The organism is Labrys sp. LIt4 (assembly GCF_017813775.1).
GTDB classification, from domain to species: Bacteria; Pseudomonadota; Alphaproteobacteria; order Rhizobiales; family Labraceae; genus Labrys; species Labrys okinawensis_A.
In genome coordinates this window covers 1-115,343 of sequence record NZ_JAGIPY010000018.1, presented here as the reverse complement: position 1 = coordinate 115,343, position 115,343 = coordinate 1, and the positions used below count along the sequence as shown (strand labels likewise).

Genomic DNA, 115,343 nt, shown 5'->3' with positions numbered 1-115,343 from the left:
ATGCATCGAGGTCCTGCGCGCCCACCGGCGTTCGCGCGATGCTCTTCATCGGCTTGGCCAAGGGCTGAGCGGCGAGGTCGCCATCGGCCTGACGCCCACGCTCACGCGATGCGTGCTGGCCCCGGTGCTGCGGCAATTTCTGGCCGCGCACCCCAATGTCCGCGTTCGTATCGTCGATGCCTATGGCGATATCATTGTCGGCAGGGTGCGTGACGGCGATCTGGATATCGGGATTGTGCCGTCTTTTCCCGGCGAGCCCGGCTTGCACTCGGTGGGGTTCGCGCGGACGCCGCAGTTTTTGATTTCGGGCCGGAACTCGGGCCTCAACTTGAAGCATCGCGAGCCGGTCGAACTCGCGGCGCTCGGGCCGCTCAAGATGGTCATGCCGAGTGGCGCTCAAGGCCGCGCCCGGCCGATCAGCGCCTATCTCGACTCGGTCGGCGCTCAGATCGTTGAGCGGCTTGAGATCGACAGTTCGATCGGGGTCTACGACTTTGTCACCCACTCAGACTGGGTTTCCATCCATGCCGCTATCGCCACACTGCGCGAGTTCCATGACGATAGTGACGTGCTGGTAAATCCGATTGTTGGGCCGCCATTAGTGCTCGATCTGTTCGGTGTCGAACGCGCCCGGGAGCCGGCCAGCCCGGCGGCGCAGGCGTTCGTCGACGCCTTGCGGGCCTATGCCGTCGAACTCGAAGCCGAGACGCTTGGCTATGTCGGAGTCGCGGTTGATCATTGAAATCAACGATATGGAGGAGGATCGGAAAGCCCTATGGCCGTCGAGGAAACAAAGAACTTCGCGACAGCAGCCTGTTGCATCGACTATCGCCAATCGTCGAGTCACTGCCTCGCGGAGGGCGCTATTGTCCATCGATCGGAAGACTTTATGGTTCCGTAAGGATCGCAGCGTCTCACCGCATTGTAGGGGAAAGTACGAATGGATCGGCTTGTGGCGATGGAGGTCTTCGTCAATGTGGTCCAGGCGGGTTCCTTCTCGGGCGGGGCGCAGAGGCTGAATCTGCGACAGCCGATGGTCTCCAAGACGGTGGCGCAGCTCGAGCAGCATCTGGGCGTGCGCCTGCTGCTGCGATCCAATCAGGGCCTTATGCTGACCGAGCCGGGCCAGCGGTTCTACGACCAGGCAAGGATCGCCCTCGAACAGGTGGAGGCTAGCGAACAGGCCGCTCGCGATGCTTCGAGCGGAGTGACGGGGCGGATTCGCGTGAGCGTACCGATGACCTTTGCCTCCTTGACGCTGCTGCCGGCCCTGCCGCGCTTCCTTGACCGCCATCCCGCGCTCGAGGTCGATATCATGATGGATGACCGGTCCACCGATCTTCTCAAGGCCGGAGTCGATGTCGCTCTGCGCATCGGCACACTGAACGATTCGAGCCTGGTCGCGCGCAAGCTCGGCGAGCGGCCTCGGGCGGTGGTGGGCACACCCTCCTATTTCGCTCGGTTTGGCATTCCGCGCCATCCCGCCGACCTGGCCTCGCATCAGGCCATCGTCTACTCGCCGCGCCGAAGCGGCGCCTCGCGCACCTTCCGGCGCGGCGAGGAAGAGGTTACGGTCGAGCTCTCCGGCCGTGTCCACGTCGATGCCAATGAGGGTGTCCGGGCAGCCGTGCTGGCCAATGTGGGCCTTGCCGTAGGCTCGAATTGGATTTTCCAGCGCGATCTTGCTGAAGGTACGGTTCAGGCCGTCCTCCAGGACTGGTCGTTGCCGAGCGCGGATCTGTGGGCGCTCTTTCCCACAGGGCGCATGGCAAGCGCGAAAGCCCGTGCCTTCGTCGGTTTCGTCGAAGAAATCCTGGCGGCCTCGCCGGCCATGCAGCCGGCCAAGGATTAGGGCCAGGACCCAAATGAGGCTTGCTGAACGGGTGGAGCGGTTCTTGCCGATCCACAGCTAGGCAGGCCCACGCGGCATTTCGCCGGGCGATCAGGTGTGCTGCAGACGCAGCGCCGACATTGCTTGCCGATTCCATGGGTCCGTGAAGGTCGCGGAAGGCCAGGAGGTGCCGGCCCAACCCTGGACGGGAATGGCATTCTCCCAGGGAATGCAGTCTATCGTCCATGCTCGTCTATAAGGCATGAGAACACGCGTCTATATTCCAGACGTCAGGATTTTTCTACAAAACTCCGCAGCGACATTTTGGTAATTCGGAAAGTTGTATTTTGCCTTCTTTCCGAAGATCGGCGAAGTTTGTCTTTGGTAGGTAGATATCTTGATTGATTTCCAATAATAAGGAGAAGCCGCATGTCTGGTTTTATCATCGCTTCCATCGACGTCGAAGACCGTGAATTGTTCGATCGCTATGTCGACATGGTTGAAAACACCATTCGCAACGATGGCTTCAAGGTCGATGCGCTTTTCGATGATCATCCTTACCTCTTCGACGGCAAGTTGCCTTCGAAGCGCATCGTTCTGATGAAGTTCGAGTCAGTCGATCAGGCCAAGAAGTTCTACTACTCCGAGGGGTATCAGGACGCAGTCGCCGTGCGTCATGCCAGCTCGACGACGCACTTTTCGCTCCTGATCGACGGCGAATTGCAGCGCTGGGGCGGGCAGAGCGATGCGCCGGAAAACGCGGGCGCTTCCAAGGCGGCCTGAAAGATCGGCTCCTTATGTTTTGCGGCCGTGTCGGGATGGTGCCGGGCCATCCCGATACGGCTTCAGTACCCTCTACTCCCGTGAGGAGACAGGCCCGTGAAAACAACGCCCGGACAAACAAGCCGCGCCATCGTGATCGGCGGGTCGCTCGGTGGTCTTTTTGCAGCTTATCAGTTGCGGGCCGCTGGCTGGGATGTCGAGATTTACGAACGCTCGCCCCGCGATCTCGATAGCCGGGGTGGTGGTCTCGCGCTCCGGTCGGAGGTTGTGGATACGTTGCGCCAAGCCGACCCCGATCTCAACATCGAAGATCTGGGTATATTTCCACGCGCTCGCGTTGCCATGGCCGTGGACGGCGCCATCGAGGCACGGCATCTGGGATCGAGACCCCATACATCCTGGTCTCTCGTCTACACCAGCCTGCGCCGTGTCATCGGCAATGAGCATTACCACCAGGGCCGTGTCCTGACCGCTATCGAGGATGCGGAGAAGGGGGGCGTCCGTGCGTTCTTCGCTGACGGCAGCGCGGCGACCGCCGACCTTCTGGTAGGGGCAGATGGCGGCAATTCGACAGTTCGCCGGCTGCGCTGGCCCGCCGCAGAGCCTACCTATGCCGGTTATCTCGCCTGGCGAGGCCTGGTGGTGGAGGACGCGATGCCTCCACTGGCCCGCCGGATGTTGCATGGCGAGATCGTCTTCGCCAATCGGCCCCGTTCGCATATCCTCGGTTATCTGGTTCCGGGCGACAACAACGACGTGCGTCCCGGCCACCGCATCTTCAACTGGGTGTGGTACCGCCCCGCCGACGCCGGCATGCTTGCCGATGTCATGACCGACAGCGAGGGCATTTCCCGCTCCTACTCGGTTCCGGAAGGCCTGCTCGCTCCCAAATGGCGGGAGCACGTCTACCGAGATGCCGAAATCCTGCCGCCGCCTTTCCGCGAATTGGTGCGAGCGACGAGGGAGCCCTTCGCGCAGGCGATACGGGATCTGGCGGTGGACCACATGGTCGATGGTCGCGTCATCCTGGTGGGAGACGCGGCCTCGATTCCCCGGCCCCACACGGCGGCAAGCACGTCGAAGGCCGCTACCAATGCGCGGGCCCTGCGCGAAGCCCTGAAAGCCTGCCCCGACGACATGGACAGGGCGCTGGCGGCCTGGGAACCAGCCCAGGTGGCGCTTGGCCGCCTCCTGCGAGGCCAAGGACAGGCCCTTGGAAGGGAACTGATGCTGGAGCCTCCCTACGATGTGAGGCGTGAGCCATTACTTTCGGCAAGCTGAGCAGGCGGAGGTGGTGATGGAAGCCGGATTTCGACCGATAAGCGAAGCACGTTACCGCCTCGGCGAGAATCTACGCTGGGACGACAAGTTTCAGCACCTGTGGTGGACCGACGTTCATGACAGGCGCTTATGGCGGTTCGATCCCGCCACGGGCGAGTATCGCGACTGGCTTCTCCCGCAGCCTCTCGGAAATTTCGCGTTCACGACGACGCCCGGTATTTTGCTCGTAGGCCTGCAGCATAGGCTCGCGCGTTTCGATACCGTCAAGGACGAACTCATTCTGCTCGATGAAGTCGAACCGGAACATGAAAACACGATGATCAATGACGGTGGCTGCGACCGCCATGGCAATTTCGTGTTCGGTACGATCGAGGAGAGCCGGAAGGAGCCAATCTGCCACTATTACCGCTTCACGCCAGGAGGCCGTCTTCAGCGGCTGGACCTACCCCAAGCGATCGTCACCAACAGCATCTGCTTTAGCCTGGATGGCGGCACGATGTATTTCGGTGACTCGCCGACCCGCCGCATCATGGCCTGCGACTATGACGGCGGCAGCGGGGAGGTTGCCAATATCCGCCTCTTCGCTGCGACGGATGATGTGCCCGCAGGAGGCCCTGACGGCGCGATCATCGATGCAAACGGCTATCTCTGGAGTGCGCAGTGGGGCGCTTCGAGGGTGGTGCGCTACGCTCCCGACGGGCGAATCGACCTCGTGGTTCCGCTGCCCGTGAGCCGTCCAACCTGTCCGGCCTTCGGAGGGCCCAATTACGAGAGTCTTTATGTTACCAGCGCCTATTTCGGTCTGAGCGAGAAAGCCCGAACTGTTGAGCCGCTGGCCGGCGCCATTTTCCATGGGCGCCTGCCACGAGGGCGAGACCTGCCTGAAAGCCGATATGGGCTTGGCGTGTGATTTTTGAAGTGGAGTGAGCCCGGGCGCCCGCCGCTTCCTGATTGGCGGGGGCAGATCGCCGGCAGGCCGTCAACAGCGGGAAGCGCAGCGGTACCAAACAAACCCACTCGAAGCGCTGTAGCGATGCCGTCTTAACCCGCATGGTCGAGACCGGTGGCATTCCCATCAAAATGCCGGCAAGCCTTTGGCTCGCCGGCATTGGCATAGGCTCATGACCGGCGAAAAGCCGTGCGGCGGTAAGCACCCGCTGCCCGGAGCCGCGTCACGTCGAGATGTGGTCGAACTCACGATCCTTGGTTTCCGGGATCAGGAACAAGCCGACGACGAACGCCATCGCCATAACAGCGATTGGAAACCAGAGGCCGAAATAGATGTCGCCCGTCGCCGCCACCATGGCGAACATGATGAAGGGCAACATGCCGCCGAACGCCGCGTTGCCGACATGGTATGGCAACGACAGGGCGGAGTAGCGGAAGCGGGTCGGGAACAATTCGACCAGGATAGCCGTTGTCGGTCCCTGCGCCGGTGTGACCGGCAGCACCAGGAGCACCAGCATCAGTACCAGCATTGGCTTGTTGATGTTGTTCGGATCGGCGGTCGCCATGGCGTAGCCGGTCTCGGTCTTGGTCGAACCGTCGCTGTTCTTCGCCAGGGAGCCATCGGTGTTGCGGACCGGCACCTGTCTACTAGCGACCGGGTAGCCGTTGTCCTTCAATGCCTTGAAGAGATTCGACACAAAGTCGGCTTTGGCGGCGGCAGCAGCGGACTTGTCCAGCCCGGCCGTCTGCGGATATTCAACCGACGTGTCGCCGACCTTGACTGCTGCTCGCGCGCCGCCCGGAGCCGCTTCATTCGCGTAGGCGACCGAATTGCTGGCGAGAACGTTCTTCACCACGTCGCAGGGAGAGACGAATTTCGCTGTTCCGATCGGGTCGAACTGCACCGAGCAATCGGCCGGATCGGCAAGTACGGTCACCCTGGTATTGACCAGCGCGGCTTCAAGCGCCGGGTTGCCGTAGTGTGTGATCGCTTTGAACAGCGGCTGGAAGGCTAGCATGGCGATCAGCAGGCCGGTCAGCATCAGCGGCTTGCGGCCGAACTTGTCGGACAGCCAGCCGAACAGGACGAAGAACGGCATGCCGACCAGCAGCGAACACGCGAGCAGAACGGAGGCCGTCATCAGGTCGATGTGCAGCGCCTTGGTCATGAATAGAAGTATGTAGAATTGAGCCGTGTAGCCGACCACGGCCTGGCCGGCGACGACCCCGAAGAGGGCAGTCAGCACGATCTTCAGATTCTTCCACTCGAGAAATGCCTCCTTGAGCGGTGCCTTTGAAATGGCACCCTCGGCTTTCATCGCTAGGAACAGCGGGCTCTCTTCCAACTGAACGCGGATCCAAGTTGAGATGCCAAGCAGCACGATGGACAGCAGGAACGGCAGACGCCAGCCCCACTCGGCAAAGGCCTCATCGCCCACGAGCAGACGGACCGCCAGCGCGACCATCAAGGCCAGGAACAGCCCCGCTCCGCCAGTGGTGATGATGAAACTGGTGAAGTAACCGCGTTTGCCTTGCGGCGCATGCTCGGCGACGTAAACAGCCGCGCCGCCATATTCGCCGCCCAACGCCAAGCCCTGCAGGATACGCGGGCCGATCAGGATGGTCGGCGCCAGGAAGCCAACGCCGAGATGTTCCTCGAACCAGTCATATGTCGGCAGCAAGCCGACGAGGAATGTCGCGACTCCCATGAGGACGATCGTGACCAGGAAGGTATATTTGCGGCCGACGAGATCGCCGGCACGGCCGAACACCAGAGCGCCGAAGGGCCGCACCAGGAAGCCCGCGGCAAAAGCCAGCAATACCGCCAAGAAGCGTGCAGTCTCGCTCAGCGGCGAGAAGAAGTGGTCGGCGATGTAAGCTGTGAGGGCGCCGTATAGAAAGAAGTCATACCACTCGAATGCGGTTCCGAGGGAGGAGGCCATGATGACCTTCTTTTCCTCCCAGGTGAGAGGGGTGTTGGTCGATGCGGCCGGCGCGGTTGCATAGATCATAGATTCCTCCCTGGGACGACGAGGCGCGCCTTGTCATCTTGGATTTGTGTCCGGTCATGAGATTGGGCGTCTGCGGTCAGGCGATTTCAGACCGCGCCTGCGGTGGCTGGCGCAGATGCTTGTCGAAGAATGCCAGCATGTGGCCGATCACCGTGCGGAACACTTCTGGGTTGCGCGGCTCGTAAACGTCGACATGATTGGCATCGTCGAGCAGGATCAGTTCTTTCGGTTCATGAGCATGGTCGTAGAAGCTCTGCGCTTCAGTGAAGGGAACCATGGTGTCGCGTCGGGCATGGATGAACAGCTTGGCGCGCGGTCCGATCCGGGCGACGTAGTCCTCCGGCACAAAGCGGACGCAATAGTCGTAGCTGGCCATCGGATAGCCGTCCGGATACCCCTCGTCGGTCTTGTACATGGTCTTCAGTGCGTCGACCTCGCCGCGGCCGGAAGGCACCAGCTCGTTATAGGTGACACGGCGGGATACGCCGGTCATGACGCGCCGCACGCGATCCTCCTTGAGCTCGTCCTCCCAATCAAGAAGCTCGCCCCAGGTGCGCTTCGACCTGAATGAGCGCCCGACATCGGCTGGCGATCCGACCGACACGACTGCGCGCACATCCTCGTCCAACGCGGCCGCGACCATGGCGGTGCTGCCGCCGAAGCTGGTGCCATAAATGGCGATGCGGTCGATATCGACGTCGGGTCGCTGGCGCACGTAGATGAGCGCGCTCAGAATGTCGTCTACTTGGTCGGTCGGTTTGTTGAGCAGGCGATAGCCTTCGCTTCCGCCGAAACCGCGATGGAAGAATTCCAGCGTGTTGTAGCCGGCGGCTGCGAGTTCGCGGATATAGCCCGGCATATAGGTGCTCTTGCGCCCGGTGTAGCCGTGGATGCAGACAATGGTGGGCTTCTTCGCCTGATTGCCGCTGCCCGGCGTGAAAGCGGCGTCGATCTTCAGTCCATCGGAATAAAAGACGACGGGTTCGGTGTTGGGCGTGGACAGGGGGGAAGCCGTCTCGGCTTTGATGATATCCATGGTGGCGGTTCTCCTCCAACGCTCGTAACGGGCATCTGGCATCGCGGTAGAGCCGATCCGCTGCCGCGGAAGAGAACCGCCGTCACCAGTGTTTGACCTTTCGCTGGCGAGGGAGGATAGGCGTAACACGCCATAAATAGAAATGATCTAACTTAATTTCCTTCATTATAACTCTTAATAATGGACGACTCCTTTGGGTCAGATATAGGCTTCGATTGGAAGAAGGTCATTCGATGAGGGAGTAGGCGGTCGTTCGACTTTCATTTCACATCGCAAGCGCAATTTAAGAGCAAATCCGGCTCCCGCAACCAGTTCCAGCATAAATCAATCACCGCCCTGATCCGATCACCAGGGCGGTTTTTACATTGTTGGTTTGAACTCCCATGCACCTGCCGCGATGACATAAGGGGAAACGGCCGCGCCAGCTGTTCTGCCGTCGTCCTCCCGCGTGCCGTCGGCAATGACATGGGTTGGCGATGCACACCTGCTCGCCCTGCTTTGAAAGCCGACTCGGCCGGCGCCGCGTCAATCTCGGCGCGACGGATTTCGCCATTCTCTTCGGACTCCCTGACGGTGTCATAACCATGGGCGTTATCACCGCCGGCCTGCCCTGTTCGATCGATCCTCGCTGTATGCAGCGTGTCTGCGGAAGGTGGACAGGACGTCACAATCTGCTCAGCCGATTTGCATCATCGGGAACGGGCGCCGAGGCGATGTGGTTAGACTATCAGGCGCATGTCCGGCTGGGTTGGGGAGATGCCTGTGTAGGAGGAGCAAGCTATGGTCAGCCAAACCGACCGTGATCCCAGACATCACATCCGGCAGATGAAGGCTCGCTTGCGGGAGATTACCGACCATCTGCGCGAGGATATCGATAAGGTGGACGAGCCGCAGCTGAAGGCGATGTTCGAGGCGTCTGCCGAGGTCCTTACTGGCCTTATGAAGGCATTCAGCGATTACGAGCAGAAGAGCGAAAGCGCTTGGCGAAAATAGCTGGGCCTCCGCTAGAGTGTTCACTTTCCCGCATGCTTTTGCATCGAAGGTCTGATTCGACAGGAGCAGATGTCGACTTGCTGAATGATGCGACGAAGAGGGGTTGCAAGAAAGACACCGGCCTGCCTGCTGATGAACAGGCCGAGCTCCAAGCCCAGGATTGTCGGGGCGGCGAAGCTACCGAGAAGCCAGTACGGCCCCCTCCAAGAGGAGCATCAATCAAATAACTGACAGGGATCAATTGCCGAAGCAGCGCTATGACGTCACTCCAGGGACGGGAGACATGGACAGATCTGCTTCGAGCAGGCGCAATGTCGCCGGAGCCATGGCTCGCCGTCCGATAAGGCGAGCCGCCACGTTCTCGACCACGCGTCCTTCGTCGAGCACCAGGATGCGGTCGCAGAAGGATTGAACGACCGCCAGATTGTGGCTGATGAACAGATAGGTCAGGCCGAGCTGCTGCCTGAGTTCGAGCAGCAGCGCCAGGATCTGGGCCTGCACGGAGACGTCGAGGGCAGAGGTCGGCTCGTCCAGGATCAGGCACTCGGCTTCGACGCCGAGCGAGCGGGCGATGTTGATGCGCTGGCGCTGCCCGCCGGAGAATTCATGCGGATAGCGTTCCGCCGCATCGGGACTGAGGCCGACAAGGCCTAGGAGCTGGGCCGTACGCTCGCGCGCCTCCTCGCGGCTGCCGGCAACGCCCAGACGCAACATGGGCGTTGCGATCTGGGGCCCCACGCGCCGGCGCGGGTTGAGGGCCGAGGAGGCATCCTGAAGCACGAGCTGGAGCCGGCGGCGCAGGGGCCGGCGCGCCCGGTCGGACAGCCCGTCGATCCTGGCGCCGTCGAACAGGATCTCGCCGCCGTCGGGCTCGTCGAGCCCGGTCAGCAAGCGTCCGATCGTCGACTTGCCCGAACCCGAGGCGCCGATGATGCCGACGATCTCGCCGCGTTCGATCGAGAAGTCGACGCCCTCGACGGCGACGACCTCGTGCCGCGGGCCGAACAGGCCGGTGCGTACACGGTAATGGCGCGTGAGGCCGTGGATCTCCAGGAGAGGGGATGCCGTCATCCTTCAGCGCCCCGCCGCATGAGCAAGGCCGGCGCTGCGGTTTGGCTCGATGATGGCTCTGGGCGAGGGACGGGGCAGGGAATGACCAAGGCGCGGCACCGCATCGATCAGAGTTGCGGTATAGGGGTGTTGGGGTGCCGCGAGGACCCGCGTTGTCGGGCCGGTCTCGACGATGCGTCCGTGCTGCATGACGGCGATGCGATCGCTGAGAAAAGACACCACGCCGAAATCATGGGTGATCAGCAGGACGGCGGTGCCGTAGCTGTCGCGGATGCGCGCCAGCAGTGTCAGGATCTGCTTTTGGGTGGCGGTGTCGAGCGCTGTCGTCGGCTCGTCGGCGATGATGAGCTTGGGGCGGCTGTTGATCGCCATGGCGATCAGCACGCGCTGGCGCATGCCGCCGCTCAGCCTGTGCGGATAGGAGGCCATGACACGCTCGGCCGCCTCGATGCCGACTTCCCCGAGCCAGCGCACGGCTTCGCGGCGAGCCTCGCTGCGGCTGAGGCCATTGCGGAAGGCGATCATGTCGGCGAGCTGGCGGCCGATGGTGGAGGTCGGGTTCAGGGAGGTCAGGGAACTCTGCACGATGAAAGCGATGTCCTGGCGCAGGATGCGCTGGCGGTCGCGCGTGCCGGCGGCGAGCAGGTCCCTGCCCTGGAAGAGAATGCGCCCTTGAGTGATCCGGGCGGCTGGACGTGGCAGCAGGCCGACGATCGATGTCGCTGTCATGGTCTTGCCTGAGCCCGACTCGCCGACGAGGGCAAGAATCTCGCCGGCCCTGAGTTCGAGATCGACGCCCCTGACGGCCTCGATCGAGCGGCGGGGGGTGGTGATGGTGACGTGCAGATCGGCGAGGCGCAAAAGCTCGGAAGGGTCCTGCGGCGCCTGAACCTTGTGATGCGCGATGGGGGCAATGATCGGCATGGCCGCTCCTTCAGCAGGTTCGATTACGCATGGTGATGAGGGTCCAGCCAGTTTCGCAGGCCGCTGCCGAGCCAGTTGAACGCCAGCGAAACCACAATGATGGCGATGCCGGGGGCGATGACCACATGCGGCGCGCCCTCGGCGAATACGCCGACGCCGTCCACGGTCATCCGGCCCCAGTCGGCCAAAGGCGGCTGGATGCCGAGGCCGAGGAAGCTGAGGCCCGAGGAAAAGCCGATCATCGGCCCGATCAGCGTGGTAGCGTAGATGATGGCGGGCGAGAGTATGTTAGGCAGGAGCTCGCCGAAGAGAATGGCCCACCGGCTGGCGCCAAGCAGACGCGCGGCCTCGAGATATTCGCGCCCGGTTTCCGCCAGCACCGCGAAATAGACCACGCGCGTCATGTAGGGAACCAGCGACAGCGCGATGGTGGCGATGATGGTGGCGAGGCCCGGGCCGAGCACGGCGGCGATGGCGATCGCAAACAGGATCATCGGAAAGGCGAAGAGCACGTCGATGCCGCGCATGATCACCTCACCCAGAGGCTTGCGCGCGAAGCCGGCGGCGAGGCCAAGGCCGAGGCTGACGAGGAAGGCGATGGCGACCGGGACGATACTGGCGATCAGGGACAGCCGCGCCCCCCAGATCAGACGGGAGAGGATGTCGCGGCCCTGGCCGTCGAGCCCGAGCCAATGGCCGGGCGTGCCGGGGGGCGCCAGCCGCAGGGCGCCCTCGCCGATGTCGGGATCATAGGGCGAGAGCAAAGGCGCCAGCGCCGCCAGGCCGATCACCGCGACGATGATGGCAAGGCCGATGACGCCCCTGTTGATCCAGCGGCGTCGTGCAGGCGTTTCGGTGGGCGATGCTCCGAGGGAATTCGAGGCCTGGAAGAATGACATCAGGCCCTCGCTCGCGGATTGAGCCAGACCAGCGCCAGATCGACGATCAGGTTGATCAGGATGAAGGTCGCGGCGATCATCAGCACGCCGGTCTGGATGACCGGGATGTCGTGCGCCGTGATGGCGTTGTAAAGCTGGGCGCTCAGGCCGGGCCAGGCGAACACCGTCTCCACGAAGATCACGCCGCCGAACAGCGTGCCGAATTGGAGGCCGCCGATGCTGACGATCGGCGCCAGGATGTTGCGGGCGATCTGGGTGAACAGCAGCCTCGACGTCGACATGCCGGCGGAGGCGAACATCCTGGCATAGTCGGCATTGAGCGCGTCGATGACGCTGGCGCGTGTCAGCCGCATGATGATGGCGATGGCGAGCACTGCGGCCGAGAAGGCGGGCAGGACCAGATGGGCGAGAAGGTCGGCCAGGGAATGGGACCCCCTGAGATTGTACATGCCCGAGGACGGCAGCCAGCGCAGCTGCTTGGAAACAAGCCAGATCAGCATGATGCCGAGCCAGAACACCGGCGTCGCCGCCAAGCCTTCGCTGACCGCCGCCGCCAACCGGTCGAACCACCCCCCGGCCCGCAAGCCGGAGAGCACGCCGAGCAGCACGCCGAAAGTCAAGGCGATCGCCAGGCTCGCCAGGGCCAGGATGAAGGTGTTGACATAGGCGGGGACGAGGATGTCGAGCACCGGCACATGCATGGTGATGGAGGTGCCGAAATGGCCGCCCAGCAGGCCCCACAACCAGGCGCCATATTGGACGAGGAAGGGCCTGTCGAGGCCGAGATCGCGGCGGATCTGGTCGGCAGTCTCGCCCGAGGCATCGCGGCCGAGCATGGTCGCCACCGGGTCTCCCGGGCTGAGATAGACCACCAGGAAGACCAGGAAGGTGACCAGCGCCAGAATGGCCAGCGAGGCGGCGGCGCGGCGTGCGACCAGGGCGATCATCCCAGCACCCCGGCCTATTGCTTTTCCTTCAGCCAGACATGGCTGAGATCATACCAATCCTGGGCGGGGGTGGCGAAGCCGCCGACATTCTTGCCCGCGGCATAGTGGGTGCGCTCATAGTAGATCGGCAGCTTGCCGACGTCGGCGGCCAGGATCCAGTTGGCCTCGCGCCATTTGTCCCTGATATCCTCGGCCTTGACGGCGGTGATCGCCTCATGGACAGCCCTGTCGAAGGCGGGATTGTTGTAGTTGCCCGTATTGCCGCTGCTCTTGCTGTGGGCGACGATGTAGAGCCAATAGGGGGTGAGAAAGCCCCATTCCATCGAGGTCAGGGCGACCTCAGGGCCGTTCTTCTTGTTGCGGGCGAGGAAGCTGTTCCAGTCATAGGAACGGATCTCCAGCTTGATGCCGGCCTTGGCGGCGTCGCGCTGGATCCATTCCGCCACCGGCTCGCCGCCGGCATAGATCTCCAGGAGGCCGCTGACGCCATTGGGGTGGCCGGCCTCGGCCAGCAACTGCTTGGCCTTTTCGACATGATAGGGATAGTCGCGGAAAGAGGGGTCGAAGGCGTCGCTCCCCGGGTTCAAGATGCCGTAGGCGGGGCCGGCCGTATCCTTGAGCAGGTCGCGCGCCAGCGCGGCCCGGTCGATCGACAAAGCGAGCGCCTGGCGCACGCGTACATCCTTGAAGGTCTCGTTGGCGCTGTTGAAGGTGTAGTAATAGACCGATGGCAGGTCGACATTGTCGACGCCGAAGCCTTGCGCCTTCAGCTTGGCCACGCTGTCGCGCGGCGGCCAGGAGATGATGTCGACCTCGCCGGTTTCCAGCGCGGCGACGCGGGCATTGCCGTCGATGATCGGCCGGAAGATGATGCGGTCGAGAAAGGGCTTGTCGCCCCAATAGCCGTCAAAGCGCTCGATCTCGACCTTCTGGCCGCGGATGCGCTCGACGAAGCGGTAGGGGCCGGTGCCGACAGGATGTTCGGCATAGCCGTCATTGCCGTATTTGCGGATGGCCGTGGGGCTGGCAATGCCGCCCGAACCGCCGCTGCCCTGGGCGAGCATCCGCAGGAAGGGACTGAAGGGCTCGGCGAAGGTGAGGACGAGGGTATAGTCGTCGGGCGTTTCGATCCGGCTGAGTGAGGAATAGGTATAGGCGAGGTTGGCGGCGCTGATCTTGTCGTAGAATTCGAATTTCGGATCCCAGCCGCGGCGTATGTTGAAGGCCACGGCCTCGGCATTGAAATCGGTGCCGTCCTGGAACTTGACCCCGCGGCGCAGATGGAAGGTGTAGACCCGTCCGTCCGCCGAGATCTCCCAGGATTCGGCGAGGGCCGGCTTGAGGGGCGGGACCTTCACCTCCGCACCCGATTTCGACAGGTCCTCCGTCACCAGCGCCTCGTGGATGTGACGGGCGATGCGGAAGGTCTCCCAGCCGCCTTCCCGGCCGGGATCCAGATTGGTGATCTCGGCGTTCTGGGCGACGATCAGCGTGCCGCCATATTTGTCGGCGTCGTCGGCAAGGGCCGCGCCATGGACGAGGGCGAACAGGGCGCCGGCGAGGCTCAGCCTGAGGCCCAGGGAAACGAACCGCATCGTAATCTTCCATTCATTCCAGCAGGAGGAGCGGGCGCGCCGGAAAGCGGCGCGCCGCCGCAGACGGAAGGCCGAAGCGGCCTGCCTGCCTGATGTCGGCCTCAGAAGTCGCCGATGCCGCCGCCCGGGGGCGCGATCGCCGGCTTTTCCTTGGGCAGCTCGGTCACCAGCGCCTCGGTGGTGACGATCAGCGAGGCGACAGAGGCGGCATCCTGCAGGGCGGTGCGCACCACCTTGGCCGGATCGACGATGCCGGCTTCCAGGAGATCGACGAAGGTTTCGGTCTGGGCGTTGAAGCCGAAAGTCGCCGACTTGTTCTCGGTGATCTTGCCGACCACGATCGAGCCTTCGACGCCGGCATTCTCAACGATCTGGCGGATCGGGGCCTCCAGCGCCTTCAGCACGATGTTGATGCCGGACTGAACGTCGGCGTTCTCGCTCTTGAGCGCGGCGACGGCAGCCTTGGCCCGCAGCAGAGCGACTCCGCCGCCCGGCACGATGCCTTCGGCGACGGCGGCGCGGGTGGCGTTGAGCGCGTCGTCGACCCGGTCCTTCTTCTCCTTGACCTCGATCTCGGTCGAGCCGCCGACGCGGATCACCGCGACGCCGCCGGCGATCTTGGCCAGGCGCTCCTGCAGCTTTTCGCGGTCATAGTCGGAGGTGGTCTCCTCGATCTGCGCCTTGATCTGGGCGACGCGGGCATCGATGTCCTTCTTCTTGCCGGCGCCGTCGACGATGGTGGTGTTCTCCTTCTCGATGCGCACGCGCTTGGCGCGGCCGAGCTGGGAGAGCGCGACGTTTTCCAGCTTGATTCCGAGATCCTCCGAGATGGTCTGCCCGGCGGTGAGGGTGGCGATGTCCTCCAGAATGGCCTTGCGGCGATCGCCGAAGCCCGGTGCCTTGACCGCGGCGATCTTCAGCCCGCCGCGCAGCTTGTTGACCACCAGCGTGGCGAGTGCCTCGCCCTCGACGTCCTCGGCGATGATCAAAAGGGGCTTGCCGGTCTGCACCACCGCTTCGAGCACGGGCAGCAAGGGCTGGAGCGAGGACAGTTTCTTTTCGTGGATGAGGATATAGGGGTCCTCGAATTCCACCACCAGCTTCTCGGCGTTGGTGACGAAATAGGGGGAGAGATAGCCGCGGTCGAACTGCAGCCCCTCGACGACGTCGAGCTCGGTCTCCAGGCTCTTGGCTTCCTCGACGGTGATCACGCCCTCATTGCCGACCTTGTCGACGGCGGTGGCGATGATGGCGCCGATGGAGCCGTCGCCATTGGCCGAGATCGTGCCGACCTGGGCCACTTCCTCGGACGACTTGACCTTCTTGGCGCGCTTTTCGATGTCCTTGATCGCAGCCGTTACGGCAAGGTCGATGCCGCGCTTGAGATCGAGAGGGTTGAAGCCGGCCGCCACCGCCTTGGCGCCTTCGCGGACGATGGCCTGGGCGAGGACCGTGGCGGTGGTGGTGCCGTCGCCGGCGAGGTCGTTGGTCTTGGAGGCGACTTCGCGCAGGAGCTGGGCACCGAGATTTTCGAACTTGTCCTCGAGCTCGATCTCCTTGGCGACGGTGACGCCGTCCTTGGTGATGCGGGGCGCGCCGAACGACTTCTCGATCACGACGTTACGACCCTTCGGGCCGAGCGTGACCTTGACGGCGTTGGCCAGGATATCGACGCCGCGCAGCAGGCGCTCGCGGGCATCGGAAGAGAATTTGACGTCTTTTGCTGCCATGGTTGGATTCCTTCAGGCTTGCCGGGAACGAAAGCGCTCCGGGGCCGTCTGACTGTGAAAGGGGGGGAGGGCGGTCAGGCGATGACGCCGAGAATGTCCGTTTCCTTGAGGATGAGCAGGTCCTGGCTATCGATCTTGACTTCCGTGCCCGACCATTTGCCAAACAGCACGCGGTCGCCTGCCTTCACGTCCAGCGGCTGGAGCTTGCCGTTCTCGTCGCGCGCGCCCGGACCGACGGCGACGACCTCGCCCTCCTGGGGTTTTTCCTTGGCGGTGTCGGGTATGATGATGCCGCCCTTGGTTTTCTCGTCGCCTTCCAGGCGGCGCAGGACCACGCGATCATGGAGCGGTCGAAAGCCCATGGAATTCTACCTCAGCTTGATTGAAACACCGCAGTTCTCCGCCTGATTCAGGCGGGTTTTGCAGCTTGAACCCATGCTAGGGCGGGCAAGCGGCTGGCGTCAATAAAAAGAATATAAATTTTATAGACAATATGTAATTTATGCGCAAACATACCTCCATCGATTGCCGAACGCAGCCTGCGGCGACAGCAGGTGCGGACATCCCGGCGAGCGAAGATTTTTTCCAAAAAAATGGATGATTTGCGTCGTGTCCGCCGAACCGATCATTTTGAACGGGTTCACCATGAACTCGGTTTCCCATGTCAATTACGGGCTGTGGCAACACCCCGAGGACGAGACGTACCGTTATACCGATCTCGATTATTGGCTCGAACTTGCCCGGATCCTCGACGAGGGCCGCTTCGACAATCTGTTCATCGCCGATGCGTTGGGGCTGCTCGACGTGCATGGTGGCAGCGCCGAGGCCTCGCTGCGGACGGGCACGCAATCTCCCCTTGGCGATCCCCTGTTGCTGGTTTCGGCCATGGCGGCGGCCACCCGCGATCTCGGCTTCGGCATCACCGTCTCGACCAGTTATGAGAAACCCTATCTGCTGGCCCGCAAGTTCACCACGCTCGACCATGTCACCTGCGGGCGCATCGCCTGGAACGTGGTGACTTCCCAGCTCGACAGCGCCGCCCGCAATCTGGGGCTGGAGGCCCAGTATCCCCACGACGAGCGTTATGATCGCGCCGACGAATTCCTCGAAGTGGCCTACAAGCTCTGGCAGGGTTCGTGGGAGGACGATGCCGTTCTGCGTGACCGGGGCAGCCCGGACCGTCCCGAGGGACTCTATACCGATCCCTCCAAGGTGCATGGCATCGGCCATCGCGGCCATTTCTACAACGTCCCCGGCCCGCATCTTTCCGAACCCAGCCCCCAGCGTGTGCCGGTGATCTTCCAGGCCGGCGGTTCGCCGCGGGGGCAGGCTTTCGCGGCCCGCCATGCCGAGGTGGTCTTCGTTGCCGGGGCCGATGCCGCCGGCATCCGCCGCAATGTCGTGAGAATCAAGGAACTGGCAGGCGTGGCGGGGCGGGCGCCGGCAGCCATCCGCTTCATCAGCGCCCTCGCCGTCGTCACGGCGGGAGATGACGAAGCGGCTCGGGAGAAGTTCGACGATTATCGCCGTTACTACAGCCTGGAAGGCGCGATCACGCATTATTCGGCGAGCACCGGCATCGACTTTGCAGGCCACCCCCTCGACGAGCCGCTGCGCTATCAGGACACCAACGCCAACAGATCGCTTCTGCGCATGTTCGACGATCCGGCGTCCGGGCGGCGCTGGACCTTGCGTGAGGCCTTTCTGCCCGATGGCGGCTTCGGGCGGGTGAAGACGCTGGTGGGCGGCCCGGCCCGGATCGCCGACGATCTCGACGCCTGGCTCGCCGAGACCGATACCGACGGCATCAATCTCATCCACATCGTCAACCCCGGCAGCTTCCGCGACTTCGCCCGGCATGTCGTGCCTGAGCTCGACCGGCGCGGGCGCCTGCGTGAACACCGGGCGGGGGCGCTGCGCAGCCGCCTGTTCGGCACCGATTCCCCGCGCGTGCCGCCTGACCATCCCGCGGCCCGCTTCGCCTTCCCGGCAGCCGGGACGGCGGAGGCCCGGTCATGAGCGCCGATGGAACCCAGGCGGGGTTGAGCAATGAGGAGCGGTTCCGGCTCTGGATCGAGGCGGCCGAGCAGGTCTCGACGGAGCTGAGGCGGACGGGGGCGGCACGCGATGCCGCCGGCGCCGATCCGGTGACGGAGATCGACCTGTTGCGCCAGGCCGGCCTCCTGACGATCTTCCTGCCCGAGGCGATCGGCGGGGGCGGTGCCAGCACCCGGCAGGTCCTGCATATCATACGCATCCTGGCCAAGGGCGATACCTCCATCGCCCAGATCGCTGCCTATCATCTGTTCGGCACGGCCTTGGGGCGGAACGGGCCGAACCAGGCGCTGTTCGCGCGGCGGGCGGAAGGTTTCCTCAGGCAGGGCTGGTTTCATGGCGGCGTGGCGCAGGCCGCCTATGAGCCGCTCATCAGCGCGACGCCGCAAGGCACGGGCTTCGTGCTCAACGGCTCCAAGCCCTTCGCCAGCGGCGCTGCGGTGGCCGACACCCTGCATGTCTGGGTGCGCTTCGCGCCAGGAACGACGATCGCAGGCAACGATGCCGGCGGCCATATCGGCCAGTTCGTGGTGCCCAATCCCACGCCGGGCCTGAGCTTCGGCCATGACTGGGACAATATGGGCCAGCGCCTCACCGTCTCGGGCAGCGCCAGTTTCGACAATGTCGCAGTGAGCCTGGACGATCTCGTCGCGCATCGCCCTGAAGATGCTTCGCAAACGCCGGCCGAGACGTTGCATGTGCCGATCATACAGCTCGCCTTCGGTGAGCTCTATCTCGGTACGGCGCTCGGCGCCTTCGAGGAAGCGCGCGACTATATCCGGACCCGCTCGAGGCCTTGGCTGTCATCGCCGGCCGGCAGGGCCAGCGAGGACACGCTGGTGGTCGAGCGCTTCGGCAGACTTTCCGTCGCGTTGGCCTCGGCCGTTGCCCTGTCGGATGCGGCGGCCGAGGCGGCGCAGCGCGCTGTGGAACGCGGGAGTGAGCTGACCGGGCACGAAAGAGGCGCGGTCGCGGCCATCGCCTACCAGTCGAAGGTGCATTCGACCGAGGTAGCGCTGGAGGTCACGTCCCGCCTGTTCGAACTGATGGGCGCGCGCGCCACCACAAGGGCGCTCTCCTTCGATCGCTACTGGCGCAATGTGCGCACCCACTCCCTGCATGATCCCGTGCACTACAAGGTCCTGGAAGTCGGCGACTACGCCCTCAACGGGACGGTTCCTCCACCCACCTATTATTCGTGAATGGTTTGAACGATGTCCGCTTCATCACAGCCGATTGCCGCCAAGAAACCCTTTTTGCTCAACGGCTTCGGCATGACCGTGGTCGGTCACGTCTCGGCGGGCCTTTGGCGCCACCCGGACGACCGGGCCGATACCTATACCAGCATCGACTATTGGATCGGCCTTGCCAAGCTGCTGGAGGAGGGCGGCTTCGACGGGCTGTTCCTGGCCGATGCGCTCGGGCACCTGGACGTCTATGCCGGCACGCCCGATGCCTCTCTTCGCACTGCTGCCCAGTCACCGGTCAACGACCCGCTGCTGCTGGTTTCGGCAATGGCGGCGGCCACAAAGCATCTGGGCTTCGGCATCACGGTGTCGACCACCTACGAGCAGCCTTATCTGCTGGCGCGCAAATTCACCACACTCGACCACCTCACCAAGGGGCGGATCGCCTGGAACGTGGTCACCTCCGTGCTGGAATCGGCGGCACGCAATCTCGGCCTCGAACGCCAGATCGAGCATGACGAGCGCTATGACCGGGCCCAGGAATTCGTCGACGTCGCCTACAAGCTGTGGGAGGGGTCGTGGGAGGAGGACGCGGTCGTCCGGGACCGCAAGCGCGGGATTTATACCGATCCGGCCAAGGTCCATGCCATCCATCACCGCGGCACCTATTTCACCGTGCCCGACGCGCATCTGTCCGAGCCGAGCCCGCAACGCACGCCTTTGCTCTACCAGGCTGGAACCTCGACGCGCGGGCGCGAATTCGCGGCCCAGAATGCCGAGGTCGTCTTCCTGGGCGGCACCAATTCGCCTTCGATCCGCCGGCGCATCGATGAGATCCGTTCGCGCGCCGTCGAGCTGGGCAGGGCGCCCGACGCCATCAAGTTCATCACCGCCATCAGCGTGGTGACGGCTGAAACCGACGAGGAAGCCGAGGCCAAATATCGCGACTATCTCTCCTATACCAGCGTGGAGGCGGCGCTCGCTTTGTTCTCGGCCTGGACCGGGGTCGACTGGTCGCAATATCCGCTCGACCATCCCATCGAATATATCGAGACCAATGCCGGCCGCTCGGCCCTGGCCAGCCTCACCAGCATCGATGCCGACCGGCGCTGGACCGTGGGTGATGTCGCCGACTATATCGGCGTGGGCGGCATCCATCCGACCCTGGTCGGCGGGCCCAAGAAGGTCGCCGACGCGCTCGAGCGCCTTGCCGACGAGACCGGCATCGACGGTTTCAATCTCGCCTATGCCATCAGCCCCGGCTCCTTCGAGGACTTCATCCGCTTCATCGTGCCCGAACTCCGGCAGCGCGGGCGTATCCGCGAGCGGCCTGCGGCGCCGGTTACGCTACGCGAACGCTTCCAGGGCGAGGGCCAGCGCCGGCTGCGCGAGGATCATCGCGGGGCTTCCTTCCGCGACTTCACCCGTTTCGTCCCCGCGCGGGACGTGCCGGCCGCGACGGCGGCCGAGTGAGCCCCGTCACCGACAGTTTTGAACAAGGACGAGACAAATTGGCCTATGACGCAACCGTAAGCCCCCTGCGCGAGACGCATGGGGACGCCCCCGCCATCGAGATCTATGCCGGCCTTTCGGAAGCGGCGTTCGCGGAGTGGCGGAGCCGCGCCGAAGGTGTTGCCGCCGAACTCGCCGCCAGCGCGCTCGAACGCGACCGCGCGAACAAGGATCCATTCGGGGAGATCGAACTCCTGCGCAAGGCCGGCCTTCTCGGTCTCGCCGTGCCCAGGGCCCTGGGCGGCGCAGGTGCCAATCTCGCACAGGCGCTCGAGATCAGCCGTATCATCGCCGCGGCGGACGGCTCGATCGGGCAGTTGATCGCCTATCACTATTCCAACGGGGTATGGAGCTACATCCTCGGCACGCCCGAGCAATGGCAGGCCACCGCCCGCGGCGTCGGTGAGGAAGGCTGGTTCCAAGGCGGCGTCAGCAATCCGCGCGATCCCAAGGCCGAGCTGGAAAAAACCGAAACGGGATACTTGATCAGCGGCCGGCGCACCTTCGCCACCGGCGCCTCGATCGCGCAGATCCTCACCGTAACGGTGTGGGACGGCGAGAAGCGGGTGCACTTCCAGTTCCCGCCGTCACGCAAGGGCATCAGCTTCGAGGGTGACTGGGATAATCTCGGCCAGCGCCTCACCGCCAGCGGCTCGGTGATCTTCGATCGGGTGGAGGCGACCGATGCAGACCTCCTGTCGGGTCTCGACCACTATGCCGGCGACGTCGAGCAGCGCGACGGGTTGCGCGTGCTGTTCAGCCAGCTGATCTTCGTCAATTTCTATCTCGGCATTGCCGAGGGAGCGCTGAAGGCAGCCGCCGCCCATGTGCGCAGCCATGGCCGGCCCTGGCCCGAGTCGGGACTGGAGAAGGCCACCGAGGATCCCTACCACCTCCAGCTCTTCGGGCGTCTGTCGGCCGGTATCGCCGCCGGGGTCGCCCTGGCTGACAAGGCCGCGGTCCTCTTTCAGGCAGCGCTGCTGGCGGGGCCTGCCTTGACGGCGCAGGCCTGGGGCGAACTCGCCCTTCTGATCGACCAGGCCAAGGTCATCGCCACCAGGGTCTCGCTGGAAGTCACTGCCGATATCTATGAGGCGACGGGTGCCCGCTCGACGGCCAACAAATACGGTCTCGACATCTATTGGCGCAATGTACGCACCCATACGGTGCATGACCCGGTGTCCTACCGCCTGCGTGAAATCGGTGAGTTCGCGCTCAACCAGACGCTGCCCAAGCCCCGCGTCTTCATCCCGCCGGCGAAGGCCTGAGTGCGATGTCGCTGCACGCCGTAGACCTCTCGGCCGTCAGGATGCCGAGCCCGGAGCCTGCCCGGGTAAGGGTTCTGGATGACGTTTCGGAACTGATCCAGGCTGCCCGGCTGTTCCGCACCGCCATGGTGGGGCTGCCGAATTTCGGGCCGATCGATGCCGGCTTCGTCTCCGACATCTATGAGCCGGGTCGCACGCTTGGTGCCTTTCTGTCAGGTACGCTGGTCGGCACCGTCAATTCCTATGCGAGCACGCTGACGGTGCCAGGGGGCGGACGGCTCGCCCATGCCGCCGTCACCCATGTCGGCGTACTGCCCACCCATACCAGGCGAGGCATCGGCACGGCACTTCTGGAACGGCAATTGGCGGAGGCGCGCTCGCGCGGCGATGCCGTCGCCACGTTGCGCGCTTCGGATGCGCGCATCTATGCCCGCTTCGGCTATGGCGTTGCCAGTTCACAGGTCAGCTTCGACCTTGCGACCGAGGGGGCGCGGTTGCGCCCCGGCGTGGCGCATGACTTGCGGGTGCGCTTCGTGGAACTGGAGGAAGCCTGGTCCGTGCTGCCTGCCATCCACGCCCAGGCCGGCACCGGCCAGGCCGGCGCCATTGCGCGCTGGCGCGGCTGGTGGCGTTTCCAGCGCCTGCGCCAGGAACTGTCCAAGGCGCCGGCCTATGTCGTGGTTGCCGGCGAGGAGGGGCGGGAGAGTGGCTATGTGCGCTACCATCCCGTCGGCCTCGACGAATGGTTCGCCGGTTCGGATCGAACCCTCGTCGTCGATGATCTGGTCGCAGCCGATGATGCCGCCTATGGCGCCCTGGTCGCCCATCTTCTCAATGTCGACCTGGTGCACCGCATCCTCTTCCCCGGCCGGCCCGTCGACGATGCCTTGCCATGGCTGTTCGAAAACCATCGACAGGTTCGCGTGACCGGCCAGCGTGACGAGACCTGGCTGCGTCTTCTCGACGTGCGCCAGGCGCTGGAAACGCGCCGCTATGCCGGTGAAAGCGAGGTGGTGCTCGCCGTCAGCGACCCCCTTTTCGCCGACAACAATGGTCGGTTCCGCATCACGGCGCAGGGCGCGGCCCCGACGGACGCACCGGCCCAAGCCGAGCTCGATGTCGCCGCCCTGGCAACGGCCTATCTCGGCGGCGCGCGCTGGTGGCAGCTCGCCAGGGCCGGCCGGGTCAAGGCCGAGAACGAGGCGGTGCTGTCCACGCTCGACACTTTGTTCGCCACATCGGCCCAGCCCCACGCCGGCACCGTGTTCTAGGCCCCGCGCCCAATGGCGCGCGGCCTTCGTCCCTCCTTCGAAACCATCAGGAAACAGACTATGAAATCCCGGCTTTTCGCCCGTCCTTGGCTGCTCGGCTCGGCGGCTTGCTTTGCGGCGATGGGGGCGGTCCTGCCGCTGGCGGGCGCCAGTACGGCACCGGCGGCCGACGAGGTCCCCTATGGCGGGACGCTGCGCATCGCCTCGCTCGACCCCGATCTCGACGCCTTCGATCCCCTGACCGGCTACAGCACCGATTCCTGGGAGATCCTGCGGGCGGTAACCCGCCAGCTCGTGACTTATCCGGGCGCGCCGGGCGACATCAAGGACGACACCAAGCTGGTGCCCGATCTTGCCGAGTCCTGGGACGTCAGCCCCGACGGCAAGACCTATACCTTCCATCTTCGCGATGGCATCACCTATGCAGGCTCGACCACGCGCAAGATCACGGCGGGTGATTTCGTCTACGGCATCAAGCGCTTCTGTGATCCCAACAAGCAGGTCGCGGCCATCAACTATTTCAATCTCGCCTTTGCGGGCTTCGCCGACTACTGCAAGCAGTTCGCCAAGGTGCCGACGGGCGATCTTGCCGCCACCAAGGCCTTCACCGACACCCACGACATTGCCGGCGTTTCCGCGCCCGACGACCGGACGCTGGTGCTGCGCTCTGACACCAAGAACTATGATTTCCTCAACATCCTGTCGATGAACTTCGTCAGCCCGCTGCCACCGGAAATCGCCTCCAAATATTTCCCGGACTCGCTGGAGTTCAGGAAGAACCTGCCCTCGAGCGGTCCCTATTACGTGGCTGCCTACGACCAGGGCCAGAAGCTCGTGCTCAAGAAGGTGGCCAACTACAACCATGCCGCCGATCCGGCCCGCAAGGCCTATGTCGACGAGATCGTCGTGGACTTCACCACCAATACCGAAGATGCGGTGGTGCAGAAGATCCGCGCCGGTGAAGCAGACCTGTCGCTCTATCTCGATGTGCCGCCTTTGGCCGCTATCCGCCAGTACCAGGCGCAGAAGAGCCCCTATCTGCATGCCTCCAACAGCGGCTCGGCCAATTTCATCACCTTCAACGCTCGGCCGGAGGCCACCGGTCCCGGCGCCACTGCCTTGCGCAAGCTCGAAGTGCGCCAGGCGCTCGCCTATGCGGTGAACAAGGCCCATCTCGTCCAGCGCCAGGGGGGCTCGATCGCCGCTCTTCCACTCGGCCAGATCATCACCTCGACCATCCTGGGCTACGAGCCCTTCGATCCCTACGCCACCCCCAAGAGCGCGGGCGACCCCGCCAAGGCCAAGGAACTGCTGGCAAAGGCGGGCTATCGCGACGGCGTGACGCTGGATGCGGTCTATCAGACGACGGCGCAGGTGCAGGCTATCGCGGTGACGCTCAAGGAAGACCTGGCGGCGGCCGGCTTTACCCTCAACCTCATCCCGGTGCCGAGCTCGCAATACCGGTCCTACATCCAGGACCCCAAGAGCCATTGGGATGTCTTTCTGGGCGCTTCGTTCGCACCCGACTGGCAGGGGCCGAGCACGCGCATGCTGCTCGGGGGCTGGCTGAACTCGGATGCCTCGCCCTGCGGCACCGGCAATACCCACGCGGTCTGCTATTCCAACAAGGAGCTCAACAAACTGGCGGCCGAGGCCTTTCCTTCCGATGATCCCGGCCCGATCTGGGCCAAGGCCGATCGCCTCGTCTCCGCCGACCTGCCCTGGATCCCCCTGTTCGAGAAGCGCAAGGTCGCCATCACCTCAGACCGCATCGCGCTGTGGACCTGGTCCTCGCTCGCCGTGCAGGCCGACATCACCAACATCGCCCTGCGCAAATAGCGATAGGGCGCAGGAGAGCCGGCCATGGCGATCTTCGCAGTCGATAATCTGGATGTAAGCTTTGGAACGCGCCGGCATCGCACGGAGGTGGTGCGCGGCGTCTCCTTCGCCGTCGATGCCGGCAAGACCCTGGCCATCGTCGGCGAATCCGGCTCCGGCAAGAGCGTGTCGCTATTGGGGGCCACCGGCCTGCTGCCGCCCTCGGCGGCAGTGACGGGCAGTATCCGCCTTCGTGACACTGAACTCCTCGGCCTGTCGGCGGGCCGGCTGCGCCGCCTGCGGGGCGCGCAGATCGGCTTCGTCTTCCAGGACCCGCTCTCCAATCTGCATCCGCTCAAGACGATCGGCAGCCAGATCGGCGAGGCGATCACCGCCCACCGGCGTGTGGGGCGGTCGGCCCTGCGTGCCCGCATCCTCGATCTGCTCGACGAGGTCGGCATTCGCGATCCCGTCCGGCGCATTGACGATTATCCCCATCAGTTCTCGGGCGGCATGCGCCAGCGCGTGATGATCGCCATGGCGATCGCGCTCGCCCCGGACCTGCTGATTGCCGACGAGCCGACGACGGCGCTGGACGTGACGGTCCAGGCCGCCATCCTCACGCTGCTGCGGCAGTTGCAGGAGCGCCGTGGCATGGCCATGATCTTCGTCAGCCATGACCTCGGCGTGGTCAACGACATCGCCGATAACGTGGTCGTAATGCGCCGGGGGAGCGTGGTGGAGCAGGGGCCGGCGGCACACATCTATGGTGCGCCGAAGGAACCCTATACCAAGCTGCTGCTGGGAGCCGCACGCCATGGCCTGGCGCTCGGCACCGCCGCACCCGTGGAGACCAAACCCCTGCTGACGGTGGAGGGGATTTCCCGCCGCTTCCGCCGAAGTGGCAAGGTCGAAGGCACGCTGCAGGCGCTCGACCGGGTTTCCTTTGCCCTGGGAGAGGGCGAGATCCTCGGCGTGGTCGGCGAATCCGGCTCGGGCAAGTCGACCCTCGGCCGCATCGTCGTCGGATTGGATCGGCCGGACGAAGGCCAGGTCCGGCTCGGCGACAGCGTCTACGCCCGAGCCGGCGCAACAACCCTCATCGGGCGGCAGCGTTCCGCCATTCAGATGGTCTTCCAGGATCCCTATGGCAGCCTCAATCCGCGTAGGCGGATCGGCGCCATCCTCGCCGAGCCCTTCATCATCAACACGGATCTGTCCGCGCCCCAGATTCGCTCACGCGTCCGCGACCTCGTCGACGTGGTGGAACTGCCCCAGGACGTGCTCGACCGCTACCCCGCCCAGCTCTCCGGCGGGCAACGCCAGCGTATCGCCATCGCCCGCGCGGTGGCGCTGGAGCCGCGCGTGATCGTGGCCGATGAACCGGTATCGGCGCTCGACATCACCACCCAGGCGAAAATCATCACGCTGCTGCGTTCGCTCAGGACCCGGCTCGGCGTCTCCATCCTGTTCATTTCCCATGATCTGGGCGTCGTGGCCGATCTATGCGATCGCGTGCTGGTGCTGCAGGCCGGCCGGATCGTGGAGGAGGGGCAGACCGCACAGGTCTTCCGGCGTCCCGGCCAAGCCTATACGCGGGCACTGATCGCCGCCATTCCCGGTCAACGGAGCAGCGACGGGGACAGGCTCGAAAGGCCGGCCCTGCATGGCTGAGGCGAGCCGGACCATCTTTGCCGAGGGGGCCGAGCTGGTTTCCTCGCGTCGTGACTCGAGGCCGCCGCCCATTGGGATAGGGGCGGTACTGGCAGAGCCCTCCGTGCGGTTCGGCGGGCTGCTGGTGCTCGCGGTGATGGCTGCCGCGCTGCTGGCGCCCCTGGTGGCGCTCTGGCTCGGCCATGGCCCGACGGAACAGTTCAGCGATATCGCCTTGTCGGAGGAGGGCCTGCCCATCGGGCCCGACTGGGCCTTCCCCCTGGGAGCCGACGGCAATGGCCGCGATGTCCTGGTCCGCACCCTCTATGGCGCGCGCGTTTCCCTGCTGGTCTCCATTCCCGCCACGACGCTCGCGATGGTGGTGGGGACCTCGATCGGCCTGATCGCCGGCTATTTTGGCGGGCTGGCGGACCGGGTGATCTCGCAGGGCATCGACGTGGCCTTGTCCTTTCCCTTCGTGGTGACGGCGCTCAGCCTGCTGGCGCTCAACCGCGGCGCCAACGGCCAGCCCATCGCCGATCCCCTGCTGGTGGTGGTGCTGATCATCGCCTTGTTTTCCTGGACCTATTTCGCCCGCCTGACACGGGGGCTGGTACTCTCGCTTCGGCATAGTCCCTTCGTACAGGCCGCACAGACGCTGGGGGCCAGCCGCCGGCGGATCCTGATCCGGGAGATCCTGCCCAATGTCGCGCCGGTTGCCCTGGTCTATTGGGCGGTGCAACTGCCCAACAACATCGTAGCGGAGGCGACCCTGTCCTTTCTGGGTGTCGGCATCCAGGCCCCGACGGCAAGCTGGGGCAACATGATCGCCGATGCCCAGCGCTCCTCGCTCTACCAGCTGCAACCCTGGTTCCTACTCGGGCCAAGCATTGCTCTGTTCCTGACGGTGGTGGGCTTCAACACGCTGAGCGCGGGCCTGCGCAACGTCCTCGATCCCCATCGGCGCTGACGGAGGGATCATGCTGCGCTTCATTCTCGGCCTGACCGTGCGGGCGATCTCCACCTTGCTGATCGTCCTCGTCATCGCCTTCTTCATCACGCGCCTTGCCTACCAGAATCCGGCGGTGATGCTGGCGCCGCGCAATGCGAACCAGCAGGCGATCGATGCCGTCGCTCACGCCCTGCGCCTCAACGAACCCTGGCACATCCAGCTCTGGCAATATCTCTATCGCGGGCCGGACATCCAGGGCGCGGCGATGGGGCTTGCGCACTGGCCGCCCGGCCTCGGCTATTCCTTCCGCAAGCAGACAGGTGTCACAGAGCTGATCCTCGACAAGGTGCCGGTGACCTTCTCGCTCGCCCTGGGGGCGCTGGTCATCTGGATGGTGGTCTCGCTGGTGCTGGGTATCCTGGCGGCGCGGCGGCCGGGTTCCCTGCTCGACCATGCCCTGGCGGCCATCGCCTATGTCGGCCTGTCGGTTCCCACCTTCCTCTCCGGGATGCTGCTGTCCTTCTTCCTGTTCTACCAGCTCTCGACCCTTGGTATCGACTGGTTCCCGAGCAGCGGCTATGTGCCTTTCTTCGACAACCCCTTCGAATGGGCCCGTCACCTGGCCTTGCCCTGGCTGACGCTGGCGATCGCGGAGATCGGGATCTTCCAGCGCGTGGTGCGCGCCGCCATGCTGGACGTGCTGGGGGCGGACTATATCCGCACCGCCCGGGCCAAGGGGCTCAGCGAATGGCGCATCCAGGTCGGCCATGCGCTCAAAGCTGCCTTCAACCCGATCATTACCCTGGCCGGGCTGGAACTGGCGGTGATCATGGGCGGGGCGATCGTCACCGAGCAGATCTTCGGTCTCGACGGGGTCGGCAGGCTGGCGATCAATGCCGCGCTGGACGGAGATTTTCCCGTGGTGATCGGCACCACCATCTTCACCGCGGCGATCTTCGTGGCCTGCAACTTCCTGGTCGATGCCATCACCCGGCTGCGCGATCCGCTGGCGGCAGCCGGGTGAGTAGCCAGCAGGAATTTCCGCAGCCCGCATGGAGAGAGCCAGCTGCAGACCCTGGTGACGCAAAAGCCCGATGCGGTGATCCAGACGCTTGGCATGCTCTCGGTGGTCGTTCCCTGGCTGAAGAAGCTGGGCCAGGCCGGTATCCCCGTTTTTTCCGTCGATCTGCCCTCGACCAACGTCATCAACACGGCGACCTCGGATAATTTCTCCCTGGGCGCCCAACTCGCCTTGCAGCCGGTCTCCGATATCGGCGGCAAGGGCAATGTCGTGGTCTTCAACGGCTTTTTGGGCGTGGTTTCTTGTGTTCGGGCGCCCACCAAAACAGCCGAAATAACCATGATGGCCACGAAGGAGAGCAACCAATCGCCCTGTGCCTCAAAGAAATTGAAGGCGCGGGGCAAGCGCCTGGCTGGCAAGGTCAGTATGCAGCTTCCGAAGATTGACGAAAACGATGGATAGCCTCGATATGCTCGGGACCGATGCCGCAGCAACCGCCGACGATCGTCGCCCCGCGATCGACCCAGTGCCGTGCCCATTTGAGATAATTGTCAGGAGCGAGATCGCTGCGGATCTGTGAAATACCCGCATAGGGCGTATCGGACGGAGGCTCGGGCAGGAAGGCGTTGGCATAAACGCCCAGGCCGATACCCCGCTTCTCGGAAGCATGAATGGCTGTGTTCGCCGCTTCGACGGCCTCAGTCATCGCTTCGGGTTGGCTGCAGTTGAACAGGATACTGGCTGCACCCTGTTCCAGCGTCTGCGTCACTGCCTGCCCGACAGCCTCGCCGGAGCGCAGCTGCGGCGGGCCCCGGCGGCCATCCTCATCGCGCAACGTATAGGATACCCAGTATGGAAGGCCGGTCGGACGTACGGCTTCGATGGCGGCGAAGGCTTCCGCCGTCGAGCTTTGGGTCTCAATCAGCCAGAAGTCGACATGAGGCGCAAGTCCGTCGACCAGGGCGCTCAGGATTGCGGGTGCGCGGCTGGGCTGGAAACGCGAAGGGCGGTAGCTTTCGAAAAGTGGGGGCAATGATCCGGCAACCCGGACCGGGCGGCGGGTTTGATCGGCCACGGTGCGGGCCAGGCTGCCGGCGCGCGCCGCCAGCACGGCGCCTTGCGAGGCGAAGCGCTCCTCGCCGATCATATGGGGCACGATGCCGTAGGAGTTGGTGGTGATGATATCGGCGCCGCTCTCGACATAGAGGCTATGCGCCTCCGTCACGAAATGAGGCGCCTCGATCAGAGGCAAGGCCGACCATTCGGGCAGGCGAAATGGCGCGCCGAGGCGCTCGAGCAATCGTCCCATGCCGCCATCGAGGATGGTGAAGCCATTGATCTTGCTATTCATGTTGCGTTGACTTTCAAGGGCGAGCGGTTGCGGCGGCTCGGCCGAATTTCAGCTCGAGACGGTATTGGACGAGCTCCAATCCGATCGAAAGCAGCCAATAGATTGCTGCCGCTGCCATCAACATCTCCATATAGCGGAAGGTCGAGCGTCCATAGGATTGAGCCAGGAAGTTTAGCTCCCACAGTCCCATGAGCGAGACCAGCGAGGAATCTTTCAGCATGGAAACGAACTGCGTTCCCGCCGGCGGGATGATGATGCGCATGGCCTGTGGCGCGACGATCTTGATGCCGATTTGCCAGCGTCGCAGGCCCAGCGCCATTGCCGCCTCGGTCTGTCCGCGCGGGATGGCCGCGATTCCCGATCGGATGATCTCGGCAAGATAGGCGCCGTAGTTCAGCGACAGGGCCATGATGCCCGAACTCAGCGCCGACAGCACGATGCCGAGTTGCGGCAGTGCCAGATAGATGATCAGGACCTGGACGAGCAGCGGCGTGCCGCGGAAAAGCGAGGCGTAGAAAGTTGCCGCGGCGAAGGCCAAGGGGTTGGTAGAAAGGCGGCCCAGTGCCGCGAAGATGGCAACGATCAGCGCCAGCACCATCGAGATGGCGGTGATGAAGACGGTGAGGGCGGCGCCTTGAAGAAAACCGTCGGCAGTCAGTCGGAGACCGAGAAGGAAAGGCAGCTTTTGGCGGATCAGCGCAAGATCCAATCCGAGCGCGAAAAAACCGCACGCCAGGATGGCCAGCATGCAGGCCCATACCAGCCAGACCTTCTGCCGGAAACCAAGGTGGCCTATCCCGGGAGCGGGCAGGGGCCGGATGCGCCGACCGGCTCCCGCCGTATCTTCAATCGACATCTTTGGTGATGTCCGTGCCGAACCATTTGTTGGAAATCCTGGCCAGCGTGCCATCCGCCTTCAGGTCGGCGAACACACGCTTGATCTCGGCGTTCCACTCCGGGTCGCCCTTGTCGGTGACGACCGCGTTGGGCTCGGCGAACAGGGGATCGCCGACGATTTTCAGCTTCTTGGTGGTTTCGATACCGCCCCTGGCCGTCGCCAGCGAGGCGACGATGGCGTCGAGCCGAACCCCCGGGCCGAGAGCCAGGTTCTGGAAATTCACGGTTTCATCGCCCGGCACGGCAAAAGCATCCTTGAAAGGAAAGGCGATCGCCTTATGCCCGGGAATGGCGAAGTTGCGATTGACATAGGCTTCATAGGACGAGCCGGTGCCAACGCCGACCTTCTTGCCGGAGATGTCGGCGACCGACCGAATAGCCTTCTCATCCTGGTGCACCACCAGCACGGCTGGCGCGCTGTAGTAGATGACGGGGAAGTCGACGACCTTGGCCCTTTCCTCGGTCGGCGTGGCCGATGAGATCGCTACGTCCCAGCGCCCGGACCACTTGCCGCTGATGATGGCCTCCCAGCCCGGTGTCTCCAGCTTGAGCTTGGCACCGAGCTTGTCGGCAAAAGCGCGGGCGACATCGACGTCAAAGCCGTCGAGTTCGTTCTGGGCATTGATGAAACCGAAGGGTGGATAATCGTTGACCAGGACGTCGACGACCTGTCCGGATTTCTTGACGCGATCCAGGGTCTCTCCGGCCCAGGTCGGCAGGGCCCAGCAGGCCGCCAGGGTAAGGGCGATTGCAGGCACGCCCAACCGGGCCTTGCCGTGGTTCTCGGGTAGCAATGTCATTGTCCTTCGGCTCTCTTGCCAGAGCGCTGCATGGGCGACCGGGCTTGTGATTGAGCCTCCCTCTTCCCATGAAGAACTTTATTTGTCTATTAATTTAATAGATTTTATGTACAAAAGATTGACGCGTTCCGACTCGACTGCCGCATCCCCCCGGGAAGGCAATCCCTACGCCAATGTCCTGGTCACTACCCCGAAGCTGGCAGATGATCCCAGGATCGCTCGCTTGTCCAAGCTGCTGACCTCCCCGGAAGTCGCCAAGTTCATCCGCGAGCACTATCAGGGCTCCGTCATTCCCGTGGACAATTGACGCGGTTGGCCATAGTGGGCCGAGGCTCCGTCGCATCGCGGCGGGGCTTTGCCATGGCGATCGGAAACCGCCATAATCCGTATAGAGAAGCTGCGTAAGGTCTACACGCAGCGCAGCCGCGAATTCGTCGCCCTCGACGACGTCACGCTCGATATTCCAAAAGGAGCGGTCTTCGATGTGCTTGGGCGCAACGGGGCTGGCAAGAGCACGTTGATCCGATGCCTGAACCTGCTCGAACGGTCGACGGTCGGCCGCATCATCGTTGGCGGGCATGACCTGACCGCCCTGCCGCCGAGCGAATTGCGTCGGCAACGCTGGCGCATCGGGCACGATCTTCCAGCTTTCTCGTCGCGCCTCGGCTCAACAGGGTCGGGCGCTCGCTGCCTTTCGTCATTCTGCTGATCGCCCTGATGCCGCTGACCCGCCTGATCGTCGGTACCAGCCTGGGCAGTACGGCGGCGGTCGTGCCGCTGACCATTGGCGCCGTTCCGTTCTTCGCCCGTATCGTCGAAGCGGCGCTGGCGGAGGTGGAGAAGGGTCGGATCGAGGCCGTGCTCGCAATGGGCGGCGCCTTGCGGCACGTGATAGAGAAGGTCTGGCTGGTCTCAGCCGATGCCGTGGCGAGGCGGTCAAGGCCTATGCCCGAGAGACCAACCGGCTCAACCAGGAGCGCCGCGCCCAAAGCGAGCAGGATCGCAAGGCCCTCGACAAGATCGAGCGTGCCATTGGCGGCGATCGAGGATGGACTCTATCAGCTCAGGCAGACTTGATGTTTGCTGCTCACGCAGGCGATGCCGGTTGCTCCAGCGTCGCCGCTATCTCGCCATAGTGAAGCATTTGCCAACAAGCCCAGTTCTCGAATTCGACCAGGAGATCGTTCTCGAGATGAATGAGGCTCCCGGCTTCGATGACGAACCAATTCGCCTGCCTGGCCTCGTCCAGCAAATTGCCGACATGAGCGCGCGAAACCTGAAAGCGTGCAGCCAAAGCGCGCAGGCTGAGAGGAACGGCCTGGGGACACTCCTTGACGGTCGCGGCGTAGTGGGCACCGATGATGGCCGTCAGCAACGGATAGCCGCAATCCCGGCCAGCAAAATGCAAGACCCGCTGGAAAGGGTGGATGAGGGTGCCGTCGCCGAGGACGAAAGCTGCGGAGCGCTGAAGGAGTACGCCCAGCCTGTCGACATCCGTCAGGGCAATGGCCCAGGCTGGCCGCCAGGTCTCGATTTCATCCAAGGCCGAGACGAAGAGGCGGCCGGAGCGTCCAATTTCCTCAACCATCACGGCGGCGGGTTTGAGCGGTTTTCCTCGACCACCAGCAGGTTCGACCGTGCTTTCCAGGAAGCGGCCGGCTTTCAACGCCGCGACGAAGCCTGCTGTCTGGCGGGCGCTCGACGGAGTGATCTTCTGGAGAGCTGCCAGCGTCGGTGAAGGGCCCTGGCCTTCACGCCAAGCATAATAATTATGAATCAGTAGATAGGCAGCGACATAGCGTTCAAACCGATCGAAGAGCTTATAAATCGGCCATACGACAGGTGGCTTTGCAGCCATGCGATGGCAATAGCGAGCTACAGCCGGCTTGAACCCCGGCGCCAGACGCAAGCTGGCGGCGCGGCGCATGAAGGATTCGCTCAGCCGCTGTGCAGGGCGGCGAACGGATATTGGTAAGTCCGCATGTGCTTCAAGCTTCAATATAAAGAATCCTGCAAAGTTTGGACTCGGGATTCTAGTTCTTTGCGCTCACCATCGAGGGGTATCGATCATCTCACACCGGCACAGCTAAGAACCCCGCAGTTCTTTGGCGCATGCTCAATATACCAGGATGGGTTCTATGTGCGACCAACATGCAATATCCCTGACGCGCCGCAGACTCCTGGCGACCGGCCTTGCTGGCGCATTTGTTGGCGGGCTCGCCTTGCCCGCTGCAGCGCAGCAATCAGAGACACCCTCCGCTCAGAACACCATATCACCCGACGAAGCATTGAAAAGGCTGCTTGAAGGCAACGCGCGCTACGCCAGCAACTCGTCGCAGAATCGTGATTATTCGGCAGGACGAGAGGCTCGTTCCAGCGCGCAGTATCCCATTGCTGGCCTTGTGAGTTGCGCGGATGCGCGCGTTGCTCCCGAACTCGCATTCGACCAAGGCCCCGGCGATCTTTTCGTTGTGCGCGTCGCAGGTAATTTCGTCAATGACGACGGTCTGGCCAGCCTCGAATATGGTGTCAAGTTCCTGGGCATGCCGCTCATTGTGGTGTTGGGGCATTCCAATTGCGGTGCCGTGGCCGCAACCATCAAGGTGCTCAAGGACAAGATCGCGTTGCCAGGTCATCTTCCGCAACTTGTTGGGGCCATCAAGCCGGCTATCGATCGTGCCGAGAAGGCCAAGGCCTCCGATGCCCTTGCCGAAGCAACCCTTCAGAACATACGCTACAATGTGCGTAAGCTCGAGAAAGCAGGTCCCATCATCGCCGATTTCGTTGCCAAGGGTAAAGTCAAGGTCGTGGGCGGCCTTTATGACATCGCCACCGGCAGAGTGAGCTTGGTGTGAGATATGTCTATATCGGAATGTTGCCCTGGCATACGGCAAGGGCCAGAAGGTAACAACCGACCCGCTCGATGGACGATCTCGGCTTCAGGTTCTCGACCGCTCAACGCTGCACCGCCTCCTCCCGGCTCATTGTCACGGAGGGTATCCGCGGCAAGTTCGTGGCAGCCGTCGGCGAACGTCTCATCGTCGTGAATGACGCGCCGAGGACCGGCACACATATCGGGCCGGTCGTCGACGAGATGTAGCTCCAGCAGGATTCTATTTGTTGGTGGATACTTCGTTCTGCGACATCTTTGAGGTGCCATCAAACGAATGCCAGTTTGCGTGCAGACGATTGTTCTTCGATCTGCGACACTGCCCTTTGATATAACTTTCCGGCCATTCGGACCGGCAGCGTTCGCTCTCCAGCCCATGGCATGCCGGGACCGAACAACCAAGGGCTTCTAAAAATTGCGAGTTCGTGGAGCGCCAACTCCCAATAGAAAGACACCCGCTTACACTCCGGCCCTGCAGAAATTTTATGCGGAGACATGCGCAAGCCGCATAGAACTCGCGTCATTTTTTCGATAGTAATTCTTCCCGGAAGACGCGATTCACGGCGTTGGGTGACACATTGCAACGAAGAAAATGTGCCACGCTTGCATCTGTTTTGACGATCTGCTTGGCAACGACGATGCTGACCTGCATTGTTCGCCCGGCCTCGTTGAGGGCACAGAGCTGGACGGGCGCCGTCGACAATGATTGGATGAATGCGGCCAACTGGACGCCCGCCACGCTGCCGACCAGCGGCGATGCCGTCAACATCGACACCACCACGCCCAATACTGTCATATTGGGAGTTTCAGGCGCCGAAGCGCCGGTCAATGTCGCAGATTTATCGGTCGGCTCCAGTGGCGTGGGCGCCCTTACCATCCAGGCCGCAAGCACGCTGTCTTTATCCGACCGCGGCGTGATCGCGGATGAAGCTGGCTCACAGGGAACGGTGACCGTCGCAGGGGACGGCTCGGCTCTCACCGTACAGAACGAGCTCGAGGTTGGGAATGCCGGTAAAGCCGCGCTGATCGTGCAGGGCGGCGGTTCTGTCGAAGCGGGCACTGTCGTGGTGGCGGGTCAGGCCGGCTCCACCGGGACCATCACGGTCGACGGTGAGGGTTCTACCCTGTCGGTTGGTTCCTCTTTCCTGATCGCAGGGTCCGGCGACGGCGCGCTCACGGTCGAGAATGGCGGCAAGGTCATTGCCGGTGACGATCTGACGATCGCGGGCCTCGATGGTTCTTCGGGGAGCCTCGCGGTCAATGGCAGCGGTTCGTCCCTGTCCGTCGAAGGAGGGATCGCCATCGGCACAGGAGGGAAGGGCTCGCTGACGGTCACTGCCGGCGGACAGGCCGACGCTGCCGAGGGTGTCAGCATCGGTGGGGCCACAGGGTCCGGCGTACTGACAGTGGATGGCGACGGTTCGAACTTCCACAGCGATTCGTTTCTGATAGTCGGCGCCGACGGGGCGGGCAGCCTCTTGGTGACCAATGGCGGCACCGTCGGCGCCGACAGCGAGATCACCATCGCCGATCATGGCGCCGGCGAGGCCACGGTGAGCAAGAACGGATCGACACTGACGACGGCCGATCTGAGTGTCGGCAGGCACGCTGTCGGGACGCTGTCCGTCAATGCCGGCGGCACAGTCCGCGCGGATGATGTCACGCTCGGCGTCGGCCAGGATGGCAGCGGTTCGGTGGCGGTGGCCGGGAAGGGGTCGTCGATCTCGACGGGAACGCTCACCATCGGCTTGGCCGGCATCGGGCAATTGATCGTCAGCGAAGCCGGAACCGCCAGAAGCGGCGGCGGTATCATTGGCGGGGCCGCAGGCGGGAGCGGTACGGTTACGGTGGATGGCGCGGGGTCGAGCTGGACCGACAGTAAGGCGGTGACGATCGGCGATGCGGGTAGCGGTATATTGACCGTGGTAAACGCAGGGCGCGTCGATACCAATGCCGGTATTCTCGGCAATACCGCGACCGGAAGCGGCACGGCGCACATCGCGGGAGAAGGCTCTGTCTGGACCAATGCCGGGGCATTGACCATCGGCAATGCCGGCACGGCTCTCTTGAACATCGATACTGGCGGAACGCTTGTGAGTGCCGCGGCCTCCATCGGTTCGAAAGCAGGCGGTAGCGGCACCGCGGTCATCGCTGGTTCGGGTTCCTCATGGATCGCCCGCGGTGCGGTGACAATCGGGGACCAGGGCACAGGCAGGCTCGACGTCATCGATGGCAGTAGGATGGTCGCTACGGGTGGCGTTCTCGTGGCATCGCAAGTGGCCGGCAAAGGGACGCTCAACCTTGGCAGTCAGGGGGAGTTGCAAACGCTCGCCCTGACGGCCGGCAAGGGCACGGCCCAGGTCAATTTCAACGTGGGCGTCCTGAAGGCTCTCGCGAACAACGATGCTTTCATTTCGGGCTTTTCCGGAACCCAGCTCAACATCCAGGCCGGAAACCTGACGATCGACAATGCAGGATTTCGGATCGCCACTTCCAGTCCCCTCACCGGTAGCGGCGCGTTGGTCAGCCAGGGATCGGGCATGCTGATCACCAATGCCGATAACAGCTATGCCGGCGGAACGCGTGTCGCCTCGGGCATATTGGCCGTTGGCGATGCGGCCCACGCCGGTGCGGCCCTGAGCGGCGGCGGCGGCATAGAGGTTTCTGCCGGGGCAATGCTGGGCGGCTATGGTAGCGTCACCGGGACCTTGACCAATAGCGGCATCGTTGCGGTCGCCAATGCGATCGATGGTTTCGGGAACGGACGTTCCGGGACCTTTACCGTCAATGGCACCCTGTTGAACAATGGCGTGGCCAAAGTGGCCGGCACCGGCGTCGGCAATGTTCTGAGCGTTGCTTCCTATGTCGGGGGCGAGGGCAGCACCATTGTCCTCAACACCTATCTCGGCGCGGACAATTCGGCTTCGGACCTTCTGACCATAAACGGGGGCACGGCGAGCGGGCATTCCATTCTTGCGATCCATAATGCCGGCGGCCAGGGCGCTGCGACCGTCGGCAACGGTATCCGCGTCGTGGCTGCCGCCGATGGCGCTACGACCGACCCGAATGCCTTCTCGCTGGCGTCGGTCGTCGCGGCCGGCGCCTATGACTACAACCTGTTCAAAGGAGGGGTCGGCTCGAGCGTCAACGACCAGGATTGGTATCTGCGCACGGTGGGACTGAGTGCGTCGGCCCAGACGGCGGTCGCCTACCCAGACATTCTGGGCAACTTTGCCGGAGCCACCCTCGCCATGCTGCAGCAACGCAACGCCAGCCGCATTCCGCCGCGATGCCCACCCGGCGGGAACCTGGGGCAGGGGCCGGAGATGGCAGGTCGGCCGGATGATTGCTGGGCCGGCCGCGTGGCAGAGCCGATATTGCAGGGCGCTGGCGCCTGGGGCCGGATAGGCGGCCAGGCCGCCTCCTATGATCCCAGACAGGGCAGCGCCTACAGGCAGTGGCTGGGCTTCATGCAAGCGGGCTATGAAGGAACCGCTCTGGAGACGACCGCCGGCTTTGCCACCGTCGGTCTCTACGCCAGCATAGGCACTTCCAAAGCCACGATCGATGTGACCCGCGATCCGGTCACTGGAATGGCGCGGAGGGGCAGGATCTCGACAACCGGCTATGGTGTGGGAGCCGATGTCACCTGGCATGGCAATGACGGCCTCTACGCCGATCTCACCGGGCAATTCACCTGGTTCGAGAGCAGCCTTTCCGACAAGGTCGGAGGCCATGGCGAAGGTTGGGCGACCGCAGCTGCTCTGGAGGTGGGAAAGCGCTACAGCCTGGCGCCGGACTGGACGCTCGTCCCATGGGCACGACTGGCCTACACCGACGTGCACGTGGATGGGTTCACCGATCTCTCTGGTGCCGCTGTCCGGTTCGACCGGGCCGAGAGCCTGCATGGCCTTGGCGGTCTCCGGCTTGAAAAGCTTGCCAGCTGGCGGGACGCCGGCGGCCAGGCACATAATCTTCTGATCTACGGCACGGCGGGCCTCGACTATGCCATCCTCGATGGTACGAGACTGGATATCGGCGGCACCTTTCTCACCCAACGAAATCAACGGCTGTGGGGTGACATCGGCATAGGTGGCTATTATGCCTGGGGCGCCGCCTGGGTCCTCTATGGCGAAGCGGGCTATTCGATGGCGCTCGGCCCTCGCTCGGGCAGCGAAAACCATGTCCTCAAGGCCACTGCCGGCCTGCGCCATACCTGGTGAAGGGAGACGACAGGGAAAGCGCATGCCGGGCAAAGATGACATCGCCACTGACTGCAGAAGAAAGGCCATAAGGATAGGGAGTGTGGCCCTTGTCGCGATGGTCGTGACGATCGTCGCTGCGGACGGTGCCGAGAAACAGCTGCCCGCGCCCGCCGCCGCAGGAGCCGTCATCCCCGCTGCGCCAGTACAAAGCCCGCCTCCCGCCAGGGCGACTGGAGAGGGGCAGGTCATCATCCCCTTGACGTCAGGTCCGGCACCTGCCGTCTCTCCAGAGATCCCGCGCTCGGCGCCATCCCAATCGGATTTGGCGATCATTCCACTGGCGCCGTCGAAGCCGGCTCCAGGCTTCACGGTCCATCAGCCGGCCAATCCGTCTGCCGCAAGCCCCGCCTCGTCAAGCTCGGCGATTATTCCCCTTGCGCCCATGGCCGCGAAGCCGTCGCCGGCTGCTCCTCCGGCAGCGCCTGTCGAGAGCAAAGCGACGACGGGCTCGACAACGGTTCGGACACTGGTTCCCGGGGATACGGCGGAAGATGGCGCGGCTGGGGATCGTGACGTCGATGGGACAGCCCTGGCTTATTTCGCGCGAAATGGCGAAACCATCCGGTACATCAGCGAAGTGACGCGCCTGCAGTCTCTTTATCCCGGCTGGGTTCCGCCAAAGTCTCCCTCCCGGTCGCCGTCGACGACCGACGCAAGACTCGCCACCTTGTGGCAACTTTATGCCGAGGGGCGGCTTGCAGCCGTCCGAGAAGCCGTCGCCTTGCGCCAAAGGTCCGAGCCGAACTGGTCTCCCCCTCGGGACCTGATGGCCAGGGTAACGGTTGCGGATACCCGCGAACGCATTCTCGCTGCCTCCGATGCCAAACGATATGCTGAGGCGGTCACCCTCGCTGCCGCCACACCCAGTCTGCTCACCTGCGGCGATGTCGAGGTTCTCTGGCGCGTGGCCGAGGCATTCGGACAAACGGATCGCCGAAGCCGGGCGTTGGATGCCTATCGTTACATTCTCACCACGTGCAGCGATCCCGATATCCGGCTGGCAACGCTGCAGAAAGCCGCCGCTTGGCTCTCCCCCTCGGAACTCGGGCCGCTGCAAACTCTGGGAGCGGACGCAAGCACCGGCGACGGGTTCCGTTCCATCCGCGAGGCATTCGCCCGAGATGCTGTCACGGCCGCCGCCGAGGATCCGGCCAGGCCGCTCGGCGCGGCCGATCTCAAGCTCTTCCAGGCCATGGCCGAGGCCAATGGCGCGGCTGCCGACGCCTTGCTGGTGGGGAATTTCTTCCTGCACCGCGACAACTTTGTGCAGGCCGAGCACTGGTATCGTCTCGCCTTCGCGCGGAACGCCTCCGCCTCTTCGGCAAATGCGCTGGCTGTCGCCCTCCTTGCGCTCAAACGGCCGGCAGAGGCGGAGACCCTTCTCTCTCCCTGGCAGAAGAACGACGACGAGGCGCGCAGGACTTACCTGCGGATCACGGCCGATCTCCTGTCGGCCAGGCCTCCGGCTTCTCTCTCACCGGGTGCCCTGTCACGCATGGCGGCAGCCGTAGCCGCCAAGCGCGACGTCTCGCTGGCTCAGGAATTCGGCTGGTACGCCCACAGTTTCAAGCAGGACGTGACGGCGCTTCGGTGGTTCGCGACGGCCCTCAGCTGGCGCCCCGATGATGAAACCTCGGCCTATGGTTTCGCCGTGGTGAGCAGATCCATGGGGCGGCGTGATGCCCTCAATGATGTGGTCAAGGCGTGGGGCAGCCGTTCGCCTCGCATCCGGGCGCTGGCGCAACTGCGCTGAGTCTCTCTCCCGCTGCGAGATTGCCGCGATCAACTGAACATCAACTGTGGGGGTCGTTCGCGCCGGTATCTCTCCGTTTCCGATCTGCCACGGAACCCATAGGCATCGCTTCTCAAAAGCGGCTATGGGTGGCCTCCTTGACGGCCTCGACGGCCCCCGCTGCCTCGGAGTTGCCAGTCGCGGCTACCGCTTCGAACACGCGGCGCGCCTCGGCGAAGCGCTGCAGGTGGAAATAGGACCAGCCTCGCAACATCAGGAGATCGGTCTGTTCCGGCGCAAGGCTGGCGCGCGTGTCCAGCGCCATCAGGGCCTGGGCATAGCGTCCCCCCTGATAGTCCTTGAGGATGCGCTGTGTGAGAATGGACAGATTGAGCTCCCTGGCCCTACCGGTCGGCTGAGAGGCCTGGGTGGAGGCCGCGGCCGCCTGGGATGTCAGGCCCAGCCTGAGATAGGCCAGAGACAGACCGTAGGCGGCATCCTGCCTCTGCTGGGCCGATCCGGCTGACAAGGCCGCCTGAAAGACGACGACCGCCTCGGACGGCCGATCGAGCTTCATCAGGCACCATCCGCCGGCAACCCCTCCAGGACAACTTCCTCGTCCCGCAGACGTAGCGGCCGGGGTGGCCGGGGTGGCCGCGGTCCGGCGCGGGCGTGATGGTGCGCGCCTGGCGGGCCTCTCGGTCACCATCGGCTGGTCGGCGATCGATTGCCCCTGATCAGCTTGAGGCACAGGCATAAAGACCTGCGGCTGGGAGGCCGGCATCGCCTGCGGCACTTGTCCCGGTAGCATCGTGGCGACCGGCGCCGACCCTCCCGAAACGGGCTGCTGGGGCGCAGGCGCAGATAGAACCGGCGCTTGCGGGAATTGCGATGGCTGGGAAGGTTGCTGCATCCCAACCGTCCAGGGAGCCTGGGTCGCCGGACCGGTCTGCGGGTTCGTTCGCGCCAACTCACGGGCGAGTGCCGGATCGAGGAGAGCGCGAATGCGCAGCGAGCGTTGCCCCCAGGCGTTGACCACGCTTCGGACCATGTCGCGCCGGTTCATGCCGAGATTGGCAATGGCGAGGCCGTAGGCGGAAGGTTCATCGTCGGGCTTCCAGCTCAAGGCGGCCGCGAACCAGCGGGCGGCCGTCTCCTCCTGGCGATAGTAATGGGCAAACCAGCCGAGTTGCTGCGCGGCGGCGGGATCACGTTGCGCCGCCACGGCTGCCACAACGCGGGCGAGGACCTCCGCGGTCAGTGCCGGCGGCGGCTGCTGGGCCAGCAGATTGGCGATCGCCGCCATATAGCTCTTGCGGGCCCCGTCATTGGCATCGTGCCAGGGAGCCAGAATGGCTTCCGCCTCCGCCGCCCGCTTGAGATCGATCAAGGCCAGGGCAAGGCCCTCCGCGGCAGCCGCCGTATTCTGCCGTTCGAAAGCCCGGCGATACCACTGCTCGGCCTGCGTGGAATCGCCATGCCCGCGAAAATAACCGCCCAACAGCAGCGCATCCCCCGGCGACTTGTCGGTCCTGGCGATGTCGCCGAGTAATTGTAAGTCGGACGGATCGACCACCAGCTTGGGATCTGCGCCTCCGGCCGCAACCGCGTTGCGCGCCAGCCCTTCGCGGATCGAGCGGAACTCGTCTCCATCGGTTCCGGAACGACCGAGAGCCAGCAAAGGCTCGATCTCCGAGCGAGGCAGCAATGTCATTGCTTTTTGCATGGTCGAGAGACGATCATGCGGATCGGTACAGGAGGTAAGGATATAGCGGTAGGCATCCTGGGCCCGCATCTTGCGATCGGTCTGTGCGAAGGCTTCGGCCAGGCGCCAGAGAACATCGACATCGCCGCAGGTGAGCAGGCTGGGCGTCACCGTCGCCAGCTCGATTACGGTCATATATTGCTTGGCGTTCGATGCGTTCACGAGGCGCTCGCGCGTTTCCGCCACCGCAAGACGGTCGAGCAGGTCCTTGGGCGGGATCCAATCGCGTTCCCTGCCCTGGCGGGCAACGATGGCAGCGCGCGCAGCGGCGAACTGCCCTTGCGAATAGAGTTGCCACAAGGAGTCGAGCTGGGGGTCGGAGACCGGCGGCGCCTTGAGCGGATCGTCGGGCGGCACCCAATCTGGATAGAGCGAGCGCAAGCGCGCGATTTCGGTGTTCAGGCGCCGAGTATCGCCCTGGCGCGCAAAATAGCGCAGCGCCGTTTCATCGACCGCCGGTTTGGCGGCCTGTTCCGCCACCGGCGACGGAGGTGCCGCTTCGGCTGGCGCGGGGGAGGGCTGCAGCGGGGCCGCCGGCTGGGGCGCCGCCGATGGTGCCGGAGGGGGAGCAGGGGGAGGCTCGTCGCTTCTTGGCGTCAGGATCTCGGCGGCCTGGGCGCTTCCGAGCCTTATGACAGGGGCTGTCGGCGCCGCCTCTTGCTGGCGCCAGGAAGATGATTGGGCGTCCGGCTTGGGCCATAGGCCGGTGATCTGCCAGGCAACCAAGGCCAGCAGCACCAATCCTGGTATGACGATACGCAAGCCGAACGGTCTCACAGGCACTCCGGGTAATGTTGCGCAACGGCCGAAAGGGCCAGCAGATAGAGGGTGGCGGGGTAGTACACTTCCAGCTTCGGCGATCGCAGTTCGGTGGGAACCGGCTTGCGGTCGAGAGCGCATTGCAGCACGGCCCCGATCATCCGATAACCTGGATCGTCCATGGCGCCGATCTGCTTGTCGCCCGCGAGATCGAAGATGGGCGGTGCCGCGGTGCCATTTCCCCAGGCCTTGGCGAACGGCTTGAGCAACGCCTGGTCATTGTTGCCCGCGCGCAGGAGATAAAGCGGGATCCGCACGGCATCATAGCTGAAGCGAGGCTCGAAGCCCGCTGCCAGGGCTGGCTTGGCTGATTTCAGGGATATCCAGTCGGCCGGAAGTTCGGCACTGCCGAAGCGGGCATCCCGTATCAGTCCTTCGCCGCTCGCGGCCAGCGCCTTCCAGTCTGTATTGGGAGCCAGGCGCGCCAATACCGGCAGAGCCTCGAAGATCCAGTAGGACAGATTGAGCACCGGTCCATCGGGTCTGTCCTGCGGGCCGAAACCCTTGACGCCTGGCATGAGGACGGTGTGCGCCCCAACCCGGCGCACAAGCCGCTGTCCGATCGCTTCGGCCATGTTGCGGGAGGTTTCGGTCCAGGATGACACCTCCCACAGATTGCCGCCCAGGGCGAGTGCATAGGCAATGAGGATGTCGCCGTCGGCCGCGTTGTTGACGTCGGTGACATGCGGCTTGCTGTCGGGGTCCCAGCGCCATACCGCCAGCCCATCGTCGCGCAGCAGCATTTCATTATGGGTAAAAGTCCAGATGCGCGTGAAAGTCGCGCGATCGAGTGCCAGCACCGAGAGCAGGAGACCGTAGCCCTGCCCCTCGCTATGGCTGATACTTTTGTTGGCCGTATCGATGACGCGGCCGTCCAGCGTCACGAAGCGGTCGCGCCAGGACTGCCATTGCTCTGTCGAAAGAGTGCCGGGCTTGGCCGGCTGCCCAAACGAGGCCGCCCCGCCCTGGCTGGCCGTCAGCATGAATGTCGCGATCATTGCGATTGTGACCAGCAGACGAACGGAGCCGAACATGCGGCGCTCGATCATTGAGAGATTCTCCGGCCTATGCGGGATAAGAGCAAAGCTGTCGCGAGGCCGAGCAGGAGGCAAGCCGCAAAAAGCAGGAATGCAAATGCCAGGAGGTTCTCCGAGAGCCAGTTCGCGGCGATCAGACGCAGATTGGTGAAGGAGAGAGGTTGGGTGGCGGTGAGAGAGGAGGTGGTAACAGGCTGGATCTGCACTTCGGCAAGGCGGGTATTGTAGGTCGCCAAGCGTCCGGAAAGCTGAAACCATTGCGGGCTGGACGTAAGGGTATTGGCACCGGCACGCAGTTCCCTGGTGCTTGGTGCCGTCAGCAGCGTCCAGGTCTTGTTGCCGCTTGGGCTCGGGCCTTGTGCGATCATGGCCGAGGTATCGCGCGAAGGATGAAAGGCCACGTCGCGGCTAGGCAGGAAGCGAAGGGTCTGGCTGGATACCTGGAAGGTCCGCTGGAGCCAATCCTGGAAGGAACTCACATTGCCTCGCCAGCCACCACCTTCTGCTTTCAGTGTGTCGCGCCAGCGATCGAAGGTTTCCTGGGTATCAGCGGGTTCAGTTGCGGCCACGGGCAGCGTCGCAGGCGTCGGGCCCGGCGGATTTCCAGCAGCGGCCGAAGGGAGGATGGGTTCGTCGTTGTGGGGTTTCCAGCCAGTGCGCAGCTGTTCATCGAGATTGAGTTGCGCTGGCACCTGCTCGGGAATATCCGGAGCCGGCGCAACGAAGAGGGCATGGCGGTCGTCGAGAGAGGGCGCATTGGGGTCGATGTTGATTAAGCGCCCCGCGGCTAAAGCCATTCGCGCCAGAAGCGTCGCGGTTGCCGACATCACCGGGCTGTCATATCTGCTGACCACCAGCGCCACCGGATCGACGGCACCATTATAGGGAAAAGCAGTGCCCTGCAGCGCTGCCAGGTTCGGCTGCTGGGCGATGCGCGCATAGTCCGGCATCACGAATTCGCTGCTATCGAACAGGGCGAAACGATTATTGCCTTTGGTCGGTCCCGCCGCACATTGCGAGTCCATCGTCGTGAAGAGCTGTGCCTCGAAGGTGACGCGGTTCGGCCCCGGACGAAAATGCGTCATGGGAATGCGGATCGGCAGATGTCGCAGGATTTCACCACCGCTGGTTCGCAGAGGCGTGGTGGCGGCTATGTTTCCGTTGACATAGATATCAAGGTGGCTGCCGGGCAGCACCTCGCCGCTGTAAGCGGCATCCAGCAGTAGCGTCGCCTCGCCTGCGGAAACCGAGTAGAAGTCAGAGGGCAAGCCGATCTGGAATTCGGTCCTGAAGCGGCGGCCGGCGAACTCCTGGGTGGGAACGCCGAGATTGGCAAACCTGACATGGCTTTCCCGCAGCAGGAGCGGCGGATTGGGAGCGAACCACCGACTCGTATCGAGCATGTCGCGGATGTTTCCCCGCGGGCGGTCGACCAACGCGGCGACCGCGTCGACGGCCTTGGAGACGGAAGCGGCATCGGGCCCCGACACCAACAGTGTCGACGGGCCGAGCGCTGGATCGTCTACGAATGTCACGATGGGGCGGGAATCGGCGTCCTTCGGCACGGTGCGCAGCAACGGCCGTACCTCCTCCACGGTGCCGATCACGGCCGTCACGGTTCCAGGCTCGATCGAATCTCCCGTGCGATCGGTAACCAGAACATCCAGGTTGGGCATGCCGATGAGAATGGAAGCAGCCTGAGCGAAGCGCAGGATCGGGTTAGCGGACGCCTTGGCGCCGAGGGATGGCGCGATGATGCGCAAATGCGTCAGGCCGTTCGCATCGGGAGCCGTGGCGGCAAGATCCTCCACGCGCGACAATCGCGCCGCTGCCGAGGAGGCGAAATGAAAGGCTGTGGTCACGCTGTCGATTTCGGTGCGTAACTCGTAGGTGGAATTGATAGTGCAATCCGTACGGTGACGCTGGACCACCTGGAGCCGGACGAGATTTGGCCCGGCCTTCAGAAGATTGGCAGGCAGTTCGGCGGAAAGCTTGCCCGTCTGGTCGGAAGCCGTGATCGGCGAATCAAAAACCGTCTGATTGTTGATGGACAGGATGAGGCGGGATGCTTCAGGCGCCACCACGACGGAGGCCTTATAGCCCAAGGTCAGCGTGGTCGGGCTCGCGACCTGATTCTTGGTCAGAACGACATACCAGGCCCGGCTGTCGACTTCCCCTTCGAGGACGAGATGCCGAAAAGGCATCAGAGGCCGGTCGAAGGTTTCGGCCTGAGCCGCTTCGACTTTGGGCGGTGCCGATGGGGGAGCAATCACCTGCGGCGAGGGCGGGGGTGTCGGATCGACAGCCGGTGGCGGGGCAGCGGGCTGGGGCGCGGGCGCCAGATTGGCAGTCGGTGTCGGGGGAACCGGGCTGGGCAATGATGGCGACAAGGCGGGCGCCGGCGCGTTGCTCCTCTCGGGCGCCATGTCGAAGGGAGATGCCGATTGATCAGCCCGGGCATGGGACAGGCCTGCCAGCGGCAGCGCCATTGCGACCAGGATGAAGATCAGGCCTCTCACGTCGGCTCTCCCGCCCTTTGTTGCGGCACCGGGGAATCGGCCCTGGCCGGTACGGAAGCACGATAGAGATAGATCAGGCCGCGCACCGTTTGCTTGAGGGCCAGCGCGTAGAACCAGATGGTGCCGCGTAAGATGCCTGGATTGTAGCGACGGGCGGCCTGGAAGGCCGTCCAGCGGTCGGACGTTGCATAGAGGAGATCGGCTACGAGGCGGAAATGGATCGGGTCCGACGTCTGGAAGCGCACTCCTATCGTCGTGCTTCCGGCGCCGGCACTAACCCTTCGAACGACCACCGGCAATTCCGGCCTCCCGTCCAATCGCGACAATGGGGTAAAGCGGATCCGCAACAGGCTCTCGCGCTCGAGACCCTTGACGGCTCCGACGATGCTGATGCCTGCACCGTTGGTAGAGACATTCTCGATCATCGCCGGAATGACAGTATCGCCGAGTATCAACTCACAACGCCGGTCCGCCCTCACGCGCTGGCTCGACTGGCGCTCGCCACGCTCCGAGACCACGCCGAGCGCGCAGCCGGCCAGCAGAACGTTCAGCAGGTTCCACATGCCGACCACCAAGGTGACATCCGCCTTGTAGGGCTGTTCGATCAGGCGGAAGACCGTCATGCCCATGCCGGCGATCAGCACGCAGAAAAAGGCGAAGAGGGGCCAAGCTATTTCAGAAAGCCTGCTTTCCTGGACGGAGTCGTCCTTGGCCGTCACCCGGAAGGTCGGTTTGGTCGGATGCATAATGACCGATGCCAGCGCTGGCAGCAGATAGAGCGTCTGGGCGTATTCGTAGAGTTCCGAAATCCAGGGCCAACGATACGAACCATAAAGATAGTTCTGCATCATCAGGTTCACCAGCATGTAGGAGAGCGTATAAGACAGAAACTCCTGGCCGGAGGCGACGAAGATCTCAAGATTGAAGAACAGGTAAAAAAGCGGGGCGACGAGAAATACGAGGCGCGCCAGGGGAAAGAACCAGAATAGAATACTCGACATATAGCAAAGGCGCTGGGAGATCTTGAGGCCGCGCTTCATGAAAGGACGTTGGAACAGCAATATCTGCACCATGCCTTGGGCCCAACGCGAACGCTGGCCGATGAAGCTGGCAAATGTCGCCGGCTGCAGGCCTGCGATCAGAGGCTTGTCGACATAGATGCTGTGCCAGCCTCGCGCGTGCAGTTCCATCGCCGTTTCGCAGTCCTCCGTGATGCTGCGGCCCTTGAAACCCTCGGTCGCCTCGAGAGCGGAGCGGCGAAGAGCCGCTGCTGAGCCGCAGAAGAACGAGGAATTCCACTTGTCGAGCCCGCGCTGGATGATGCCGTAGAACATCTCGTTCTCGGACGGCATCTTCTGGAACGTGCGCAGATTGCGTTCGATCGGATCCGGGTTCAGGAAGAAGTGCGGCGTCTGCACCATGAACAGGCTCGGATCATCCCGGAAGAAGCCGACGGTGCTATGCAGGAAGTCCCTGGCCGGAGCGTGATCGGCGTCGAAGACGACCACGATATCGCTGGAGGAGTGGGCGAGGCCGTTGTTGAGGTTGCCGGCCTTGGCATGCTCGTTGCGGGCACGGGTGAGATAGTTGGCACCCAATTCCTCGCATAGGCGTTTCAGCCGCGCATGACGCTGCTGGGCCTCCACTGCCGCCTGGAGATCTTTCGAGTTGCGTTTTTGCTCCGTGCCGCCGTCATCGAGGAGATAGACATGCAGTTTGTCGGGCGGATAATCCATGCCCAATGCTGCCGCGAGCGTTCCCGCCAGAAGTTCTGCCCCTTCATTGTAGCTGGGAATGAAGACATCCACGCTCGGCAGTTCATCGTCGCGCAGGCGCGGCGCCACCCGTGACGGAAGCGGCGTGGCGACAACGAAGAGCGACAGCGCCAGCATGGCGACACAGTACATTTCAGCCAGATAGACAATCAGCCCGACAATGAAATTCTCGGGCTGGTTTATCGGCGGCAGCGTGCTGGTGGTGCGCCAGTAGACGTAGCGCAGCACGATCGATGTTCCCAGGGCAAGCGCGATCAGGCGCCAGACCCCGGTCGGCTTGACCGCCTTGAGGAGCGCCATCGCGATCACCACGGTGGTGCCCGCGATGAGATGGGTCTGCTGGCTGATCGGCAAGGTTACCAGCACCAGCACGAAAAGAGAGGTGAGCAACCAGAACAAGACGACGAGAGCTTTTGTCATGGCTGTGTCCCCTGGGGAGGAGCCGGGATCACGGGTGGCGGCGGCACGGCGGCGGAACCGGTGCCCGCTTGCACGGCGGGAGGGGGAGGAATGGCAACGCCGGTGGCAGCCGGGGCCATGACAGGTGGTGGGGAGGCGAACACCCCGGCGCGCACAGGTGCCCGCCTACGGCGAGGGACCGCCGCGGCGGGAGCCGCCGGCGGAGGCGCTGCCGACAGAGGCGAGGGCCCGATCGGCGCGCCGGCGGCTCCGATATCCGGGGACAGGGGGCGCGGCGCCTGTGACCAACTTCCGCTCGACAGCGATGCGTTGACATTGAGGCCCATCATGGCGGCGACGAGGTTGGTCTCGGTCGCATTGGGACGACACAGGCGAAGACGGATGGAGACGGTGGCGCGCCGGTTGAACAGGGACACGTCGAGATCCGGGGTTGCGATGCGCTGCCAGGCGTAGATGCACAATTCACCGCGGGCGGCCCGGCCGAGCGCATAGCCGAAAGGTCCATACTGGTTCTGGACATAGGTCAGCGAACGGCGCATGGGCACTCCCGGCAGAGCCGTCTGGGCCTCGCCGGCGAGTTGTTCTTCATTGAGCGGTCGGTCCGCTAGCCTGTCCTCCACACCGGCAATCGAATTGCTGATGCCTAGAACATCGACCCGCAATTCGTTTTGTCCCGGCGCGGCTCCATCGGTGGCGAGCGCGATGGCCTGGCGCGTCGCATTGGCATAGGTCGTCTGGACGATCGATATTACCGGCGGCGCCCCCGGCCCCAGGGAGGCGAAGGCCGCCTCGGGCGGCACGACCGTGACCGAACTGGTATCGGAGACCACGGAGCGCGGCGTACTGCAGCCCCACAGGAGAGGCACTATGCTTGTGCAGAATATGATTGTGAAACGGCGAGAGATTTGTCGATTTCTTCTCCCTGACGAGTCACGTTGAGCTGCCAAAGGATAACCTCCCACCCGGCGAGATAAACCCCTTGGATTCGCAAGGTGCTCCATGAACAAGCCATTTCACGCAATCGAACAATCAATATCGCAATGAATAACCATCAAAGCGTTTGCGTCAATATCTCGGCCAAAACATGTGATTACCTTAAGGTATATTACTCAAAGAATCGAACGTTATTCCTAAACGTGATGTTCAACAATAAGCAATATCTCTAATATTATACGAATATAAATTCTCGAAAAAATAAGTATATTTGTTATTTAAATTAAGTAGTCTTTGGATTTTCTGGAAGATCGACTAAAATTATAAACATATCATAATAGTTTCATGTATTTGATATTAAAATCATTATGCAAAAGCATTGCAGTAAAAAATTTATGCAATATTAAATGAGTTAAAAACTGATAAATGGCGTTCAATACATGAAAAACGCCTTGCGCCGCAATAGAATGGCGAGGTCGAGCTGAGTGTGATACTCATCGCCATAAGTTAACAGGATATTGGAGCATGTGCACCTGATGGTGTATCTCTCGAATCGTTTTACGTCAGTGTTCGTCCGAAACGATCGTGGCCCAGCTATCCAGGCGAACATCGCCTGACCAAGTCCAACCGTCCCTGGACCAATGGGCAGGTCGAACGCACGAACCGGACCATCAAGAAGCGACCGTTCAGCGCTACCACTATGATCGCCACAAACAGCTCGAAAGCCATCTCTCCGACTTCGTGGCCTCAAATGCCGGGACTAAAAACCTGGCGCACCTCCTTTCGGTTCATCAACGTCGACCAGCTTGCCAGCCCCACACGCGGAAAGCCTGCCAAGCCTCTGCGCGACCGCGACGGTCCGTAAAACCAAGCCTGAACCTAGCCGTTCGCAGATAGATCCTCCTCACCACCGGCCGAAAGCACGATGCAATTGCGACCAAGCATTTTGGCCTGGTAGAGCGCCTTGTCCGCACGGGCATATAGGCTGAGGGCAATGTCCTCCGAAGCTGCTTCGGTCACGCCGGCCGAGAATGTGATTCTGAGGTCCCGATGATCCTTTAAGGGCTGGGACACCCGAACGCGTGCGAGCATGCGTTCCAGTATGAGGACCGCCTCGTTTCCATCGGTCCGCGGCATAACAAGGACGAATTCCTCGCCACCAACCCGCCCAAAACAATCTACACGTCTCAAGCCGGAACTGATCGTGCTTGCGAGAGCTCGGAGAATCTGGTCGCCTGCTGGATGACCGTACCGATCGTTGATGGTTTTGAAATTATCGATGTCGAGGATTGCCAAGCAGCCGACCGGGCCCCCGGTTGCACCTTGCCGTCGGAGCATATCCTCGATACGGGCCATCACAAACCGCCGGTTTGCAACGCCGGTCAACTCATCAGTATAGGCGACCTTCACCGCGCTATCGCGGTCTTGCCGAAGGTCCCGAGTATGCGCATGCAAGGCAGTGATGTCGCTTGCCACGCAAAGCATCCAGCCGTCATCGAGAACGCTTTCCTTCATCCATAGCCATCGACCGTCCACGAGATCGGTTTCATAGGCCCGAAACGCCATCTTTCCCCGTCGCGACTGGGTCGATATCAGCCATTCATCGAAATTGCCGATCCGCAAGACCGTGCCTCGTCCCGCCTCGAAATTGCGACGCATGATCTCCGGCCAAGTCGGCTCCTCATGCTCCTCGATAAAAAAGCCGAACGAAAGGCGGCATTCGCATACCGGAGACGGTCGAATTGATCGTAAAGCGCTATGAATATCGCCGACTGGTCAAACCCGGCTACCAGCCTGCTAAGGACCTCATTCATGAGGGGCACTTTAGCCTTGTTTTTCCAATCCACGCAAACTACTGGCGAGCATGTCGCCCTCAAGTTCCGCAACTTTGCTGAGACCTCCGACGGCGTGGATGCGATCCCGGCAAAGTCTTTCACTCCACAGCCCGGCCAGGAGGGATTTGTACCGACCAGTGTGAAAACATGGGTAAAAACACACCGTGACGAGTTCAAAAGGCCCGGTCATTTCTCAAGATCAGTGCGACTCGCTCCAATTAACTGCAACCGGCGGCATGAAGTGATCGCATGCGCAACGGGAGGACACACTCACGGCCACTGCCACTGGAGCGCCTTTGGCGCGGCGGTGGCCGCGACGGAGTCGGTGCCATCTGATATAGCATGGCGAATGCATTTTCTGCCGAAGACTTGACCGAACGCGACACGATTTGCCCGAGACGTTGGATCTAAGTGCTTTCAATGGGCTCCGCCACCGGCACTACCGGATGGGATCCTGCGGGTGAACAATACGGCGACTGCCGCGAGCGCCAGCACGGTCCCGATCACGGCGAACGTGTCGCCGAAGCCCAGGATGAGTGCTTGACGATGGACGGTTGCACCGATCACGCCGATGGCCTTGTGCTGGGCAAGGATCGCATCGGTTACGCCATGCGCCATGAAATACTGGGTCAGGTGATCGATCCGATCACGCACCTCATCGCGCACGAGCGTGACCGATTGCCCGATGATATTAGAGTGAAACTGCTCCCGCTTGGTGAGCACCGTTCCCAGCGTAGCCGTGCCGACGGCACCGCCCAGATTGCGCAGCATATTGGACAGGCCCGAGGCGGCACCGGCATCACTTGGTGCGATTCCCGCTGTGGTGATCACGCTGATCGGCGTCAGCACCAGCGCTTGACCGATGGCGCGCACGATGTTGGGCAGGAAGAACTGGTCGCCGGCATTGTCCGGCGACAGGTTGACATTCATGAAAGCGCTTGCCGCGAAAATGCTGATGCCGACGAAAGCGATGAAGCGCACGTCGAAATGTTTGAGCAGCAACGGCACGAATGGAATGATGAGGAGCTGCGGCAGGCCGGTCCAGGCCAGCACCAGGCCGATCTGCTCGGCATTGTAGCGCTGCACCTGGCCCAGATATTGCGGCAGGATGTAGACGGTACCGAACAGCGCTACCCCGACCAGCACGTTGACCACGATGCCGATGCCGAAATTGCGCTGCGCGAGCAGGCGCAACTGGACCAGAGGCTTCTTGACTGTCAGTTCGATGATGATGAAGGCGCTCAGGAACAATGCCGCTGTCAAGGCGAGCTTGACGATGAAGGACGACTGAAACCAATCATCCTTGTTGCCCTCTTCGAGCACGGTCTGCAGCGCTGCAAGCCCGATCGCCATGGTGACGATGCCGGCCCAGTCGCCCTCCTTGAGGAGCGAGAGCTGCATCGGCTTCTTTTCCAGCGTGAAGTAGAGCGCGGCGAACATGATCAGGCTCGGCGGCGCGTTGACGAAGAAGATGGTCTGCCAGCCATAATTCTCGGTGAGATAGCCACCGATGGTCGGGCCGATCGCGGGCGCGAAGGTAACCGACAGGGCGAACATGGCAAGGCCGATCGGCTGCTGGCCCTTGGGCAGGCGGGTCAGGACCATGGTGAAGGCCATCGGGATCAGCACGCCGCCGGCGAAACCCTGCAGGCCACGCAATGCGATCATGGTGCCGAGATCGTGGGCGAAGGCGCAGGCGGCCGAGAACAGAGCGAATAGCGCCACGTTGGTCAGCATGTAGCGCCGGAACGAAAACACACGGCTGAGATAGTCGGTGAGGGGAATGACTACGATCTCGCCGATCAGATAGGAGGTCGAGATCCAGGCCCCATTGTCGACGCCAGTGCCGATGCCGCCCTCAATGTTGAGCAGCGAAGCGTTGGTGATCTGGATGTTGAGGATCGCCATGAAGGCGCCGATCATGGCAGCAAGCACAGCGATCCAGGCCGTTGTGCTGGCCTTGTCGGCGGGTTTGGCGGCGATAGAGGTGGGAATGGAAGAACCGAGCCGAACGGTCTGGGCCGATGATGACATCGCAGCCTCCTGCCATGGCTTTCTTGTGAAGAGGATCTCAGTTGGTGGCGGTAGCAGTTGCCGAGGCGATCCGCGTCGTCGAGGCCCTGGTGTCGATCGAGGGATAGACCGACATGCCGGGGCGAAGCACGACCGCTGGCGCACTGGCTTCGTCCAGCACGATCTTTACCGGAATGCGCTGCACCACCTTGGTGAAATTGCCGGTGGCATTGTCCGGCGGTAGCAAGGCAAACTCCTGGCCGCTCGCAGGCGAAAGGCTGTCGACATGGCCCTTGAAGATCTGCCCGGGGAAGGTATCGACTTCAACTTCGACCGGCTGCCCCGCCTTGACGTCGGTGAGCTGCGTTTCCTTGTAATTGGCGACGATATAGGCCTCATGGCTGGGAACCACCGCCATCAATTGCGTACCAGCCTGGACATATTGGCCGACCCGCAAAGTGCGATTGCCGACGACACCGTCGATGGGAGCGAGGAGATTGGTATAGGAGAGGTTCAGTTCGGCCTGATGCTGCGTGGCTTCGGCCCCGGCGAGCGCAGCTTCAGCTTGGGTCAGTTCGGCCCGGTTCACATCAAGCTGCTTGGTAGCCCTGGCGAGCACGGCGGTGTCGCGCGTGACCGCGGCACGGGCGGCAGCAATGCGAGAGGCGGCCTGCTGGGCATTCTGGACGCTGCCGAACCCCTTCTGGGCGAGCTCGGCATAGCGCTTGTCTTCCTGCTCGGCGAAAGTCTCGTTGGCGAGGTCGACCGTGACCGTTGCCTGAGCCGCGTCGATCTCGGCCTGTTCGGCCACCAGCGCCGCCTGTTTGTTGGCGATGGTCGCCTTGGCGGCCGCAACCTGCGCCTTGGCTTGTTCGAGTGCGACCCTGTAGTCGCGGTCATCGATGCGGGCCAGTACTTCGCCTGCCTTCACCGGTTGGTTGTCGTTCACCAGCACCGCTGCGATATAGCCCGACACCTTGGGCGCGATCGTGGTGCTGTCGGCCTTGACATAAGCATCGTCGGTGGTGACCAGAAAGCGCCCCACGGTCCAATAGTCCCAGCCATAATGGCCGGCACCCGCCATGGCGGCGAGGGCGACGCCTGCCAGTAACAGCCAGCGCATCGGGCGCATTTTTCTTGTCGGCTTGGGTGCGACGGGAAGGGACGGCTCGTTCGCCAGCTCTATGCCAGGAATAGCCTCAGCCACGGGGACGGTCTTCTCATCGGTGACGATGACTTCATGCTTGCTCATGATCGGATCCTTTCCTGCTGGAGCCGCCGGAATGAGCTTGCTCTCATTTAGGAAAATTGGTATTTTCCCAAATACTCCTAGCCGTCGGTGCTGTCAATATAATTTGGAAAATGACCATGGTCCTTAATGATAAAACGCCAAAGCGTCCGCGCGGACGGCCGCAAATCCGGCCGGATGCCGAGACAAGGCAGTTGATTGTCGCGGCGGCACGCCACGAGTTCCATGGTCACGGCTATGCTGGTGCCAGCATGGGGCGGGTTGCCGAACGGGCTGGGGTCTCTACCAAGACCATGTACCGGCTCATCCCGACCAAGGCCGATCTGTTCCGCAGTGTCGTCGCGGACCGGATCTCGCGCTTTTATCTGGAGCTGGACGAAAAGCGGCTTGAAGAGTTGCCGATTGAGGAGGCGCTTGAACGTATTCTCATCGGCTATGGTACCTTGAGCTTCGACGAGGAGGCGGTCTCAAGCCTTCACCTCGTCATTGCCGAATGCGACCGTTTTCCCGAGATTGGCACCGCCTTCTATGAGCTGGCTTTGCGCCCCACCAGCCAGACTATGGCGGCCTGGCTCGAGCGCCGGCAAAAGCTTGGAGAAATCGAGGCGGGCGATGCGATGGTTGCCGTCGGCGTGCTCCGGGGAATGATGACCATGGAGCCGCAGCGCGCCATCATGCTCGGCCTGCGCCCGCCGCCGGATCTCGAGGAGATCACGATACGGGCGCGCTACTGCGCGCGGCTTTTCCTGAGTGGATGCCGGACGAAGCAAGGATAGGGCGATCAGGTCCAAACTCGGTAAGGCCGACAGCATATTGGTCGGGTGTCGGGGTGGTCATCTGGTGCGGATGAATCGCGGACATAGGGAGTTCCTCCGCGTCTCGTGACACAGAGCCGACAGCGAGACGGGTCATTTCTCGAAATAAATGCTGCTGCACAAAATGCTCGCATACAAGCGCGGCCCTCCTGGCGAGAGCAGGTTTGCTGGCGGCGCAATGTGCGACAACCTACAGGCCCCCGTTTGGATGGCTCCGGAGCTTGGACGCAACCGTCGATCAGCAACACGGCCGCGCCAATTGTTCTGCTGTCGTCCTCCCGCGTGCCGTCGGCAATGACAGGGTTGGCGATGCACACCCGCTCGCCCTGGTTTGAAAGCCGATGGTGCTCGGCGACCTCTATTCCCCGTTCCGGAGATTTTCGATACGGGCAGGGGACAATCTGACGTCCGACATCCTGACGCGCGTCCCCGTTCCGGTTGGAGATTGCGCACCGAGGCCGACTCGTATCGGCCTGCGCCCGACTCCCGGAATGGTGAAGAAACGCAGGAATCGCCAGCGATGCCCGTTTTCGGAGAAATGAGCAGCAATGATTTTTCCGTCGCAATAAAGACGAAGCCAGATGTGGTCCTGATCGTGGTTCGGGCCGTCCGCGTCATCCGATGTCGTTCTGGTCACGACGCTCACGATCGTCGGCTTGTGCTGCGCGGAATACTCGAAAGCGACCTTCGCCCAATTCTCCTCGTCGCACTGAATGAAGAGCGCACCGGCGTCATAGGCCGCCGCAAAGTCAACGGATATTCTTGCTGAAAGAGTGAATGCCCGTTCATCGACCTCCTGCGTCAGGCGAACGACATTCGACAGGCGCGAGCCGTCCAAGGGATTGAAGAACCAATCGGTCTTGCCCTGGGCAATGAACTCGACCGTATCGCGATCAATCACGGCCTGGCCGTGCTGGTTGCCCTCAAGGCGCATGGTGTCAAGCTTCATTTGCCTGCCCCTCTATTCATCATCTGGGAACTGACTGCGTCGATCGAGGATCAGACGCTCCATCAGTATCTTTAAATCCTGTGCAACGGCGTAGCTGTTGTCCTGATGCTGGCGCTTGCAGAAGAGCTCGCAGCTCCACCAGCCCTCATATCCGGTGGCTTTGACCGCATCGACCCAGCTTTTGAGATCGAGAGCACCGCTTCCTGTGGGAACATCGCGCAGGATCGATTCATTCGGGATGCCGCCGGCATAGGGCAGGGAATCGCATAGATGCACGCCATAGATGAGGTTCTTGTCGAGCCGGGCGATCCGGTCCGGCGTATCGCCTGCCGTATAGGCGTGCCAGAAATCGATCACCAGGCGGACATTGTCCCGCCTGCATCCGTCGATGATGCGCAACTGGGCATCCATGCTGTTCAACGGCGTCCAGGACAAGGCCTCGAGATACACGATCAGGCCATGGTCTGCGGCAATATCGGCAACGGCAGCAAGGTTTCCGGCCGTCAAGGCCGTCTGCTCCGCTTCGGTCATGCCGATGAGGCCGCGATAAAGCTGCGGATAGCACTTCGCCGCCTCGGGCTCGAAGGCCCTCAGGTCCAAGGGACCGGTAATCGCCTCGATCCCTCTCGCTCCGGCGACGACCGCCAGCTGACACAGCTCCTCGGCCTCGCGCAGCATGTCACGCCGGTGCTCGCCCTGCCGTTCCACATCGATGAGAAAGCCGATGCCCGGCAGGAAAAGATCTGCAAGGCGTTCGCGCAGATCCACCTGGCTGAAGCCGGCTTCGAGAAAGGCTGCAATCTTGGTTCCGGAGGTTTCGAGACCATCGAACCCGAGGCTGCGTGCGATATTGATGTCGATGGCTAGCGTATTCCATCTGGAAGCCATGGAGTGAAAGATCAATTGGTTGTGCTTGGTTTCCATATTTTGGCGGCCTTCGCTGTTCCAAGTGCGCGAGCGGAAGTCTTCAAACGGTGATGATGCGGCGTTTTCTCTCCGCCGCCGCGAGCGCTTCCACCGTCCGCAAAGCCATGACGCAATCCTCGCCGCGGCATAGCCAAGGCGAAGACTGGCGCATCGGCGAGGCGAAGCTTTCAACGGTGGTGGAGTAGGGGTCCCGCTCTCTGACGGGAATCAATTCATTGCGCGTGCCCAGGCGCCGCACCAGGGTGCCCGATATCTTGCCATTGAGGGTACCGTGGGCGATCAGTGTACCCTGATCGCCCACGAGCATGACTATGCTGTCGAGTTCGGCCGTGGTGAAGCTCTCATAGGCCTGGAAGAGGACATCGCCGGTCAGGTTTATTGCATAAACCATCTGTTGGCGGGTTCCGTTGCCGGATGCCACCGGCAATGCCGAAACCTCGATCGGGTCCCTGCCTGTCAGGAAGCGGGCCAGATCGATATCCTGAGCCGAAACGTCGAGAAGCAGATCAACGGGCTCTTCCAGCTCCGCGCTTCTGCGGTAGGCCGGTGACTGAAATGGCACGCCCCGCACGATCAGGAGGGATCGCAGGGTACCAATCTCGCCTTCGAGCACCAGCCTGCCCATGGTCTGATGGATGGTGGAGGCGCGGAGCGGCTGATTCACGCAGAGTGCGACACCCGAGCGCTCGCACCGCTCGACCAGGGTTTGTACAACACTGCTCGCAGCGGCAAGTGGACCGTCGCATAGAACGTGCTTGCCGGCTGCCGCAGCGGCCGAGATATAATGTCCTCTCCGGGCACGAGCCGCACTGACATAGACAAAGTTCACGGCGGGATCGGCCAATGCCTGCTGCGCTTCGGTCGATATTCGCGGAATGCCCATGTCCTCCGCGAAGGACCTGGCATAGTCATCGTTTCTGCTGACGACCCATCGCGGTTCATGGCCAACCGAGCGGATCGCCGAGACCATATGTTCGGTGGCGATCGTGCCCGTTCCCATGATCGACCAACCAGCTGTTTGCGTTGAAATCACAGCCTGAACCTCTTTCAGCCCGCAGTCGGCAGAGAGTGGCCAGATCCAGGCCGGACTACAATTTCGCAGGCCATTGAAGTCATTCTCACTACGACGTAGAATCTGCGTCAGATCGCGTCAAAGATGGAGGCAAGTGGTGGAGCATCTCGGGAAGGATGGCAGCGCTCTTGCAGCCAATCTCAGGACGTTGTGCGACCGGCATGGCTCCGTCGCGGCCGTCTGCCGCAAAATTAATGTCAATCGACAGCAGTTCAATAAATACCTGTCGGGCGCGCATATCCCTTCTGCTACCAACTTGCGTATTATTGCCAATTATTTCGGCCTGAGCGTAGCAATACTTTTTACGGATCCGGATGAATTTCGCACGCTTGTCGATGGAAATTTCTTTCATGCCATGGCTACGGCTCGCCAGTTGCCGGAGTTCTCCCGTTTCGTCTCCAGCATGATCGTTGAAAACAACGCCGATCATAACGATATCGTCGGTGTTTATGATCGTTATCAGTTTTCTTCGATTTATAAGGGCTTTGTCCTGAAGTCAGCCTTCTGTATCTACAGAAACAAGGAATTTCTCCAGCATTACTACGTAGAGAGATTCCCGAGCTTCGACGATCCTTCCAAGATCGAATATGTCTTCAAATATTACGGCTTCTGTTTTCCGGTCGCCGATCGCCTGTTCACCGCCGATTTCGAGGGCATCCAGTCAAACGAGATGACATTCGGCGTCTATGCCCGGGTGAAACGCAACTCGAAGAAATTCATGTTCGGCATTGCCAGCGGCGTCGCCGCGAATGTGTTTCGCCAACCCTATTCCACCAAGGTCGCGCTGCATTATCGCGGCCCCGGCCTGCTGCACCGTGAACATCTGAAGGCCCTCACCGTCATGGATCGCAATGATCCGGCGATCCCACGTGAAGCGCTTCAATATCTCGGCGACGGATCGGACATGATTCAGATGAGTTGAAACAGCCCCTCGCCTCAGGGGTGGAGTTCGATGGCGAGCCACACGCTGTCTGTCTCGGCATAATAGCGATGCCAGGGATAGGTCCATTGGTTGGGGCCGGTGACCCGGCAGAACGGATCATGCGAATAGCCGATCGGCATCACGACGTCCTCGTAGATCGTCGAGGGGTCGCGCTCCTTGAATTTCTGCATGCGCCCGATCCCGTGGATCTGCGTGTGGGTTTCGAGGAAGGGATGTTCATTGTGGATGAAGCAGTCCGTATCGCCCGGCGACCACCACAGGTTCAGCTTCAAGGTGAAATCCTGTGCGGCCTGGGTGGCGGGCAACTCATTGGTGAAGACGCGGGGATCGACGGTGACGCGGCCGATCTCGTCCTGCGCAGAAATGAACAGCGGTGTGTCGCGTGGAAAACTGCGAATGCGGTTGCCGAGCCAATCCCAGCCGCGAAACATGCAGCCGCCCAGATTCGTCGGCTTGACTACCTTGATGACCACGGCGCGCTCGGCGGACCGGATGCGGCCTCCTTTAAGCCAGATGGACTTCCAGGCCGGCACGATGGCGGGGTGGTCATCCCCCGTCACCATGGTCGAAGGGCTGATATTGACCACGATGGCGTCGGAGACAGCGTAGTCGGTCACATTCTCCACCAGCCTTGCGGTGATGAAATCATCGGCAAAGGCCAAGTCCCTCGTCCGGTTCTGCATGGTGCACCCTCCCTTCGCCCGTGATGTCGCGCCTTGCAGGAAGCCACACCTCGCGCGCGCACAAAATTGCGCGCCTTGATTTTACCTGACGCATTGTGAAGCAGGAAGAAGTGCTCATTGCGAAGAACCGGGGCAGGGGCTTTGTGCTTTTCCGGCGAGCCGCGGACCTTGGTGGCCGGAATCGGATAGGGCGGACAGGCTGCCATCGGCATAGGCGACCGACGCGAGCTGACCCTCAGCTCGCGTCATGCTGCGTCAGTGATTCATCGCCTGCGAACTTGTAAGCACTGCTGCCTAGCCGAAGAATAGGCCATCGTTGGGGGGCAGGATGCTTGCACGGCACCCCCCGGCTCACAATCACAACGAGCAGCAAGGGACGGTCCAATGAAGCTGACAGGCGGTCAGGTCGTTGCGAGGGCGCTGAAAGAGTATGGCGTGAACTATGTGGCGGGCGTACCCGGCCACGGGATCTGGTCCTTGTTCGACGCTTTCCTGGAGGAAGGCTCGCAGCTTCCCTTCATCCAGGTCATGCATGAGCAGAGTGCCGTCCATATGGCCGACGGCTATTTCCGGGCCAGCGGTCGGCCGATGGCGTGCTCCACCTCGGTCGGTCCAGGCGCCGCCAACACCATCATCGGGCTGGCGACGGCCTATTGCGACTCCACCTCCCTGTTCTACGTCTCGGGTTCTCCCCAGACCTATATGCATGGCCATGGCACCATGCAGGAGTTGGAGCGCCAGCAGGACAACGCCTTTCCCCGCATCACCGAGCAGGTCACCAAGCGCGCCTGGCAGGCTCATTCGGTTCAGGCGTTGCCTAGCATCATGCATCGTGCCTTCAATGCCATGCTGACCGGCCGTCCCGGTCCCGTTCATGTCGAAGTGCCGATGGACGTGCAGGTCGAAGCGGCCGATGTGACCATCCATCCCCTGGAAAAGCGCTTGCCGGTCGGCATTGCCTATCCCGATCCAAGAGCGATCGAAGCCGCCGTCAAGCTGCTGCTCACCGCCGAGCGGCCCGTGATCGTTGCCGGCGGCGGCGCGATCACTGCCAATGCCTCGGCTGAACTGACGCGTCTGGCCGAAAAGCTCGGCGCGGCCGTTTCCATCACCTGGAACGGCAAGGGCGCCATTTCCGAAGACCATGCTTTGTTCATCGGCGCCGTCGGCCAGACAGGAACGACCTGCGGCAACGCGATCACGGCCTCCGCCGACGTCGTCGTTTCGGTAGGCTGCCGCTTCACCGACTGGTCGGCCTCCTCCTATGCCAAGGGCGTATCCTTCTCCATTCCGTCGGCAAAGCTGATCCATATCGATCTCGATCCCCGCGAGATCGGCAAGAATTATGAGACGGAAGTCGGCATCGTCGCCGATGCCAGGGTCACGCTCGAGGCGCTCCTGTCGCTGATTTCCGAGGCCGAGTCATCCAGGATGCTGGCGCGCCGCGAAAAATTCCTGGCCGATGTGCAGAAGGCCAAGGCCGACTGGGAGGCGCAGGTCGCTCCGCGTATCAACAGCCGCGAAACCCCCTTCACCTCCCAGCGTCCGCTGGCTGCCTTGCGCAAGGTTCTCGATCGCAGCGGCATCGTCGTGGTCGGTTCGGGCAATACGCAAGGCTCCGTCAAGCAGAGTTTCCCGATCTACGAGCCGCGCACGCATCTGACATCGGGGTCCTATTCGCCGATGGGCTGGGCGGTTCCGGCGGCACTCGGCGCCAAGCTGGCCTGTCCCGACCGTCAGGTCGTGGCGATCGTCGGTGACGGTGATTTCATGATGTCGCTGCCGGAGATGGGCACGGCGGTGATGAACGGCATCAACACCGTCTTCCTCGTGCTCAACAACAGTGGCTACATGTCGATCCGCGGCGGACAACGCAAATTCATGGGCCGCCATGTCGCCTCCGAGTTCAATCATCATTCCGGTAATGGCGAGCCTTATTCCGCCGATATCGCCGCCTCGGCTCGGGCCTTCGGCCTGCAGGCCTGGAGGGTCGAGAAGGACGAGGATCTGGAAAGCAGCCTGAAGGCGGCGCTGGAATGCGGCGGACCGGCCCTCGTCGAGGTCATCGTCTCGCGCGATGCGGCTGGTCCCTTTGCCACCGGCTGGTGGGATTTCCCTTCGCCGGCCTATTACCAGAAGGAACAGGCCGCCTATGCCGAGATGCGCGCTCGCGAGCAGCATCTCTAGAGCAAAGCGCGTTCAAGCGTGAACGCTTATTTGCTCCAGCTCATTGTTCTGACGCGTCTTTGCGATTCTAGTTGACCCCGTCTGATCGCAAAACGCTCTAGCCGCGGCTGACAGGGGCGCTGCGCGTCCCGTTCCACCGTCTTTCGTCACTTTGCAGTGCGGAGCGTATCGCTTCCGCAAACCAAGGTTCATTGCCATGATACGGCACATCAAGACAGCGCAAGCCCCCGTCGCCGGCGAGACCGACGACGGTATCACCAAGACCGTGCAGGCGCTGCTTTCCGAGGTAGAGGCCGGCGGCGACAAGGCCGTCCGTGACCTTTCCCTCCGGTTCGACAAGTTCGATCGCGTCTCCTACCGCCTCAGCAAGGCGGAAATCGACAGCTGCATCAATGCGCTGACCCGGCGCGAACGCGAGGACCTCGACTTCGCACAGGATCAGATCCGCACCTTTGCGAAGGCCCAGAAGGATGCCCTGAAGGACTTGGAAATCGAGACGCTTCCGGGCGTTGTCCTCGGCCATCGAAACATACCGATCCAGAATGTCGGCTGCTATGTCCCGGGCGGCAAATATCCCCTGCTGGCTTCGGCGCATATGACGGTGCTGACCGCGCGCGTCGCGGGTTGCGGGCGGATTGTCACCTGCGCCCCTCCGTTCCAGGGTGGGATCTCCGCCAAGATCGTGGCGGCGCAGGCGCTGGCCGGGGCGGACGAAATCTACTGCCTCGGCGGTGTCCAGGCCATTGCGGCGATGGCCTATGGCACCGAGACGATCGACCCGGTCGATATGCTGGCCGGGCCGGGCAATGCCTATGTCGCCGAGGCAAAACGCCTCTTGTTCGGCAAGGTCGGCATCGACCTCTTCGCCGGCCCCACCGAAACCCTGATCATCGCCGATGACAGTGTTGACGGTGAACTCGTGGCGACCGACCTCCTGGGGCAGGCCGAGCATGGCATCAATTCGCCGGCCGTGCTGATCACCAATTCCGAAAAACTGGCGCGGGACACGTTGGCCGAGATCGACCGCCTGCTGAAGATTCTTCCGACGGCGGCGATCGCCGCCAAGGCCTGGGCGGATTTTGGTGAGGTCATCCTGTGCGATACCCTCGAGGAGATGGTCGCCCAGGCCGATTTCGTGGCGTCAGAGCATGTCCAGGTCATGACGCGTGACCCGGATCATTTCCTGGACAATATGAGGAATTACGGCGCCCTGTTCCTCGGCGCCCGAACCAATGTCGCCTTTGGCGACAAGGTCATCGGCACCAATCATACGCTGCCGACCAACAAGGCCGCTCGCTACACTGGCGGGCTCTGGGTCGGCAAGTTCCTGAAGACCTGCACCTATCAGCGCATCCAGACCGATGCGGCGTCGGCCTTGATCGGCGCTTACGGTTCGCGGCTCTGCCTGATGGAAGGCTTCGCGGGTCATGCCGAGCAGGCCAACATCCGCGTCCGCCGCTATGGCAGGCGCAACGTGCCTTACGCGGCCGCAGCCGAACCGGCCGACATCTAAGCCCGATCCGCAGGTCCGACAATCGCCGAAGCGCGCGGATTTGCGGGTGTGCCTCCACATCAAAATGAAAAAAGGGGAACTGACATGAAATGGACGACGCTTCTCGCTGCATCGATTTTCCTCATGCCGGGCGCCGCCATGGCCCAGAGCAAGGGGACGGTCGAGGGCATCCATCACTGGGTATCCGAGAGCGAGGTGAAGGCGCTCAAGGTCATCACCGACAAGCTCGCCTCCAAGGGGTACCGCTGGCAGGACAGTGCGGTGGGAGGCTTATCCGGGGCGAATGCCCTGCAGGCGCTTCGCACGCGCCTGGCCGCCGGCAATCCGCCGGCGACCATGCAGTTTCTCGGATATGAGGGGCTCGATTGGGGGAAGGAAGGCGTGCTGCGCTCCCTGAACGATCTCTACACCAAGAATGGCTGGGACAAGGCGCTCGCGCCGCAGTTGCTGGCGTTCGTGAAGAGCGGGGACGATTTCATCTCGGTCCCGGTCAATATGCATCGCCAGAACTGGGTGTGGGCCAACAAGGCCGTCTTCGACAAGGCCGGCATCTCCGAACCCAAGAGCTGGGACGAATTGATCGCGTCTGGCGACAAACTCAAGAAGGCGGGCGTGATACCACTCGCCATCGGCGACGAGCCCTGGCAGATTCTCGAAGTATTCGAAGCCATTCTTGTCGATACCAATGGCCCCGATTTCTATCAGAAAGCTGTCATCGATCTCGATGAACAGGCTCTTTCCAGCGACAAGATGGTCGCTACTTTCGATAGACTGCGCAAGATTCGCGGGCTGGTCGACGAGGGCTTTACCGGGCGGGACTGGGCTGTTGCGACCGGTTTGGTTGCCAGCGGCAAGGCGGCCATGCAGGTCATGGGTGATTGGGCCAAGGGCGAGTTCCTTGCCAAGGGCATGAAGCCCGGCGTCGATTTCCTATGTTTCCCTACGCCGACCGCGACACCGAATTTCAAATTCGTCATCGATGCGTTCGGCCTTTTCAAGCTGAGCGATCCGGCCACAATCGAAGCGCAGGACGCCTGGGCGGAATCGATTATGGATCCTCAAGTCCAAAAAGATTTCAACAAGATCAAGGGCTCCATTCCGGCCCGCTCCGACGTCTCGGTCGACGATTTCGATGCCTGCGCGCAGCGTAGCTTCGCCGACCGCGAGGCCGCCGTCGCCGGCGGAACCATGCTGGGCGGGCTCACCGAGGGCTTCGCAGCCAAGCCCCAGTTCGCCGGCGTCTTCAGCGATGTCGTCAGCAAATTCTTCGTCACCGACATGTCGTCGAAGGACGCCGTCCAGGCCCTCGTCGCTGGGATCGACAACGCGCGCTGACCTGATTGCGAAGGGCCGGTCGGGAGTGACCCGAGCGGCGCCTCCCAAAGGCGGAGTCTATGCGGGAACCATGAGAATACGGTCATGCGCAGTACATTATCGTTGAAGGACCGATTGAGCCTTTGGCTGCCCAGGTTCGTGCTGTCGCCGAGTCTGGTAGCGGTCTTCGTGGGGGTTTACCTCTTCATAGCCTGGACAGGCTGGATCTCGCTGTCCTCGTCGCAGATGGTTCCCCATTACGATTTCGTCGGCCTGGAGCAATATCGTCGCCTATGGTCGACCCCGCGCTGGGAAACGGCGGTCGCCAATCTTTTCATCTTCACGCTCCTGTTCCTGGCGATCACCATCGCGGTTGGCCTGCTGATCGCCATTCTGCTCGACCAGAAAATCCGTGCGGAAGGGGCGCTGCGGGCCGTCTATCTCTACCCGATGGCTCTGTCCTTCATCGTGACGGGGACGGCCTGGAAATGGATCCTCAATCCGGATCTCGGCGTGCAGAAAGTCGTCAACGAACTCGGCTGGTCAGGCTTTGTTTTCGACTGGATCACACGGCCTGAATACGCGATCTACTGCGTGGTGATCGCGGCCGTGTGGCAATCGACAGGATTTGCGATGGCGATCTTCCTCGCCGGCCTGCGGGGCATCGATAATTCGATCGTCAAGGCCGCGCAGATCGAGGGTGCGAGCCTGCCGCGCACCTATGTGAGCATCATCATCCCGATGTTGCGGCCGGCCTTCCTCAGCGTCGTCGTGCTGCTCAGCTACATCTCGATCAGGAGCTTCGATCTCGTCCTGGCGCTTACCAATGGCGGGCCCGGAAACGCGACCGAAATGCCATCGACCTTCATGTTCTCGGCCACGTTCCGCCGCAACCAGATGGGTGTCGGCGCGGCCAGTGCCATGATGATGTTGATGACGGTCGCCGCCATCATCATTCCCTACCTCTACTCGGAATTGCGGGAGGACCGTCATGGCCACTGACGCAGTTTCGGCGCGCCGTTCCCACAGGATCGGGCGCCTGTTCATTTACGGGTCGTTGATCGGCCTGGCGGCGTTCTACCTGATGCCGCTGTGGGTCATGATCGTGACCTCGCTGAAGTCGCTTGATGAAATCTATGCCGGTTCCTTCATCGGACCGCCGCAGGCGCTGACCTTCGAAGCCTGGCGGAAGGCCTGGGGGGAGGCTTGCATCGGCACCGCCTGTAACGGGCTGCGGCCTTATTTCGTCAATTCGCTGCTGATGGTCATTCCGGCCGTCGGACTGTCGACCGCCATAGGTGCCATCAACGGCTATATCCTAACCAAATGGCGCTTCCCCGGGGCGAATTTCGTTTTCGGAATGCTGCTCTTCGGCTGCTTCCTGCCGTTCCAAGCCGTCATCCTGCCCATGGCGCAGGTGCTTGGCCGATTGAACCTGTCGGGATCGATTGCCGGGCTCGTCCTCGTCCATACCGTCTACGGCATCAGCTTCACCACACTGTTCTTCCGCAACTACTTCATCGGCATACCCGATGAATTGACGCGGGCGGCGCAGATCGACGGGGCCGGCTTTTTCCGCATCTTCTTTTCCGTGATGCTGCCGACGGCCCTCCCCATCATAGTGGTCTCCTGCATCTGGCAGTTCACCCAGATCTGGAACGATTTTCTGTTCGGCGTGTCTTTCACCGCCGGCACGTCCTCCCCGGTCACGGTGGCGCTCAACAACATCGTCAACGTCACCATGGGGCGCAAGCAATACAATGTCGACATGGCTGCCGCCATGATCGCCGCCCTGCCAACCCTGATCGTCTATGTCGTCGCAGGACGCTTTTTCGTCCGCGGCCTGACCGCCGGCGCCGTGAAAGGCTGAGCCCATGTCCACGCTTGAAATCGACCGCGTCCGCAAATCCTACAGCAGCCTCGCCGTGCTCAAGGAAGTATCGATCTCCATCAACACGGGTGACTTTCTTGTGCTGCTCGGACCGTCAGGCTGCGGCAAGTCCACGCTCCTGAACATGATCGCAGGCCTTGAAACCATCACGGGCGGCGAGATCCGGATTGCCGGCAAAGTGGTCAACGACCTCTCTCCCAAGGATCGCGATATCGCGATGGTGTTCCAGTCCTATGCGCTCTATCCGACGATGACGGTGCGCCAGAACATCGAATTCGGCATGAAGATCCGCGGTATTTCACCGGGCGAACGCGAAGCCGCCGTCAAGGCGGCGGCAGACATGCTGCAGATCACCCATCTCCTCGACCGCAAGCCCTCGCAGCTTTCCGGCGGCCAGCGCCAGCGCGTGGCTATGGGCCGTGCGATCGTGCGCCAGCCCAAGCTCTTCCTGTTCGATGAGCCGCTGTCCAACCTCGATGCCAAGCTGCGTGTCGACATGCGCACGGAGATCAAGCGCCTGCATGCGCGGCTCGGCACCACCATCGTCTATGTCACCCATGATCAGATCGAAGCCATGACCCTGGCGACGCGCGTCGCGGTCATGAAGGATGGCGTGGTGCAGCATCTCGACGAGCCACAGGCAGTCTATGACCGTCCGGCCAATGTCTATGTGGCGCGCTTCGTCGGGTCCCCCGCCATGAACATTGTTCCGGCCTGTCTCGAGGTTCAAGGCGCGACCGCGACTGTCGTCTTCGACATTGCCAACCGGCCGTCCTCCCGTATTTCAGGCATTCCCGTTTCGGAACAGGCCGCGCGGAAATATAGCGGCCGGAAGGTCCTCGCCGGCATCCGCCCGGAGAATTTTGCTGTCGCCGCCAATGGGGCAGATGCCAATCTTGTCGTCGACGTCGACGTCGTGGAGCCGACCGGCCCGGACACGCTGGTTGTGTTCCAGCTCGGTGGTGCCGAAGTGACCGCGCGCTTGCCGCCGAAACAGGCCCTCCCGGGGAGCGAAGCCCGCCTGGTCGTCGATACGTCGAGGATTGTCCTCTTCGACGCCGACACCGAAGCCCGCATCGACTGAGGCCGATCTTCATGACAACCACGGCAGATGTCGTCATCATCGGTTCCGGCATTGGAGGGGCATCACTGGCGCACAGCCTTGCCCCTTCCGGGCTCCGCATCGTCATCCTCGAAAGAGGGGACTATCTCACTGACACTCCCCAGGCGCGGGACGATGTCGCGATCTTCCAACAAGGCTTCTATCGCTCAGCCGAAGAATGGCTGGGCACGGACGGCCAGAGTTTCCTGCCGGGCAATTACTACTATGTCGGCGGCAACTCGAAGTTTTTCGGCGCGGTGATGTATCGCTACCGCCGCCAGGACTTCGAACCGCGTGCCCATATGGATGGCGTTTCACCGGGCTGGCCAATCTCCTATGAAGACCTGTCGCCGTGGTACGACCAGGCGGAAGCCATTTTTCGGGTCCGCGGCTCTGTCGGGCAGGATCCGACCGAGCCTCGACATGCCCATTCCTATGGCTATCCGCCAGTCCCGGACGAGCCGGCGATCGCCGCCATTCGTCGGCGGCTGGAAGGGGCGGGCGTGCATCCCTCCGCGCTTCCGCTCGCGATCGATCTCGACACGTGGCTGGAGCGAGCCAAGACGGGCTGGGATGCCTTTCCCAATACCGGGCAGGGCAAGATCGATGCGGAGGTCGGCCCTCTGGCAAGTGCGCTGGCCCATTCCAAGGTCAGCCTGGTGACGAGAGCCAATGTCTCGCGCCTTGAGACCGACGAAAGCGGGCGCAGAGTGGCGGCCGTGATCTATGTGAAGGACGGTGTCGAGCAGCGCCTGTCAGCCGGATTGGTCGTCGTTGCCGCCGGCGCGGTGCAATCGGCGGCGCTCTTGTTGCGTTCGGCCAGCCGTGCGCACCCGACCGGGCTGGCCAACGGCTCGGACCAGCTCGGGCGCAATTTCATGAATCACAATACGACGGCGATGCTCGCCATCGATCCGCGCAGGCCGAATGACAGCATTTATCAGAAGACGATCGCCTTCAACGATTTCTATAACGAAGACAACGAGTACGGTTTTCCCCTCGGCAATGTCCAGCTGCTCGGCCGTATCACCGGCAATATCCTGAAGGCTAATTTTCCGGGGCCGGCACCGGGCTGGTTCACCAAGCTTCTCGCGCGCTATGCCTATGGCTGGTTCCTGACGAGCGAGGATCTTCCCAATCCGGAAAGCCGCGTCATGGTGCGTGACGGGCGCATCGTCATGCACTGGGTGCGCTCGAACATGCGCGCTCACGAAGCGCTGATCGCCAAGACCCAGGCGGTCATGCGCAAGGCGGGATTTCCGATCGTTCTCACCCACACATTCGGTCGCAGGACGACGTCGCACCAATGCGGCACGGCCCGCCTCGGTGACGATCCACAGACGTCCGTCGTCGATCCGGACTGCCGCAGCCACGACGTGGAAAATCTTTACATCACAGACGCCTCCGTCCTGCCGACCTCCGCCGCCGTCAATCCTGCCCTGACTATTGCAGCGCTGGCGCTCAAGGCGGGTGCGTCCATCCTGGGCAGACGCAAGGGGATTGCTTGATATGGGATCGGCTCGCCTCGGCATCCACTCGCCCCGGTCGGCGGACGTACGGACGTTCGACTATATCGTCGTCGGCGGAGGCTCGACCGGATGTGTCGTCGCCTCACGTCTTTCGGAAGATGCCGGGCAGGACGTCTTGCTTCTGGAAGAGGGGCCGCGCGACCGCAATCCCTACATCCATATCCCCGGTGCCTATTACAAGACGGCGCAGGGCTCGCTGCTCAAGCGCATAGGCTGGGAGCCGACATCGGAGCAAGGGCGACCACAAAACCCGACCATGGTGCAGGCCCGGGTGCTCGGCGGCGGCAGTTCCGTCAATGCGATGATCTATATCAGGGGTGTTCCAGGTGACTATGAGCGCTGGGTTGCGATGGGCGCCACGGGATGGGGCTATGCCGAGGTGCTGCCTTATTTCAAGCGCGCGGAAGACAATAATCGGTTTTGCAACGAAACCCATGGCGTCGGCGGACCGCTCGGCGTTTCCGACATCGACCATATTCATCCGCTGACGCGCGCCTGGCTCCAGGCCTGCCAGCAGGCCGGGCTGCCCTATAATCCCGATTTCAATTCGGGCGATCCGGCGGGGTGCGGGCTTTATCAGATTACCGCGCGCAACGGACGGCGCAGTTCCGCTGCGAGTGCCTACCTCAAGCCCGCTGGCGGACGCCGTAACCTTCGGGTGTTGACGAAGACCGCCGTGACCCGCGTCATCGTCGAGAAAGGCCGCGCGATCGGCATCGAATGCATCCAGGGCAGAACCAGACAGGTATACAGGGCACGCAAGGAAGTGATCCTGTCGAGCGGAGCGATAGCCACGCCCAAACTTCTGATGCTATCCGGGATCGGTCCCGCCACGCAGCTGTCACGCCATGGCATCCGCGTTCATGCCGATCTGCCGGGCGTTGGCCAAAACCTTCAGGACCACATCGAGATTTCACTTATCTATCAGCTCAATGGTCCGCACAGCTACGACAAGTACAAGAAGTTGCATTGGAAGGCACTGGCGGGGTTGAATTATGCCCTTTTTCGCAATGGACCGGCCGCTTCCAATCTCATTGAGGGAGGCGCGTTCTGGTGGGCCGACAAAAATGAGGCGCAGCCCGATATCCAATATTTCATGGTCGTCGGCGCGGGTATCGAGGAAGGCGTCGAAGCGGTTCCGGGCGGCAATGGTTGCACGGTCAATCTTGGACAGATCCGGCCCCGCTCCAGAGGGGAGGTCACGCTCGCCAGCGCCGACTTTGCCGACAATCCACGGGTCGCGCCTCGCTATTTTTCCGATCCCTATGACCTTGAGGCGCTGACGGACGGGACGATGGCCGCCCTCGACATCATGTCCCAGCCAGCAATCGCCAAATATGTGGCTGCGAGGCATACGCCGTCGCCACGATCGACGGCGAGGGCCGATATCAGGGCCTTCTGCCAGCGAGAGGCCCATGCCGCGCTCCATCCTGCGGGAACCTGCCGTATGGGTGGCGATGAAATGGCCGTCGTCGACCCGCAACTTCGCGTCCGGGGAATCTCGGGATTGCGGGTCGCCGACGCTTCAATCATGCCAACTTTGATTTCCGGCAATCCGAATGCGGTTTGCATCATGATCGGCGAGCGCGCCGCCGATATCTTGCGCAATCAGCAGTAGATGTCGCCGCTGGACGAGGCTCCAGGTTGAACTGGGAAACAGGCACCCTCAACTCAGGAGTGGAGAGCCGGCAATCTGCAAGATGAATTCCCCCAAGGGCAGCAGCAGGCTCGACGGCTGGGCGGTGGGGGCAGGTTCTAACCGCCGGACGTTCACGCCCCGCTTCCGGCCGAAACCTCACTGGGATTTGCCGAATGGCGGCGCCGACTGCGCATCGCGCGCCTTGGCCCAGCACGCCCAGGGCTTGCCAAGCAACGATCCCCCAGCAGGAATTCAGGCCCTGGCCGCCGAAGTGCGCAGGTGCGGGGACCTTCGCGCTATAGCTGCATCGTGATTTCCGCGCAGAAATCGATGAACGCGCGCACCTTCGCAGGCAGATGTTTGCGTGAGGGATGAAAGGCAAAGAGCGGAAACCGCTCACCGTGCCAGTCCGGGAATAGATCGATCAATTGGCCCGATTCCAAGAGCCGACCGACACCCCAGCCTATCACCTGTGCGATGCCGGTACCTGCGATGCATTCGGCGAGCATCGACTTCGGGTCCGTGAAGGTCAGCGGGCCTTTGGTTGCTACGTCGAATGTTTCATGGCCCCGGATAAACTCCCACTCGAAAGGCCGGCCTGTATAAGGATCGAGGAACTGCAGGCAGCGATGCCGGATGAGCTCGGACGGATGTGCGGGCCTGCCAAATCGCTCGAGATAGCGCGGCGCAGCCACCGTCAAAATCGGCGCCTCGATCAGCTTTCGCGCCACCAGGCTCGCAAGGCGTGGCTGGCCAAATCGAATGGCGAGGTCGATGCCATCCCCCACCAGGTCGCCGACATGTTCGCTCGTCACGAACTCGATCGAGAGTTCTGGATAACGCTCGGTGAAGGAGCCGAGGCGCCCGGCGAGCACCAGCGGAAGGAAGAAGGGATCGATATCCACCTTCAGGCGGCCGCGAACGGCGGATGCGGCACCTGAAGCGATCGCCGCAGCGTCCTCGATGGCCTCCAGATGCGGCTTCACCTCCTCATAGAAGCGTCGTCCCTCGTCGGTAAAGGTCACGGAGCGTGTCGTCCGGTCGAGAAGCCGCGCGCCAAGCCGGGTCTCGAGGCGGCCGATCGCGCGGCTGACGCCGGAATCCGTGATCCCGATCAACTCGGCTGCCTTGACGAAGCTGCCGCCCTCCACCACCGCGGCCAGCACGCTCACGCCGGACAAGATCCTTCCGTCAAACGGCATGGCTTTCTGCTCCTGACATTCAGTCAGGAAACATCTGACATAAGCGCACTTAATTCAAGACGCTCTGGGAGCAATAACAGCCGTGTTTCGTCAACCCGGAAGAGGAATTGATCATGAGCACACAGAAGAACAGCCGCACGATTTTCAAAGGCGGCACCGTCGTCACGATGGACCCTCAGATTCCCAGCCTTACTACCGGCGACGTGCTGATCGAGAGGGGCCGGATCGTCGCAGTCGGCGCCGACCTCCCGGCAGGCGACGCCGAAACGATCGATGCGAGCGGCAGCATCGTCATGCCTGGGCTCGTCGATGCCCACCATCATATGTGGCTCGGCGTGCTGCGCCGGCTGATGCCCAACGTGGACGATCTCTTCGCCTATATCGCCGTCGTCGCCGAGACGCTGGGCACCCACTACCGTCCGGAAGACATGTATCTGAGCACGAAGCTGACGGCCCTCGCCTCGCTCGATGCCGGCATCACGACGATCATCGACGCCTGCCATTCGTCGCGCAGCCCCGAGCATACCGACGCGGCGCTTGACGCGCTGGACGGCAGCGGCATCCGGGCATTGCACATGGTCGGCGCCGCCATGGACAAGAAGGCGTCCGCCGCTCATCTGCCCGGTGATCTCAGGCGTCTCGCCGACAACTGGAACACCGGCAGCGGCCTGGTGCGCGTCGGCCTGTTCGGCCAGCTCAATCTCGAATGGTGGAGGGTCGCGCGCGGCCTCGACATGCGCATCCTTACCGAGTTCATCGGCGATCTCGCCAAACTCGGTCCTGAATTCGCGGAGCCCGGCGTGCTCGGGCCGCATAACATTTTCAATCACTGCACCCGCATTCCGCAGGAGACATGGAAACTGTTCGGGAATTCGGGCGTCAACGTCACCGTCAACCCGCGCTCGGACGCGCTGTTCGGTTTCGACGATGAGAGCTTTGCCTATCAGCAGGCTATCGATCATGGCCTGTCGCCGGCGATCGGCATTGATCTCGACACCGCCTTTGGCAGCGACCTGTTCGGCGAGATGCATGCCCTGTTCGGGCAGCAGCGCTCGGCGATGCGTTATCGGCGCTTTCGGGGCGAGAGCGCTGTGCCCGCACCGATCTCGGTGGAAGCGGTGCTCAGGGCCGCCACTGTCAACGGCGCCCGAGCGGCGGGGCTCGAAAGCGAAATCGGTACGCTGTCGCCCGGCAAGCAGGCCGACATCATCATGGTCCGCACCGATGACATCGCCGTCTTCCCGGCGACCAACGCTATCGGCACCATCGTGCACGCCGTCGAACGCTCGAATGTCGATACGGTGATGGTGGCCGGCGAAATTCGCAAGCGCGGCGGAAAGCTGGTCGGCGTCGACGTCGCCAAGCTGCACGCGCGTGTGAACGCCTCACTCGCTCATCTGCTCGAGGTGAGCGGCTACAGGCCGGATCGGTTCGGGACGTCGGTTCCGGAGGCTTCGGCCTGACGCAAAGGCGCTGCTGCCGCGGCCGGCGCTTCTTCCCTTCTTCAATTTACCGGCATGGAGGCTGTCATGTCAGCACCAACCGTCAATCGCGCCCGCCTATCCGGCGCCGCGCCTGTCTATCTTTCCCGTCCAGCACCAGGCATCATCGCCGCGCTGTTTTGCGGCTATCTCTGTGTCGGCCTGCCGCTGCCGGTCATTCCGCTGTTCATCCACGACACGCTTGGCTTCAACAATCTCGTTGTCGGTTTGGCCATCGGTGTCCAGTTCCTGGCGACGGTGCTCACGCGCGGCTATGCCGGACGTCTGACCGACCAGCATGGCGGCAAACGGTCGACCCTTCAGGGCGCGGTCGTCTGCGCACTGGCCGGGCTGATGTATCTCATCGCGGCCATGCCGGGCCTGTCGCCCATGATCAGCCTCGCTGTCGTCGTTCTGGGGCGCCTCGTCGCGGGTTTCGGCGAAAGCCAGTTCGTTACCGGGTGTGTTTCCTGGTCGATCGCCTCCGTCGGCCCGCAACGTGCCGGCATGTCGATGTCGTGGACCGGCATCGCGATGTTTGCGGCCCTAGCGGTCGGCGCGCCGATCGGCATGCTGCTCTACCAGGCCTATGGTCTCCAGGCAGCAATGATCGCCTGTATCGCGGCGCCGCTCCTTGCCGGGGGCATCGCCTCCTTCGAAATGTCCTATACGAACCCCGCCGGCGAGCGGTTGCCGTTCCATAAGGTGATCTGGCAGATCTGGCGCGAAGGCCTCGGCCTGATGCTGCAAGGTGTCGGTCTGTCAGGGCTCACCGCCTTCGCTTCGCTCTACTTCGCGGCGCGGAACTGGGGCCATGCTGGGCTCGTCATGACAGCCTTCGGCATCGGCTTCATCTTCATCCGCCTCGTCCTCGGCTCCCTTCCGGACCGGATGAGCGGCTACCGTGTCGCACTATGGTCGCTGGTGGTCGAGGCGATTGGTCAGGCCATGATCTGGGCGGCACCGCATGAAGTCGTCGCACTCGCCGGGGCCCTGGTGACGGGCCTTGGTTGCGCGCTGGTCTTCCCCGCCCTTGGTGTCGAAGTCTTGAAGCGCGTGCCACCCGCCAACCGCGGCAGCGCGATGGGGGCATTCGTTGCTTCCTCGACATCGCCTACGGCGTATCGGGGCCCATCGCCGGTGTCATCGCCGGTCAGTTCGACTACGCTGCCGTCTATCTGTTCGGCGCTGTCTGCGCTCTGCTCGGAGCCGGGCTCGTCCTGACCGCCCGAAGCCCGCAATCATGACGTCAATACATTCGCCGGGAGCTTCGGGGCCGCCCGTGCAACAACAGGTGAAATTCAATGTCACGTATCTTCATTTCCGGATCATCCACCGGCCTTGGGATGATGGCGGCCGATCTGCTTGCCGCTCAAGACCATGAGATCGTCCTCCACGCCCGCAACGCAGCGCGCGCCGAGGCGGCCCGCAAAGAGCTACCCCAGGCGAAAGCCGTCGTAGTCGGCGATCTTGAGACCATCGAAGGCGCCAAGGACGTCGCGGCCCAGGTCAACGCGCTCGGCCGCTTCGACGCGGTCATGCACAATGCGGCGGTGGGCTATCGCGAGGGGCATCGGCTCACCGCCGATGGCCTGCCGCATGTCTTCGCAATCAACACGCTATCGGCCTATATCCTCACCGCGTTGATCCGGCGCCCGAAAAGACTCGTCTATCTCAGCTCTGGCATGCACCATCATGCACACGCCAATCTCGATGACATTCTGTGGAAGCAGCGTCGTTGGAATGGCTCGACCGCCTATGCTGAAAGCAAACTCCACGATGCGATGCTGGCGTTCGCGATCGCCCGGCGTTGGCCCGGCGTCTTCTCGAATGCGCTGGAGCCGGGCTGGGTGCCGACGAGGATGGGAGGACCGGGCGCGCCCGACGACATGAGCCAAGCGCATCTGACCCAGACCTGGCTCGTCGCCGGCGAGGATCCGAAGGCGGATGTCACCGGCCACTATTTCTATCATCTCCAGAGGATGGAACCGAACGCCGAGGCTCGTGATGAGGCGCTGCAGGATCGTCTGGTCGCCATCTGCGCCGAGATCTCGGGCATTGCTCTCGAGGCGTGATGTGGGAGGCATGCCCCCCGGAAGAGTTTGCGTGACGGGTTGTGGAGTGCACCCCAGAAGTGAGACACTCAAATTTAAGTGATAGGATTGTATGCGTTTCGGGCAAGCCGCGTCTCGACTGATGCAAGCAGAGGCCCGCCGCACGCGCCAGGCTCCCGTGCGAACCAGCAGCAATCGCCGCCGTTATGGCTTCGCCGAGCGTGCCTACGCTTCGGTCGGATGCGCGCTGCATTGCCGCGCTTCGGGTGCTCTTTGCAGGGCGTGTTTCGAGGTGAGGGAACAAACCGAGCTCAACGGCGTTAGATACCGTCGACTTCCGCGACAACCCAGACTTGCCCGCTCGCCCCCCGCGGCGGGCGATTTTTTCGAGGAGGTAGACGTTACGGCAGGATCGACAAAGGCTATCGAAGTGGTAGTCTTGTCGCAGGAGAGGACGCCAGCTTAACCATCGCTCATATCGCGTCAGGGTGTGAGCGCATGCTCGGTGCCAGCATAGGGCCGACTACACCTTAGAAGGACGACGCCCATGCCCCCGATTATCTGCCGCCTTAAACGCGCCTATGATCACCATGTGATCGCCGTTAACGTCGACCGCATTTGTTTTCTCGAGTCCAACGGTGACTCGACCACGATCTCCTTTAGCGAGAGCCATTTTGTCGTCGTCGACGGCGATCTTGATTCTGTGCAGAACAAGATCGAGGACTGCACGCGGTCTGCGCTGATAGCGCCACTAGCGGCATAATCGGCCCTCGCGTTGAAATGGCACTGCAATTGCATCGTGCGAGGACGTCGCCATTTCCGGCGCGATGTCGCGATACCCGGTGGCCCGCCGGCAACAGGGAATTGCCCTGGAGGTAACCCCGGCTTCTCGTTCCTTGCCGGAAAAAGCACCAGCGGGCCGTATTAATTTCATGGAACACATGGGCAGCGTTGAAGTTCGATGCGCGTGAGGTCGCGGATGCCCCGTGTTGACCCTGCTCCGACCTCGCAGAGCAAAGTCCGGCGGTCCGGTTTCTCGTGCTTCGCGCCTCCTAAGCATGAGGGCCGGGCCGCTTAGGATAAATGAAAAGCTCGGCCGGATTGGCGGCAGCCCCCGGCTTTCCGGATTTGCGAAGCGATATCATATACCGCGAGCGAGAGAGCTATGGCGCGTCCCTTCCGGAAGGTATGATGTGCGGCCGAGGAAGTCGAGCTCAACGGCTTTCCGGAGGTCCCGTCCCTGCAGGCCCAAACAGCGGCGGCATTTGCGGTGGATCCGGTAGGTCTGGCGGAATCGGAGTGCTGCCCGGAATTGGCGGGTCACTGGGAGGTTGGGGGTTCGGTTCCGGTATGGGCGCTGGGGTGGTCACTGGCGGAACAACGGGCGTCGGATCGGTTGGATCAGGCATCGCAATTCTCCCTGCCGGTCTCGAACTTCAACCGGATGACTCCAGATTTTCGGGTCCCCGGGGTGCTGTTCCATTGCCTATGGCATGGTTCGAAGTCCCGCATTGCGGCAGGCAAGGAAAAAGGCCGATCGGGCATCCTCGGCTGCCCGCACGCCCGTAAATGTCTCCTGGCAGACACGTCGCGCCCAAACGGCAATGCTCTCATCTCCGTCCGGCCATTCCTTCAACAGGAAGGTCGCGGCTTCGAGGGTCGAGCTGATAATGCGATATTGCCCGGGGGCCAGCTCAATTCTGACCGGGGCGCTCCAGCGGACGTCCATAGATCACCTCCGGCCTAGAAACGTTGGAGCCGCGTGTTGGTTCCTGACCCTGCGAACTTAGTCCAGAGCAATGACGCCGGCTTCCTTCGCAGCAAACAGGAATGCAGCTCTCGCCTCGTCAGGGTCTCGATGCCCCGCGATCGCTTCAGTGCAGGCGGCCTTAGCTAGGTCATAGGCTTTGCCCCCGCGGGCCGGCCAGTAGTCGGCAAGGTAGCTTGCTGCTTCATCCGCATCCCTGATCGTGAGGCCGTTCACTTCAACGGGGCTGGAAAAGGTTGCTTGTCCCATGGGGTATCTCCGCGATTCCAACACCGGTCGGGGCGCGGTCAAGCCCGGGAATTGAAACCCTGCCTCCAGGAGCTGTAGCGCTCCCCGAGGTCTTCAAACAAAACGGGACCGTTCGCATGCCGTCAGCCGCGCCCTACTCCGGTTATCGTCCCCTGCAGCTAAAAGCGCCGGTCCTCGCTGCGCAATGCGTTTGCGAGGGCGAAGCCGAGGAGAAAACTCACCACGCCGGCGGAAGACAAGAGCGTTGCAGCCGTTTTAGGATTCTCCCTTGCTGCATGGGACACGCGCTGCGCCTGCGCTCGCGCCTCGCGAAGAGTATCTCCGGTTCGATCGGCAGCTTCGAACATCGCCGAGCGTGTCCGTCCCCATGTATCGGAGCCGTGTTCCGACATGGCCTTGGCAAGGGTATTTATTTCCTTCCTCAGATCGGACACCTGCGTGTCGAACTCGCGGCGTAAATCATCGAGGGATAGTCTGTCAGCCATGATGTTCTCCCTGGTACCCGTCAAACCGGCGGCGAATGACTGTTTCGCCGGACATTCGGATATCCCAACCAACACAGCTTCATCCTGTTCCAGCGCCGATCGAATTGGGCGGGCCTATAGCGTTTTGCGATTAGACGGAGTCACCTAGAATCGCAAAGACGCGTCATAACAATGAATTAGAGCAAATAAGCGTTCACGCTTGAACGCGCTTTGCTCTAGCGTTCGCAACGGGAGAGGTGCGCGCGTGACAAATGGCGTCGCCGTTCCGGCATTGCCGAACTCGCTCACGCTCTTTCGCGGGTCCGGATTGCGTCACTCTTCGGGAACGTCCGGGGAACGTCATTCTTCCTGAGGAGTTTGAACAGATACTCGGCGGAGAATGCTGATGAACACAGAAGAGCTCGAGGTGGAACTCGTAGAAATCAGCTGGGCATGCTTCATCTGCAAGAGGCTGGTTTTTGCCACGCCCGTCGACGGGACCGACGAACTCGAAATGGCTGTCCCTGCCTCCTGTTGCCACCCCGCCAGATGCTTTGAATTAGCCGAAGCGATGATGTTGTCCCCGGCCGTCGCCTCAGACAAATACCCCCGCCAGTGACGACGCGAATTTCAGCTCGATCGCACGCGCATCGGGGCGGTTCGTGTGGAAAAGGGCGGGCCCCGGCCGGGAAGTTCAGCGATGCCACAGCCTCTGCCAAATCCTTCCGGACGTAGGAGACCGATCGCATGAATTTTTCCCGCGCCGGCAATCAGATTATGATCGGATTCAAGGGATCCTGTTTGGCCATCACCTTCGGACGGCATACCCGTTGGCAGATCGACAATGAGATCAAGCCTTTGTTCGGCCAGGGCGGCCGAACGATGATTGTCGCCGTCCCGGACGTGCCCCTGACCACCCGCCGCAGCATCCGTACCAAGCGCTACTGGATGCCGTTCATCCAGATCATCTGGGCGGTCACCGAGCGGGACGAGATCTTCATTCCGGTCCTGGAGCAGGAGCCTTTCGAGTGACACAAGATCCGTCCGCCGATCTGCCGTTTGGAATGAGTTAGAGGCGTTCGGTCATTGTCAGGGAAACGGCCCGTCGTCGGATTGTCATCACCTGAACGGTGCGGTGCCGGCCGCTGCGATCGTTTCGGGCCTTCAGCGCAGGCCCTGCCTGTCGACGAGGATGCGGTGGATCTCGATCCGCTCGGGCAGCTCGATCAGGAATTCGGCATCGCGCTCCAGATGGTGGACCTTCGTCGGCTCCCCTTTTGTGAAAGCGGTCATGGCGTCCATGCTGGCCCAGTAGGATATGGTGGTGAACCAAGTCTCCGTCTCTCCATCCTCCCGGAATAACTGCACCCCGAGTGCGGTCTTCTCAAGCGGCGGAATGCCTTCGGCACGCAAGTAAGGCTCGTAAACATCGGCGATCTCCCTTCGCGTGCGACCGCGCCAGATACGCGCGATGGTTGGCTTGGCGGGCATGTCGGTCTCCTTTCCTTCCTTGCACTGGCGGGGGCGGCCGGAAACGGATTTCAGCCGGAATGATGCAACGATCAGGTATGACTGTGGCCGGGGAAGCCGCGAATGTGTGGCCGCATGTTTTTCCCGGACTGTCTTCGGCTTCGTCAGTTAATGCTGCATCTGCTCCATTCGCTCCATAGGCATCATGTTGAGCGCCAGGTGGCCCATGATCCATATCGAACCGAGGACGATCAGGAAGACCACCAGGACACCAAAGGCGAGCGCCAATACATTGTTGGTGTTGTCCGGCCCGGTCGTAATATGGAGGAAGAAGACCAGATGGACACCCATCTGAGCGATGGCGAGTACAAGAAGCGCTGCTGGTATGGCCGGTGCGTAGATGATGGGCCGTCCGGCCAGAAGAAAGGCCGCGGCGGTCAGCAGGATCGACAATCCCAGACCCAGATTGGCATTGCGCACCCAATGTCCGCTGTCCTCCCGAGGCTCATCGCCGGGAGCGTGGTCTGCCAGGTCGGTCGCTGCGCCGGGATGACGATGCATGTCCGATTCAGATCTGCTCATGCGCGAACTCCCATGAGATAGACGATCGTGAAAATGCCGATCCAGACGATGTCCAGGGCGTGCCAGAAGAGATTGAAGCAGATCAGCCGGTGAATGATCTCCGGACGAAATCCCTTGATCTGGATCTGAGCCATCATGGTGGCGAGCCAAAGTCCGCCGGCGGTCACATGCAAGCCGTGCAGGCCTACCAGGCCGAAGAAAGAGGTTAGCATTCCGCTGCGCTGGGGCGTGATGTCTTGGGCGGCGAGTTCGACGAATTCATGCAATTCCAGCAGAACGAACAGCAATCCCAGAAATCCGGTGAGGGCCAGAAAGACCTGAGTCCACAGGATGCTCCTGGCATTGGTGGCGGCGAACGACAGCATGCAGGTATAGCTGGAGAGCAGGAGCGCCGCCGTTTCGAAGCCGACCCGCCGCACGTCGACGATCTGCGCGATGGTGGGACCGCCGGCGCTCGCCTCCCGTTGCACCGCAAAGGCAGCGAAAAAGCAGGAGAAAATCACGATATCGCTGAGAAGATAGATCCAGAAGCCATAGCCGACGAGGATTCGCTTTTGGGCGGGCCCGGTCGTGCCATGACCGGCGCCCGCAGCGGGCGCGTCGCCGCCGTGGCTGCGATGGCCAAGTCGATGAGGATCTTCGCGAACACGCCGAAGAGCTTCGACGCTGGCTGGCAGCCCGGCATTGGTCATGACGCCGGCTCCTGGCGGGCGAGCCGTTCGAGGAGGGCTTCCCGCGCCGCCCGTCGGGCACGATCCACACGCGCGACCACGTCGCTGGGCACCTCGAACTCGTTTACGTCACGCCAGGCGAAGACCACGAAACCCGCGAAAGCCGCAGCCAGGGCCGCGATCGCCAGCCACCAAATATACCAGATCATTGCAAAGCCGAAGACGGAGGCAAAAAACGCCGTGTAAACCCCGACGGGGCTGTTCAGCGGCATTTCGATCGGTCGGTATTCCGGTTCGGGGGATAGTTGCTGGGACTCCACCGCGCGCAGCTTGATGCCCCAATAGGCTTCCTCGCCCTCGACATTTGGCATGACGGCGAAGTTGAAGAAAGGCGGCGGTGACGGCGTCGCCCATTCCAACGAACGGCCGTCCCACGGGTCGCCCGTCACATCGCGCAGACGGTCGCGCTGGCGGACACTGACCACCAGCTGCACAACCTGCGAGATCGCGCCCAGGACAAGTATGCCGATGCCCACCACGGACAAGGAAAGCCAGGGACTCCATTCCGGGAAATTGATGTGCTGCAGGCGCCGCGTCATTCCCTCCAATCCCAGCACGTAGAGCGGCGTGAAGGTTACCCAGAAGCCGATGAACGCGAACCAGAAGGCTGCTTTGCCCCAGCCCGCGTGCAGACGAAAGCCGAAGGCTTTCGGAAACCAGAATTCGATGCCTGCAAAGATGCCAAACACCACTCCGCCGATGATCACATTATGAAAATGCGCCACCAGGAACATGGAATTGTGCGTCAGGAAGTCCGCCGGCGGGATTGCAAGCAACACGCCCGTCAATCCGCCGATCACGAAGGTGAAGACGAACCCCATTGACCACAGCATGGGCACCTCGAACCGGACACGGCCCCCATACATGGTGAAGATCCAATTGTAGATCTTCACGCCGGTGCCCACCGCGATGATGCTCGACGAGATGCCGAAGAAGGTGTTGACCGCTGCGCCGGCTCCCATGGTGAAGAAATGGTGCAGCCAGACCAGCATGGAAACGACGCAGATGAACAAGGTGGCGGCCACCATCGAGCGGTAGCCGAAAAGCGGCTTGCCGGAGAAGGTCGAGAAGATCTCCGAAAAAATGCCGAAGGCCGGCAGGACGAGGATGTAGACTTCCGGATGTCCCCACGCCCAGATGAGGTTCACGAACATCATCGGATTGCCGCCTGCTGTGTTCGTGAAGTAATGCCAGCCGGCATATCGGTCCAAGGTCAGCATCGCGAGCGTAGCGGTCAGGATCGGAAATGCTGCCACGATCAAAAGGCACGAGGCCAATGCGGTCCAGCAGAACACCGGCATGCGAAGATAGCTCATGCCGTGGCACCGCATCTTCAGCACGGTGGTGACGATGTTGATCCCGGTGATCAGCGTTCCTATTCCCGAGATCTGAACGGCCCACAAATAATAGTCGACGCCGACACCGGGGCTGTAGGTGGTCTCGCTCAGCGGCGGGTAGGGCAGCCAGCCGGTGCGGGCGAACTCCCCGATGAAGAGGGACAGGTTGACGAGCAGGGCGCCGCTCGCGGTCAGCCAGAACCCCACCGAATTGAAGGTTGGAAAGGCGACATCGCGCACGCCGAGCTGGAGCGGCACGAGAAAGTTCATGAAGCCGAGCACCAGAGGCATGGCCCCGAACAGGATCATGATCGTGCCATGGGCCGTAAAGATCTGGTTGTAGTGCTCAGGCGGGAGATAGCCTTCGGCATTGATGGCGACGGCTTGTTGCGTGCGCATCATGATTGCATCGGCAAAGCCTCGGATGAGCATCAAGACACCGAGAAGGCAGTACATGATGCCGATTCGTTTGTGGTCCACGCTGGTGATCCACTCGCGCCAAAGATAGGGCCACCAGCCCTTGATGATGACCAATGCCAGCACGCCGAACCCAAGCAGGATCACCACGCCCGATGTGACCAGGGGAATGGGTTGGGACAAGGGGATCGCCGTCAGGTCCAGCTTGCCGAACATGCTCAATCCTTTCCGCCTGCTGAAAGCTCGCGCCCGGCATGCGGGGAATTGCCGGGCATCGGTCCCGGTCCGGGCGGAAGCGCCTGTGTGGCCACGGCGTCAAAGAGGCCGGGATCGGTGAGCCGGTAGGACGTCGGCGGAACACGCTGGCTCTGGCGCAGGAGTCCGGCGTAGACGTTTTTATCCAGGATCGGGGCTGCGGTGACGATGTTGTCCACCCAATGCCCGAACTCGATGCCGGGAACGCTCCTGACCTGAAACTGCATGTCGGAAAAGCCGTCGCCCGAAAATTGCGCTGAGGTCCCCCAGATCTGGGCAGGACTGTCCGCCTGAAGATGCAGCCGAGAGACCATGCCGGGCATCGCGTAGATCATCGAGCCCAGGCGCGGGATAAAGAAAGTATTGAAGACGCTCGCCGAAGTGATGGAGAAACGAACGGGCGTGCCGACGGGAACGACCAGCTCATTGACGGAAGCAACGCCGTATTGGGGATAGATGAACAGCCATTTCCAGTCGAGCGAGACGACCTGCACCTCGAGGGTCGGTTCCCTGGAGGACAGAGGTGCAAACGGATCGAGCTTGTGGGAACCGATCCAGATCAGCCCGCCGATGAACATGATCGTCAGAATCGGAATCGACCAGACGACCGCTTCGATCCTGCCGGAATAGGACCAGTAGGGCAGATATTCAGCAGCCTTGTTGGAGGCGCGGTAACGCCACGCCATCCAGAAAGCCAAGATGATCGTGGGAATTACGATGACCAGCATGACCACGGTTGCGTCGACGAGTATCTCGGCATCGGCCGCCCCGACAGGACCTAACGGATTTAGGACCCCGGAGCAGGATGGCAGGCACAAGGCGCAAGACCCGAGCGCGGCTCCCCGGAGAGGCCAGCCAGACGCCGATAGTGGTTGTTGTGCGCTGCGCATCCCGGAGGCCTTCGATTGCAGCGTTCCCAACAAGAGTGGGGAGCATCCGTTCCATCGCCGTTCCACAATCGTGGGTAACGGCGTGATCTGCGAGCCGGCGGCCCCGGGGGGCTCTTCGCGGGCTACGCGCAGATGGCCGCTGAAGGGACCATGGCCTTCATCGCCCGGGCCAGGCCGCATTCCGGCTCACGCATCTTTTTTGGCGATGCTGAGGGCATTCGCGTCAGCCTATAGGCAGTGGCAGGTTTCCAGCAGGAACCACACTCCCAATCCGTATGGAACCGACAAAAGTCCCAGCGCCAGCCAATAGCCTGGCTGCCCCATGACGGCGAAATCGGATCGAAGCTGCTCCATGAGGTGTCGAACACGGCGCCACCACAATCGTTCCTTCCAGGAGGGGCGACACTTTCGCAGCTGCCGATCCCAGCCGTCTCCCGGCGGGGACGAGGCTGTTACAGGTCGTCCCCGCGAAGGAAAGCCGCGCAGCAGGAACAAAGCAGCGACTTGTCCGTTCGGTGGGGCTCAGCAGGGCGATCAGCGTGCCTGATGGTGACGATGACCCGTGCACCGTCCGGCGTCGACCGTTCATGCTGCCATCGAACAATGATGCTTCAACGCCATGCATCGTCGCGAGTTTCGTCACCGGCTCTGGACCTCCCGGTCCCGGCCGTCGTCGCGCCGCCGCAGGATGCGGCCGGCGCCGGAGGCAGACTTTGAAATGACGCCAGTCGTGCGATTCAGAGCACCATATGATGCCCCGGCACGAACCGGCTGCCCGGCGTCGAGCCGGGCTTATGTTCTGCCGGTTGTCGTCACGGCTTTGCTTCTGCTCGGCATCCCATTGCCGGCCGTCGCCTCGGAAACGCTTCCGGCGCCGGCGATTTCGCCGCCCGCGGCCGCCGCGCCGCCCGAAGACGGGCAATGGACGATGCCGGCCAAAAACTACGCTTCGACACGCTATAGCGAGCTCGCGGAAATCAACGAGGACAACGTCAAGAATCTGGAGGTGGCCTTCACCTTCTCCACCGGTGTGAACAAAGGCCAGGAAGCTGCGCCGCTCGTGGTGGGCAGCACGATGTATATCGTGACGCCGTTTCCCAATTTCGTCTACGCGCTGGATCTCGCCAAGCCGGGCGCACCGATGAAATGGAAATACGAGCCCACGCCCGACCTCGCGGCCCAGGGAGTTGCTTGCTGCGACGTGGTCAATCGCGGCGCGGCCTTTTCCGACGGCCGCCTCTTCTTCAACACGCTCGATGGCCACACCATCGCGCTCGATGCGAACACCGGGAAGCCGATCTGGAACGCTCATCTCGGCAATATCAACATCGGCGAGACCATCACCATGGCGCCGCTGGTGGTGAAGGGCAAGGTTCTGGTCGGCAATTCCGGCGGTGAGATGGGCGTACGCGGCTGGGTCAAAGCGCTCGACGCCGGCGACGGGCACCTGATCTGGACGGCGTTCGCGACCGGCCCTGACGAGGACGTGCTGATCGGGTCCGATTTCAAGCCATACTACGATGGGGACAAGGGCAAGGACCTCGGCGTGACCACATGGCCGCCCGAGGCCTGGAAAATCGGCGGCGGCAACATGTGGGGATGGATCTCCTACGATCCCGACCTCGATCTGATCTTTCACGGCACCGGCAATCCCGGGCCCTGGAACCCGGATTTGCGCCCTGGCGACAACAAGTGGACCGCGGGCATTTTTGCGCGCGATCCCGATACCGGTGCGGCGAAATGGTTCTATCAGTGGACCCCGCACGACCTCCATGATTATGACGGCGTCAATGAGCAGATCCTGCTCGACATGAACTGGCGCGGCAGGACCCGCAAGGTGCTCGTCCGGCCGGAGCGCAATGGCTACATCTACATATTGGACCGGACCACCGGCGAGGTTCTTTCGGCAACGCCATACGGACCTGTCAATTCAAGCAGGGGTGTGGATCTCAAGACGGGCCGCCTTATCGTAAATCCAGACAAGCAGACCGGTACCGGCAAAGTCGTTCGAAATATCTGCCCGACGGCCTCCGGTCTCAAGGACTGGCAGCCTTCCGCATTTTCTCCGAAGACCGGCCTGCTCTACATCCCGCATAACAATCTATGCATGGATGAAGAAGGCGTCGAGGTGAACTACATCGCCGGTACGCCCTATGTCGGCATGAATGTTCGCATGGTACCCGGTCCCGGCGGCAATCGCGGCGCCTTCACGGCCTGGGACATCGCCGCGGAGAAGCCGGCCTGGAGTATCAAGGAGAATTTTCCGGTCTGGAGCGGCGCGGTCGTGACTGCCGGCAATGTCGTGTTTTACGGAACCATGGAGGGTTGGTTCAAGGCCGTCAGCGCAAAGACCGGCGCGTTGCTTTGGCAATTCAAGACGTCTTCCGGGATCATCGGCCAGCCCATCACCTATCGCGGCCCCGACGGGCACCAATATGTCGCCATTCTGTCGGGAGTCGGCGGCTGGGCCGGCGCGATCGTCTCCGGCGATCTCGACCCGCGCGACGCTACCGCGGCACTCGGTTTCGCCAATGCCATGAAGGACTTGAAAACCGCGACCACGGCAGGAGGCACGCTTTATGTGTTCCGACTGCGCTGATCCACGCAAGACGACAGGGAGGCCGGGCGCACACAGGCGACTACAGGCCACCGTCACGGCTTTTGCAATCGCGCTCGGCGCGGCGGCGGCCGATGCGCGCGATCTCAGAGCCTGCGCCGATCCGAACAACATGCCCTTTTCCAACGCGGCCGGCCAGGGCTTCGAGAACAGGATCGCCGAGATCGTGGCCGCCGACCTCGGCGCCAAACTGTCCTACACATGGTGGGCGCAGCGCCGGGGCTTCGTTCGCAATACTCTGAAAGCCGGGCTCTGCGATCTGGTGCTCGGCACCCCGACCAATCTCGAAATGCTGCGCACCACGGCGCCGTATTACAGATCGTCCTATGTCTTCGTCACGCGAGCGAAGGATGCGGACATCACGTCCTTCGACGATCCGCGCCTGCGCCATATGCGCATCGGCGTGCAGTTGATCGGTGACGACGGCAGCAACTCGCCGCCTGTCCAGGCGCTCGGCCGACGCGGGATCGTCGGCCATCTCATCGGCTACCCGGTCTATGGCGACTATTCCGCGCCCAACCCCGCGGCCCGCATCGTCCAGGCGGTGGCCGGCGGGGACATCGATCTGGCGGTGGTCTGGGGACCTCTCGCCGGTTATTTCGCCGGACAGCAGAAGGTCCCGCTCCGGATCACGCCGGTCGCGCCTGCCATGGACGGACCGCTGCTGCCGATGACCTACGACATTTCCATGGGCGTGCGGCGCGAAGACGATGCGATGCGCAGCGAAGTCGATGCAGCCCTCACCCGGCACAAGGCTGAGATCGATGGGATCCTGGCGCGATATGGCGTGCCGCTGTTGCCTGCCACCGCGAGCGCAGCGCCATGAGGCCGGGCGGCCCCTTGCTGCTGGCTGCGGCGCTGGCACTTCCGGCGTGCCAGCGCGAAGAGCGCGAGACGCGTCCGCAACCTCCGTTCGGATCCGTGCAGCCCGCCCCGGTCACCACGCTGGAGGCCGGAGGCCAGACACCTGCTGCCGGGTCCAGCAAGGCGGCACGCTTCGAGGCCAATGCCTTTCATCTCAGCGAAGGCAAACGCCTGTTCAGCTGGTTCAACTGCTCGGGATGCCATGCCAATGGCGGCGGCGGCATGGGCCCGGCCTTGATGGACGAAAAATGGCTCTATGGCAGCTCGATCGAAAGCATCCATGCCACGATCCGCGACGGCCGTCCGAACGGCATGCCGAGCTTCGGCACCAAAATCCCCGACGATCAGATCTGGGAGCTTGCCGGCTATGTGCGCTCGCTGAGCGGGAACGCACCTTCCGCCGCCGCGCCCTCCCGCAATGACGACATGATGGTGCATCCGGCCGAAAATCGTATGCCGGATGCCGCGACGCTGGGGAAATCGCCGTGAGGAGCCTCGCCTCGGCGGCATTTGCCACCGCCTGCCTGTTGTGTCTGCAAGGATGCGCGGGGTGGCAGTCGGCGCTCGATCCCAAAGGGCCCGCCGCCAATGAGCTGGCTTGGCTTATCTGGTTCTTCACAGGGCTTTGCACCCTTGTCTGGGTGCTGTTGATGGTCACCCTCATCGCGCCTCTGCTGATGCGGCAGCGCGGCGGCACCGAGCCGCTGGCACTCGATATCGGTGCGGAGCGCCGCAAATTACGCATGGTCGGAGCCGCCACCGGACTAACCGCCATGATCCTGATCGGCCTCACCGTGCTGAGCTTTTTCGCCAACAGGACGCTCGCCGCGATCGGTTCGGATGCCGCCCTGACCATCCGGGTGACGGGACACCAATGGTGGTGGGAGGTTCGCTATGAGGATGCCACGCCCAGCCGCATTCTGACGACCGCCAACGAGATCCACATACCGGCCGGGGAGCCGGTGCGGCTTCTTCTGACCTCGACGGACGTGATCCACTCCTTCTGGGTCCCGAGCCTTGCGGGCAAGCTGGACCTCATCCCCGGCCATTTGAACGTGCTGGATATCAAAGCGGACAGGCCCGGCGTCTATCGCGGCCAATGCGCCGAGTTCTGTGGTGCGCAGCACGCCAATATGGGCACCTTCATTATCGCTGAGCAGCGGACAAAATTCGATGCCTGGTGGAATGACCAGCTGAAGGCGGCCGCTGCACCGGCAAGCGAGGAGGCCAAGGCCGGCGCCGAGCTGTTTATCAAGCGTCCGTGCGTGATGTGCCACACCATACGCGGCACGCCCGCAGGGGGAAGGGTCGCCCCCGACCTTACCCACATCGCCAGCCGCCAAACGCTCGCCGCCGGAACACTGACGATGAGTCGAGGCAATCTCGCCGCCTGGATAGCCGATCCGCAGGGCGCCAAGCCCGGTGTCCATATGCCGATGGTCGAGCTCGATGGCGACCAACTCAATCAGATCGTCGCCTATCTGGAGGGCCTGAAATGAGCCGCGCCGGCTTTATAAGCGGGCGCGGCCTGCCGCCCGCGCACGAGGCGGCCTCCGAAAGAGAGGCTACGCCGAAACCTGACCGTCTCCGCGATACCGAGATGGACGACGCCAGCCTGCATCGCTGGCTCACCCGGACCTGGCGCACGCCGCCCGGTCTCATCGGGGCGCTGGCGAGCGTCGACCACAAGGTCATCGCGCGGCGCTATCTCATCACCGCATTCGTCTTTCTGTGCCTGGGCGGGCTCAACGCCGTCGTCATGCGCCTCCAGCTTTCCGGCCCCCAACGCGGACTGATCGGGCCGGATCTCTACAACCAGCTGTTCACGATGCACGGCGTCACCATGATGTTCCTGTTCGCCGTGCCGGTCGTGCAGGCGAGCGGCCTCTATCTGGTGCCGCTGATGGTCGGCACGCGCAACATCGCCTTTCCCCGCCTGAACGCGTTCGGCTACTGGGTCTATGTTTCCGGCGGGCTCTTTGCCTGGGTCTCGTTTGCTCTCTCGATGGCGCCCGATGTCGGATGGTTCGCCTATGTGCCCCTGTCCGGGCCGGAGTTCGGGCCAGGCAAGCGCGCCGACGTGTGGGCACAGATGATCACCTACACGGAAGTCTCGTCGTTGGCCGTCGCTGTCGCGACCATCGTCACCGTGCTCAAGCAGCGCGCGCCCGGCATGTCGCTGGACAAGATCCCGGTCTATGTCTGGGCCATGCTGGTGACTTCCTTCGTCGTGGTTTTCGCCATGCCGGCGGTGATGATCACCTCGACTTTCCTGATCCTCGACCGGCTTGTCGGCACCCACATCTTCAATCCGGCCGAAGGCGGCGATGTCCTCCTGTTCCAGCATCTGTTCTGGTTCTTTGGACACCCCGAGGTCTACATCATCTTCCTGCCCGCGACCGGCATGGTTTCGGCGATCATTCCCGTCTTCGCGCGGCGACCGGTGTTCGGATATCTTGGCCTGGTTCTGTCGCTGATCGCGGTCGGTTTCCTGTCGTTCGGCCTATGGGTCCACCACATGTTCGCGACGGGGCTGCCGAAGCTGGGGGCAAGCTTCTTCACCGCCTCGAGCATGTTGATCGCGATTCCCAATGGACTGCAGATCTTTTGCTGGGTGGCCACGCTTTGGGACGGCAGGCCGATGATCCGAACGCCCCTGCTTTTCGTCTTAGGCTTCTTTTTCATCTTCGTCATCGGGGGGCTCACCGGCGTCATGCTCGCCTCGGTGCCGCTCGACCTGCAGGTGCACGACACCTATTTCGTCGTGGCGCATTTTCACTATGTGCTGATCGGAGGATCGGTCTTTCCACTGCTTGGGGCAGCCTATTTCTGGTTCCCCAAGTTCACCGGCCGTATGATGAGCGAGCGCTGGGGGCGGCGGCATTTCTGGCTGGCTTTCATCGGTTTCAACGCTGCCTTCTTCCCCATGCACATCGTTGGTTTGTGGGGCATGCCGCGAAGGATCTACACCTATCCGGCCGAACTCGGCTGGGGCAATATCAACCTGTTCATCACCGCCGGGGCCGTTCTCTTCTTTTCGAGCTTTCTGCTGTTCATCTTCAATCTTGTGCATGGAGCGCTGAAGGGCGCGCCGGCCGGCGACAATCCCTGGGACGCCGGCACGCTGGAATGGGCAACGCCGTCGCCACCCCCGAGCTATAATTTCGAGCGCATTCCCGTCGTCGCCCACGCCGAGCCGCTCTGGGCCGAACGCGAGATAATGCCGGTGGCAACGGGGCTTCGCGTCGATGCGCGTGAGATCCTGGTTTCGACGGTGGCGGACGCCCAGCCCGACATCCGCGAAAAATCGGCAGGGCCGTCACTCTGGCCCCTGCTTGCAGCCGCGGCCGTGGGGGGCACCTTCCTTTATTCGATCTTCACGCCATGGGCGATCGTCTGGGGCGCCCTCCCGCTCGCTGTCACCCTGATCGGCTGGTTCTGGCCCAAGGGCAATCCGGAGGACGAGGAATGAAGCAACGCCCGGCCTCGGATGTCTCCGCCCTTCCGACCTTTGGGCATGGTTCGCGCAGCACGACCTGGTGGGGCACGCTCGGCTTCATGGCCCTGGAAGGCACCGGCTTCGCGCTGGCAGCCGGCACCTATCTCTATCTGGCGTTGACATGGCCCGAATGGCCGCTAGGGGCCGCGGCACCAAACCATTGGCCGGGAACGATCGTAACAATGTTGCTGATTGTCAGCATGGTTCCGAACCACGTTCTGAACGGCCATGCCAAGCAATGCGCGATCGTGCCGGTGCGGATCGGCCTGGTTGTCATGTCGCTGTTGGGCATCGCGCCGCTGGTCGTGCGCTGGTTCGAGTTTCCGGCGTTGAACATTTACTGGGACACGAATGCCTACGGCTCGATGCTGTGGGTGCTGCTCGGGCTGCACACCACGCACCTGATCACCGATGTCGGCGACACGATCGTGCTGACGGTGCTGATGTTTACGCGTCATGGCCACAGCGGCCGGCGCTTCGGCGATGTCGGCGACAACGTCTTCTACTGGGATTTCGTGGTGCTGACCTGGATCCCGATCTATCTGCTCATCTACTGGCTACCGAGGCTCGAATGACATGCGCACGTCGCCTTTGGGAACATCCTGGAGCGGTCTTCTAGCCGGGCCCTTGGCCTGGGCCACCTCGACGCAGCTGAACTACGCGCTGGTGCCCTGGCAGTGCGATCATCGGGTCGCCGTTGTGCTTCCCGTGGCACTGCCGCTTGCTTTGCTTTCGCTTCTGGGCGGTGCTTCGTCCTGGTGGGCCAAGCGCCGGAGCGGCGCCGGTTTGCAATCGGGCCGCAAACGCAGCACCGAGAATTTCATTGCTGATCTCGGCATATTGGCGGCTCTTCTGTTTGCCCTGGTCATCGTCATGCAGGGCAGCGCCTCGCTCGTTCTCGACGGGTGCCTGCGATAAGACCCGACCCGTTCTTCTCCACCTCGATCTGCTACGGTGCCGGCGCGCCCGACCCTGGTTGGACGCTTGCGTTTCCCATCACCCTGCCGCTGGTGGCGTTGGCTCTCATCTATGCTGTCGGGGCGAGGCGATTGTGGAACCGCAGCGCCCGAGGCCGGCCCCGGCTGATACGGCGGGCTCTGGTGTTCACGGCTGGATGGAGCGTGCTGACGGGAGCACTGGTCAGCCCGATCCATGCGCTTGGCGAACAGGTATTTGCCGCGCATATGATCGAGCATGAACTGCTGATGGCGGTGGCGGCGCCACTTCTCGTCGCCTCGGCCCCGGCGGCAGCCCTGATCTGGGCGTTACCCGCTCCGCTCCGGCGCGCCGCAGGCAGGCTCACACACGGCGGCGCTCCAAAGGCGGTCTGGGCCTTTCTCACTTCGCCGCTCAACGCCACCATCATTCACGGCATCGCAATCTGGGCCTGGCACATACCGGTTCTGTTCGAGGCGGCACTCGAGCGAGGCGTGCTGCATTATGCGCAGCATGCGAGCTTCCTCGGCACAGCCTTGCTGTTCTGGTGGGGGCTCATGCCGCGCGCCGGTACACGGCACAGCTATGGCAGCGCCGTATTGCATCTCTTTGTTACATCGCTTCATACCGGCCTGCTCGGCGTCCTGCTGCTGCTCTCACCCAGACCCTGGTATTTGGAGAACGCCGCCGGCGCCGGGCTGTGGAGGCTGACGCCGATCGAGGATCAGCAACTCGCCGGTCTGGTGATGTGGGTTCCCGCTGGCCTCATCTATGGCGGTGCCGCTTTGCTGCTGGCAGGGCTCTGGATCCGAAAGAATGGAAGCAGGGAGGTGGTGAATGCCCCCCGCCCAGTCTAGACCTGCCGTGAAGGCCGCCGGCGTTCTCATTCTCCTGATAACACTGGTCGGGACGGTGATCTGGTGGCCCGCTCAGGGCGAACATGGCACGCTCGAAGCGGATTCGGCCACCGGCGGCGTGGCCGCACGGGCCATTCCCATCATGGCGGCAAATGGCTGCTCTGGTTGTCACACGATTAAAGGTGTTCCGGGTGCGAAAGGCCAAGTCGGCCCGCGGCTCGATGCCAGCTTTGCCGACCGGGTCTTCGTCGGCGGCGTGCTGGCGAACAATCCGAAGAACCTGATCCGATGGATCCGTGCTTCCAGGGAGATCAACCCGCACACCGCCATGCCGTCGACCGGGATCACCGAGCAGCAGGCGCGCGACATCGCCGCCTATCTCTACGCCTTGAAGTGATCAGCGCGAAGGCTCGGAGCTCCGTCCGCGGCCGGACAATGCCAACGCTGAAAGCCCGCCTTGGTTTCACAACAAGACGGGCTTTCGAGACTCAATGGCTGGAGGCGAGGCTGGCCGGCGTTCTCGCCGAAACACGCCGCGGATTTCTGACGCCCTGTCCAAGTCAGCGCTTCGCGCTCTCGCTTTCAGCTTCCGCGCGTATCAGGAACTTCTGAGTGACCTGTGGCAGGTTATCCTTCAACCATGCCGCCATCGCTTCCTCTTCGCGCAGATTTTGCTGACAGACGCGAACGATCTCCGTTTCGCCTGCCGCCTCCGCCGCCGCGATTAGAATGGTGTAGGAAGCAATCTCCATGTGCTCGAACGTATAGCTGGCGAGCGATCCCTTCATGACCTCGTCGCCGGCGAATACGCCGCTGATCGACTGCGCCATCGCGGTCAACTTGCCGCCCACGTCCTTGAGCATGGAGGAACCTTCATCCAGACCATCCAGGCAAGCTTTCAGCCGCGCGGCCTGCTCTTTGGTTTCTTCCAAATGGTTGCGAATTCTATTGCTGAGTTCCGGATAGTTCTCGATGCGGCTCAATTGACCTGACAGCATCGTTTCTGCTTGCTCTTCCATGGCATGCGCGTCCCTGAGCCACTGGACCAGCCATTCGCGCGATTCAGACATTGGTTCTCTCCATGAGTGAATGCGCCCGAACCACGCGCGATGCGGATTGTTCCTTCCAAGCTTGTGTGAAGTGGGGCCGGCCCATTTCTTTTCGACGGCAGGTTCGTATAGACGGGTTCCGGAGCCGCGTTCCACTGTCGAGACGGTTCCCTGCCATGAGAAATAGCGTCATTGCGGCAGGAAACTTCACAAAGCGTTTTCATAAATGCTGTCGAGAACTTGCGAAACACGCAGGAACTGCTCGGCCGCCGGCTCAAAGCCATGCCCTGCTGCGAGGCGACCGGCCCAATCCACCGCCGCGCGTCCGCCCCAATGGTCGGGGGGGGACGCAATCACCTCGCAATGCGTGCCGCGGCGCAGTTCGGCTGTGAAATCGTAAAACGACCCGGCGACATTCTGGAACGCCAGCGAACCCTTCGTGCCATGGAACGTGGCGGAGATCACCGCGTCGCAGCCGGCGTGAAGACGCCACGAGCAGGCGAGACGGGCGACGGCGCCCGTATCCAGGCCGAGTGTCACGACAGCATAGTCCTCGACCTGACTGTGTCGGTTTTCCAGTCTCTGCCCGGCGGCAAAGAGATCGGCCGCCACCAAAATTGCCTCGGGGAAGTCCTGCATCCACAGCAGCAGGTCGACGAGATGGACCCCCAGATCCATGACGCAGCCACCGCCCGACAGAGCTGGATCGTAAAACCACGGCTTGTCGGGGCCGTGTGCGTTGTGAAAGACCAAATCTGCCGTGTAGACGCGTCCGATCTCCCCGTCCCGAATGAGATCTCGAATGAGCGTCGTCGCGCGTGTATGCCGGTAGGAAAAATCGGCGCCCAGGAGCCGGTCGCGGCGGCGTGCGGCCTCCAGGACCGCGGCGACTTCACCGGCATTACGTCCGAGTGGCTTTTGACAGAAGACCGCGATGCCAGCGTTCAACGCGGCCATCGACTGCTCCGCGTGCAAGGCGCTCGGCGTTGCAATCAAGATGCCGTCCGGCTCGGCGGCGAGAAGTTGTTCGAAGCTGTCGACGACATCGGCGGCAGGAGCAAGCTCGCGCGCCGCGGCAATCATCTCGGAGGAGGGATCGCAGAGTACACACGAGAGGCCGAGGCCGCTCGACAGGACCGCCTCCATCCTGTTCCGGCCGATCCATCCGACACCGAGAAAACCCAGGCGCGGTGCCCTTGCGGCAGACGCGGCTCCCGGAATCATTGCAGTTCCACCAGCGCCTTGATGAACCCGTCCTTGTGCTCGCGCGTGGCGTCGAGCGCATCGCCCAGCCTCGAAAGCGGGTAGCGGTGCGTATAAAGCCGGTCAGGTGTAAGAACACCCGTCTGCACGGCCTCGATGGCCTCCTTGATACCGCGGATATAGACGTTTCGATCGCGCTCATGCGCGTTGATCACGTCGATGCCCTTCCAGTTCCATTGCTGCATGTTGATCTGTCGCGGGCCGTCCTGATGGTAGCCCGCTATGACGAGCCTCCCGCCTTCGCGCACGAGTTCTCCCGCCATGTCCAGCGGCCATTGTTTCCCCGTTGCCTCGATCACCCGATCGCAGAGCGCAGCGCCGGTGAGCTCTGTCACTTGTTTGATAACGGCGTGATGATCGACCATGGGTATCAGCGTGGAGGCGCCCATGGCGCGGGCAAGCTCCAGGGAAGACTGGCGTCGAGAAATGGCGATGACCTCGGCCCCGGCATGCGTTGCAAGCTGGACCAACAGCGCGCCGAGAAAGCCGATGCCGATGATGGCGATGCGCTCGCCCGGATGGATGTCACTGCGCCGCAAGATGTTCATGGCGCAGCCCAGCGGCTCGCCGGGAAAAGCCGATCCGGCAAGGGATGGCGGCAGTTCGACCAGGGCCTCGGCATCGCCGACATCGTACTCGGCATAGCTGTTGCCGAAGAGTGTCGCTACCCGGCTGCCCACGCGGACGGACCCGACATCCGGGCCGATTGCATCGACAATGCCCCATCCCTCATGCCCGAGAGCGCCGGGATCGGTGGGGAATGTCATCCATTCCGGCCCTTCCCAGGGCGTGATGTTGGAGGCGCACACGCCGCACCCCTCGAGGCGGACGCGAACCTGCCCCGGACCGGGCTGCGGCACGGAAACGTCCCTGATCACGATCTGGCGAGGCCCGGTTACGACGGCTGCCCGCATCGATTTCACCGGGTGCCCCGCATCGGCCGGCCTATCAAGCACATCGAATGTCACGCATTCACCTATGGCTGGAGCCAAACAAGAGCGGCGATAAACAGCTCAGTTGCGATTGACGAACTTGTTGAAGCGGCTCGTCTTGCCGTTCGCGGTCTTGTCCTGATGCAGGAAGGCAAGCTCATTGTCGTCGAAGATTTTGAAGAACTCCTCCCAGGAAATTTCTTCGAACTCTTCCTCTGCCTCGCCGAAATCGATCCTGAGCACGCCTCCCTTGCCGGATGTCTTGATCCGGGAAGGTCGCCCCTGCCTTGCCTCTGCCCATTTGCGGATTTGGTCGTGATCGGTGGTGGTTGTCGCTTCGCTCATCTCGCTTCTCCATCAACACGCAGACCGAACCTGAAAAGGCGAGGTTTGTTCCTGGTCCTGGCCGATGCTTTCCTCAGCTGAAGGCCCTCCGAGCTTTCCGGCAGTATGACCGTTCGCGGGGGCGAGCCCTTGCCGTTCAGGTCGGCCTTGTGCCGTAACGCAGCCGCCTGTCAGCTTTTGCTGCCGGAAGGCGGCAGGTCACCGAGCAATCGGTCGCAGAGCCCCCCGACCCGGCCCCGGGAATAGGCGAGGGCGCGATAGAGTCCGAGCACGGTCTTCGCCCAGAAGAGATAGATCGGGGGACAGCCCGTCATCCGGGCGAGACGAAACATCCTGTGGCTCCATCTCGAGATGGCGCGCCGGAGAAGATAGATGAGCTTGCGCCGCGTTCCCAAACCATGTCGACATGGATCGACGCGCTTGCGTAGCGGCAGGCGGTCGCCCCGTCTGTCGAGCCGAAAGGCGAGCCCCTCGCGACGCTGCCTGAAACCGGCCGCCTGGGTGTCGTGGACAAAGCCGGCATCCACGGCGCGCAGCCGCAGGCGTCCTTCGCCATTGGCCTCTTCGAGCAGGTGGTGGAGGCATGCCGAGCGCACGACGACAATGTTGGTGCCCCGGCCATCGGACGAGTATGGCTCGACCCAGGCATCGCCGAATGAAATGTCGGCCGTTTCCGCGACGACGTCGTCACAGAAGTCGCATGCCGAGTTCTGGAAGAAACCCGACCCCCAGTCGCCGTCGACCAGATGCCACCAATCCTTGCGCCGTCTCTCTCCGCTGCCAAGGAGGAACTGCGCCGTGTACCAGTTGGCCGGGCGGTCCGCATTCTTGATCCGATAGTCGATGGCGGTGACGGCCTGGAGGTCGACCTGCATCTGCCAGGCAAGGCTCTCGATGAAACGAGAACTTTTCATGTGGCCGCAGACAAGGCCCAGTGTGAAGGCGATGCGCTCACGCAGCAGCGGATCTTCGATCCGAAGCAGATTGACGGCCTTGATGAAGCAGGGGATGCCGATAACGGCGTATTTGCCCGGCTCGGCGCGGATGATGGACAGCGCCGCGGACAGCTCGACTGGATAATAGCGCGACTTCGCCCCCCCGCGGACCTCCTTCAAGGTGCGAGAAACTCGATAGCGGAAGTGACGACCGTCGGTATGAGGGTCTTCGCTGGGTGCGACATGGACGATACCGTCGACCAAGCCCCGTTTCAGCAGCTCGGCAGCAACCCAGCTGACCATGCCGCCCGAACTGCCCTCGGCGCGAAAGCCTTGTTCCTCGGCGTGACCGACATAGGCTGCTTCAAAGCGGCCTATGTGCCCGTCGATGTGGCTTGCGGAAGGAAACTGGATCGTCGCCAGCTCGTCCTCGTTCATCGACGCTGGTGCGAATGGGCAGGTTCGGCTGAAGGTTGGAGAGCGGGTTGTGAGCCAATCGCCGCCGCTGGGCTTCAACTGACCGTATTTATCCCAGGTCATTTCGGCAGCACGGCCACCCTCCTGAGCGACACAGCTTCCGCAACCGATGCACAGCCCGGCCGACACGATTTCGGCTGGGCTGACAATCCACTCGCTCCGCTCGACCTTCATGGCGCCACCGCATGCCGGAGATAGTCGAGCGATCGGGCGCGCAACAGATCCAAACGACGGCGAACCTCTGGACCGGGAGGGGCTTCGAGCAGACCGGGGACAGTCCCGACATTCGCTTCGGTGACCAGGTTCAAGGGGCTGCCGGCCGTTTGCATCAGATCGCGCACCTTGTTGGCGCGATAGTCGGAGGAGACGCAGGCAAAGGGTTTTGCATTGAGCAGCGCGAACACACAGCCATGGAAGAAATTGGTGACGACGGCGGTGGCGCCAGCCATCAACGTCGCGAAGCGTTCGGGGCCGGCGGCGATCTGCTGCGCATCGGCCCAGTCATTGCGATAGCCGACGCTGACGAGGCGCAGTCCGGAGGAGGACGCCCATTTTGCCGCCGCCGCCGCGAACCATTTTGGGAAGCCGTGGCCATAGACGGCCACGTAAGGCGTTTCGGTTTCGATGGGGCCGCGGTCGATGACAGATGGAAACAGCAGGCATGGGTCCACTACGACTTCGGGCGCCAAACCGAGTGCCCCACGTACGAGTTGCTCACTGTTCTCATCGCGCACGGATATCGCGGTAAAGTTGGCCAGGAGCGCAGCCCATTGGTCCGGCAGACCGTCTGAAGCTGGATGGTTGCCGAAGCTGGCGGCATAGGCCACGAGACGGTCCGTTTTCAGGCCCTTCCCGTAAAAGATCGGATATCCCCCATACCAGGGATGACGAAGGTTCCAGACCTCGTCGCTGCCGACGAGAACGATATCGAATTCTTCCGCCAGGCCGGGGTCTTCAGTCGAAAAGGGCATCGACAATGGGAGCCTGGCAAACGCATCGAAAAACTCTCGCGTCTTGAGCGCGTGGGTCCGCCTGTCTCCGCCAAGGCCCCTCGAGGAGGGCTGCGGCTGGAGAGCGCATCGCCACTCCCGCCGGTTCGCCTTGGTCGAGCTATGGTCGAGCAGAACCGCATCATGTCCCATGGCGCGCAAGCCTTCGACAAGGCAGCGCGCCTGCCAGTAGGAACCGTAATTGATGCAGCGGTGGAAAGTCAGCACGCCGATTCTGTGCAAAGCCATCGCATGCGCTTTCGTTTGCAGGCCTCACCCGGCTGGCAGCGGCTCCATTGCCGGGGTGCTGGCCTGCGCGGGTGCATATCGCCGGATCATCGCCGCACAAAAGCGTGCGAATTCGTCCGGGACGAGAGGGGGGCTGGTATGATGGGGCATGAACCCCCGATGCTCGGGCGTGAAGCAGAAGGTCAGCGTGACGTCGAAATCAGCGAGCGCGGCCATCTGGCGGTCGAACCAGTCCAGCGCGTTGGGACGAAAGCTGTCCGCCCAGGACAGCCCGGTGCGCAGATAGGTGACGCCCAGCCGTTTCATCCAGGCCACGGCTTCGTCGAGCCGCGGGTCCTCGTAATGGAACCATTGAACCAGTCCCATCGCCGGCGCGTGGCGTGCAAATGCATCGAGTGCGGGCTTGGGCGTGCCGTCCTCGCGCAGGAGGCCCATGTAGAAGTGGCGGTAATAGGACGAGCCTTCGGCCTCCCGGTGCCGTGTCGTGGCTCCCCAGGCCATCGGCAGATCGTAAAGGCTGTACCATTGGATGCGCGGGGCCTGCCCCAACAGGAGCTCGGCGGTGCGGTCCAGCCCCCAGACTTGAACCTCTTCCGCTCCGAAGGTGGAGATGCCGACTTCGCTGACCCAGATCGGAAGATCGGTCACGGTCCTGATCTCGTCGAGCTTCTGCGGCCATTGGTGAATTTGCCAGAGATTCCAATCGAGAGGAAAGCCGTGCACGGCGACGGCGTCGACATGGTCCAGCACACCGAAATTCTTCATGCGGCTCATGAAACCAGGATCGATCGGAGAGATCCCGCCCAGAACCTTGGTCAGATGCGGATTCTCGCGCGCGATCGCATCCGCCGCCAGCATCGCCATCTCCGCAAACCGGCTCCAGTCCGGGTCGAGCTCCGGATCCCAATGCGACTTGTTGTTCGGCTCGTTCCAGATCATCGCCGCTTCGATCATGCCTTTGCTCCTGCGGCCGGGTAGACCGCGCCTTCGCCGCCTGGCCGGTCCGCGGGCCGGCACACATAGACTTCCGTTTCGGGGTGAGCCTCGATTTCAAAACCGGCGCTGCGAAGCATGGCTTGCGTGCACGCGCGATTGGGTATCCACCAATTCGTCGGATCGTCGGCATAACGATGCTCGATGAAGTGCAATTTCGGAAAGGAGGCGTCTTCGAACAGATCCTCGCGCCAGAAATGATAGTTCTCTTCAACTGCGGCCACCTCGTCGCTGCCGCGCTGCATGGACTGAAACACCAGGAGATCGCCGACCACATGGTCCCGGACCAGGTCGAGCGCGAGGAGGGGGTGCCGCAAATGGTAGAGAACGCCCATGAAGAGAACGATGTCGAAGCGTTCGCCGAGCGCGCCGACGTCATAGACCGAAAGCTGCCGGAATTCGATCTCGGTTTCCGCCACCTCGGCAGCGAATTTCGCCTGGGCGAGATAGGCCTCGTCGAAATCGATTCCGAGGACACGCTCGGCGCCTCGCCGCTTCATCTCGATCGAATAGAAGCCGGCATTGCAGCCGATATCCAGGACGGTCTTGCCGGTCAGGTCGGCCGGGATCGCATGAGCGAACTTGTTCCATTTGATGAAGGGATAGTTGCCCAGGAAGTGATCCGGGGCGGTAGAGACGCCTTCCAATTCGATGTTGTGGAACCAGGGTCCTAATTCTTGGATGCGTTGCCTGATCGCCGAGCTGGACATCCTCATGCCGTATCTCCTTGGAATGATTGGTGCAGTCGCGCGTGCTGCCGGCGAAGGTCATTCCCGTTTGAACGTCATGATATGGTTTCGTTCAGCCGGACCAGCTTGGCATGGTCGCCGGACAGGGCCATCACGCTGACCGAGGCCGGGTCTATATCGAAGCGGAACACCCCGTCCAAAGGGAGGCCCAGCGCGTTGCATATCGCACATTTGATGACGTCGGCGTGGCTGACCAGGACGACACTTTCGCCGGCATAGCGCAGCGATAGAGCGCGCATGCATGCGCATGCACGCTTTTGCACGGCACCCATGCTCTCTCCGCCCGGCGTCACCGCGATAGGACGCTGCTCGTTCCAGCGCCGCCAAGCGGGGTCTCGGCTGAGTTCGTTGAACGTCCTGCCCGACCAGGATCCGAAATCGATCTCGTCCAGATCGTTACACAACTCGACCGGCCCCACCTCGCATGTGACCGATACGGCCTGCGCGGTCTGCTGGGTGCGCTCGCGCGGACTTGAAATGATCGCCGCGAAGCGCTCGCGACGCATGCGCTCGGCCAACCGGAGCGCCTGCGCCCGTCCTGCAGATCCCAGGAAGACATTGGGAGTGCGACCCGCGAGGTAACTGCCGACATCATCATGCGCGGCATGGCGCAGCAGGAAGAATGTCGTGGTCATTCGGCCGCCTCTGCCGGTTCCGCAGGCACGCCGGCGATGAAGTCCAGCGTTCTCTGCCGGGCTTCGGCGTCGGTGAACTGGCGCGGCGGGGATTTCATGAAATAGCTGGCTGGCCCTTCCAGGACCCCGCCGACACCGCGATCCAGCGCAAGTTTGGCGCAGCGGATCGCGTCGATCACCACACCCGCCGAATTCGGTGAATCCCACACTTCAAGCTTGAGTTCCGCATTGAGGGGGACGCCGCCGAAGGTGGTGCCTTCCAGCCGGATATAGGCCCATTTGCGGTCCGACAGCCACGGCACGTGGTCGCTCGGTCCGACATGGACGTTCTCCGGCTCCAAAGGCACGTCGAGCTGGCTCATCACCGATTGGGTCTTGGAGATCTTCTTCGATTCCAGGCGCTCGCGCTCCAGCATGTTCAGGAAATCGGTATTGCCTCCGAAATTGAGCTGGTAAGTCCGGTCGAGCCGGACGCCTCTTTCCCTGAAAAGATTGGCCAGCATGCGGTGCACGATGGTGGCGCCGACCTGGCTCTTGATATCGTCGCCGATGAGCGGGAGATTTTTTTGTTTGAATCTTGCGCTCCATTCCGGCCGCGAGGCGATGAAGGAAGGGATGCAGTTCACGAAAGCGCAATTGGCGGCAAGGGCCTGTTCGGCATACCAGGCCGTGGCCTGCTCCGACCCGACCGGCAGATAGGAAACCAGCACGTCGGTCCGGCTGTGGCGCAGGATCTCCGCGACATCGACCTCGGGAACGTCGGCTTCTTCGATCGGACCGCGAAGATACCTGCCGATACCATCGAGCGTCGGCCCACGTTCCACGGTGACGCCAGTCGGCAATACCTCGGCAAAACGAGCGGTGTTGTTCGGCGGCGCGAAGATGGCCGCGGCGACATCGCTACCGACCTTGCTCTGTGCCACGTCGAACGCGCAGGCGATTTCGATGTCCTCGGGTCTGTAGCCTCCGAGCTGGACGTGCATGAGGCCCGGCACGGGTTCGTTGTCGTGGATGTCCCGGTAGAAGGTGATCCCCTGAACGAGCGAAGACGCGCAGTTGCCGACGCCGATGATGCCGATACGAATTTTGCTGCGCGCCATCGGTATGCCTCGCATGGTCATGGCTGGAAACGATCTTGCCGGCCTAACCGGGACACCCCAGGAATGTTCCTTCCGTCCGCGCGGTTATTCCTGAGGCGTCGGGACGGATCAAATCCGGCGTCGGGCTGTTGGGCGACTCCACGACTGTGAGAGAGCCGAATGATCGTCTATGGCGATTTTGAGCGACGCGAGGATGCGGCCGACGTGAAAGCCTGCGTCGCGAAAGCCCTGCGGCATGCGGGAAGGCTTCCTGCTGGGATAGATCGCCATGCCGCTCTGGTCGGCGCCTTCACACGTGCGGCTGAACTCGTGCAGGGCATTGCGGATGCGGAGTTCGGCAGGCGGGGACGCGACCTTCGCTCCGCGCCCCAATCCAGCGGCGCGCGACTGCTCCTGAAAATGGCCGAGGCGATCGATCTTTCCTGGACGAACACGAGGGCCGAGGCCGCTGATCATGGCACCCTTGTACTGCTTCTTCAGGAGATTCATTTCGACGGCTTGATTAAAACCAGGACCGGCGAGGGCTTCGCGCATTATGCGCTCTATCCGGAAAGCTATCTCGAAGCGGCGCGCAGTTCAGGCCTCGCCGCCAACAGCTGCGTCATCGGCATCAGAAGCATAGGGATCGGCCTGGGAGCGCTGGTCGCGGCCGCGCTCCATGCAGCGCCTGCCATCAGCGTGCGGCCGGTCGGCCACCCCTTCGATCGGAAGATCCATGCCGATCGCGACCTTCTCGAGGAGAAGGTGGTCGATAGATCGGTGGCATTTGCGATCGTCGATGAGGGGCCCGGCCTCTCCGGCAGTTCGTTTGCGAGCGTCGCCCGATGGTTGCTCGAGCAAGGCGTCGAGACGCATCGTATTCACTTTTTTCCCAGCCATGAGGGACAGCCGGGTTCGAGCGCATCCCCCGAGACAAGGGCGATCTGGGACTGCGTCACGCATCACCCGGCCTCGCGCCACGATATCGTCTTTCATTCCCGCGGGCTGCGACACTGGGTGGGCGAAAAGATCGGTCCCGTCGATGGAGATCTGCGGGACCTGTCATGCGACCGCGTGATGGCCGCACCTGTATGCCCGCCCGAAGATGGCCGCTTCGCACGCCGCAAGCTGATCGCCCATGCTGCCGGGTCGCGCTGGCTGGTGAAATTCGCGGGCCTCGGCGACGTCGGCCAGCGCAAGTTTCACGATGCCTCACGGCTTGCCGCAGCCGGATTTGGGCCCGAGACGGTCGCGCTCTGCCACGGGTTCATCGTGCAGAAATGGGTAGAAGGCCGGCCACTCGACGAGAGCTGTGTCGACCGCAATGCATTCCTGCGGCGCTTGGGTGACTACCTGGCATTTCGGGCGCGCCGCTTGGGCGGATCCGGACCGGGCGCTTCCCTGCAGAAGCTCGGCGAGATGGCAATGCACAACGCGGCGCAAGCGCTCGGAACAGAGGCTGCGGCCTTGCTGGAGCGGCGGCTTGCGAGCCTGGATGTGCTCCATGATCGCGTGCGTCCCATCCGTTCGGACAACCGTCTGCATGCCTGGGAATGGCTGATTACGCCGGGATCGATCCTCAAGCTCGACGGTCTCGACCACTGCGAAGGCCACGACCTCATCGGCTGCCAGGACATCGCCTGGGATGTGGCCGGCGCCATTGTCGAGCATGGCCTCGAGCACCGCGAGGTCGTGGCGCTGTGCCGAAGGGTGCAAGCGGCCGGTGGTGCCACCCCTGACCCCGATCTGATCTTCGGGCTATTGCCTTGTTATCTCGCGTTCCAGCTTGGCCTATGGGCCACCGCCACGCCGGCGGGGCCGCGGGCCAAGGCTCTGGCCAATACCTATGAAGAGAGCCTTGTCCGCTGTCTGCGATCGGATATCTGCGGTACGCCTGTCAGGGATTGACCAATCCGAGATCCGAAGCCGTCCCATTGTGGAGAGTATGAGGCTCGACGAGCGGCACCTCGCTCTCCGTCTCGGTTTCCATGAAATATCGGATGGTCTTCGCCAATCCATCATGCAGCGATGTGACAGGTTTCCAGCCAAGCATCCTGTCGGCCCTGGCGATGTCGGGCTTGCGCCGCCTGGGGTCATCGACGGGGAGGGGAAGGAACCTGGTCACGGATTTGGAGCCGGTCATCTCGAGCACCAATTGCGCGAGCTCGCGCACCGTGAATTCAGCAGGGTTGCCGAGATTGATCGGACCGTCTGGCGCCGGATCAATGGCCATCAGCCGGATCAGGCCGTCCACCAGATCGGAAACGTAACAAAAGGAGCGGGTCTGCGAACCGTCGCCATAGAGAGACAGCGGCTCGCCCTTGATGGCCTGGACAACCAGGTTCGAAACCACGCGCCCATCCTGGGCGTGCATCCTTGGTCCGTAGGTGTTGAAGATGCGCGCCACCCTGATGTCGGCACGGGCGGCGCGCAGGAAGTCGAAGCACATTGCCTCCGCCGCCCGCTTGCCCTCGTCGTAACAGGCGCGCGGCCCCGTGCAGTTGACGCTGCCGGTGTAGCTCTCCTTCTGCGGGTGCATCTCGGGATCGCCATAGACCTCGCTGGTCGACGCCTGCACGAAGCGGGCGCCCTTACGCGCTGCCAGGTCGAGCAGATTGAGGGTGCCGACCACGCAGGTCTGCATCGTATGGACGGGATCGGCCTGATAGTGCGGGGGCGAGGCCGCACAAGCAAGATTGTAGATCTCGGCAAGGTCCCCGTCATGGTGGAACTTGGTGCAGATATCGTGCTCGACGAGCTTGAAACGCGGGTGGCTCTGCATCGAGCGAAGATTGGCCATGTTTCCGGTCAGGAAATTGTCGAGGCACAGGACTTCACGCCCCTGCGCGAGAAGGGCCTCGCACAGATGGGATCCCAAGAAGCCGGCGCCGCCGGCGACAATGGTGGTTTTGATCTTATTGCGGGACATTCGACGTCTCCTGAGGTCATGCGGCTCGGGAGCCGGTTGACGGCTCCTGCTGGCAAGGTGCGGTGAGATGCGCGACGAGCTCCCGCGCGCGGGCTCGGCCGGTATGCGAGGCCAGCACGATGTCGCGCGCACGCGCGGCGACCTCCCGTCGGCTGGCCTCGTCGATTGTGTTCAACAGCTGGCAAACATCGTCGGTCGTCTCTGCGGCATGAATGGCCTTGCCCGCCGGAAACAGATCTTCCAGGCCGGGCCAGCGGTCGCTCACCACCGGGCACCCGCATGCGGCCGCCTCGAACAGCCGCACGCTCGGTGACCAGCCGGCCGCGATCATGTCGGCGCGGGTAACGTTCAACGTATAGCGCTGGCGGCTATAGAAGGAGGCGTGTTCGGAAGGCGGCAGGTGCGCCAGCCGATCGACATTACGCGGCCAGGACATGCCGGCGGGATATTGGGGACCGGCCACCACGAAACGGTGGCCGGGCATGCGTGTGGCGACATCGATCAGCAGGCGCTCCAGCGTCGGCTGCCGGTCCGGGCTATAGGTCCCGAGATATCCCAGATCCCAGACCGGCCCCTCGCCCGTTGGCGCATAGCGCGTCTCGTCGACAGAGCAGTAAAGCGCTTCCGCCCGTTTCGCCCCGAACTGCAGGCGGAGGCGTTCAAGTGTCGGCCCGCCCGTGAAAGAAAAGTAGATGTCGAAAAGCTTGATTTGATGGCCGGCTATGTATTCGTTGTCGTGGGATGCAAGTTTGGCCAGAGTCACCGGCGTGTCGATGTCATAAAAGCACAGGCTGCCGGTTGAGAGTGCAGCCGCGGTTTCTATGACCGCAACGCCTTCGGGCACGAATGACCCGACGACGATGACATCCGCTCCTCGAAGCAGGGCGCGATGTTCGGTGCGCAGCTCCGACACGGAAGCGTAATAGCGCAGATCGCAGAAATCCGGCTGCTGCAAATCGCGGTTGTCCCTGTACCACGGCACATCGCGTTCGAGGAACGTGATCTCGTGGCCCAGAGCATGGAGGCCGCGGAGCAGTGCCCGGAAGGTCGTGGCATGCCCGTTTCCCCAGGACGATGATAGGGAAAGGCCCAAGAAGAGGAATTTAGCGGGCGTTTTCATCACTCTGCCGCCTTTATCGAAGGCCGTTTCGCAAAGCGCCGGAATGTCTCATCGGCCATGGCGGCGCGCCTTGTGTAGGTATGTTCGGCCAGCACCCGGCGAAGGGCCGCCGCCCCGATGGCCCGCGCCTGCTGCAATGTCAGGGTGGCGAGGATCTCGGTCACGTCCTGCCCATCCCGGGCGACCAGGATCTCCTCGTCGGGTTTCAGGAACAGCTCGATGCCGATCCAGGCATCCGTTATGAGGCAGGCACCCGCGCCGGCTGCTTCGAAGACGCGGGTCGCGGGCGAGAACCCATTGTTCGCCATGCTGTCGCGGCTGATGTTGAGGACGGCCTTGGGCGTGACGTTGAAGGCGTTGTGGTCGCGGGTTCCGACGTGATCGATCCAATGGACATTCGAGGATTTGGGCTTGTCACCCCAGCCCGCGCCTCCAAGCAGAAACGTCTTGGCGGGATTGCGCGCTGCGGGCTGGAGGAAAAAGGTTTCCACCCGTTTTTCGCGATCAGGCAGGCGGTTGCCGAGAAAGCCGAGTTCGGCCGCAAAGCGATCGTCTGGTTGGACGGGGTGATGGGTGTCGGGATCGAGCGCATTGTAGATGGGAATGCAATGGGCGGCTCCCAGTGCCCTGTAGGCGTAGACGACAGGGTCGCCGCCGCCATAGGTCAGCACGAGGTCGATTTTGCGCAGCGAGCGCAGCAATGGGTGGTCCGGCTCGTCTCTAAGTTGGGCCAGGGTCGCCGGAGCGTCGACGTCCCAGAACACTTTCAACGCATCCGGACGCGCATGGCGGAGAACTTCCAGCAACAAGGCCTCGTCCTCGAAGCCGACACCGCTGGCCTTGACCACGATGTCGGCTTCCGCCGCCTGCGCCGTGACCTGCGCCAGCGCTTGCGGCGTAGCATCGTAGACGACGACAGAGCACCAATCGGGACAGTCCATGTCGCGGTTGTTCTGCCTGTCATAGACGTCGGGCTCGTAGAAGGTAATCTCGTAACCCAGGCCGGCGAGTGCCTTCAGCAGGCCCCGGTAGTAGGTCGCCGCTCCGTTCCAATAGGAGGAAAGCAGGCTCGAGCCGTAAAAGGCGATCTTCATTGCACGCTCTCCATAGCCGGCTGCTGATCCCGGATACGCCGCTGGTAGGGGCGGAGTATCGCCAGCAGTTCGTCCACCCGGTGCGCGCAGGTGTGACGCGTTTTGATCGTCTCCAGTCCATGCGCGGCGAGCGAGCGGGCAAGCTCCGTATCGTGCAGAACGTCCCGCAACATTTTCTCCATGGCCGCGCCGTTGCTCGCAAAAAGGAAATCGACGCCCGGGCGGAACAGGTCTTCCGTGTCTTCCCATGGAGCCGAAATCAATGGGATGCCGCAGGCCAGCGCCTCGAACATGCGAATGGTCGGAATACCGGGAAGGCTTTCGACATAGGGCCGGCGCGGGATATGCACGGTTGCGCGATGGCGCGCGAAGGCTTTCGGCACTTGAGCGTTCGGAATCCAGCCGCGAAAGCGGATGCCGGCATTCGCGAGCACCGCGAGTGCGGTGGGAGGATAGCGGACGCCATGCACGTTGGCGGAAAGCCCCAGGCGCCGGACAGGCTCGACCAGATAGTCGGCGATCTCCGCCGAACGTTCGCCGTCGCCCCAGTTGCCGATCCAGACCAGGTCCGTGTCCCGTTCAAGCTCGGGATGGGAATGAAAAAGAGAAACGTCCGCGGCTTCGTGCCAGATATGCACCTGCCTGCCCCAGCCGTTGCGCAGATAGCGCTCGCGCAGCGTCTCGCCAAAGGCAAGGACCGCGTCATAGTCCTCGAGTGCGAGCGACGAGATGGTGGCGGCCTCAGAAACCGCACGGTGATGGGTGTCGTGGAACAACAGAATGAAGCCGGTGCTGCGCCGCCTTGCCATGCCGATGCGTCTGACGAGCTCCGGATCGGTCCATTCGTGGACGATGACGATGTCGGCCGAGGCGAGAAGCGCCTCGTGATCGAACGCAGCGTCGTAGGAAACAGACTGCAGGTTGGGGAAGTCGGCGGCGAAGTTGGCAACGGCCTGCTGGCCGGCTTCGGCTATCAGATTGGCACGGCTCCAGCCATCGGCGGGCTCGAGCGCCACGGCATCGTGGCCGCGCGAGACCAGTTCGCGCATGACGCCGCGCAGGAAATGGGCATTGCCATGGTTCCAGTCCGAGACAAGCGAGTGCGTATAGAAGACGAAGCGCATCTCAATGCCCCCCTGCGTGAATGGCCGATGCCTGTTCGTAGGCCAGGCTCGTCGCCGCAGCCTGCTTTGACACCGTGTAGCGACGAGAGCGCCGCCTAGCCGCGCTGCCGAGCCTGGCTCGCATGGGAGGGCTGGTGGAGAGGCGGTTGATCGTGTCGGCCAGCGCGGCCGGGTCATCGGGTGCAAAGAACAGCGCGGCACCGGACCACAGCTCGCGGTAGGTGGGAATATCCGCCAGGATCAGGGGCGTGCCGACCTGTGCCGCTTCCAAGGCCGCAAGGCCAAAGGGTTCATAAATCGACGGCGATACGAAGATGCCTGCCGTGCCCATCCGGAGCCTTGTGTCATCGTGGGAAATCGAACCCAGCGGAATGGCATTGTGGAACGAGATGCCGTCTCCGTTCGGCCCCGTCAGCGATCCGGCGCACAAGACAGGCCACATGCACGATGCAGCGGCGGCATCGAGAACCCGTCCGTTCTTGCCGGCATCCCACCAGCGGCCGGCGGCGAAGATCGTATCGTGACGGTCTGTCCACGCCGGAACGGAGGGAGCGCCGTTGTGGACCACTCTGAGCCGGGGGAGCGGGCCATAGCATGCTCTCAATGAGGCTGCATGACTGCCGCTGGGGGCGATCACCACATCCGCGCGCTCGAGCCCCGCGCGATTGCAGTCCTCATGCCAGGCCCATGGCGCGGGCGGCTTCGAGCCGCGCACCACATGGAACCAGCTGACGACACAGGAGTGGGAGACGACGACGACGGGGCAGGGTACCCTCAATCCGGCCGCCTGACTGGGCGCATTCAGGTGCACCAGGTCGATGGCGTGGTCCCGAACGAGGGTTTCGAGCTCGCCGGGCAGCCTCAACAGCTCGACCGAGTTCGCCGCCATCCAGTCGGGTGGCGTCTCGAGCCAGACCACTGCACCGACCTGTTCGGCTTGGCGCCGTTGCTGTTGTGATGGAACCGGGCCAAGCCCGGCAAAGACGATCGCATGACCGGCCGTGACCATCTGTTCCGCCAGCCCCATGGCGTATTGCCAGACGCCACCGACGGCGTCGACCGTCATGAGAATTCGATGAGGGCGATGCTTCAAACGCTGGAGCATGTCGGCTCCAGTCGATAAGGGCGAGATGCGCTGGTGCCGACTTCCTCATGCGTGAGCGCGGCGGTGCGATGCTTGCCCAGCCACGCTGCCAAGTCCTCCAGGCCCTGGCGCCATCCGAGTTTTGCCTGCCATCCGAGCGCTGTCTGGATCCGTCTGGTATCGGCGACGAAATAGCGCTGATCGCCTATCCTTGCCTCGGCATGGCGCACCTCGACCTTGCGCCCCAGGATGCGGGATATTTCGCTGAGGACAACGTTCAGGCTGACGGCGTTGGAAACACCGCCGCCGAGATTGAAGGCCTTGCCGCGATGCCTGTCTATACCCTGCAGCAACAGGCGATAGGCGGCCACCGCATCCGAGACGTGGAGGACGTCGCGGACCTGGTTGCCATCGCCGAAGATGGTGATGGCTTTTCCAGAGAGCGCCCGGATGAGAAAATGAGCGATCCACCCCTGGTCCTCGGTGCCGAATTGGCGAGGCCCATAAATGCAGCTCATTCGCAGCACCGCCGTGGAAATGCCGTAGGACTTCGCATAGTCGAGCACATACTGGTCGGCCACGCCTTTCGAGCAGCCATAGGGAGTGCTGAAGTCGAGCGGCTGGTCCTCATTCACCCCGTGGCGTCGAAGCGTTTCATCAGCTGGCAAATCGCTGCCGTCGATGGTGGAGATCGCCATCTCCGAAAGTGCGCCATAGACCTTGTTGGTGCTGGCGAAAATCACGGGAATGTCGCGTCCCGTGGCGCGAACCGATTCGAGGAGGTTGAGCGTCCCGCGCGCGTTGATCTCGAAATCGTCGGTTGGGTCGACCAGGCTCGTGGTCACGGCGGTCTGTGCAGCCAGATGGAATATCGCCTTTGCGTTTCCGATCGCCCGCGACAACGCGTTGCGATCCCGTATGTCGGCGATCCGGACAACCAGCCGGCGGCCGTGCTTATCCCGCAGCCAGGCCAGGTTCTGTTCGACGCCGGGCCGTGCAAGATTATCGATGACCGTTACGCCCTCGCCGCTGCCCAGCAGGCTGTCGGCGAGATTGGAACCGACGAAACCACAGCCGCCGGTGACGACGATCGACGCGTTTGTTGCCGTTCTTGTCATGAAACCAGGCCCATTGTCTCGAGCTCGCGCTTCATCTGCGCGCTGCGGTCGACGACCTTGGTGCCCCGTACCCAGCGCACCATTTCGTCGAGCGAGTCTTCCAGACGGTGCTCAGCCTCGTAGCCCAGCAAATCCCGAGCCTTGGCGATGTCGGCAAAGCAGTTGCGAATATCGCCGGATCGCGCCTTCCCCAGGATCTCTGGCGCGAGGTCCGGAACATTCATGGCCTGTGCGAGCATTCTTGCGATGCCGGCTATCGAATAAGCCTGCCCGCTGCCGATATTGATGACATGCCCGCCCGCCTGTGGTCGTTCGAGAGCCAGGCGGAAAGCGCGGGCGACATCACGCACATGGACGAAATCGCGTTTTTGTTCGCCGTCCTCGAACACCATTGGCCGCTGCCCGCTGGCCAGTCGCGAGGAGAAGTTGGCGAGTACGCCGGTGTAGGGATTGGACAAGGCCTGTCCGGGACCGAAAACATTGAAGAGGCGCAATGCGACGGCGTCGACCCCGTAAGCCTCGCCGAAGATCATCACCGCGCGCTCCTGGGCATATTTGGTGAGGGCATAGATGGACGCAAGGTCGACGGTTTTCTGCTCGTCGGTCGCAAGGGGTATCAGCGCCTCGCCGTTCTCGGAAACCGGGTCCCATAGCCCAGCCTTGATGCGGGAGGTGCGGCGTCGCACATTGGTTAGCCGACGACCATCCTTGGTCCCGTACAGGCCCTCGCCATAGACGCTCATCGACGAGGCCACGACGATCCGCTGGATCGGCTGCTTGATCATGGCTTGCAGGAGAACCGCCGTGCCGAGATCGTTCGCGCCGACATAGCGTGCGATCTCGTACATCGATTGCCCGACACCCACTTCCGCCGCGAGATGAATGACGGCGTCGACGCCGCGCAACGCCTGGCCAAGCTTCTCAGGGTCGCGGATGTCGCCCTTGATCAGTTCTGCGCCGGCAGGAAGTTCGACATCGCCGCTGCCATGGACCTGCTCGACCAGAGCATCCAGGATTCGAACTTGGTAGTTGCGGCTCGTCAGCTCGTGCGCCACATGCCGGCCTATGAAACCGCCGCCGCCGGTCACCAGAATATGTTTCACAATCTTCACTCACCGTGCTGGTGTTTTCGTTGCCCCCGAACCAGCACTTCGAAGGTTTGTTCCTTCTGCCTTTACTGTGGAGGCAGGCGGATAAACACAGGCAGAAACCGCGCCTCCGAGCGAGGCTGTACAGATCAGGTGAAAGCCAGGCGTGGCCTCCAAAGCCGGTGGCAAATCGATGCCAAGTCTGTTTCAGATAGAGCAGGGCGCTCGCAGTTGGCGGTATCGACGTAATGGCCGGGAACTGGTGGCGGAAATCCTAGAGCAAAGTGCGGTTTCTCTGATTTTTCTTGAAAACGCTCTAAGAAGATCGTCACGGGATGCCCTGTGCGGGGAACTCTGAGGGAGGCCGGATTCCTGCCGGTATGTTTGAAAGTCGGCTGGCCACCCCGACCGAACGACACGTCGCCGCCGTTCACGAGTTGAGCCCCGCCGCAAAGGAGGACGAGCGGGCGCGATCATGGTCTGCCGCTCGCCCGATCAAGAAATGCGTCGAAACAAAGAGCTAGAGAGAAAATGCGACTGGTAGAAGCGCATTTTGCTCCAGGCAATTTGGAGGCTTACTTGACCTTCGTCTCGGCCAGATCTACCGACGAGCTCGAAACCAAGTCTTGTGCATGCTGCAAATGTGCCAGGACCGTCGGCAGTGTATCGGCCGCAAACTTCTTCAGCTCGGCATTTTGCCCGGCGCCAATCTCCCAGGCGAGTATCTGAGCCGTGCGGATATGTTCGTCGACTTGCGCTCCGAGATAGGCGTGGTCGAAGGCCTTGTCTCGGAGGTCTCCCAATCGACGATGCAGATCCTGGTGGGCAGGGTCGGTTTCAGGGACCTTTTGAAGGGCGGTTTTCTTCACGATCGCAGTCAGGCGCAGATTACCAGCCGAATGATCGTTTGCCATCTGCTTGGCAAAGCTTTTGGTGGACTCCGCCGTCGCGCGCTCGGCGGCGAGCAAGCCCAGATCGACCTCGGACTTGCCGCCAATGGTCAACAGGCGAACGAACAGGTGGTCCGCATTGTTGAAATCGTTTTCGTCATTCGATTGCGCTTTCTGATCGGGCGCGGAAAAACCCGGATTGGCCGCCTGGGCGTTTGCCAGGCTGGCAGAGGAAACGAGTACAAACGCTGCAATCACCGATCTCATCGCATCCTCCCCCGCTACAGCGTCAGCAGATAGGCCACCAGGGCCTGTTTGTCGGACTGGTCCAGCTTCAGGCCCAGCACCAGGTTGAAATATTCGACAGTGTCATCGAGCGTGAGCAGGCGGCCATCATGGAGATAGGGAGGCGAGTCCTTGATGCCTCGCAATGTAAAGGTTTTGATCGGCCCGTCGGGTAGAGCGATCAAGCCATTCTCCTCCCGCCCTGGGCTGTAGAAGCGCTCCAGCTTGAGGTCGTGCATATTGTTGTCGAGGAATTCGGTTTGAGGATTATGGCAGCCACTGCATCTGCCTTTGCCCATGAAGACCGCCTCGCCCTTGAGTTCGGCGGCTGTCGCCTTGGTGGGGTCGAGGCGCCCGAAGGGGTCGAGCTTCGGGGCAGGGGGGAAATCGACGATATTCTGCATTTGCGCCATCAGGGCGACCTGATTGGTGCGGTCGGGAAGATTGGCGCCCTTCCGTGTGGCGCTGACGTGGTCGCCGTTGAAGTAAGCGGTCCGCTGCTCGAACTGGGTAAAATCCTCTATCGAGCGCAAGGATCGCTTGGAGCCATGAATCTGTTGATTGAAGACGCCCCGCAAGCTCGTCGTATCGAGCCGGAAACGCTCTGACTGGGGTCTGACATCGGGCGTCAGGTGGAAGGCGGCATTCGTGTGGAAATTCGAATGGCAATCAAGGCATGCGACGCCCAGGCTCGGCTCGGCGCTCTTGCGGTCTTCCGTCTGATTGAATTCCTCTTGGGGAAATGGCGTCAGCAGCAGGCGCAGGCCCTCGAGCTGGACCGGCGTGAGAATACCGTTGGTGAGGCCATAATAGTTGCGGATCGACAGCAGCCGCCCACGTGAGATATCGCCGAGCTCGGGATGGGTCGTGAGGAAGATCGGGGGCGGAAATTCGGGTGTGAATTGAGAAGGAATGTCGAAATCGACATCGAAGCGGGTGAGGTCCCGCCCCTCTCGCTTCAAGATTTCCTTGATTTCTTCGGACGGAAAAACTTGGCCACCCGTTGCTTGTTTGACATGCGGGAGCGGTCGAAAGCCGAGCGGCAGGAGATCCTTGCTGCGTATTTCCGCCGGGGACATGGCGCCAAGCTCATCCCAGCTGACGCCCGCAGGCAGCTTGACCCGCACGCCTCCCTGGACCGGCTTGCGCCCGCCCGACATGAAAGCCCCTGGAATGGGATGGCTGGAGAGGTCGTAGCGGGCGCTGAAAACATCTTTCTGGCGCTTCATCACGCCGTCCTTCTGCGCTTCATCGGCCGCCTTCACATCGGAGAAAGGCTGGGTCGGCAAAGCACGATAGGTCGCATCGGGCGGAAGAGGGTCGGAAGCCGCGACTCCTGCAAGAAGCCCTGTTCCGGCGACGACGCAGATGGCGCGTTTCGGTAAAGGCATGGCTTTCCTCCCGGCTTCGTGGCGCCATACGAACAAAGCAAGGAGAAACTCGTTCCGAGGAATTTCTGAGGAGCCGGTCGTATCGTTGATCGCCATTCCGGGTGAGGAAGCAGGCGGATTTGGATGGAACGCATCGCATGCAACGCAGTTCTAGCCGGTGCCGCATGATCGGCTTGGATTACTCAGGAGGAATCAATGGCA

The 115,343-nt window shown here is 62.5% G+C and carries 98 protein-coding genes and 5 pseudogenes (1 of these 103 running past the window's edge); 50 read left to right on the top strand and 53 right to left on the bottom strand.

Annotated features, from left to right (window positions below; genetic code table 11):
• The 5 genes from J8I29_RS25175 to J8I29_RS25155 form a co-directional block, all read left to right on the top strand.
• Nucleotides 1-742, top strand: partial view of a LysR family transcriptional regulator gene (locus J8I29_RS25175; protein ID WP_209433746.1) — the 3' portion only. Its footprint begins 131 nt before the window's first position; only the last 742 of its 873 coding nucleotides appear in the window; the start codon falls outside the window, past its left edge; it ends in the stop codon at nt 740-742.
• Nucleotides 743-940: 198 nt separating this feature from the next.
• Nucleotides 941-1,852, top strand: a complete 912-nt coding sequence (locus J8I29_RS25170; RefSeq protein WP_209433745.1) for a LysR family transcriptional regulator — start codon at nt 941-943, stop codon at nt 1,850-1,852.
• 408 nt (nt 1,853-2,260) lie between these two features.
• Nucleotides 2,261-2,614 carry a DUF1330 domain-containing protein gene (locus J8I29_RS25165; protein ID WP_209433744.1) on the top strand — a complete coding sequence of 118 codons (354 nt, stop codon included), beginning with the start codon at nt 2,261-2,263 and terminating at the stop codon, nt 2,612-2,614.
• Between the two features lie 96 nt (nt 2,615-2,710).
• The gene (locus J8I29_RS25160) at nt 2,711-3,895 is read left to right on the top strand and encodes an FAD-dependent monooxygenase (RefSeq protein ID WP_209433743.1); all 1,185 of its coding nucleotides are present in this window, start codon (nt 2,711-2,713) and stop codon (nt 3,893-3,895) included.
• Complete coding sequence (locus tag J8I29_RS25155) at nt 3,870-4,805, top strand: SMP-30/gluconolactonase/LRE family protein (RefSeq protein ID WP_209433742.1); 936 nt, start codon at nt 3,870-3,872, stop codon at nt 4,803-4,805. Before J8I29_RS25160 ends, J8I29_RS25155 begins: the two co-directional genes overlap by 26 nt.
• 262 nt (nt 4,806-5,067) lie before the next feature.
• Here the strand turns inward: J8I29_RS25155 and J8I29_RS25150 are convergent, their stop codons facing one another.
• Together J8I29_RS25150 and J8I29_RS25145 are read right to left on the bottom strand one after the other, a co-directional pair.
• Nucleotides 5,068-6,855 carry an MFS transporter gene (locus J8I29_RS25150; RefSeq protein WP_209433741.1) on the bottom strand — a complete coding sequence of 596 codons (1,788 nt, stop codon included), beginning with the start codon at nt 6,853-6,855 and terminating at the stop codon, nt 5,068-5,070.
• A 76-nt stretch (nt 6,856-6,931) separates the two neighbouring features.
• Nucleotides 6,932-7,891, bottom strand: coding sequence for an alpha/beta fold hydrolase (locus J8I29_RS25145; protein ID WP_209433740.1), 960 nt, complete (start codon nt 7,889-7,891; stop codon nt 6,932-6,934).
• 780 nt (nt 7,892-8,671) lie between these two features.
• On the opposite strand from J8I29_RS25145, the gene J8I29_RS25140 reads away from it, so the two are divergent.
• The gene (locus J8I29_RS25140) at nt 8,672-8,884 is read left to right on the top strand and encodes a hypothetical protein (protein WP_209433739.1); all 213 of its coding nucleotides are present in this window, start codon (nt 8,672-8,674) and stop codon (nt 8,882-8,884) included.
• 255 nt (nt 8,885-9,139) lie between these two features.
• On the opposite strand, the gene J8I29_RS25135 is transcribed toward J8I29_RS25140, so the two are convergent.
• The 7 genes from J8I29_RS25135 to groES form a co-directional block, all read right to left on the bottom strand.
• Entirely contained in the window at nt 9,140-9,955 is an 816-nt protein-coding gene (locus tag J8I29_RS25135; protein WP_209433738.1) for a dipeptide/oligopeptide/nickel ABC transporter ATP-binding protein, read from the bottom strand.
• Between the two features lie 3 nt (nt 9,956-9,958).
• On the bottom strand, nt 9,959-10,879 hold the full coding sequence (locus tag J8I29_RS25130; protein ID WP_209433737.1) for an ABC transporter ATP-binding protein: 921 nt from the start codon (nt 10,877-10,879) through the stop codon (nt 9,959-9,961).
• 23 nt (nt 10,880-10,902) lie between these two features.
• Nucleotides 10,903-11,778: an ABC transporter permease gene (locus tag J8I29_RS25125; protein ID WP_209433736.1), complete on the bottom strand. Its 876-nt coding sequence runs from the start codon at nt 11,776-11,778 to the stop codon at nt 10,903-10,905.
• Entirely contained in the window at nt 11,778-12,725 is a 948-nt protein-coding gene (locus J8I29_RS25120; RefSeq protein WP_209433735.1) for an ABC transporter permease, read from the bottom strand. The genes J8I29_RS25125 and J8I29_RS25120 overlap by 1 nt, the downstream gene beginning before the upstream one ends.
• A 14-nt stretch (nt 12,726-12,739) precedes the next feature.
• Nucleotides 12,740-14,320 carry an ABC transporter substrate-binding protein gene (locus J8I29_RS25115; RefSeq protein WP_209433734.1) on the bottom strand — a complete coding sequence of 527 codons (1,581 nt, stop codon included), beginning with the start codon at nt 14,318-14,320 and terminating at the stop codon, nt 12,740-12,742.
• 101 nt (nt 14,321-14,421) lie between these two features.
• Entirely contained in the window at nt 14,422-16,050 is a 1,629-nt protein-coding gene (groL, locus tag J8I29_RS25110; protein WP_209433733.1) for a chaperonin GroEL, read from the bottom strand.
• Between the two features lie 74 nt (nt 16,051-16,124).
• Entirely contained in the window at nt 16,125-16,412 is a 288-nt protein-coding gene (gene groES, locus J8I29_RS25105; protein WP_209433732.1) for a co-chaperone GroES, read from the bottom strand.
• A 247-nt stretch (nt 16,413-16,659) separates the two neighbouring features.
• On the opposite strand from groES, the gene J8I29_RS25100 reads away from it, so the two are divergent.
• The 10 genes and pseudogenes from J8I29_RS25100 to J8I29_RS30120 form a co-directional block, all read left to right on the top strand.
• Complete coding sequence (locus J8I29_RS25100; protein ID WP_348536160.1) at nt 16,660-18,069, top strand: LLM class flavin-dependent oxidoreductase; 1,410 nt, start codon at nt 16,660-16,662, stop codon at nt 18,067-18,069.
• Nucleotides 18,066-19,307 carry an acyl-CoA dehydrogenase family protein gene (locus J8I29_RS25095; RefSeq protein WP_209433730.1) on the top strand — a complete coding sequence of 414 codons (1,242 nt, stop codon included), beginning with the start codon at nt 18,066-18,068 and terminating at the stop codon, nt 19,305-19,307. Before J8I29_RS25100 ends, J8I29_RS25095 begins: the two co-directional genes overlap by 4 nt.
• Nucleotides 19,308-19,319: 12 nt before the next feature.
• Nucleotides 19,320-20,765 carry an LLM class flavin-dependent oxidoreductase gene (locus J8I29_RS25090; protein WP_209433729.1) on the top strand — a complete coding sequence of 482 codons (1,446 nt, stop codon included), beginning with the start codon at nt 19,320-19,322 and terminating at the stop codon, nt 20,763-20,765.
• A 38-nt stretch (nt 20,766-20,803) separates the two neighbouring features.
• Nucleotides 20,804-22,072, top strand: a complete 1,269-nt coding sequence (locus J8I29_RS25085; protein ID WP_209433728.1) for an acyl-CoA dehydrogenase family protein — start codon at nt 20,804-20,806, stop codon at nt 22,070-22,072.
• Nucleotides 22,073-22,077: 5 nt separating this feature from the next.
• Nucleotides 22,078-23,343: a GNAT family N-acetyltransferase gene (locus J8I29_RS25080; protein ID WP_209433727.1), complete on the top strand. Its 1,266-nt coding sequence runs from the start codon at nt 22,078-22,080 to the stop codon at nt 23,341-23,343.
• Nucleotides 23,344-23,403: 60 nt separating this feature from the next.
• A complete protein-coding gene (locus J8I29_RS25075; protein ID WP_245197346.1) occupies nt 23,404-25,182 on the top strand; it encodes an ABC transporter substrate-binding protein in 1,779 nt (592 codons plus the stop codon).
• Between the two features lie 24 nt (nt 25,183-25,206).
• On the top strand, nt 25,207-26,835 hold the full coding sequence (locus J8I29_RS25070; protein ID WP_209433726.1) for an ABC transporter ATP-binding protein: 1,629 nt from the start codon (nt 25,207-25,209) through the stop codon (nt 26,833-26,835).
• Nucleotides 26,828-27,784 carry an ABC transporter permease gene (locus J8I29_RS25065; RefSeq protein ID WP_209433725.1) on the top strand — a complete coding sequence of 319 codons (957 nt, stop codon included), beginning with the start codon at nt 26,828-26,830 and terminating at the stop codon, nt 27,782-27,784. Before J8I29_RS25070 ends, J8I29_RS25065 begins: the two co-directional genes overlap by 8 nt.
• A gap of 10 nt (nt 27,785-27,794) precedes the next feature.
• Nucleotides 27,795-28,790 carry an ABC transporter permease gene (locus tag J8I29_RS25060; protein ID WP_209433724.1) on the top strand — a complete coding sequence of 332 codons (996 nt, stop codon included), beginning with the start codon at nt 27,795-27,797 and terminating at the stop codon, nt 28,788-28,790.
• A gap of 30 nt (nt 28,791-28,820) precedes the next feature.
• Nucleotides 28,821-29,084 (top strand): annotated as a pseudogene (locus J8I29_RS30120) (substrate-binding domain-containing protein); the annotation flags it as partial.
• Between the two features lie 124 nt (nt 29,085-29,208).
• Here J8I29_RS30120 and J8I29_RS25050 read toward each other — a convergent pair.
• The 3 genes from J8I29_RS25050 to J8I29_RS25040 are packed head-to-tail and all read right to left on the bottom strand — an operon-like array spanning nt 29,209 to nt 31,835.
• The gene (locus J8I29_RS25050) at nt 29,209-30,138 is read right to left on the bottom strand and encodes a homocysteine S-methyltransferase family protein (RefSeq protein ID WP_209433723.1); all 930 of its coding nucleotides are present in this window, start codon (nt 30,136-30,138) and stop codon (nt 29,209-29,211) included.
• A 13-nt stretch (nt 30,139-30,151) separates the two neighbouring features.
• Complete coding sequence (locus tag J8I29_RS25045) at nt 30,152-30,994, bottom strand: amino acid ABC transporter permease (RefSeq protein WP_209433722.1); 843 nt, start codon at nt 30,992-30,994, stop codon at nt 30,152-30,154.
• Complete coding sequence (locus J8I29_RS25040) at nt 30,984-31,835, bottom strand: transporter substrate-binding domain-containing protein (RefSeq protein WP_209433721.1); 852 nt, start codon at nt 31,833-31,835, stop codon at nt 30,984-30,986. Before J8I29_RS25040 ends, J8I29_RS25045 begins: the two co-directional genes overlap by 11 nt.
• 118 nt (nt 31,836-31,953) lie before the next feature.
• On the opposite strand from J8I29_RS25040, the gene J8I29_RS25035 reads away from it, so the two are divergent.
• The 3 genes and pseudogenes from J8I29_RS25035 to J8I29_RS25025 all read left to right on the top strand — a co-directional run.
• Nucleotides 31,954-32,142: a MetQ/NlpA family ABC transporter substrate-binding protein gene (locus tag J8I29_RS25035; protein ID WP_245197345.1), complete on the top strand. Its 189-nt coding sequence runs from the start codon at nt 31,954-31,956 to the stop codon at nt 32,140-32,142.
• 48 nt (nt 32,143-32,190) lie between these two features.
• Nucleotides 32,191-32,544, top strand: coding sequence for an ATP-binding cassette domain-containing protein (locus J8I29_RS25030; RefSeq protein ID WP_209433719.1), 354 nt, complete (start codon nt 32,191-32,193; stop codon nt 32,542-32,544).
• Nucleotides 32,517-32,708 (top strand): annotated as a pseudogene (locus tag J8I29_RS25025) (metal ABC transporter permease); the annotation flags it as partial. The gene J8I29_RS25030 and the pseudogene J8I29_RS25025, both read left to right, overlap by 28 nt.
• Before the next feature lie 214 nt (nt 32,709-32,922).
• On the opposite strand, the gene J8I29_RS25020 reads toward J8I29_RS25025, so the two are convergent.
• Nucleotides 32,923-33,834, bottom strand: a complete 912-nt coding sequence (locus J8I29_RS25020; protein WP_245197344.1) for a hypothetical protein — start codon at nt 33,832-33,834, stop codon at nt 32,923-32,925.
• 139 nt (nt 33,835-33,973) lie between these two features.
• Between J8I29_RS25020 and J8I29_RS25015 the strand changes: the two genes are divergently transcribed.
• The 4 genes and pseudogenes from J8I29_RS25015 (at nt 33,974) to J8I29_RS25000 (ending at nt 40,743) form a co-directional block, all read left to right on the top strand.
• The gene (locus J8I29_RS25015; RefSeq protein ID WP_209433718.1) at nt 33,974-34,690 is read left to right on the top strand and encodes a carbonic anhydrase; all 717 of its coding nucleotides are present in this window, start codon (nt 33,974-33,976) and stop codon (nt 34,688-34,690) included.
• 74 nt (nt 34,691-34,764) lie between these two features.
• Nucleotides 34,765-34,932 (top strand): annotated as a pseudogene (locus tag J8I29_RS25010) (aldehyde dehydrogenase family protein); the annotation flags it as partial.
• A 431-nt stretch (nt 34,933-35,363) separates the two neighbouring features.
• Nucleotides 35,364-38,948, top strand: coding sequence for an autotransporter outer membrane beta-barrel domain-containing protein (locus tag J8I29_RS25005; protein WP_209433716.1), 3,585 nt, complete (start codon nt 35,364-35,366; stop codon nt 38,946-38,948).
• 22 nt (nt 38,949-38,970) lie between these two features.
• Nucleotides 38,971-40,743: a hypothetical protein gene (locus tag J8I29_RS25000; protein WP_209433715.1), complete on the top strand. Its 1,773-nt coding sequence runs from the start codon at nt 38,971-38,973 to the stop codon at nt 40,741-40,743.
• Between the two features lie 112 nt (nt 40,744-40,855).
• Here J8I29_RS25000 and J8I29_RS24995 read toward each other — a convergent pair whose 3' ends face one another.
• From J8I29_RS24995 to bcsN, 5 genes are all read right to left on the bottom strand, one after another.
• A complete protein-coding gene (locus J8I29_RS24995) occupies nt 40,856-43,249 on the bottom strand; it encodes a cellulose synthase (RefSeq protein ID WP_209433714.1) in 2,394 nt (797 codons plus the stop codon).
• Between the two features lie 11 nt (nt 43,250-43,260).
• Nucleotides 43,261-44,355 carry a glycosyl hydrolase family 8 gene (locus J8I29_RS24990; protein WP_245197343.1) on the bottom strand — a complete coding sequence of 365 codons (1,095 nt, stop codon included), beginning with the start codon at nt 44,353-44,355 and terminating at the stop codon, nt 43,261-43,263.
• Complete coding sequence (locus J8I29_RS24985) at nt 44,352-46,769, bottom strand: cellulose biosynthesis cyclic di-GMP-binding regulatory protein BcsB (protein WP_280871141.1); 2,418 nt, start codon at nt 46,767-46,769, stop codon at nt 44,352-44,354. Before J8I29_RS24985 ends, J8I29_RS24990 begins: the two co-directional genes overlap by 4 nt.
• Nucleotides 46,770-46,858: 89 nt before the next feature.
• Nucleotides 46,859-49,057: a UDP-forming cellulose synthase catalytic subunit gene (gene bcsA / locus J8I29_RS24980; protein ID WP_209433712.1), complete on the bottom strand. Its 2,199-nt coding sequence runs from the start codon at nt 49,055-49,057 to the stop codon at nt 46,859-46,861.
• Entirely contained in the window at nt 49,054-49,923 is an 870-nt protein-coding gene (gene bcsN, locus J8I29_RS24975) for a cellulose biosynthesis protein BcsN (RefSeq protein WP_209433711.1), read from the bottom strand. Before bcsN ends, bcsA begins: the two co-directional genes overlap by 4 nt.
• Nucleotides 49,924-50,594: 671 nt before the next feature.
• Here bcsN and J8I29_RS24970 point away from each other — a divergent pair.
• Nucleotides 50,595-50,734, top strand: a pseudogene (locus J8I29_RS24970) (IS481 family transposase); the annotation flags it as partial.
• Between the two features lie 135 nt (nt 50,735-50,869).
• Here the strand turns inward: J8I29_RS24970 and J8I29_RS24965 are convergent.
• From J8I29_RS24965 to J8I29_RS24955, 3 genes and pseudogenes are all read right to left on the bottom strand, one after another.
• Nucleotides 50,870-51,804, bottom strand: a pseudogene (locus J8I29_RS24965) (GGDEF domain-containing protein).
• A gap of 438 nt (nt 51,805-52,242) precedes the next feature.
• Nucleotides 52,243-53,859 (bottom strand): DHA2 family efflux MFS transporter permease subunit, encoded by a 1,617-nt coding sequence (locus J8I29_RS24960; RefSeq protein ID WP_209433710.1) that lies wholly within the window; start codon nt 53,857-53,859, stop codon nt 52,243-52,245.
• Between the two features lie 37 nt (nt 53,860-53,896).
• Nucleotides 53,897-55,090, bottom strand: a complete 1,194-nt coding sequence (locus tag J8I29_RS24955; protein WP_209433709.1) for an HlyD family secretion protein — start codon at nt 55,088-55,090, stop codon at nt 53,897-53,899.
• Between the two features lie 116 nt (nt 55,091-55,206).
• On the opposite strand from J8I29_RS24955, the gene J8I29_RS24950 reads away from it, so the two are divergent.
• Nucleotides 55,207-55,863 (top strand): TetR/AcrR family transcriptional regulator, encoded by a 657-nt coding sequence (locus tag J8I29_RS24950; RefSeq protein ID WP_209433708.1) that lies wholly within the window; start codon nt 55,207-55,209, stop codon nt 55,861-55,863.
• Between the two features lie 397 nt (nt 55,864-56,260).
• Here J8I29_RS24950 and J8I29_RS24945 read toward each other — a convergent pair whose 3' ends face one another.
• The 3 genes from J8I29_RS24945 to J8I29_RS24935 all read right to left on the bottom strand — a co-directional run bounded on the left by J8I29_RS24945 (nt 56,261) and on the right by J8I29_RS24935 (nt 58,778).
• On the bottom strand, nt 56,261-56,851 hold the full coding sequence (locus J8I29_RS24945; RefSeq protein ID WP_245197342.1) for a DUF1349 domain-containing protein: 591 nt from the start codon (nt 56,849-56,851) through the stop codon (nt 56,261-56,263).
• A gap of 12 nt (nt 56,852-56,863) precedes the next feature.
• On the bottom strand, nt 56,864-57,739 hold the full coding sequence (locus tag J8I29_RS24940; RefSeq protein ID WP_245197354.1) for a sugar phosphate isomerase/epimerase family protein: 876 nt from the start codon (nt 57,737-57,739) through the stop codon (nt 56,864-56,866).
• A 79-nt stretch (nt 57,740-57,818) separates the two neighbouring features.
• Complete coding sequence (locus tag J8I29_RS24935; protein ID WP_209433707.1) at nt 57,819-58,778, bottom strand: Gfo/Idh/MocA family oxidoreductase; 960 nt, start codon at nt 58,776-58,778, stop codon at nt 57,819-57,821.
• Between the two features lie 169 nt (nt 58,779-58,947).
• Between J8I29_RS24935 and J8I29_RS24930 the strand changes: the two genes are divergently transcribed.
• Complete coding sequence (locus J8I29_RS24930; RefSeq protein WP_209433706.1) at nt 58,948-59,772, top strand: helix-turn-helix transcriptional regulator; 825 nt, start codon at nt 58,948-58,950, stop codon at nt 59,770-59,772.
• A gap of 14 nt (nt 59,773-59,786) precedes the next feature.
• Here J8I29_RS24930 and J8I29_RS24925 read toward each other — a convergent pair whose 3' ends face one another.
• Nucleotides 59,787-60,476 carry a hypothetical protein gene (locus J8I29_RS24925; protein WP_209433705.1) on the bottom strand — a complete coding sequence of 230 codons (690 nt, stop codon included), beginning with the start codon at nt 60,474-60,476 and terminating at the stop codon, nt 59,787-59,789.
• Between the two features lie 384 nt (nt 60,477-60,860).
• Here J8I29_RS24925 and J8I29_RS24920 point away from each other — a divergent pair, with 384 nt between their 5' ends.
• The 8 genes from J8I29_RS24920 to J8I29_RS24885 all read left to right on the top strand — a co-directional run bounded on the left by J8I29_RS24920 (nt 60,861) and on the right by J8I29_RS24885 (nt 71,630).
• A complete protein-coding gene (locus tag J8I29_RS24920) occupies nt 60,861-62,663 on the top strand; it encodes a thiamine pyrophosphate-binding protein (RefSeq protein ID WP_105860004.1) in 1,803 nt (600 codons plus the stop codon).
• A gap of 196 nt (nt 62,664-62,859) precedes the next feature.
• Nucleotides 62,860-64,176, top strand: coding sequence for a histidinol dehydrogenase (hisD, locus tag J8I29_RS24915; protein ID WP_209433704.1), 1,317 nt, complete (start codon nt 62,860-62,862; stop codon nt 64,174-64,176).
• Nucleotides 64,177-64,260: 84 nt separating this feature from the next.
• Nucleotides 64,261-65,511 carry an ABC transporter substrate-binding protein gene (locus J8I29_RS24910; protein WP_209433703.1) on the top strand — a complete coding sequence of 417 codons (1,251 nt, stop codon included), beginning with the start codon at nt 64,261-64,263 and terminating at the stop codon, nt 65,509-65,511.
• Between the two features lie 84 nt (nt 65,512-65,595).
• Nucleotides 65,596-66,492, top strand: coding sequence for a sugar ABC transporter permease (locus J8I29_RS24905; RefSeq protein WP_105860007.1), 897 nt, complete (start codon nt 65,596-65,598; stop codon nt 66,490-66,492).
• Nucleotides 66,482-67,360 (top strand): carbohydrate ABC transporter permease, encoded by an 879-nt coding sequence (locus J8I29_RS24900; protein WP_105860008.1) that lies wholly within the window; start codon nt 66,482-66,484, stop codon nt 67,358-67,360. Before J8I29_RS24905 ends, J8I29_RS24900 begins: the two co-directional genes overlap by 11 nt.
• Nucleotides 67,361-67,364: 4 nt before the next feature.
• Nucleotides 67,365-68,465, top strand: a complete 1,101-nt coding sequence (gene ugpC / locus J8I29_RS24895) for a sn-glycerol-3-phosphate ABC transporter ATP-binding protein UgpC (RefSeq protein ID WP_209433702.1) — start codon at nt 67,365-67,367, stop codon at nt 68,463-68,465.
• Nucleotides 68,466-68,476: 11 nt separating this feature from the next.
• Entirely contained in the window at nt 68,477-69,991 is a 1,515-nt protein-coding gene (locus J8I29_RS24890) for a GMC family oxidoreductase (RefSeq protein WP_209433701.1), read from the top strand.
• A gap of 1 nt (nt 69,992) precedes the next feature.
• The gene (locus J8I29_RS24885; protein WP_209433700.1) at nt 69,993-71,630 is read left to right on the top strand and encodes a GMC family oxidoreductase N-terminal domain-containing protein; all 1,638 of its coding nucleotides are present in this window, start codon (nt 69,993-69,995) and stop codon (nt 71,628-71,630) included.
• Between the two features lie 317 nt (nt 71,631-71,947).
• Here J8I29_RS24885 and J8I29_RS24880 read toward each other — a convergent pair whose 3' ends face one another.
• Entirely contained in the window at nt 71,948-72,853 is a 906-nt protein-coding gene (locus J8I29_RS24880; protein ID WP_209433699.1) for a LysR family transcriptional regulator, read from the bottom strand.
• Between the two features lie 113 nt (nt 72,854-72,966).
• Between J8I29_RS24880 and J8I29_RS24875 the strand changes: the two genes are divergently transcribed.
• From J8I29_RS24875 to J8I29_RS24860, 4 genes are all read left to right on the top strand, one after another.
• Entirely contained in the window at nt 72,967-74,316 is a 1,350-nt protein-coding gene (locus J8I29_RS24875) for an amidohydrolase family protein (RefSeq protein WP_209433698.1), read from the top strand.
• 66 nt (nt 74,317-74,382) lie between these two features.
• The gene (locus tag J8I29_RS24870; protein ID WP_209433697.1) at nt 74,383-75,558 is read left to right on the top strand and encodes an arabinose transporter; all 1,176 of its coding nucleotides are present in this window, start codon (nt 74,383-74,385) and stop codon (nt 75,556-75,558) included.
• Between the two features lie 80 nt (nt 75,559-75,638).
• Nucleotides 75,639-76,409 carry an SDR family NAD(P)-dependent oxidoreductase gene (locus J8I29_RS24865; protein ID WP_209433696.1) on the top strand — a complete coding sequence of 257 codons (771 nt, stop codon included), beginning with the start codon at nt 75,639-75,641 and terminating at the stop codon, nt 76,407-76,409.
• Nucleotides 76,410-76,935: 526 nt separating this feature from the next.
• A complete protein-coding gene (locus J8I29_RS24860; RefSeq protein WP_105860016.1) occupies nt 76,936-77,151 on the top strand; it encodes a hypothetical protein in 216 nt (71 codons plus the stop codon).
• 723 nt (nt 77,152-77,874) lie between these two features.
• Here J8I29_RS24860 and J8I29_RS24855 read toward each other — a convergent pair.
• From J8I29_RS24855 to J8I29_RS24845, 3 genes are all read right to left on the bottom strand, one after another.
• Nucleotides 77,875-78,117 carry a DUF982 domain-containing protein gene (locus tag J8I29_RS24855; protein ID WP_209433695.1) on the bottom strand — a complete coding sequence of 81 codons (243 nt, stop codon included), beginning with the start codon at nt 78,115-78,117 and terminating at the stop codon, nt 77,875-77,877.
• Between the two features lie 57 nt (nt 78,118-78,174).
• Entirely contained in the window at nt 78,175-78,405 is a 231-nt protein-coding gene (locus J8I29_RS24850; protein ID WP_209433694.1) for a DUF982 domain-containing protein, read from the bottom strand.
• Nucleotides 78,406-78,563: 158 nt separating this feature from the next.
• The gene (locus J8I29_RS24845) at nt 78,564-78,890 is read right to left on the bottom strand and encodes a hypothetical protein (RefSeq protein WP_105860019.1); all 327 of its coding nucleotides are present in this window, start codon (nt 78,888-78,890) and stop codon (nt 78,564-78,566) included.
• A gap of 385 nt (nt 78,891-79,275) precedes the next feature.
• Here J8I29_RS24845 and J8I29_RS24840 point away from each other — a divergent pair, with 385 nt between their 5' ends.
• Together J8I29_RS24840 and J8I29_RS24835 are read left to right on the top strand one after the other, a co-directional pair.
• Nucleotides 79,276-79,488, top strand: a complete 213-nt coding sequence (locus J8I29_RS24840) for a hypothetical protein (protein ID WP_209433693.1) — start codon at nt 79,276-79,278, stop codon at nt 79,486-79,488.
• Nucleotides 79,489-79,616: 128 nt separating this feature from the next.
• Nucleotides 79,617-79,901, top strand: a complete 285-nt coding sequence (locus J8I29_RS24835) for a hypothetical protein (protein ID WP_105860021.1) — start codon at nt 79,617-79,619, stop codon at nt 79,899-79,901.
• 132 nt (nt 79,902-80,033) lie between these two features.
• Here the strand turns inward: J8I29_RS24835 and J8I29_RS24830 are convergent, their stop codons facing one another.
• The 5 genes from J8I29_RS24830 to cyoA form a co-directional block, all read right to left on the bottom strand.
• Nucleotides 80,034-80,360, bottom strand: a complete 327-nt coding sequence (locus J8I29_RS24830) for a hypothetical protein (RefSeq protein ID WP_209433692.1) — start codon at nt 80,358-80,360, stop codon at nt 80,034-80,036.
• 147 nt (nt 80,361-80,507) lie between these two features.
• Nucleotides 80,508-80,900: a cytochrome o ubiquinol oxidase subunit IV gene (gene cyoD, locus J8I29_RS24825; protein WP_105860023.1), complete on the bottom strand. Its 393-nt coding sequence runs from the start codon at nt 80,898-80,900 to the stop codon at nt 80,508-80,510.
• A 17-nt stretch (nt 80,901-80,917) separates the two neighbouring features.
• Nucleotides 80,918-81,613, bottom strand: coding sequence for a cytochrome c oxidase subunit 3 (locus J8I29_RS24820; protein ID WP_209433691.1), 696 nt, complete (start codon nt 81,611-81,613; stop codon nt 80,918-80,920).
• The gene (locus tag J8I29_RS24815) at nt 81,610-83,622 is read right to left on the bottom strand and encodes a cbb3-type cytochrome c oxidase subunit I (protein WP_209433690.1); all 2,013 of its coding nucleotides are present in this window, start codon (nt 83,620-83,622) and stop codon (nt 81,610-81,612) included. Before J8I29_RS24815 ends, J8I29_RS24820 begins: the two co-directional genes overlap by 4 nt.
• A 2-nt stretch (nt 83,623-83,624) precedes the next feature.
• Nucleotides 83,625-84,551, bottom strand: coding sequence for a ubiquinol oxidase subunit II (gene cyoA, locus J8I29_RS24810; protein WP_209433754.1), 927 nt, complete (start codon nt 84,549-84,551; stop codon nt 83,625-83,627).
• An 826-nt stretch (nt 84,552-85,377) separates the two neighbouring features.
• Between cyoA and J8I29_RS24805 the strand changes: the two genes are divergently transcribed.
• The 9 genes from J8I29_RS24805 to J8I29_RS24765 are packed head-to-tail and all read left to right on the top strand — an operon-like array spanning nt 85,378 to nt 93,721.
• A complete protein-coding gene (locus J8I29_RS24805; RefSeq protein ID WP_280871140.1) occupies nt 85,378-87,150 on the top strand; it encodes a methanol/ethanol family PQQ-dependent dehydrogenase in 1,773 nt (590 codons plus the stop codon).
• Nucleotides 87,131-87,994 carry a substrate-binding domain-containing protein gene (locus J8I29_RS24800; protein WP_209433689.1) on the top strand — a complete coding sequence of 288 codons (864 nt, stop codon included), beginning with the start codon at nt 87,131-87,133 and terminating at the stop codon, nt 87,992-87,994. The genes J8I29_RS24805 and J8I29_RS24800 overlap by 20 nt, the downstream gene beginning before the upstream one ends.
• Complete coding sequence (locus J8I29_RS24795) at nt 87,991-88,521, top strand: c-type cytochrome (RefSeq protein WP_209433688.1); 531 nt, start codon at nt 87,991-87,993, stop codon at nt 88,519-88,521. The genes J8I29_RS24800 and J8I29_RS24795 overlap by 4 nt, the downstream gene beginning before the upstream one ends.
• Nucleotides 88,518-89,531: a cytochrome c oxidase subunit II gene (coxB, locus tag J8I29_RS24790; protein WP_209433687.1), complete on the top strand. Its 1,014-nt coding sequence runs from the start codon at nt 88,518-88,520 to the stop codon at nt 89,529-89,531. The genes J8I29_RS24795 and coxB overlap by 4 nt, the downstream gene beginning before the upstream one ends.
• Entirely contained in the window at nt 89,528-91,504 is a 1,977-nt protein-coding gene (gene ctaD / locus J8I29_RS24785) for a cytochrome c oxidase subunit I (RefSeq protein ID WP_209433686.1), read from the top strand. Before coxB ends, ctaD begins: the two co-directional genes overlap by 4 nt.
• Nucleotides 91,501-92,106 carry a cytochrome c oxidase subunit 3 gene (locus J8I29_RS24780; protein ID WP_105860032.1) on the top strand — a complete coding sequence of 202 codons (606 nt, stop codon included), beginning with the start codon at nt 91,501-91,503 and terminating at the stop codon, nt 92,104-92,106. The genes ctaD and J8I29_RS24780 overlap by 4 nt, the downstream gene beginning before the upstream one ends.
• Nucleotide 92,107: 1 nt before the next feature.
• Nucleotides 92,108-92,449 (top strand): hypothetical protein, encoded by a 342-nt coding sequence (locus tag J8I29_RS24775; RefSeq protein WP_209433685.1) that lies wholly within the window; start codon nt 92,108-92,110, stop codon nt 92,447-92,449.
• On the top strand, nt 92,437-93,324 hold the full coding sequence (locus J8I29_RS24770; RefSeq protein WP_348536156.1) for a cytochrome c oxidase assembly protein: 888 nt from the start codon (nt 92,437-92,439) through the stop codon (nt 93,322-93,324). Before J8I29_RS24775 ends, J8I29_RS24770 begins: the two co-directional genes overlap by 13 nt.
• The gene (locus tag J8I29_RS24765) at nt 93,305-93,721 is read left to right on the top strand and encodes a c-type cytochrome (protein WP_209433684.1); all 417 of its coding nucleotides are present in this window, start codon (nt 93,305-93,307) and stop codon (nt 93,719-93,721) included. The genes J8I29_RS24770 and J8I29_RS24765 overlap by 20 nt, the downstream gene beginning before the upstream one ends.
• 163 nt (nt 93,722-93,884) lie before the next feature.
• Here J8I29_RS24765 and J8I29_RS24760 read toward each other — a convergent pair whose 3' ends face one another.
• The 10 genes from J8I29_RS24760 to J8I29_RS24715 all read right to left on the bottom strand — a co-directional run bounded on the left by J8I29_RS24760 (nt 93,885) and on the right by J8I29_RS24715 (nt 103,040).
• The gene (locus J8I29_RS24760) at nt 93,885-94,394 is read right to left on the bottom strand and encodes a DUF892 family protein (protein ID WP_105860036.1); all 510 of its coding nucleotides are present in this window, start codon (nt 94,392-94,394) and stop codon (nt 93,885-93,887) included.
• A gap of 186 nt (nt 94,395-94,580) precedes the next feature.
• Nucleotides 94,581-95,597, bottom strand: coding sequence for a Gfo/Idh/MocA family oxidoreductase (locus J8I29_RS24755; RefSeq protein ID WP_209433683.1), 1,017 nt, complete (start codon nt 95,595-95,597; stop codon nt 94,581-94,583).
• Nucleotides 95,594-96,550 (bottom strand): zinc-binding dehydrogenase, encoded by a 957-nt coding sequence (locus tag J8I29_RS24750; protein WP_209433682.1) that lies wholly within the window; start codon nt 96,548-96,550, stop codon nt 95,594-95,596. The genes J8I29_RS24755 and J8I29_RS24750 overlap by 4 nt, the downstream gene beginning before the upstream one ends.
• Nucleotides 96,551-96,649: 99 nt before the next feature.
• Nucleotides 96,650-96,913 carry a hypothetical protein gene (locus tag J8I29_RS24745; protein WP_105860039.1) on the bottom strand — a complete coding sequence of 88 codons (264 nt, stop codon included), beginning with the start codon at nt 96,911-96,913 and terminating at the stop codon, nt 96,650-96,652.
• 170 nt (nt 96,914-97,083) lie between these two features.
• The gene (locus J8I29_RS24740) at nt 97,084-98,499 is read right to left on the bottom strand and encodes a Coenzyme F420 hydrogenase/dehydrogenase, beta subunit C-terminal domain (RefSeq protein WP_245197338.1); all 1,416 of its coding nucleotides are present in this window, start codon (nt 98,497-98,499) and stop codon (nt 97,084-97,086) included.
• Entirely contained in the window at nt 98,496-99,563 is a 1,068-nt protein-coding gene (locus J8I29_RS24735; protein WP_245197336.1) for a polysaccharide pyruvyl transferase family protein, read from the bottom strand. The genes J8I29_RS24740 and J8I29_RS24735 overlap by 4 nt, the downstream gene beginning before the upstream one ends.
• Nucleotides 99,564-99,587: 24 nt before the next feature.
• On the bottom strand, nt 99,588-100,517 hold the full coding sequence (locus J8I29_RS24730; RefSeq protein ID WP_209433681.1) for a beta-xylosidase: 930 nt from the start codon (nt 100,515-100,517) through the stop codon (nt 99,588-99,590).
• Nucleotides 100,514-101,272: a TIGR04290 family methyltransferase gene (locus J8I29_RS24725; RefSeq protein WP_209433680.1), complete on the bottom strand. Its 759-nt coding sequence runs from the start codon at nt 101,270-101,272 to the stop codon at nt 100,514-100,516. Before J8I29_RS24725 ends, J8I29_RS24730 begins: the two co-directional genes overlap by 4 nt.
• 68 nt (nt 101,273-101,340) lie before the next feature.
• Entirely contained in the window at nt 101,341-101,940 is a 600-nt protein-coding gene (locus tag J8I29_RS24720) for a histidine phosphatase family protein (RefSeq protein ID WP_209433679.1), read from the bottom strand.
• Nucleotides 101,937-103,040 (bottom strand): inositol-3-phosphate synthase, encoded by a 1,104-nt coding sequence (locus J8I29_RS24715; RefSeq protein WP_105860045.1) that lies wholly within the window; start codon nt 103,038-103,040, stop codon nt 101,937-101,939. The genes J8I29_RS24720 and J8I29_RS24715 overlap by 4 nt, the downstream gene beginning before the upstream one ends.
• Nucleotides 103,041-103,199: 159 nt before the next feature.
• Between J8I29_RS24715 and J8I29_RS24710 the strand changes: the two genes are divergently transcribed.
• Nucleotides 103,200-104,927, top strand: a complete 1,728-nt coding sequence (locus J8I29_RS24710) for a hypothetical protein (protein ID WP_209433678.1) — start codon at nt 103,200-103,202, stop codon at nt 104,925-104,927.
• Here the strand turns inward: J8I29_RS24710 and J8I29_RS24705 are convergent.
• The 9 genes from J8I29_RS24705 to J8I29_RS24665 all read right to left on the bottom strand — a co-directional run bounded on the left by J8I29_RS24705 (nt 104,917) and on the right by J8I29_RS24665 (nt 115,142).
• Nucleotides 104,917-105,948, bottom strand: a complete 1,032-nt coding sequence (locus tag J8I29_RS24705; RefSeq protein ID WP_209433677.1) for a UDP-glucuronic acid decarboxylase family protein — start codon at nt 105,946-105,948, stop codon at nt 104,917-104,919. The two genes, J8I29_RS24710 and J8I29_RS24705, sit on opposite strands and share 11 nt — an antisense overlap.
• Nucleotides 105,949-105,964: 16 nt before the next feature.
• On the bottom strand, nt 105,965-107,068 hold the full coding sequence (locus J8I29_RS24700; protein WP_209433676.1) for a glycosyltransferase: 1,104 nt from the start codon (nt 107,066-107,068) through the stop codon (nt 105,965-105,967).
• Nucleotides 107,068-108,162, bottom strand: coding sequence for a glycosyltransferase (locus J8I29_RS24695; RefSeq protein WP_209433675.1), 1,095 nt, complete (start codon nt 108,160-108,162; stop codon nt 107,068-107,070). The genes J8I29_RS24700 and J8I29_RS24695 overlap by 1 nt, the downstream gene beginning before the upstream one ends.
• The gene (locus tag J8I29_RS24690; RefSeq protein ID WP_209433674.1) at nt 108,159-109,286 is read right to left on the bottom strand and encodes a glycosyltransferase; all 1,128 of its coding nucleotides are present in this window, start codon (nt 109,284-109,286) and stop codon (nt 108,159-108,161) included. The genes J8I29_RS24695 and J8I29_RS24690 overlap by 4 nt, the downstream gene beginning before the upstream one ends.
• Before the next feature lies 1 nt (nt 109,287).
• The gene (locus tag J8I29_RS24685; RefSeq protein WP_209433673.1) at nt 109,288-110,391 is read right to left on the bottom strand and encodes a glycosyltransferase family 4 protein; all 1,104 of its coding nucleotides are present in this window, start codon (nt 110,389-110,391) and stop codon (nt 109,288-109,290) included.
• On the bottom strand, nt 110,376-111,488 hold the full coding sequence (locus J8I29_RS24680; protein WP_209433672.1) for an NAD-dependent epimerase/dehydratase family protein: 1,113 nt from the start codon (nt 111,486-111,488) through the stop codon (nt 110,376-110,378). Before J8I29_RS24680 ends, J8I29_RS24685 begins: the two co-directional genes overlap by 16 nt.
• Nucleotides 111,485-112,591 (bottom strand): NAD-dependent epimerase/dehydratase family protein, encoded by a 1,107-nt coding sequence (locus J8I29_RS24675; RefSeq protein ID WP_209433671.1) that lies wholly within the window; start codon nt 112,589-112,591, stop codon nt 111,485-111,487. The genes J8I29_RS24680 and J8I29_RS24675 overlap by 4 nt, the downstream gene beginning before the upstream one ends.
• Before the next feature lie 560 nt (nt 112,592-113,151).
• Nucleotides 113,152-113,733, bottom strand: a complete 582-nt coding sequence (locus tag J8I29_RS24670) for a DUF4142 domain-containing protein (RefSeq protein ID WP_209433670.1) — start codon at nt 113,731-113,733, stop codon at nt 113,152-113,154.
• Between the two features lie 14 nt (nt 113,734-113,747).
• Entirely contained in the window at nt 113,748-115,142 is a 1,395-nt protein-coding gene (locus J8I29_RS24665; protein WP_209433749.1) for a cytochrome B6, read from the bottom strand.
• Nucleotides 115,143-115,343: the final 201 nt, after the last annotated feature.

Excerpts from the sequence above, each read along its gene's own strand:
- J8I29_RS25170 (WP_209433745.1), top strand. The coding sequence starts at position 941 with ATGGATCGGCTTGTGGCGATGGAGGTCTTCGTCAATGTGGTCCAGGCG.
- J8I29_RS25165 (WP_209433744.1), top strand. The coding sequence starts at position 2,261 with ATGTCTGGTTTTATCATCGCTTCCATCGACGTCGAAGACCGTGAATTG.
- J8I29_RS25150 (WP_209433741.1), bottom strand. The coding sequence starts at position 6,855 with ATGATCTATGCAACCGCGCCGGCCGCATCGACCAACACCCCTCTCACC.
- J8I29_RS25145 (WP_209433740.1), bottom strand. The coding sequence starts at position 7,891 with ATGGATATCATCAAAGCCGAGACGGCTTCCCCCCTGTCCACGCCCAAC.
- J8I29_RS25140 (WP_209433739.1), top strand. The coding sequence starts at position 8,672 with ATGGTCAGCCAAACCGACCGTGATCCCAGACATCACATCCGGCAGATG.
- J8I29_RS25135 (WP_209433738.1), bottom strand. The coding sequence starts at position 9,955 with ATGACGGCATCCCCTCTCCTGGAGATCCACGGCCTCACGCGCCATTAC.
- J8I29_RS25130 (WP_209433737.1), bottom strand. The coding sequence starts at position 10,879 with ATGCCGATCATTGCCCCCATCGCGCATCACAAGGTTCAGGCGCCGCAG.
- J8I29_RS25125 (WP_209433736.1), bottom strand. The coding sequence starts at position 11,778 with ATGTCATTCTTCCAGGCCTCGAATTCCCTCGGAGCATCGCCCACCGAA.
- J8I29_RS25120 (WP_209433735.1), bottom strand. The coding sequence starts at position 12,725 with ATGATCGCCCTGGTCGCACGCCGCGCCGCCGCCTCGCTGGCCATTCTG.
- J8I29_RS25115 (WP_209433734.1), bottom strand. The coding sequence starts at position 14,320 with ATGCGGTTCGTTTCCCTGGGCCTCAGGCTGAGCCTCGCCGGCGCCCTG.
- groL (WP_209433733.1), bottom strand. The coding sequence starts at position 16,050 with ATGGCAGCAAAAGACGTCAAATTCTCTTCCGATGCCCGCGAGCGCCTG.
- groES (WP_209433732.1), bottom strand. The coding sequence starts at position 16,412 with ATGGGCTTTCGACCGCTCCATGATCGCGTGGTCCTGCGCCGCCTGGAA.
- J8I29_RS25095 (WP_209433730.1), top strand. The coding sequence starts at position 18,066 with ATGAGCGCCGATGGAACCCAGGCGGGGTTGAGCAATGAGGAGCGGTTC.
- J8I29_RS25090 (WP_209433729.1), top strand. The coding sequence starts at position 19,320 with ATGTCCGCTTCATCACAGCCGATTGCCGCCAAGAAACCCTTTTTGCTC.
- J8I29_RS25080 (WP_209433727.1), top strand. The coding sequence starts at position 22,078 with ATGTCGCTGCACGCCGTAGACCTCTCGGCCGTCAGGATGCCGAGCCCG.
- J8I29_RS25075 (WP_245197346.1), top strand. The coding sequence starts at position 23,404 with ATGAAATCCCGGCTTTTCGCCCGTCCTTGGCTGCTCGGCTCGGCGGCT.
- J8I29_RS25070 (WP_209433726.1), top strand. The coding sequence starts at position 25,207 with ATGGCGATCTTCGCAGTCGATAATCTGGATGTAAGCTTTGGAACGCGC.
- J8I29_RS25065 (WP_209433725.1), top strand. The coding sequence starts at position 26,828 with ATGGCTGAGGCGAGCCGGACCATCTTTGCCGAGGGGGCCGAGCTGGTT.
- J8I29_RS25060 (WP_209433724.1), top strand. The coding sequence starts at position 27,795 with ATGCTGCGCTTCATTCTCGGCCTGACCGTGCGGGCGATCTCCACCTTG.
- J8I29_RS25050 (WP_209433723.1), bottom strand. The coding sequence starts at position 30,138 with ATGAATAGCAAGATCAATGGCTTCACCATCCTCGATGGCGGCATGGGA.
- J8I29_RS25045 (WP_209433722.1), bottom strand. The coding sequence starts at position 30,994 with ATGTCGATTGAAGATACGGCGGGAGCCGGTCGGCGCATCCGGCCCCTG.
- J8I29_RS25040 (WP_209433721.1), bottom strand. The coding sequence starts at position 31,835 with ATGACATTGCTACCCGAGAACCACGGCAAGGCCCGGTTGGGCGTGCCT.
- J8I29_RS25015 (WP_209433718.1), top strand. The coding sequence starts at position 33,974 with ATGTGCGACCAACATGCAATATCCCTGACGCGCCGCAGACTCCTGGCG.
- J8I29_RS25005 (WP_209433716.1), top strand. The coding sequence starts at position 35,364 with ATGCTGACCTGCATTGTTCGCCCGGCCTCGTTGAGGGCACAGAGCTGG.
- J8I29_RS25000 (WP_209433715.1), top strand. The coding sequence starts at position 38,971 with ATGCCGGGCAAAGATGACATCGCCACTGACTGCAGAAGAAAGGCCATA.
- J8I29_RS24990 (WP_245197343.1), bottom strand. The coding sequence starts at position 44,355 with ATGATCGAGCGCCGCATGTTCGGCTCCGTTCGTCTGCTGGTCACAATC.
- J8I29_RS24985 (WP_280871141.1), bottom strand. The coding sequence starts at position 46,769 with ATGGCGCCCGAGAGGAGCAACGCGCCGGCGCCCGCCTTGTCGCCATCA.
- bcsA (WP_209433712.1), bottom strand. The coding sequence starts at position 49,057 with ATGACAAAAGCTCTCGTCGTCTTGTTCTGGTTGCTCACCTCTCTTTTC.
- J8I29_RS24960 (WP_209433710.1), bottom strand. The coding sequence starts at position 53,859 with ATGTCATCATCGGCCCAGACCGTTCGGCTCGGTTCTTCCATTCCCACC.
- J8I29_RS24955 (WP_209433709.1), bottom strand. The coding sequence starts at position 55,090 with ATGAGCAAGCATGAAGTCATCGTCACCGATGAGAAGACCGTCCCCGTG.
- J8I29_RS24950 (WP_209433708.1), top strand. The coding sequence starts at position 55,207 with ATGGTCCTTAATGATAAAACGCCAAAGCGTCCGCGCGGACGGCCGCAA.
- J8I29_RS24945 (WP_245197342.1), bottom strand. The coding sequence starts at position 56,851 with ATGAAGCTTGACACCATGCGCCTTGAGGGCAACCAGCACGGCCAGGCC.
- J8I29_RS24940 (WP_245197354.1), bottom strand. The coding sequence starts at position 57,739 with ATGGCTTCCAGATGGAATACGCTAGCCATCGACATCAATATCGCACGC.
- J8I29_RS24935 (WP_209433707.1), bottom strand. The coding sequence starts at position 58,778 with ATGGGAACGGGCACGATCGCCACCGAACATATGGTCTCGGCGATCCGC.
- J8I29_RS24925 (WP_209433705.1), bottom strand. The coding sequence starts at position 60,476 with ATGCAGAACCGGACGAGGGACTTGGCCTTTGCCGATGATTTCATCACC.
- J8I29_RS24920 (WP_105860004.1), top strand. The coding sequence starts at position 60,861 with ATGAAGCTGACAGGCGGTCAGGTCGTTGCGAGGGCGCTGAAAGAGTAT.
- hisD (WP_209433704.1), top strand. The coding sequence starts at position 62,860 with ATGATACGGCACATCAAGACAGCGCAAGCCCCCGTCGCCGGCGAGACC.
- J8I29_RS24910 (WP_209433703.1), top strand. The coding sequence starts at position 64,261 with ATGAAATGGACGACGCTTCTCGCTGCATCGATTTTCCTCATGCCGGGC.
- J8I29_RS24905 (WP_105860007.1), top strand. The coding sequence starts at position 65,596 with ATGCGCAGTACATTATCGTTGAAGGACCGATTGAGCCTTTGGCTGCCC.
- J8I29_RS24900 (WP_105860008.1), top strand. The coding sequence starts at position 66,482 with ATGGCCACTGACGCAGTTTCGGCGCGCCGTTCCCACAGGATCGGGCGC.
- ugpC (WP_209433702.1), top strand. The coding sequence starts at position 67,365 with ATGTCCACGCTTGAAATCGACCGCGTCCGCAAATCCTACAGCAGCCTC.
- J8I29_RS24890 (WP_209433701.1), top strand. The coding sequence starts at position 68,477 with ATGACAACCACGGCAGATGTCGTCATCATCGGTTCCGGCATTGGAGGG.
- J8I29_RS24885 (WP_209433700.1), top strand. The coding sequence starts at position 69,993 with ATGGGATCGGCTCGCCTCGGCATCCACTCGCCCCGGTCGGCGGACGTA.
- J8I29_RS24880 (WP_209433699.1), bottom strand. The coding sequence starts at position 72,853 with ATGCCGTTTGACGGAAGGATCTTGTCCGGCGTGAGCGTGCTGGCCGCG.
- J8I29_RS24875 (WP_209433698.1), top strand. The coding sequence starts at position 72,967 with ATGAGCACACAGAAGAACAGCCGCACGATTTTCAAAGGCGGCACCGTC.
- J8I29_RS24870 (WP_209433697.1), top strand. The coding sequence starts at position 74,383 with ATGTCAGCACCAACCGTCAATCGCGCCCGCCTATCCGGCGCCGCGCCT.
- J8I29_RS24865 (WP_209433696.1), top strand. The coding sequence starts at position 75,639 with ATGTCACGTATCTTCATTTCCGGATCATCCACCGGCCTTGGGATGATG.
- J8I29_RS24860 (WP_105860016.1), top strand. The coding sequence starts at position 76,936 with ATGCCCCCGATTATCTGCCGCCTTAAACGCGCCTATGATCACCATGTG.
- J8I29_RS24855 (WP_209433695.1), bottom strand. The coding sequence starts at position 78,117 with ATGGACGTCCGCTGGAGCGCCCCGGTCAGAATTGAGCTGGCCCCCGGG.
- J8I29_RS24850 (WP_209433694.1), bottom strand. The coding sequence starts at position 78,405 with ATGGGACAAGCAACCTTTTCCAGCCCCGTTGAAGTGAACGGCCTCACG.
- J8I29_RS24845 (WP_105860019.1), bottom strand. The coding sequence starts at position 78,890 with ATGGCTGACAGACTATCCCTCGATGATTTACGCCGCGAGTTCGACACG.
- J8I29_RS24840 (WP_209433693.1), top strand. The coding sequence starts at position 79,276 with ATGAACACAGAAGAGCTCGAGGTGGAACTCGTAGAAATCAGCTGGGCA.
- J8I29_RS24835 (WP_105860021.1), top strand. The coding sequence starts at position 79,617 with ATGAATTTTTCCCGCGCCGGCAATCAGATTATGATCGGATTCAAGGGA.
- J8I29_RS24830 (WP_209433692.1), bottom strand. The coding sequence starts at position 80,360 with ATGCCCGCCAAGCCAACCATCGCGCGTATCTGGCGCGGTCGCACGCGA.
- cyoD (WP_105860023.1), bottom strand. The coding sequence starts at position 80,900 with ATGCATCGTCATCCCGGCGCAGCGACCGACCTGGCAGACCACGCTCCC.
- J8I29_RS24820 (WP_209433691.1), bottom strand. The coding sequence starts at position 81,613 with ATGACCAATGCCGGGCTGCCAGCCAGCGTCGAAGCTCTTCGGCGTGTT.
- J8I29_RS24815 (WP_209433690.1), bottom strand. The coding sequence starts at position 83,622 with ATGTTCGGCAAGCTGGACCTGACGGCGATCCCCTTGTCCCAACCCATT.
- cyoA (WP_209433754.1), bottom strand. The coding sequence starts at position 84,551 with ATGCGCAGCGCACAACAACCACTATCGGCGTCTGGCTGGCCTCTCCGG.
- J8I29_RS24800 (WP_209433689.1), top strand. The coding sequence starts at position 87,131 with ATGTGTTCCGACTGCGCTGATCCACGCAAGACGACAGGGAGGCCGGGC.
- J8I29_RS24795 (WP_209433688.1), top strand. The coding sequence starts at position 87,991 with ATGAGGCCGGGCGGCCCCTTGCTGCTGGCTGCGGCGCTGGCACTTCCG.
- ctaD (WP_209433686.1), top strand. The coding sequence starts at position 89,528 with ATGAGCCGCGCCGGCTTTATAAGCGGGCGCGGCCTGCCGCCCGCGCAC.
- J8I29_RS24780 (WP_105860032.1), top strand. The coding sequence starts at position 91,501 with ATGAAGCAACGCCCGGCCTCGGATGTCTCCGCCCTTCCGACCTTTGGG.
- J8I29_RS24775 (WP_209433685.1), top strand. The coding sequence starts at position 92,108 with ATGCGCACGTCGCCTTTGGGAACATCCTGGAGCGGTCTTCTAGCCGGG.
- J8I29_RS24765 (WP_209433684.1), top strand. The coding sequence starts at position 93,305 with ATGCCCCCCGCCCAGTCTAGACCTGCCGTGAAGGCCGCCGGCGTTCTC.
- J8I29_RS24760 (WP_105860036.1), bottom strand. The coding sequence starts at position 94,394 with ATGTCTGAATCGCGCGAATGGCTGGTCCAGTGGCTCAGGGACGCGCAT.
- J8I29_RS24755 (WP_209433683.1), bottom strand. The coding sequence starts at position 95,597 with ATGATTCCGGGAGCCGCGTCTGCCGCAAGGGCACCGCGCCTGGGTTTT.
- J8I29_RS24750 (WP_209433682.1), bottom strand. The coding sequence starts at position 96,550 with ATGCGGGCAGCCGTCGTAACCGGGCCTCGCCAGATCGTGATCAGGGAC.
- J8I29_RS24745 (WP_105860039.1), bottom strand. The coding sequence starts at position 96,913 with ATGAGCGAAGCGACAACCACCACCGATCACGACCAAATCCGCAAATGG.
- J8I29_RS24740 (WP_245197338.1), bottom strand. The coding sequence starts at position 98,499 with ATGAAGGTCGAGCGGAGCGAGTGGATTGTCAGCCCAGCCGAAATCGTG.
- J8I29_RS24735 (WP_245197336.1), bottom strand. The coding sequence starts at position 99,563 with ATGGCTTTGCACAGAATCGGCGTGCTGACTTTCCACCGCTGCATCAAT.
- J8I29_RS24730 (WP_209433681.1), bottom strand. The coding sequence starts at position 100,517 with ATGATCGAAGCGGCGATGATCTGGAACGAGCCGAACAACAAGTCGCAT.
- J8I29_RS24725 (WP_209433680.1), bottom strand. The coding sequence starts at position 101,272 with ATGAGGATGTCCAGCTCGGCGATCAGGCAACGCATCCAAGAATTAGGA.
- J8I29_RS24720 (WP_209433679.1), bottom strand. The coding sequence starts at position 101,940 with ATGACCACGACATTCTTCCTGCTGCGCCATGCCGCGCATGATGATGTC.
- J8I29_RS24715 (WP_105860045.1), bottom strand. The coding sequence starts at position 103,040 with ATGGCGCGCAGCAAAATTCGTATCGGCATCATCGGCGTCGGCAACTGC.
- J8I29_RS24710 (WP_209433678.1), top strand. The coding sequence starts at position 103,200 with ATGATCGTCTATGGCGATTTTGAGCGACGCGAGGATGCGGCCGACGTG.
- J8I29_RS24705 (WP_209433677.1), bottom strand. The coding sequence starts at position 105,948 with ATGTCCCGCAATAAGATCAAAACCACCATTGTCGCCGGCGGCGCCGGC.
- J8I29_RS24700 (WP_209433676.1), bottom strand. The coding sequence starts at position 107,068 with ATGAAAACGCCCGCTAAATTCCTCTTCTTGGGCCTTTCCCTATCATCG.
- J8I29_RS24695 (WP_209433675.1), bottom strand. The coding sequence starts at position 108,162 with ATGAAGATCGCCTTTTACGGCTCGAGCCTGCTTTCCTCCTATTGGAAC.
- J8I29_RS24690 (WP_209433674.1), bottom strand. The coding sequence starts at position 109,286 with ATGCGCTTCGTCTTCTATACGCACTCGCTTGTCTCGGACTGGAACCAT.
- J8I29_RS24685 (WP_209433673.1), bottom strand. The coding sequence starts at position 110,391 with ATGCTCCAGCGTTTGAAGCATCGCCCTCATCGAATTCTCATGACGGTC.
- J8I29_RS24680 (WP_209433672.1), bottom strand. The coding sequence starts at position 111,488 with ATGACAAGAACGGCAACAAACGCGTCGATCGTCGTCACCGGCGGCTGT.
- J8I29_RS24670 (WP_209433670.1), bottom strand. The coding sequence starts at position 113,733 with ATGAGATCGGTGATTGCAGCGTTTGTACTCGTTTCCTCTGCCAGCCTG.
- J8I29_RS24665 (WP_209433749.1), bottom strand. The coding sequence starts at position 115,142 with ATGCCTTTACCGAAACGCGCCATCTGCGTCGTCGCCGGAACAGGGCTT.